This window comes from Ruminococcus turbiniformis (genome assembly GCF_020687545.1).
GTDB classification, from domain to species: Bacteria; Bacillota; Clostridia; order Lachnospirales; family Lachnospiraceae; genus Mediterraneibacter; species Mediterraneibacter turbiniformis.
In genome coordinates this window covers 1-115343 of the sequence record NZ_JAJEQX010000007.1, presented here as the reverse complement: position 1 = coordinate 115343, position 115343 = coordinate 1, and the positions used below count along the sequence as shown (strand labels likewise).

Annotated in this window: 101 protein-coding genes and 1 tRNA gene (1 of these 102 running past the window's edge); 21 read left to right on the top strand and 81 right to left on the bottom strand. The window is 51.7% G+C overall.

What is annotated here, in order from left to right; all coding sequences use genetic code 11:
* Positions 1-1300 carry the beginning of a YhgE/Pip domain-containing protein gene (locus LKD70_RS05825; protein ID WP_227707093.1) on the bottom strand. The gene continues 1847 nt to the left of window position 1, outside the view, so only the first 1300 of its 3147 coding nucleotides appear in the window; the start codon lies at positions 1298-1300; the stop codon falls past the left edge of the window.
* A gap of 198 nt (positions 1301-1498) precedes the next feature.
* Here LKD70_RS05825 and LKD70_RS05820 point away from each other — a divergent pair, with 198 nt between their 5' ends.
* On the top strand, positions 1499-2125 hold the full coding sequence (locus LKD70_RS05820) for a TetR-like C-terminal domain-containing protein (RefSeq protein WP_087156614.1): 627 nt from the start codon (positions 1499-1501) through the stop codon (positions 2123-2125).
* A gap of 131 nt (positions 2126-2256) precedes the next feature.
* Here LKD70_RS05820 and LKD70_RS05815 read toward each other — a convergent pair whose 3' ends face one another.
* From LKD70_RS05815 to LKD70_RS05780, 8 genes are all read right to left on the bottom strand, one after another.
* Positions 2257-2661: a hypothetical protein gene (locus LKD70_RS05815; RefSeq protein WP_227707092.1), complete on the bottom strand. Its 405-nt coding sequence runs from the start codon at positions 2659-2661 to the stop codon at positions 2257-2259.
* Positions 2662-2690: 29 nt separating this feature from the next.
* Positions 2691-2891 (bottom strand): complexin-2, encoded by a 201-nt coding sequence (locus LKD70_RS05810; RefSeq protein ID WP_456115010.1) that lies wholly within the window; start codon positions 2889-2891, stop codon positions 2691-2693.
* Between the two features lie 241 nt (positions 2892-3132).
* Entirely contained in the window at positions 3133-3456 is a 324-nt protein-coding gene (locus tag LKD70_RS05805) for a hypothetical protein (protein WP_004613237.1), read from the bottom strand.
* Between the two features lie 505 nt (positions 3457-3961).
* Positions 3962-4171 carry a DUF6462 family protein gene (locus tag LKD70_RS05800; protein WP_227707091.1) on the bottom strand — a complete coding sequence of 70 codons (210 nt, stop codon included), beginning with the start codon at positions 4169-4171 and terminating at the stop codon, positions 3962-3964.
* Between the two features lie 239 nt (positions 4172-4410).
* Positions 4411-6330 (bottom strand): lysine--tRNA ligase, encoded by a 1920-nt coding sequence (gene lysS, locus LKD70_RS05795; protein WP_227707090.1) that lies wholly within the window; start codon positions 6328-6330, stop codon positions 4411-4413.
* Between the two features lie 98 nt (positions 6331-6428).
* Positions 6429-6914 carry a transcription elongation factor GreA gene (gene greA, locus LKD70_RS05790; protein ID WP_087151205.1) on the bottom strand — a complete coding sequence of 162 codons (486 nt, stop codon included), beginning with the start codon at positions 6912-6914 and terminating at the stop codon, positions 6429-6431.
* A gap of 111 nt (positions 6915-7025) precedes the next feature.
* Positions 7026-7985, bottom strand: coding sequence for a tRNA dihydrouridine synthase DusB (dusB, locus tag LKD70_RS05785; RefSeq protein WP_227707089.1), 960 nt, complete (start codon positions 7983-7985; stop codon positions 7026-7028).
* Between the two features lie 11 nt (positions 7986-7996).
* A complete protein-coding gene (locus tag LKD70_RS05780; protein WP_227707088.1) occupies positions 7997-8770 on the bottom strand; it encodes a type III pantothenate kinase in 774 nt (257 codons plus the stop codon).
* A gap of 525 nt (positions 8771-9295) precedes the next feature.
* Here LKD70_RS05780 and LKD70_RS05775 point away from each other — a divergent pair.
* Positions 9296-10198, top strand: coding sequence for an Rpn family recombination-promoting nuclease/putative transposase (locus LKD70_RS05775; RefSeq protein ID WP_227707087.1), 903 nt, complete (start codon positions 9296-9298; stop codon positions 10196-10198).
* Positions 10199-10564: 366 nt separating this feature from the next.
* On the opposite strand, the gene LKD70_RS05770 is transcribed toward LKD70_RS05775, so the two are convergent.
* From LKD70_RS05770 to LKD70_RS05750, 5 genes are all read right to left on the bottom strand, one after another.
* Complete coding sequence (locus LKD70_RS05770; RefSeq protein ID WP_227707086.1) at positions 10565-12073, bottom strand: AMP-binding protein; 1509 nt, start codon at positions 12071-12073, stop codon at positions 10565-10567.
* Between the two features lie 76 nt (positions 12074-12149).
* The gene (locus tag LKD70_RS05765) at positions 12150-12374 is read right to left on the bottom strand and encodes an acyl carrier protein (RefSeq protein ID WP_227707085.1); all 225 of its coding nucleotides are present in this window, start codon (positions 12372-12374) and stop codon (positions 12150-12152) included.
* Positions 12375-12469: 95 nt separating this feature from the next.
* Positions 12470-13876 carry a condensation domain-containing protein gene (locus tag LKD70_RS05760; RefSeq protein ID WP_407690909.1) on the bottom strand — a complete coding sequence of 469 codons (1407 nt, stop codon included), beginning with the start codon at positions 13874-13876 and terminating at the stop codon, positions 12470-12472.
* The gene (locus tag LKD70_RS05755; RefSeq protein WP_227707084.1) at positions 13873-14817 is read right to left on the bottom strand and encodes an alpha/beta hydrolase; all 945 of its coding nucleotides are present in this window, start codon (positions 14815-14817) and stop codon (positions 13873-13875) included. The genes LKD70_RS05760 and LKD70_RS05755 overlap by 4 nt, the downstream gene beginning before the upstream one ends.
* 16 nt (positions 14818-14833) lie before the next feature.
* Positions 14834-15166: an SCP2 sterol-binding domain-containing protein gene (locus LKD70_RS05750; RefSeq protein WP_227707083.1), complete on the bottom strand. Its 333-nt coding sequence runs from the start codon at positions 15164-15166 to the stop codon at positions 14834-14836.
* A 230-nt stretch (positions 15167-15396) separates the two neighbouring features.
* Between LKD70_RS05750 and LKD70_RS05745 the strand changes: the two genes are divergently transcribed.
* The gene (locus LKD70_RS05745; RefSeq protein WP_227707082.1) at positions 15397-16014 is read left to right on the top strand and encodes a TetR/AcrR family transcriptional regulator; all 618 of its coding nucleotides are present in this window, start codon (positions 15397-15399) and stop codon (positions 16012-16014) included.
* A 159-nt stretch (positions 16015-16173) separates the two neighbouring features.
* Here the strand turns inward: LKD70_RS05745 and LKD70_RS05740 are convergent, their stop codons facing one another.
* From LKD70_RS05740 to cls, 3 genes are all read right to left on the bottom strand, one after another.
* Positions 16174-17043: an aldose 1-epimerase family protein gene (locus tag LKD70_RS05740; protein ID WP_227707081.1), complete on the bottom strand. Its 870-nt coding sequence runs from the start codon at positions 17041-17043 to the stop codon at positions 16174-16176.
* 104 nt (positions 17044-17147) lie between these two features.
* Entirely contained in the window at positions 17148-18224 is a 1077-nt protein-coding gene (tig, locus tag LKD70_RS05735) for a trigger factor (protein ID WP_227707080.1), read from the bottom strand.
* 43 nt (positions 18225-18267) lie between these two features.
* Positions 18268-19743 (bottom strand): cardiolipin synthase, encoded by a 1476-nt coding sequence (cls, locus tag LKD70_RS05730; protein WP_227707079.1) that lies wholly within the window; start codon positions 19741-19743, stop codon positions 18268-18270.
* A gap of 149 nt (positions 19744-19892) precedes the next feature.
* On the opposite strand from cls, the gene LKD70_RS05725 reads away from it, so the two are divergent.
* Positions 19893-20342 carry a hypothetical protein gene (locus LKD70_RS05725; protein WP_227707078.1) on the top strand — a complete coding sequence of 150 codons (450 nt, stop codon included), beginning with the start codon at positions 19893-19895 and terminating at the stop codon, positions 20340-20342.
* Between the two features lie 154 nt (positions 20343-20496).
* Here the strand turns inward: LKD70_RS05725 and LKD70_RS05720 are convergent, their stop codons facing one another.
* The 20 genes from LKD70_RS05720 to LKD70_RS05625 form a co-directional block, all read right to left on the bottom strand.
* Positions 20497-20973, bottom strand: coding sequence for a DUF1934 domain-containing protein (locus LKD70_RS05720; RefSeq protein WP_227707077.1), 477 nt, complete (start codon positions 20971-20973; stop codon positions 20497-20499).
* Between the two features lie 15 nt (positions 20974-20988).
* Positions 20989-21810, bottom strand: a complete 822-nt coding sequence (murI, locus tag LKD70_RS05715; protein ID WP_227707076.1) for a glutamate racemase — start codon at positions 21808-21810, stop codon at positions 20989-20991.
* 78 nt (positions 21811-21888) lie between these two features.
* Positions 21889-22905, bottom strand: coding sequence for a 6-phosphofructokinase (gene pfkA, locus LKD70_RS05710; protein WP_227707075.1), 1017 nt, complete (start codon positions 22903-22905; stop codon positions 21889-21891).
* 87 nt (positions 22906-22992) lie between these two features.
* Positions 22993-26466, bottom strand: coding sequence for a DNA polymerase III subunit alpha (locus tag LKD70_RS05705; protein ID WP_227707074.1), 3474 nt, complete (start codon positions 26464-26466; stop codon positions 22993-22995).
* 168 nt (positions 26467-26634) lie between these two features.
* Positions 26635-26874 (bottom strand): polya polymerase, encoded by a 240-nt coding sequence (locus tag LKD70_RS05700; RefSeq protein WP_227707073.1) that lies wholly within the window; start codon positions 26872-26874, stop codon positions 26635-26637.
* Between the two features lie 351 nt (positions 26875-27225).
* The gene (locus tag LKD70_RS05695; protein ID WP_227707072.1) at positions 27226-28062 is read right to left on the bottom strand and encodes a CvfB family protein; all 837 of its coding nucleotides are present in this window, start codon (positions 28060-28062) and stop codon (positions 27226-27228) included.
* A gap of 33 nt (positions 28063-28095) precedes the next feature.
* Positions 28096-31446 carry a UvrD-helicase domain-containing protein gene (locus LKD70_RS05690; RefSeq protein ID WP_227707071.1) on the bottom strand — a complete coding sequence of 1117 codons (3351 nt, stop codon included), beginning with the start codon at positions 31444-31446 and terminating at the stop codon, positions 28096-28098.
* 83 nt (positions 31447-31529) lie between these two features.
* Positions 31530-33854, bottom strand: a complete 2325-nt coding sequence (locus LKD70_RS05685; RefSeq protein ID WP_227707070.1) for a transglutaminase-like domain-containing protein — start codon at positions 33852-33854, stop codon at positions 31530-31532.
* Between the two features lie 28 nt (positions 33855-33882).
* The gene (locus tag LKD70_RS05680; RefSeq protein WP_227707069.1) at positions 33883-35082 is read right to left on the bottom strand and encodes a DUF58 domain-containing protein; all 1200 of its coding nucleotides are present in this window, start codon (positions 35080-35082) and stop codon (positions 33883-33885) included.
* Complete coding sequence (locus LKD70_RS05675) at positions 35079-36032, bottom strand: AAA family ATPase (protein ID WP_320442585.1); 954 nt, start codon at positions 36030-36032, stop codon at positions 35079-35081. Before LKD70_RS05675 ends, LKD70_RS05680 begins: the two co-directional genes overlap by 4 nt.
* A 16-nt stretch (positions 36033-36048) precedes the next feature.
* Positions 36049-36819, bottom strand: coding sequence for a peroxide stress protein YaaA (gene yaaA / locus LKD70_RS05670; protein WP_227707068.1), 771 nt, complete (start codon positions 36817-36819; stop codon positions 36049-36051).
* A gap of 57 nt (positions 36820-36876) precedes the next feature.
* On the bottom strand, positions 36877-37704 hold the full coding sequence (locus tag LKD70_RS05665) for a Cof-type HAD-IIB family hydrolase (protein ID WP_227707067.1): 828 nt from the start codon (positions 37702-37704) through the stop codon (positions 36877-36879).
* A 6-nt stretch (positions 37705-37710) separates the two neighbouring features.
* Positions 37711-38082: an MGMT family protein gene (locus LKD70_RS05660; RefSeq protein WP_227707066.1), complete on the bottom strand. Its 372-nt coding sequence runs from the start codon at positions 38080-38082 to the stop codon at positions 37711-37713.
* The gene (locus LKD70_RS05655) at positions 38072-38251 is read right to left on the bottom strand and encodes a hypothetical protein (RefSeq protein ID WP_227707065.1); all 180 of its coding nucleotides are present in this window, start codon (positions 38249-38251) and stop codon (positions 38072-38074) included. Before LKD70_RS05655 ends, LKD70_RS05660 begins: the two co-directional genes overlap by 11 nt.
* 10 nt (positions 38252-38261) lie before the next feature.
* Complete coding sequence (locus LKD70_RS05650; protein ID WP_227707064.1) at positions 38262-38726, bottom strand: 4Fe-4S dicluster domain-containing protein; 465 nt, start codon at positions 38724-38726, stop codon at positions 38262-38264.
* Positions 38727-38798: 72 nt separating this feature from the next.
* On the bottom strand, positions 38799-39878 hold the full coding sequence (locus tag LKD70_RS05645) for a hydrogenase large subunit (RefSeq protein WP_227707063.1): 1080 nt from the start codon (positions 39876-39878) through the stop codon (positions 38799-38801).
* 5 nt (positions 39879-39883) lie between these two features.
* Positions 39884-40231, bottom strand: a complete 348-nt coding sequence (locus tag LKD70_RS05640) for an NADH-quinone oxidoreductase subunit C (protein ID WP_227707062.1) — start codon at positions 40229-40231, stop codon at positions 39884-39886.
* Complete coding sequence (locus LKD70_RS05635) at positions 40215-40673, bottom strand: NADH-quinone oxidoreductase subunit B family protein (protein WP_227707061.1); 459 nt, start codon at positions 40671-40673, stop codon at positions 40215-40217. Before LKD70_RS05635 ends, LKD70_RS05640 begins: the two co-directional genes overlap by 17 nt.
* 16 nt (positions 40674-40689) lie before the next feature.
* Positions 40690-41550: a respiratory chain complex I subunit 1 family protein gene (locus LKD70_RS05630; RefSeq protein ID WP_227707060.1), complete on the bottom strand. Its 861-nt coding sequence runs from the start codon at positions 41548-41550 to the stop codon at positions 40690-40692.
* Positions 41550-43442: an NADH-quinone oxidoreductase subunit 5 family protein gene (locus LKD70_RS05625; RefSeq protein ID WP_227707059.1), complete on the bottom strand. Its 1893-nt coding sequence runs from the start codon at positions 43440-43442 to the stop codon at positions 41550-41552. The genes LKD70_RS05630 and LKD70_RS05625 overlap by 1 nt, the downstream gene beginning before the upstream one ends.
* Positions 43443-43562: 120 nt before the next feature.
* Here LKD70_RS05625 and hypA point away from each other — a divergent pair, with 120 nt between their 5' ends.
* From hypA to LKD70_RS05590, 7 genes are all read left to right on the top strand, one after another.
* A complete protein-coding gene (gene hypA, locus LKD70_RS05620) occupies positions 43563-44060 on the top strand; it encodes a hydrogenase maturation nickel metallochaperone HypA (protein ID WP_227707058.1) in 498 nt (165 codons plus the stop codon).
* Positions 44020-44673: a hydrogenase nickel incorporation protein HypB gene (hypB, locus tag LKD70_RS05615; RefSeq protein ID WP_227707057.1), complete on the top strand. Its 654-nt coding sequence runs from the start codon at positions 44020-44022 to the stop codon at positions 44671-44673. Before hypA ends, hypB begins: the two co-directional genes overlap by 41 nt.
* Positions 44670-47237 carry a carbamoyltransferase HypF gene (gene hypF / locus LKD70_RS05610; RefSeq protein ID WP_227707056.1) on the top strand — a complete coding sequence of 856 codons (2568 nt, stop codon included), beginning with the start codon at positions 44670-44672 and terminating at the stop codon, positions 47235-47237. Before hypB ends, hypF begins: the two co-directional genes overlap by 4 nt.
* 6 nt (positions 47238-47243) lie before the next feature.
* Positions 47244-47462 carry a HypC/HybG/HupF family hydrogenase formation chaperone gene (locus tag LKD70_RS05605; protein ID WP_227707055.1) on the top strand — a complete coding sequence of 73 codons (219 nt, stop codon included), beginning with the start codon at positions 47244-47246 and terminating at the stop codon, positions 47460-47462.
* On the top strand, positions 47452-48546 hold the full coding sequence (hypD, locus tag LKD70_RS05600; RefSeq protein WP_227707054.1) for a hydrogenase formation protein HypD: 1095 nt from the start codon (positions 47452-47454) through the stop codon (positions 48544-48546). Before LKD70_RS05605 ends, hypD begins: the two co-directional genes overlap by 11 nt.
* 107 nt (positions 48547-48653) lie before the next feature.
* A complete protein-coding gene (gene hypE, locus LKD70_RS05595) occupies positions 48654-49658 on the top strand; it encodes a hydrogenase expression/formation protein HypE (protein WP_227707053.1) in 1005 nt (334 codons plus the stop codon).
* Positions 49659-50173: 515 nt separating this feature from the next.
* A complete protein-coding gene (locus LKD70_RS05590; protein WP_227707052.1) occupies positions 50174-50620 on the top strand; it encodes a MarR family winged helix-turn-helix transcriptional regulator in 447 nt (148 codons plus the stop codon).
* A gap of 86 nt (positions 50621-50706) precedes the next feature.
* Here the strand turns inward: LKD70_RS05590 and LKD70_RS05585 are convergent, their stop codons facing one another.
* Both LKD70_RS05585 and LKD70_RS05580 read right to left on the bottom strand, forming a co-directional pair.
* Positions 50707-53418: an ATP-dependent Clp protease ATP-binding subunit gene (locus LKD70_RS05585; RefSeq protein WP_227707051.1), complete on the bottom strand. Its 2712-nt coding sequence runs from the start codon at positions 53416-53418 to the stop codon at positions 50707-50709.
* Positions 53408-53776, bottom strand: coding sequence for a UvrB/UvrC motif-containing protein (locus LKD70_RS05580; protein WP_227707050.1), 369 nt, complete (start codon positions 53774-53776; stop codon positions 53408-53410). Before LKD70_RS05580 ends, LKD70_RS05585 begins: the two co-directional genes overlap by 11 nt.
* Positions 53777-54126: 350 nt before the next feature.
* Here LKD70_RS05580 and LKD70_RS05575 point away from each other — a divergent pair, with 350 nt between their 5' ends.
* Entirely contained in the window at positions 54127-54996 is an 870-nt protein-coding gene (locus LKD70_RS05575) for a DegV family protein (protein ID WP_227707049.1), read from the top strand.
* Positions 54997-55030: 34 nt separating this feature from the next.
* Positions 55031-56116 (top strand): pyridoxal phosphate-dependent aminotransferase, encoded by a 1086-nt coding sequence (locus LKD70_RS05570; protein ID WP_227707048.1) that lies wholly within the window; start codon positions 55031-55033, stop codon positions 56114-56116.
* Positions 56117-56210: 94 nt separating this feature from the next.
* Here LKD70_RS05570 and LKD70_RS05565 read toward each other — a convergent pair whose 3' ends face one another.
* Both LKD70_RS05565 and metG read right to left on the bottom strand, forming a co-directional pair.
* On the bottom strand, positions 56211-57056 hold the full coding sequence (locus LKD70_RS05565; RefSeq protein WP_227707047.1) for a MerR family transcriptional regulator: 846 nt from the start codon (positions 57054-57056) through the stop codon (positions 56211-56213).
* 156 nt (positions 57057-57212) lie between these two features.
* Entirely contained in the window at positions 57213-59138 is a 1926-nt protein-coding gene (gene metG, locus LKD70_RS05560; RefSeq protein ID WP_227707046.1) for a methionine--tRNA ligase, read from the bottom strand.
* A 679-nt stretch (positions 59139-59817) separates the two neighbouring features.
* Between metG and LKD70_RS05555 the strand changes: the two genes are divergently transcribed.
* Positions 59818-60465 (top strand): tRNA (mnm(5)s(2)U34)-methyltransferase, encoded by a 648-nt coding sequence (locus LKD70_RS05555; RefSeq protein WP_227707111.1) that lies wholly within the window; start codon positions 59818-59820, stop codon positions 60463-60465.
* A 24-nt stretch (positions 60466-60489) separates the two neighbouring features.
* Here the strand turns inward: LKD70_RS05555 and LKD70_RS05550 are convergent, their stop codons facing one another.
* The 9 genes from LKD70_RS05550 to LKD70_RS05510 form a co-directional block, all read right to left on the bottom strand.
* Positions 60490-61089, bottom strand: coding sequence for a helix-turn-helix domain-containing protein (locus tag LKD70_RS05550; protein WP_227707045.1), 600 nt, complete (start codon positions 61087-61089; stop codon positions 60490-60492).
* 96 nt (positions 61090-61185) lie between these two features.
* Positions 61186-63282, bottom strand: a complete 2097-nt coding sequence (locus LKD70_RS05545) for a penicillin-binding transpeptidase domain-containing protein (RefSeq protein ID WP_227707044.1) — start codon at positions 63280-63282, stop codon at positions 61186-61188.
* Between the two features lie 118 nt (positions 63283-63400).
* A complete protein-coding gene (gene nspC, locus LKD70_RS05540; RefSeq protein WP_227707043.1) occupies positions 63401-64564 on the bottom strand; it encodes a carboxynorspermidine decarboxylase in 1164 nt (387 codons plus the stop codon).
* Positions 64565-64659: 95 nt separating this feature from the next.
* Complete coding sequence (locus LKD70_RS05535) at positions 64660-65862, bottom strand: saccharopine dehydrogenase family protein (protein WP_227707042.1); 1203 nt, start codon at positions 65860-65862, stop codon at positions 64660-64662.
* Between the two features lie 23 nt (positions 65863-65885).
* Positions 65886-66746, bottom strand: coding sequence for an agmatinase (gene speB, locus LKD70_RS05530; protein ID WP_227707041.1), 861 nt, complete (start codon positions 66744-66746; stop codon positions 65886-65888).
* Positions 66747-67613, bottom strand: a complete 867-nt coding sequence (gene speE / locus LKD70_RS05525; protein ID WP_227707040.1) for a polyamine aminopropyltransferase — start codon at positions 67611-67613, stop codon at positions 66747-66749. It lies immediately after the preceding gene.
* A gap of 77 nt (positions 67614-67690) precedes the next feature.
* On the bottom strand, positions 67691-69148 hold the full coding sequence (locus LKD70_RS05520; RefSeq protein ID WP_227707039.1) for an aminotransferase class I/II-fold pyridoxal phosphate-dependent enzyme: 1458 nt from the start codon (positions 69146-69148) through the stop codon (positions 67691-67693).
* A 451-nt stretch (positions 69149-69599) separates the two neighbouring features.
* Positions 69600-72212: a sensor histidine kinase gene (locus LKD70_RS05515; protein ID WP_227707038.1), complete on the bottom strand. Its 2613-nt coding sequence runs from the start codon at positions 72210-72212 to the stop codon at positions 69600-69602.
* Between the two features lie 14 nt (positions 72213-72226).
* A complete protein-coding gene (locus LKD70_RS05510) occupies positions 72227-72922 on the bottom strand; it encodes a response regulator transcription factor (RefSeq protein ID WP_227707110.1) in 696 nt (231 codons plus the stop codon).
* Positions 72923-73173: 251 nt separating this feature from the next.
* Here LKD70_RS05510 and LKD70_RS05505 point away from each other — a divergent pair, with 251 nt between their 5' ends.
* On the top strand, positions 73174-73896 hold the full coding sequence (locus LKD70_RS05505) for an ABC transporter ATP-binding protein (RefSeq protein ID WP_227707037.1): 723 nt from the start codon (positions 73174-73176) through the stop codon (positions 73894-73896).
* Positions 73893-75998 carry an FtsX-like permease family protein gene (locus LKD70_RS05500; protein ID WP_227707036.1) on the top strand — a complete coding sequence of 702 codons (2106 nt, stop codon included), beginning with the start codon at positions 73893-73895 and terminating at the stop codon, positions 75996-75998. The genes LKD70_RS05505 and LKD70_RS05500 overlap by 4 nt, the downstream gene beginning before the upstream one ends.
* On the opposite strand, the gene LKD70_RS05495 is transcribed toward LKD70_RS05500, so the two are convergent.
* The 5 genes from LKD70_RS05495 to LKD70_RS05475 form a co-directional block, all read right to left on the bottom strand.
* On the bottom strand, positions 75979-76413 hold the full coding sequence (locus LKD70_RS05495; RefSeq protein ID WP_227707035.1) for a GNAT family N-acetyltransferase: 435 nt from the start codon (positions 76411-76413) through the stop codon (positions 75979-75981). The genes LKD70_RS05500 and LKD70_RS05495 overlap by 20 nt on opposite strands.
* Positions 76410-76883 (bottom strand): hypothetical protein, encoded by a 474-nt coding sequence (locus tag LKD70_RS05490; RefSeq protein WP_227707034.1) that lies wholly within the window; start codon positions 76881-76883, stop codon positions 76410-76412. The genes LKD70_RS05495 and LKD70_RS05490 overlap by 4 nt, the downstream gene beginning before the upstream one ends.
* A 49-nt stretch (positions 76884-76932) precedes the next feature.
* A complete protein-coding gene (locus LKD70_RS05485) occupies positions 76933-77490 on the bottom strand; it encodes a helix-turn-helix transcriptional regulator (RefSeq protein WP_227707033.1) in 558 nt (185 codons plus the stop codon).
* 224 nt (positions 77491-77714) lie between these two features.
* Positions 77715-78812 (bottom strand): aldo/keto reductase, encoded by a 1098-nt coding sequence (locus LKD70_RS05480; protein WP_227707032.1) that lies wholly within the window; start codon positions 78810-78812, stop codon positions 77715-77717.
* Positions 78813-78991: 179 nt separating this feature from the next.
* Positions 78992-79327, bottom strand: coding sequence for a DUF3784 domain-containing protein (locus LKD70_RS05475; protein ID WP_227707031.1), 336 nt, complete (start codon positions 79325-79327; stop codon positions 78992-78994).
* Between the two features lie 250 nt (positions 79328-79577).
* Between LKD70_RS05475 and LKD70_RS05470 the strand changes: the two genes are divergently transcribed.
* Positions 79578-79829, top strand: coding sequence for a kinase to dihydroxyacetone kinase (locus LKD70_RS05470; protein WP_227707030.1), 252 nt, complete (start codon positions 79578-79580; stop codon positions 79827-79829).
* A gap of 75 nt (positions 79830-79904) precedes the next feature.
* Positions 79905-80528 (top strand): V-type ATP synthase subunit D, encoded by a 624-nt coding sequence (locus LKD70_RS05465; RefSeq protein WP_227707029.1) that lies wholly within the window; start codon positions 79905-79907, stop codon positions 80526-80528.
* A 65-nt stretch (positions 80529-80593) separates the two neighbouring features.
* Here the strand turns inward: LKD70_RS05465 and LKD70_RS05460 are convergent, their stop codons facing one another.
* From LKD70_RS05460 to LKD70_RS05430, 7 genes are all read right to left on the bottom strand, one after another.
* Complete coding sequence (locus LKD70_RS05460; protein ID WP_227707028.1) at positions 80594-81466, bottom strand: C39 family peptidase; 873 nt, start codon at positions 81464-81466, stop codon at positions 80594-80596.
* A gap of 193 nt (positions 81467-81659) precedes the next feature.
* Positions 81660-82382: an ATP-binding cassette domain-containing protein gene (locus LKD70_RS05455; RefSeq protein WP_227707027.1), complete on the bottom strand. Its 723-nt coding sequence runs from the start codon at positions 82380-82382 to the stop codon at positions 81660-81662.
* A gap of 29 nt (positions 82383-82411) precedes the next feature.
* Complete coding sequence (locus LKD70_RS05450) at positions 82412-83368, bottom strand: glycine betaine ABC transporter substrate-binding protein (protein WP_227707026.1); 957 nt, start codon at positions 83366-83368, stop codon at positions 82412-82414.
* A gap of 127 nt (positions 83369-83495) precedes the next feature.
* Positions 83496-84143, bottom strand: a complete 648-nt coding sequence (locus tag LKD70_RS05445; RefSeq protein WP_227707025.1) for an ABC transporter permease — start codon at positions 84141-84143, stop codon at positions 83496-83498.
* A gap of 34 nt (positions 84144-84177) precedes the next feature.
* Complete coding sequence (locus LKD70_RS05440) at positions 84178-84513, bottom strand: DUF6145 family protein (RefSeq protein ID WP_227707024.1); 336 nt, start codon at positions 84511-84513, stop codon at positions 84178-84180.
* Positions 84514-84575: 62 nt separating this feature from the next.
* Positions 84576-85556 carry a biotin--[acetyl-CoA-carboxylase] ligase gene (locus LKD70_RS05435; protein WP_227707023.1) on the bottom strand — a complete coding sequence of 327 codons (981 nt, stop codon included), beginning with the start codon at positions 85554-85556 and terminating at the stop codon, positions 84576-84578.
* Between the two features lie 55 nt (positions 85557-85611).
* Complete coding sequence (locus tag LKD70_RS05430; RefSeq protein WP_227707022.1) at positions 85612-87303, bottom strand: AAA family ATPase; 1692 nt, start codon at positions 87301-87303, stop codon at positions 85612-85614.
* A gap of 181 nt (positions 87304-87484) precedes the next feature.
* On the opposite strand from LKD70_RS05430, the gene LKD70_RS05425 reads away from it, so the two are divergent.
* On the top strand, positions 87485-88354 hold the full coding sequence (locus tag LKD70_RS05425) for a LysR family transcriptional regulator (RefSeq protein ID WP_227707021.1): 870 nt from the start codon (positions 87485-87487) through the stop codon (positions 88352-88354).
* Between the two features lie 40 nt (positions 88355-88394).
* On the opposite strand, the gene LKD70_RS05420 is transcribed toward LKD70_RS05425, so the two are convergent.
* Genes LKD70_RS05420 through LKD70_RS05410 form a run of 3 tightly spaced genes read right to left on the bottom strand, consistent with a single transcriptional unit; the run spans position 88395 to position 92140 of the window.
* Positions 88395-89765, bottom strand: a complete 1371-nt coding sequence (locus tag LKD70_RS05420) for a radical SAM protein (RefSeq protein WP_227707020.1) — start codon at positions 89763-89765, stop codon at positions 88395-88397.
* 41 nt (positions 89766-89806) lie between these two features.
* Positions 89807-91636, bottom strand: coding sequence for an ATP-dependent zinc metalloprotease FtsH (ftsH, locus tag LKD70_RS05415; RefSeq protein ID WP_227707019.1), 1830 nt, complete (start codon positions 91634-91636; stop codon positions 89807-89809).
* A gap of 42 nt (positions 91637-91678) precedes the next feature.
* Positions 91679-92140 (bottom strand): hypothetical protein, encoded by a 462-nt coding sequence (locus tag LKD70_RS05410; protein WP_227707018.1) that lies wholly within the window; start codon positions 92138-92140, stop codon positions 91679-91681.
* 237 nt (positions 92141-92377) lie between these two features.
* On the opposite strand from LKD70_RS05410, the gene LKD70_RS05405 reads away from it, so the two are divergent.
* On the top strand, positions 92378-92968 hold the full coding sequence (locus LKD70_RS05405) for a glycosyltransferase family 8 protein (RefSeq protein WP_227707017.1): 591 nt from the start codon (positions 92378-92380) through the stop codon (positions 92966-92968).
* Positions 92969-93066: 98 nt separating this feature from the next.
* Here LKD70_RS05405 and LKD70_RS05400 read toward each other — a convergent pair whose 3' ends face one another.
* The 16 genes from LKD70_RS05400 to LKD70_RS05325 all read right to left on the bottom strand — a co-directional run bounded on the left by LKD70_RS05400 (position 93067) and on the right by LKD70_RS05325 (position 113660).
* The gene (locus LKD70_RS05400) at positions 93067-93606 is read right to left on the bottom strand and encodes a TetR/AcrR family transcriptional regulator C-terminal domain-containing protein (RefSeq protein ID WP_227707016.1); all 540 of its coding nucleotides are present in this window, start codon (positions 93604-93606) and stop codon (positions 93067-93069) included.
* A gap of 121 nt (positions 93607-93727) precedes the next feature.
* Positions 93728-94729: an ornithine carbamoyltransferase gene (gene argF, locus LKD70_RS05395; RefSeq protein WP_265104759.1), complete on the bottom strand. Its 1002-nt coding sequence runs from the start codon at positions 94727-94729 to the stop codon at positions 93728-93730.
* 236 nt (positions 94730-94965) lie between these two features.
* The gene (locus LKD70_RS05390; protein ID WP_227707015.1) at positions 94966-95793 is read right to left on the bottom strand and encodes a TrmH family RNA methyltransferase; all 828 of its coding nucleotides are present in this window, start codon (positions 95791-95793) and stop codon (positions 94966-94968) included.
* Between the two features lie 36 nt (positions 95794-95829).
* The gene (locus LKD70_RS05385) at positions 95830-98019 is read right to left on the bottom strand and encodes an ATP-dependent helicase (protein WP_227707014.1); all 2190 of its coding nucleotides are present in this window, start codon (positions 98017-98019) and stop codon (positions 95830-95832) included.
* Positions 98000-100729 carry a DEAD/DEAH box helicase gene (locus LKD70_RS05380; RefSeq protein ID WP_227707013.1) on the bottom strand — a complete coding sequence of 910 codons (2730 nt, stop codon included), beginning with the start codon at positions 100727-100729 and terminating at the stop codon, positions 98000-98002. The genes LKD70_RS05385 and LKD70_RS05380 overlap by 20 nt, the downstream gene beginning before the upstream one ends.
* A 39-nt stretch (positions 100730-100768) precedes the next feature.
* Entirely contained in the window at positions 100769-101023 is a 255-nt protein-coding gene (locus tag LKD70_RS05375; protein ID WP_227707012.1) for an aspartate dehydrogenase, read from the bottom strand.
* An 88-nt stretch (positions 101024-101111) separates the two neighbouring features.
* A complete protein-coding gene (locus tag LKD70_RS05370) occupies positions 101112-103994 on the bottom strand; it encodes a CAP domain-containing protein (protein WP_227707011.1) in 2883 nt (960 codons plus the stop codon).
* A gap of 78 nt (positions 103995-104072) precedes the next feature.
* Positions 104073-104570, bottom strand: coding sequence for a GNAT family N-acetyltransferase (locus LKD70_RS05365; RefSeq protein ID WP_227707010.1), 498 nt, complete (start codon positions 104568-104570; stop codon positions 104073-104075).
* Positions 104560-105273: an HAD family hydrolase gene (locus tag LKD70_RS05360; protein ID WP_227707009.1), complete on the bottom strand. Its 714-nt coding sequence runs from the start codon at positions 105271-105273 to the stop codon at positions 104560-104562. Before LKD70_RS05360 ends, LKD70_RS05365 begins: the two co-directional genes overlap by 11 nt.
* Positions 105274-105306: 33 nt before the next feature.
* The gene (locus tag LKD70_RS05355) at positions 105307-105495 is read right to left on the bottom strand and encodes a DUF6472 family protein (RefSeq protein WP_227707008.1); all 189 of its coding nucleotides are present in this window, start codon (positions 105493-105495) and stop codon (positions 105307-105309) included.
* A gap of 90 nt (positions 105496-105585) precedes the next feature.
* The gene (locus LKD70_RS05350; RefSeq protein ID WP_227707007.1) at positions 105586-106134 is read right to left on the bottom strand and encodes a PepSY domain-containing protein; all 549 of its coding nucleotides are present in this window, start codon (positions 106132-106134) and stop codon (positions 105586-105588) included.
* Between the two features lie 287 nt (positions 106135-106421).
* Positions 106422-106493: transfer RNA gene (locus tag LKD70_RS05345), tRNA-Cys, on the bottom strand.
* Between the two features lie 121 nt (positions 106494-106614).
* Positions 106615-107226, bottom strand: coding sequence for a PepSY domain-containing protein (locus LKD70_RS05340; protein ID WP_227707006.1), 612 nt, complete (start codon positions 107224-107226; stop codon positions 106615-106617).
* Between the two features lie 86 nt (positions 107227-107312).
* Positions 107313-108830, bottom strand: a complete 1518-nt coding sequence (locus LKD70_RS05335; RefSeq protein ID WP_227707005.1) for a sensor histidine kinase — start codon at positions 108828-108830, stop codon at positions 107313-107315.
* Entirely contained in the window at positions 108827-109501 is a 675-nt protein-coding gene (locus LKD70_RS05330; protein WP_227707004.1) for a response regulator transcription factor, read from the bottom strand. The genes LKD70_RS05335 and LKD70_RS05330 overlap by 4 nt, the downstream gene beginning before the upstream one ends.
* Before the next feature lie 100 nt (positions 109502-109601).
* A complete protein-coding gene (locus LKD70_RS05325; RefSeq protein WP_227707003.1) occupies positions 109602-113660 on the bottom strand; it encodes an NACHT and WD40 repeat domain-containing protein in 4059 nt (1352 codons plus the stop codon).
* A gap of 168 nt (positions 113661-113828) precedes the next feature.
* On the opposite strand from LKD70_RS05325, the gene LKD70_RS05320 reads away from it, so the two are divergent.
* Positions 113829-115103: a M18 family aminopeptidase gene (locus LKD70_RS05320; protein ID WP_227707002.1), complete on the top strand. Its 1275-nt coding sequence runs from the start codon at positions 113829-113831 to the stop codon at positions 115101-115103.
* Positions 115104-115343 lie beyond the last annotated feature (240 nt).

Below are 115343 nucleotides of genomic sequence, written 5' to 3'. Positions count from 1 at the left end.
TTTCCTGGGACATGCTCTCCGTTCCCTGAATCCCCGCAAGGAGCTGATCGGCACTGGACTTTAACTGGTCCGCGTCCTCTTTCACAGAGTCAAAAACCTGTTTTCCTCCATCCTGCAGCTGTCCGTTTACCTGATCAATACTGGCAGAAATGCCGGGGACTGCCTGTTCTTCCAGAAGCTTCATTCCCTGGGAAAGCTGAGCTGCCCCTTCATAAACCTCATTTGTACCTTCCTGAAGTTTCTGTGTCTGCCCGGGAAGCTGGGATGCTGCACTGTTCAGCTGATCCAGTCCTTCCTGTAAAGATGCAAGACCCCTGTCTGTCTGTTCAGCTCCTGCCTTCAGACTTTTGCTTCCCTCTCCCGCTGTTTTGACACCTGCGGCAAGCTGGGAAGACCCCTGGGATAATGCCCGGACTCCCTGAGAAAGTCCCGGGATCTTTCCTTCTAACTGTCCCATGCCCTCTTCCAGGGACTGGGCTCCTGCATCCAGGCTTTCACTTCCGCCGGCAAGATCTTTTGCCCCGCTGTCCAGGGTTTTCGTCCCCTTGTTCAGTTCACTGGCCCCATCCTGAAGTTCACGTGCTCCCTTGTCTGCGGCTGTTACTCCATCTGTATAAGTCTTTAGTCCCTCTTCCAGGGTCTGACTGCCATCTCTGAATACCAGAGTACTATCTGCCAGAACCTGTAAATTCTCTTCGATCTGTTCATTTCCTGAGGCAAGTTCCCGGGTTCCCTCCTGGAGCTTCCCGGAACCATCTGCCGCTTCCTCCATTCCGTCCCCGGCCTTACCGATCTGTTCAAAAACCGCTTCTGCATAAGTGCGGGTAACTTCTTCCCGGACAGAACTCTGGATTTTCTCCATAGCTGTCTCGCTCATCTTAGAAGCAATGTAATTGGTACCCGGGTTTGTTTCATAAGAAAGTTCCATTTTTTCAGGTTTTTCCCGGGTAAGGGTGGCTGCATTGGCTGAAAAATCCTCCGGTATGGTAATGACCATATAATAACTTCCGTCTTTCAGCCCCTGCCGGGCCCTTTCCTTATCTGTAAAAGAAAAATTCAGAGAACTGTCCTCTTTCAGATTCTCCACCATTTCTTTTCCTATGTTTAATGTTTCTCCCTCATATTCTACCGGTTTATCCTCATTCACCACAGCCACGGGCAATTTGTCCATATTGCCATAAGGGTCCCACATGGATCCCAGAAAAAGGGTGGTATAAATGGTAGGAATTGCAATAATCGCAACAATAACTACCAACATGAGTTTATTACTCAGTAGCTTTTTCCACTCTAGTTTCAGCATTCTCCTGTCTCCTTTCTGTCTGCGCAACTAGTTATAGTTTAATAGATACTATGTTGATTATTTACACATACTGCATTATACTAGGGTTATAAATACCTTACAACCGACAACAATCCTTCGTTGCGTCTATTAATAGACAAAATGTCTATTTAGTGTCTATGGTTTATAATTTTTTTATATTTTCGAAAGGAGAAATCTATGAAAGAAAAAACTGACCGGAGAATCCGCAAAACAAAAGCCCAGCTTCGAGCCGGGCTTGCAAAACTTATGCAGGAAAAAAGTATTAAAGAAATTACTGTAAAAGAACTGGTAGAGGAAGTGGATATCAACCGTTCTACTTTCTATCTCCATTATACGGATATTTTCAATATGCTTTCCACCATTGAAGAAGAACTGCTGGAAGAGATCCGCCAGACCATTCAGAATCATCCGGTCAGTCCCTTTAACGAATCCAGCTTTCCTTTTATTGAGGATATTTTTCATATCCTGGCAGAAAACAAAGATATCTGCAACGCCTTGCTGGGGCCAAACGGGGATATCGCGTTTATCCATCGCATTGAAAATCTGATTTCCACCCACAGTCTTAACGTACTGCGCCGGACTTTTCCGGACACTATTGAAGACCTGAAATATTCCTATTCTTTCTGTCTTTCCGGCTGCATCGGTCTGGTGAAAACCTGGCTAACATCCGATACCGATGAAACGCCTCAATATATGGCCCAGCTCACCTTCCGGCTGATCATGAACGCCCTCCGTCATATGTATCCTGATAACACGCCCTCACAGACACCTCTGTCAGGTTCCAAAAGCCCTCTGCCGGAATAGATCCGGCAGACACTTCTTCAGGATCTGTGTCTGACCGGGATTTTTATTGCTTTTCCAGAGCTTTCTGATACTCTTCCTTCAGTTCTTTGATTTTTTCCTCCTTTTCCCTGTCATAAAGCTGATTGTCCTCTTCAATAACTCTCCTTTCTCCCTTGTCGGGTAGTAATCAGCGCCGGATACGGCGCATAAGCTTTGTTACTTTCGTCGAAAGTAACGCAAAAGCACTTTTGACAGCCGTTCCGTCCATCAAAAGCTGCCTTTGCACCCTGCCGGGGGTGCAAGACGTCCGGTGGACGTCTGCTCTGCACCGACCGAAGCGGAGCGTAGACCTTTCCCGCCCTACGGACGGGGCTGCAGTTCCCGCCGCTTGCATCCGAGGTCATCGTCTTTCGGATCGCAGAGACTACATTCGCCACAGTATTTTCCGCCCGTTTTACAAGCCAGATTAGCGTCTGCATTTCTGCCTCGCTCAACTCCACATTCCCGAAAACCTCATTGAGCATGGCTCTTGTCTGTAATAGACAGGCGCGTGCCATGCTCCTGTCTTATATCATCAAAAGAATCTCTACCAACGGAAACTGTCGGGTATTCCCCGCCTTTCCAGATATTCCTGCCGGGCTTTCTCCCGCTCGTCAGCTGTTGGCGCAGTCTTAGACTTCCCATATAATTCATGCAACACCATTGCATCTAATTTCTTCTCCAATCCTACCTTTATCTCATCTACATGGCTGTCGTCCTCCATCAGATGATAGTGGATCAGTTGCACAAACAATTCCTGCGCTGAACAATCGTGATTTCGTTGTGTGGACAGGGCATTTCGTGTCCCTCCTTTCGCTAATTGGTGGATGGGGTGGCGTTTTACCACCTCATTTTGGGCAGAAAAAAAGCAGGATACCTTTTTCAGATTTCCTGCTCGGTGTGCCGCTGTGTGAGCGGCGGGTATTTAGTTGTAAAAGTTCGGGACAAGTTGACCCGATGTAAAGCTAACAAACTGAAATTTGACTTGCCTATTTTCTTAAAATCTCATGTGGAGCTTCTATTTCATTTGCCAAGGTATGCTCTGTTAATTCTGACATCAATTTCAATTTTTTATTAATCAATGGTCGCATACAATTAGGAACATGTTCCTGATGCGCTCTGTGGATTGCTACACATTCCTTACAGTTTCCGTGATAACGACAGGCTTTCAGGCAAGGACAGTGATCTTTGTCTTTATACTCCTTACGAAATTCCGCTGCAAATTCTTCTTGCAGTCTCAGCCCCTCGACACGGTTTCCCTTATGAAATTCTACCATTGCATCCAGTTCTTTCTGGTTCCCTTCAATCTTCATGTTATTATAGCGCCTCCATTTCAACTATTCCTCATTTTCTGATAAATTACGATTTATTGCTGACTTTATTATACTTTATTGCCTATCGAAAAGATAGCATATTTTATGAAACTTGTCGGCTGGGAACAGCTTGCAACGCAAGGTGTCCCCAGATGGCAAGTCCACAAAAGGGTAGCTGGCGGCAGCCAGCGCAGGGGAAGCGTAGCGTCCCCTGTATGATTTGGAGTAGACCATGACTGCGAAAAATCACAGCCCTCCGGCAAGGAGCCTTCGGAGAACGCAATGCACTAACCTTTGGGTGGTGTATAATTGCGCCCTATCCGAGTTCTGGGATAGGGCGCATTATCCGAGATATTCAACTATCCGAGGAAATTTTCAAATAGTGGCTATATATAAGGATTTCAAAGAAATTTCCTCGGATAATCTTTCTCTACATGATACAGTTAAAGTCACCAAAGAAAACAGGAGGCTTTAACCATGAGACAAAAAAACAAATGAAAACAAATCAACATCTTGTGTGTATCAGGAACTGAATCCAGAGATCCAGCCTGTAGATTGCTTCTGCATCACCTGCCAATTCCATCAGTTTTTTATGAGACAGGCTGTACACAATCTCTGCCTGCTGATATCTAAGATATTTTCTTCTTAGCCTACGTGCTGTCTCCATTACTTCGCTGCGTTTCTGATCATTATAGTATCTGTCTTCAGTTTTCATTGCTTTGATCCTCCATTCTTGATTCTGACCACCACTGATGTTTTCTGACAGCATCAAAAAAGGGCACTTTTTGAAAGTTCATCTTTCAAAAAGTGCCCTAAGCAATCTGTTTTGCCTGAAATGGACGAGCGACAACTTCTTACAATACGTCATAATAATTCGTATTCGCTTTGGCTTTTGTTGTCAAATTGTTGTCAAAATGAATTTTTGCTGTCAAACCTGAAGGTCATTTCTTATCCTTAGTACAGCTTCGCACCCGCCGGGATACTGTCATCCAGCATCAGCAGATTCAGTCCTTCGTGTCCGTCGTACTCATACACCGCACTGATCAGCATACCCTCAGAGTCGATGCCCATCATCTTCCTCGGCGGCAGATTTGTAATCGCCACACAGGTCTTTCCGACCAGCTCTTCCGGCTCGTAATACTCGTGAATCCCGCTTAAAATCGTGCGTTTCCGGTCTGTTCCGTCGTTCAGTGTGAACTTCAGAAGCTTCTTACTCTTCGGAACTGCCTCGCATGCTTCCACCTTTACAACCCGGAAATCGGACTTGCTGAAGGTGTCAAAATCAATGGCATCCTCGAACAGCGGCTCGACTTTCACCTTGGAAAGATCGATCTTCACAGCCGGCTCGGACTCTTCTTTCTTGTCCGTCTTTTTACCTTCGGCTCCGCCGATGCTCTTCATTGTCGGGAACAGGAGCACATCTCTTATAGCCGCGCTGTCTGTGAGCAGCATACACATTCTGTCGATGCCGAATCCGATTCCTCCTGTAGGCGGCATACCGATCTCCAGCGCATTTAAGAAGTCCTCATCCGTTGTGTTTGCCTCCTCATCGCCCTGCGCGAGCTGCTCTTCCTGCGCCTTAAATCTCTCTCTCTGGTCAATCGGGTCGTTGAGCTCAGAGTACGCGTTCGCCATCTCCCATCCGTTCATGAAGAACTCAAAACGCTCCACATAATCCGGATTCTCCGGTTTCTTCTTCGTAAGCGGTGAGATCTCAATCGGGTGATCCGTCACAAATGTCGGCTGAATCAGATGCTCCTCCGCGAACTCCTCGAAAAACAGGGAAAGGATATCTCCCTTCTTATGACGCTCCTCGAACTCCACGTGATGCTCCTTCGCAAGTTCACGGGCCTGCTCCAGAGTCTCCACTTCATTCCAGTCAACACCGGCATATTTCTTTACCGCGTCAACCATTGTAATACGCTCAAACGGCTTGCCGAGATCCATCTCGACTCCGTTATATACAATCTTCGTTGTACCGAGAACTTCCAGCGCCACATGGCGGTACAGGTTCTCTGTCAGATCCATCATTCCGTTGTAATCCGTATATGCCTGATAGAGCTCCATCAGAGTGAACTCCGGATTGTGTCTTGTATCAAGTCCCTCGTTTCTGAACACGCGGCCGATCTCGTATACTTTTTCAAGGCCGCCGACAATCAGTCTCTTCAGATAAAGTTCAAGTGAAATACGCAGCTTGAAATCCTCGTCAAGCGCATTAAAATGCGTCTCAAACGGTCTCGCCGCAGCACCGCCCGCATTGCTCACAAGCATCGGCGTCTCCACTTCCATAAATCCCTGTCCGTCAAGGTATCTGCGGATCGCGCTCAGGATCTTTGAACGCTTGATAAATGTATCCTTAACTTCAGGATTCATTATCAGATCCACATATCTCTGACGATAGCGCATATCCGTATTCGTCAGGCCGTGGAACTTCTCCGGAAGAATCTGAAGGCTCTTTGAGAGAAGGGTCACACGGGATGCATGAACAGAAATCTCGCCTGTCTTTGTGCGGAAAACTTCACCTTCGATTCCGATCACATCGCCCACGTCAAGTTTTTTAAATTCTTTATAATTCTCCTCGCCCACGCTGTCTCTTGCCACATAGGACTGAATATTGCCTTTGAGATCCTGTACATTGCAGAAAGATGCCTTTCCCATTACACGTTTCGACATCATGCGCCCTGCAATCGATACTTTTGCTCCTTCCAGATCGTCATAGTTGTCCTTGATCTCCTGGCTGTGGTGCGACTGCTCGTATTTCGTGATGACAAACGGGTCTTTCCCGTTCTGCTGAAGCTCCGCCAGTTTCTCGCGGCGTACTTTTCTGAGCTGATTCAGATCCTGCTCCTGTCCGTTCTTCTGCTCCTGTGCCAATGCTTTTTCTCCTTCCTCATTCCCTGTACAGGCGAATTCAGACCTCTTTTTCCAAGAGGTCTGCATGCTTTCACAATGTAACTCGACTTACCTTCTGTCTATTTTGAGCGGCTGATCTCAAGCACTTTGTACTGGATATCTCCCGCCTGTGTCTCCACATTCACAGTCTCTCCGACTTTCTTTCCCATCAAAGCCTGACCTACCGGAGATTCATTGGAGATCTTTCCCTCAAGGCTGTTTGCCTCGGTTGATCCTACGATCTTAAATTCCATCTCCTCGTCATATGTGATGTCAAACACCTTAACTGTACATCCGACATTAATCTTGTCAAAATCGACTTCATCTTCCACGACAACTTCTGCGTTCTTCAGAATCCCTTCCAGCTCCTCGATCCGTGCCTCAATGTCTCTCTGCTCGTCCTTCGCCGCATCATATTCTGCATTCTCGGACAGGTCTCCCTGCTCTCTCGCTTCTTTGATCTTTGCCGCTACTTCTTTCCTTTTGACTACTTTGAGATCTTCAAGTTCATCCTCAAGTGCCTTCAATCCGGCATAAGTAAGTAATCTTTTCTTTGCCTCTGCCATGGTTACGCTCCCTTTCTGTTTCTTACGTTTTTCTATTTTTTCAGAGCCTTTTTCCGGCCCTCTATGCTGTCAATAAAGTCTATTTCGCAATTTCAATATTATAACCAAACTCTACAATGATGTCAAGAGATTTTCCAGCTCCTGAACAGACTCTACACTGTTAATCTGATCCCTCAGACGGGACGCTCCCGGGATTCCTTTCGTGTACCACGCCACGTGCTTCCGCATCTCGCGGATACCGGAATATTCCCCCTTATATTCCAGCTGCAGGCGGGCGTGCCTGAGCATCATTTCCCGCAGTGTCTCCCTGTCCGGCCTGGGCGGAATCTCCCCTGTCTCTTCATATGAAATCATCTCGGAAAAGATCCACGGATTTCCCTGGGCGCCCCTTGCGATCATGACGCCGTCACAGCCAGTCATCCGCACCAGTTCTTCCGCTTTCTTCGGGGACGTCACATCTCCGTTTCCAATCACCGGGATAGACACTGCCTCCTTTACCTGACGGATGATATCCCAGTCGGCTTTCCCGCTGTAGTACTGTTCTCTTGTCCGGCCATGCACCGCCACTGCCGCCGCGCCGGCCTCCTCAATAATCCGGGCGATCTCAACCGCATTCACATGGTCATCGTCAAACCCTTTCCTTATCTTCACTGTAACAGGCTTTTCAATCGCCTTCACAATCGCGCTCACGATCTCATACACCAGCTTCGGCTCCTTCATAAGCGCAGAACCCTCGCCGTTTCTGACCACTTTCGGCACCGGACACCCCATGTTAATATCAAGAATTGCAAAGGGCCGCTCTTCAATTCTTTTTGCCATCTCGCTCATGATCTTCGGATCCGATCCGAAAAGCTGAAGTGAGACCGGCTGCTCGTCCGGATGAATCTCAAGAAGCTGCTCTGTGTTTCGGTTATTGTAGTAAATCGCCTTTGCGCTCACCATCTCCATGCACAGGAGTCCCGCTCCCTGTTCGCGGCACAGCAGACGAAATGGCAGGTCTGTAACGCCTGCCATGGGTCCGAGTATATATCTGTTTTCAAGTTCAACGTTTCCTATTTTCAAGTGCTTCATATTTTATTCCGTCATTTCTCCTTCATCCTGTCGTAGATCAGCCGCAGGCCGTTCAGTGTAAGCTGCGGATCATACAGATTGATGCAGTCTGTCTCCTGCGCGATGATCTTTCCCAGCCCTCCGGTTGCGATTACATAGGCATCGCTGTATCCGGACTCTTCTTTCATCCGCCGGACAATGTACTCCGTCTGGCCGATCGCCCCGAACACAAGACCTCCCTGCATTCCCGATACCGTCTCTCTGGCAAGGATGGAATCCGGCTTTTCGATCTGAATCGCGGGCAGCATGGCCGCTCCGCCCCAGAGCGAGCGTCCCGCAGTTTCGATTCCCGGCGCGATAATGCACGCCTCCAGCGTGCGATCCGGCCCTACAAGGTCGTACGTCGTCGCTGTACCGAAATCAATGACAATCGCTGCTCCCTTTGCAATATCATATCCTGCCACTGCATTTACAATCCGGTCCGGCCCTGTTCTGGACGGATTTTCCGTGACCACACGGATACCCGTGTCTGTCTGCGCCGATACGATGAGCGGAGTTACGTCCAGATATTTGATAATTCCGCTTGTCAGGGAATGCATAATATCCGGCACCACCGACGCGATAATCACCGCTTCAATCTCCTGCGGGTCAATGGACCTGTGTTCCAGTATGCCGCAGATCGTAAATCCGTATTCATCGGATGTACGCGGTTTGTTCGTCGTCATACGGAACATTCCCTTTAAGACTTCCCGGTCAAACACGCCCAGCGTAATATTCGTATTTCCCACATCTATTGTCAGCAGCATTGTGATCCCCCCGTTTAAATGCCCCGGGCATTTTATTTTCTTCAGATAAGCATCTTTATAATAAGTATTTTCATCGTTTAAATTCCTTTTAATAATATCAGGGAGAATGAAGTGCCGTCAACTGCTGATTTTCAGGTGGGATACCATACTGATTTTTCAGGTAGAATACCGGCTCTTGTATAAGACAGATTTATATGCTATTCTGTTCTCACGGGAAAGTATATTTTTATTCACACAATGTATCATTAACTGCCATCAAAGCATATACGGCAGTTCCTGTTTCTCATGCCTGAATTCCAGGCAGTATTCGCAGAGGAAAAACAGACAGAATATCAACCAGTAAAACGCAGCAGTCCAGATCTGCAGCATTCGCAGAACTCTGTCGCTGCAAAAGAAAGCAGGAATTCGCGGAATACCTTGGACAGTCAGCGCAGATGTGCTAAGATAAAAAGAGACAGCTGTCCGCTGCAATATCGGTGTTTCCCCTTTCCTGCCGGAAAGCCAGTTCAGGAAAGGAGAAAAATTATGGCGAAAACAAAAGATAACTTTATTATGCTTCCCACTGTCGATGTATGCTTCAAAGCACTGATGAGCAACCCGAAGGTGAGAAAAGGATTTATTGCAGCGCTCCTGAAAAAAGACCCGAAGACGATAAAAAAGACACACCTTATGCCGACAGTCCTTCACCGCAATTATCCGGATGATAAACTGGGAATCCTGGATGTCCGCGTAATGATGGAAGACGGAACACAGCTTGATATGGAAATGCAGGTGGCATATTTTGAATACTGGGACGCACGAGTTCTGTTCTATCTGAGCAAAATATTTTCTGACCAGCTCAGAGAAGGCGAACCTTACGAGAAATTGAAGAAGTGTATCCATGTAAGCATTCTTGACTTCATTCATTTTGAAGATGAACAAGAGTGCTATCACACGATCAGTCTCTGTAATGAACAGACAGGGAAAAAGTATACCGATCTGATAGAAATTCAGATACTGGAGCTGAAAAAAATTCCGGATCAGAAATTTCAGACAGAAGACGAGATTATCAGCTGGATGCGCTTCCTCAGAGGGAAAACCCGAAAGGAGTTTGAGGATATGGCAAAAACTGACGAATATATTGAAGAGGCCTATGAAGAATTAAAAAAACTGAGCGCAGATGAACGCGTAAAACTGGAATACGATGCCCGGGAACGCGCCATACGGGATTATAATTCTCAGATGGGAAGCGCGCTGAAGCGCGGAATGGAAAGAGGGATCCGGAAAGGTCTGGAACAAGGCCTGGAGCAGGGACTTGCACAGGGACTGGAGCAGGGCCAGAAAATCACAGCACTTAACCTCAAAAAAATGGGAATGTCTGAGGAACAGATCGCACAGGCTGTTGGCAGAAATGTGGAAGAAGTAACACAGTGGATTCAAGGGATGTAACCTGTAATTTACCCGGAGGGAACATCGCCAAATAAATCCGCACGGAAGTGGGGAACATCCCTCGGGGACACGCTCTCGCTCGGGACGAACGCAGCGGTATCTAAGCGCGCAAAACACGCGCGCAAGTACCGGCGTTCTTTACGGTCCCCTGCGGAATTCCCCACTTCCGCGCTGGGCTGCTTCCATTCGGTTGTTCTCCCCGGAAAATTATTAAAGCCCCTCTTCTAAACCATGCAATTTGGGCAGCACGTGGATACAGTCCAGCCGCGAGGAGGGTGTTGGTTTCACCCCGTAAAGCAGCGCCGGCACCTGGTGCGCGTTCTTTGCGCACCTATGTACCGCTGTGCTGCGTCCCGAACGAAAGTATCAGAACCTCTTAATCTTCCTCGTCGTCGTTTTCTCGAACTCTTCCTCCCGCACAATCAGGCTGTAGATCTTTTTCTGCGGCGCTGCCGTGCGGTTGTACTCATCAATTACGTTCTGAAGCTCGCTCTTCACGTCTTTGATTCGTTTCTTCTTCACATAGTCCTGATCCGGATAGATCTCTGCCTCGATCACACCGCCTTTCTCACGGACGAGTACTTCTCCCACAAGCCGGTTCGAGCTGAGCGCGTTTTCGAGTTCTTCCGGAGAGACATTCTCTCCGTTTTTTGTGATAATGAGATTTTTCTTTCTTCCGGTCAGATAGACGAATCCTTCCTCGTCTACATAGCCCAGATCCCCGGTCTTAAGCCAGCCGTCCTCCAGCGTCTCGGCCGTTTCCTCCGGCATCTTGTAATATCCCTGCATGACGCTGCTGCCCTTTACCCACAACTCTCCGTCCACGGTCTTTGCCTCACAGTTGGGCACAAGCTGGCCGACAGAATCGCTGCGGATATTCCAGCTCTGGGAAATGCTGATTACCGGCGAGCACTCTGTCATGCCGTATCCCTGCTGGATTGTGATGTCATATTTTTTAAACATCTCAATGTATTTCGGATCCAGATACGCTCCGCCGCTGCAGATCGTATGGAACTGTTTGCCAAACACCTGGTTTTTCACAATTTTGGCCGGGAGAAGCGACGCCTCTTCCAGTTTTTTCGCAAGTGTCTCGATCATGAGCGGAACCATCAGAATCATTTCCGGCTTAAAGAGCTTGATATTCTTTGCCACGCGGATGAGAGAATCATTGATGCAGATCACTGCTCCCAGCGATACCCCCTTTAAGATATCCATACTCAGGCAGTACGCGTGGTGGATCGGGAGAACCGTCATGATCACGATCCGCTCCGGGATCTTCATATCAAGGCACGTTGCGTTCTCTGCGACATTTCTCTGCGTCAGCATTACACCTTTGCTCTTTCCTGTTGTGCCGGATGTAAACATAATCGTGCAGAGCTGATCCGGCTGCGGCATATATTCAAAGCCGCCTCTGTTTTCTTCCAGAAGCTTCCGGAACGAGCGGACGTCGCTGCTGTCTTCCGCCTGCTGCATGGAGATCACTGTCTTAAGCTTTGGACAGCGCTCTTTTGCAATAGCCGCCACATCTTTTCTCACTTCGTCATACACAAGAACCGTCGAATCAGAACGGTCGATCAGATCACACACATCCTCTGCCGGGAGATTGACGTCAAGCGGCACAATGACGCTGCCGCTGTTTACCGTACCGAAGTAAGCGACCAGCCATGCATAGGATGTCGCGCCGATTACCGCGATATGGCTTCCCTGCTCTCCCAGAGCCTTCAGTACATTGGAAAAGCTCTCGCTGTCTTCTTTTAACTGCGTATATGTTTTTGATTCAATTTCATTTTTACCAATCTTATAGCGGATCGCGTCCTCCGGCCCGTACTTCTTTTCCGTGTTGACCAGAATCTCGCGGACAGTGCTGCAAAGCATATTTTTCCCAATCCTTTCTCTCCGTCAGTTTTATGCCGGACTTTTACATTATCTCTTTTTCTTTTACCCGGAACTGTTACATCAGCTTCTCAAGATAGTCGACAGCCTCCTGAACCGTGCGGATATTTGCCGCCTCTGTCTGCTCGACTTCCACGTCAAACTCATCCTCGATCTCCCCGAGCATACTCATAAAGTCAAAGGATGTGAATCCCAGATCCTCCATAAAACGGGACTCCGGATGGATGTTCTCCGGTTCCACTTCCACATAGTTGCAGATAATATTTACCAATTTTTCAAACATAACTGTTCTCCTTCTTTCCTGAATTCTGTCTGCGCCTGCGGTTTCACCGTACCTTTTTACCCGTACCTTTTCCCCAGGCAAAGTCCGTATCGCTGTTACACAAGCTTTATAATCTCGCCGATAGTCAGATCCGGATTCTCCGCGCCTTTGAACATGATCTTGCAGAGGTAATAATACAGATACTCAAGTTCTTCCCTTGAAACCGCCTTGATCTGATGCTCGAAGTTAAAGTCCAGTCCGTTGTCCTCCGGGCGGTGCATAACGGTCAGATACATTCCCTGGGGACAGATGCCGTTTGGATACCATTTTGTCTTGTAGCGGATGTCTCCCAGTTTGTCCAGACCTTTCTCTTTAAGCGTCATCGGCTGATATGTAAGAGAGATCGGCTCATATCCGAGACCTGCCTGGGGCTGCGGATATGTTTTCGCGCGATACGCAAAATACGCGGTCGGATCATAATTTGCATGGCGGAAATACTCGTTCTGCTTGTCGCGGATCGCATAGACCGCGTCGATAAACTTCATATCCTCTGAAAAGATTGTGCGGAACGGGAAGGAATGGATTCTCGTACCGCCGGACTTCTTCTCCTTAAGAGTCGCGCGCCTTGCGATTGTGGTAGTCACAGACACATCCTCAAAGCCGTTCATTTTCTGGTAATATGTACGCAGTCCCATGAGCAGGAGACATGCAAGGGAGACATGATATTTCTCGCAGAAATCCATCAGTCTCTTCGTCGGCTCCTCCTCCAGATGGAAGATATCAAGCGCGGACTTTGTATCATCTGTCACACAGAACGCTGATCTGAGCTCCGGGTTTTTGAACATCTCGCGCATGGACTCAAGTTTTCCTGTCCCGTGGAGATCATTGTAAATCGGTTCGCCCTTCTCAATCTCCTTCTGGAAATACTCTGCGTCTCTTTTCTGCGCCTTGCTTCCCGCCTCATACGCAAAATCACGTTCAAGCTGTTCGATATATGACTCCATGTTCTTCGGATAGGGCACACCCTCGTACTTCTCACTGCAGTAGAGCTCAATGATATCTTTCAGGAAACAGATCAGTGACTGTGCATCCACGATCATATGGTTTCCGAGGAAATAAACGCCGTTGAAACCATCCGGCATTTTGATCATGACAACGCGGGTCAGTTCGGAGTCTGTCATCTTAAACGGAACAGCCGTCCATTTCTGCATCACAGCTTCCGCCTCTTCCATTGTGCCGTTTGAAAAATCCGCGAACTCGATATCCTTATCCTCCGGATCTGTCACGTACTGATACCATGTGCCTTCCCTGTCCTTCGCAAAACGGACACGCATTGCTTCATTTCTCTCGTACGCCTTGTTGATGGATTTCTTTAACAGATCCCAGTCAAGCTCCACCTCGATTGTCAGGCTTGTGCCGATGTTGAGGACTGCCATGTTCGGGCAGTGCGGCGCATAGTAGAGATGGAATTTCTGTGCGACAGTCAGCGGATACACTTTGTGTCCTTTTCTTGTTTTCATCATTTCATTATTCCTCCGATAAATGAATCCAGGGCCTTCTCATATCCTTCCGTATCCTTGTAATAGCTCTCTCCGTGGCCCGCATCTTTTACGATCAGCTTCGTCTTGGATGAAGCGCAGTTTTCATAAATTTCATCACACATCCGGCACGGCACGAATACATCCTTTTCCCCGTGGATGAACAGGAACGGCACTTCCGCCTTTCTCACTTCTCTTGCTGCATTGCACTCATCCAGCCCGTATCCCGCGTTTCTTTTATTCAGCTTATCTGCAATCTGAATCATCGGAAATGCAGGAAGATGATACATGGAGTGAAGGACGTGGGTAAACACATCCTTTGCGGATGTGAACGCGCAGTCAGATACAATGCCCTTCACCTGGGGCGGAAGTTTAAGGCCGCTCATCATACAAACGGTAGCTCCTCCCATGGAGTTGCCGTGAAGAAGAATCTGTACATCCTCCCCGGCCTTTTCGGTCATCCACCTGATCCACTCCATCCCGTCGAGCCGGTCCATCGTGCCAAAACCAATATAGGTTCCCTCGCTCTGGCCGTGTGCCCTCTCATCGATGAGAAGCATCCGGAATCCGTGTCTTAAGTAATAGTAAGCGAGACTGCCGTAGTCATTGAGTCCCTGGCTTGTGTAACCGTGGAAACAGATAACCGCTTTATCTCCGCCGTCTCCCTCGAAATATGTACCGTGAAGTTTCAGCCCGTCATGCGAAGTAATCCACACGTCCTCGTGAGGCTCATTCATCATCCAGTCGCGGCGTTCATGCATCAGCGGAAAATATTTTTCCCAGTCAACGCCGGACATCTTTATCGTTCTCTCTGTCTTCGCATTATAGCGTTTCATCGTCCTTCTGTAGAAATACGCCGTGCCGCCGGCCTCAGCCGCTGCCGCGATTCCGAGAAGCGCCGCCGCGCCCTTCAGTAATTTGCTCATCTTTATTCACCCGCTTTTATTTTCTCTTGCTGTTGATCAGGTCTTTGAGTTTCAGCGCCTTGTCAATATTCCCTTCCACTTTCAGTTTTCCAAGCGTAACCGCAAGAATCGGATCTGTCTTCCCGTCTGCGATCTTGAACAGCGTCTCCGCCGTACACGTAAACATCACGTCACGGTCAAAATACTCATAAGGCTCAACATGCAGCTCTCCGTCTTTTACCTCAGCGTAGAAAATTCCTTCCGCCTCACCGGTAATATTGAACTGGTATGCCAGATGCTCATGAATGTCGCTCACATCCGCGCCCATCAGCATTCCCTTTACTTTTGAAAACATCTCTGCGTAGGTCATAATATCCTCCTTTTCGACTGCCTTTGTCGTTTTTCGACCGGCAGTCATATCTAATACTCTGTAAGCGTAACACTATTTCGACCGACGGTCAATCGTCTTTCCTGTCAAATTACGGTTAAGTTTATTCTGTTTTTTTGTGAAGTTTTTCTGTTGGTTCTCCAAGAGCAGATATGCTATACTGTGAAATGACTCTTACTAATTTTTGACTCACTACAGAAGGACGATGCACCATGACAAATCAGACAAAGCAGCCGAAATATGACCGGATTCTGAACGCACTCCAGGAGCTGCTCGAAAGCAAGAAGATCCAGACAATCTCTGTCAGTGAAATCGCGCAGACAGCCGGTATCGGGAAAGGAAGCATTTACTACTATTTTCCGTCCAAAGACGCCATTCTGGACGCGCTGGTTGAGCGCAGCTACGAAAAGCCCATTCAGACGGCCAAGTCACTCGCCGGACAGACTGAAATCTCCCCGTTTACACGGATGGCGATGATCTTCCAGGCATGCAGGAATTCGTCCACCGAGTTCGTCAGATCCCAGGACAGTTCCGAATCCGGAGCACAGGAAAAGGCTTTTCTTCATCAGAAATATATCAATCATATTATTACAGAGCTTAAACCTGCTCTCGCGGAGATCATCCGGCAGGGAATCGAAGCGGGTGAAATCAGCTTTGACGACCCGGAGTCCCTCGCAGAGATTGTCCTGATTGTACTCACTGTCAAGATGGGAAACATGCTTGCCCCATCGTCAAAGGAGGAGATCGACAGGACAATCAGCGCACTCATTTCCCTTCTGGAGAAAGGGACGGACAATCCGCCGGGATCACTGAACTTTCTGATCTCGTAAATCACCGGAAGTGCCAAAAGGCACATTCCGGGATTGTAAGCGGTCGCCAAGGCCTCGGGCAAGCCCGGGCTTATGAGCGTCGCCTGTACAAAAAAGCGCATCCCAGGTTTCCCTGGAAATGCGCTTTTTTCCGTCCCCGATATGTATTTTCCTTTAATCTCAGCCTGCGATCACCGTGTATCCTTTCCGGAACACCTCGCCCGGCGCTGTTCTGACAACATTCGGCTTCTCAGACAGTTCCCTGTCAAATCCCACGTCATCACATCTTCCCATCCATGGTTCCAGACAGACAAACGGAGCGTCCTTCACCGACCAGATTCCGAAATTCGGGAATCCGGGACACCTCATCCCCACATACGGTGTGCCGTCCTTTCTGCAGATCCAGACTTCCTCAATCTGGCCTCCGTCAAAAATCAGAGCATCTTTCTCAAACATTTCCTCCGTGAGCGGGCATGTCCCGTTATCCAGTGCAAGTGTATATGTTCTGGATGTGTCTGCTGCGCCCTCCGCCGGGTTAAGCAGAATATATTCCAGAGATTCTTTTCCCGGGAACTTCAGCATATAATCGCTTTTTTTCTCCTCCTGCTCCGCAAATCGGAACGCCGGGTGTCCGCCGATTGTAAAATACATATCGCTGCTGCCGGTATTATGGACTTCCCACTCTACATTCAGGCACGCTTCTTCCAGAGTATATGTCACAACAAGCTCGAAAGAATACGGATAAACTTCTCTTGTCTCCTCACTCGACGAAAGGAGGAACGACACTTTTTTCTCTGTCTCACAGACACATGTGAATCTGCTGTCCCGCGCAAATCCATGCTGGGATGTGGGATACTGGGTTCCATCGATCAGCACGGTATTCCGGTACGTCTTTCCCACATTTGGGAAGAGAACCGGCGAATGGCGCTTCCAGTATTTCGGATCCGCCTCCCAGAGAAGATCCGCTCCCCTGTTCCGGTCATAGATGCGCGTCACCTCAGCTCCTGCTTCCGCAATCTCTACAAAAAGCCTGTCGTTTTCCAGCTTCATAATCGTTCCTCCCTTTCTGTACTTTCGTACTTTCTCCGTTGTCCGGCATCTTCTGTGCCGCCTTTACCTTTCAGATGTCTCCTGCCGTACATCCAAGAGTCTTGTTACTCCTGCTCTACCTGAACACATTCATCAATCAGATAATCGGTCACAATATCTCTGAGAATCGTAGCTCTCACTGCGGATTCTCCCACGCTTTCCAGATACTGATCCACATCCTCCGCGCCATTCTCTTCCGCATACTCTTCGATTTTCTCCTGGTACTCTTCCTCTGTGAGGTCCAGCCCCTCCTTCTCGGCGATCAGCTTCACTGCCTCGTCGAAAATTGCCGTTCTCTGCGCGATCTCCTCGATCCGGGCATTAAAATCTTCCTCTGTCGTCTGGAGATACGTTGTCAGCAGTCCTTCCATGTCTGTGCCGTACATCTCTGCCAGCTGTTCGTAGGAATCCGTAAGGCTTGCCGCATACTCATCCACCACGTCTTCGGGGTAGGACTTGATCTCCAGGCTGTCAAGAAGCGTTGTCTGGACAGAGCTCGCCAGCTCGGAATGTGCGCTCTCCTCTGACTGAGACTCCAGCAGATCTCTCATCTCCTGCCTGAACTCATCCACGTTCTCGGACTCAGTGCTGTTCGACTGTACCCACTCGTCCGTCAGCTCAGGAACTGTCTCTGTATAGATGCCGTTGAGCACGATATGAAAATCAGCAACCTTTCCGGCCATCTCTTCTGCGTAGGTGTCCGGAAACTGCACTGTAATGTCAAATTCCTCCCCGGTCTGGTGTCCGACTATCTGATCCTCAAATCCCTGATAATCTCCGTTTGCTCCGATAAAACTGCCGCTTCCAAGCTCCAGATCCGCTCCTGTGGCAGAACCGCCGTCAAACGCTGTCCCGTCCACATACCCTGTATAGTCAATATTGACAATATCGCCGGACTGAGCCGCCCTGTCCGTGATCTCGGAACGCTCCGCGGTCGCCGCCACACGGCTCTCCACAAGCTGCTCTACCTGATCGTCAGTGATCTCCACTGTCGCCGCTGCCGGCTGGGGAACTTCCAGCCCTTTGTACTGCGGTACTGTCACATACTCGTTGGACAGCTCACTGCTGCATCCCATCAGGTTTCCTGCTGCAAGCACGGCAGCCGCAGCCGCCGTAATAAGTTTCATTTTCTTTGTGTTCATGTTGTTTCCTCTTCTCCTCTTTATTTTTCTTTTCTTCCGTCCTTTACAGAAGCGGCGACAAAAGTCTTGAAAACTGTTCTTTTCCTTTAATCACGAGACTTCTCTCGTCGTAAACCTTTCTTGTCACGTGAGTACACTGCGTCATATCATTCTCGAATGCCCTCTCCAGGCGCTGCACTGTACGCTCGCTGTAGATCACAGCATTCACCTCGAAATTCAGGCCAAAACTCCGGATGTCCATATTCGCCGTGCCGACACAGGCCACCATTCCGTCCACGCAGAGCGTCTTCGCGTGAAGAAATCCGTTGTTATATACATAACATTTCGCTCCTGCGGCCACCATATCCCCGATGTAGGAATACGTCGCCCAGTAGACAAACGGATGATCCGGCTTGCACGGCACCATAATGCGTACGTCGATACCTGAACGGCAGGCAATCTTCAGCGCGTCCAGAATCGATTCGTCCGGTATAAAATACGGCGTCTGGATATAGACATGATCCTTTGCTCTGTGGATCAGCCTGAGATAGTTGTCATGAATCGTTTTCGTCTGAGAGTCCGGTCCGCTGGAAATGATCTGCACCGGGTCTCTCCCGTTTCTCGTATACTGCGGGATCTCAAAAAGTCTGTCGTAAAGGAACAGATTTTCCTTTGCCGCATAATTCCAGTCCAGCACGAAACGGACAGCCAGCGAAGTCACAGCCGCCCCCTCTATACAGAGATGCGTGTCTCTCCAGTATCCGAACTTCTTGTCTCTTCCCAGATATTCGCGCCCCACATTGAATCCGCCGACAAAGCCGATCCTTCCGTCAATCACTACGATCTTCCTGTGATTCCGGTAGTTGACGCGAAGCTGAAGCTGTCCCAGGAGCGCAGGGAAAAATTCCGCCACCTGAATGCCTTCTCTCTCCAGCCGCTCCCAGTCTCTGTTTTTCATTGTGCGGCATCCCATGCTGTCAAAGAGCACGCGTACCTCTACGCCCTCTCTTACTTTTTCAATCAGGACTTTCTCAATCTCCTGCCACAGCTCATCGTTGCGGATAATATAATACTGCAGATGGATGTACCGCTTTGCCTGTCTCATCTCCTCAATCAGGGCCCGAAATTTTGCCTTGCCGTCTGTATAAATTCGGATATCATTGTTATCTGTCAGAACCGCTTCCCCCGCTTCCAGATTATACAGGATCAAGTCCTGGAATCTGGCCATCTCCGGATTGGCAAGGCGAAGCCGCTTGTGATAGATCGTCTCCTCCTGCCTGCGCACGGCATACTTCAGTTCTCCTTCGATCTCCTTTGCCTTAAACATCCGGCTCTTGTGGAAATCCTGGCCGATGATCAGGTAAAGTATAAATCCGAGTATCGGTATGAAATAAAGCAGAAGCAGCCATGTCCACACAGTCTGGGGTGATCTTCTCTGAAAGAATACAATGATCAGCGCGAAGATAATATTGATGATCGTGATATTGTCCATGATGAAATCATAGACTATCACCACTCCGTTCCAAATTGTCTCTGCCATAAAATAGTAACTCCTTAGTCCAATCGGGCAAAAAACGCCACTATGCACAGTATAACTGTTTTTTCTGTGAAAAGCAAACCCTCTTGCACTTGACTTCAAACAATGTTACAATACTACATGCAAATCAGAGGATTTAGGAGGTTGTTAGGGTGAATACAGTTACAATCGTTTTGCTCGTCATCCTGGTGGTACTGATCGGAGTATGCATCGGATTATATATCTTCGGGAGAAGAGCCGAGAAGAAACAGGCTGAACAGCAGGAACAGATGGAAGCAGCCGCACAGACAATGAGCATGCTCGTCATCGACAAAAAGCGGATGCGTCTGAAAGAAGCCGGACTTCCGCCCGTTGTACTCGAAAGCACACCGAAGTACTTAAGACGCACGAAAGTTCCGATTGTCAAAGCCAAAGTCGGTCCCAGAATCATGACACTGATGTGTGACGCAAAAGTGTTTGAGGTTCTCCCTGTCAAAAAGGAAGTAAAAGTTGTAGTGAGCGGCATTTACATAACAGGGCTCAAGAGCGTGCGCGGCGGATCGATCGAACAGCCGCAGAAAAAGAAAGGATTTTTTGCGCGTCTCAGAGACAGGAATTCGTAGGAAATCCAGACAAAACCCGATCCAAAAGAGGGAGCTTTACCGGTTTTCGATAAAGCTCCCTCTTTATTTATTCATTTTCATTTCTGTTTTCCGCCTGACTGAGGCTTACCCTCCACGGACGGGGGCGCCTTTTATAAGTCCTCCCGTTGGAAACTTACGCCCCCGGCGAGAGCCTCGCCTCGCTCTTGGGGACTATATTCATTCTGATCTCGCAGTCCGCCATGGGCTCATGGTTGACATCCAGCTCGTAGTCCACCTGAACTCCGATATTATCGTCCTCAACATTTATTTCCATATTTTTCGTGTTGACTCCGATCAGCATCTGCCCGTACGGAGTCCGGTAATAGGTGAGATTCTTCTTATTCTTCTCAAAAATCATATGGGAATTCAGGACACCGCTCTTCATGATCTCAACGCTGTCCAAACCGCTGATCTTAATCTTGTTTTTAATGGTGCCGCCCCTGCCCTCAAGCACCTCATCGTACAGAATATAGTGCTTTCCGTTGCGGCAGTAATAACTTGCCGGAGTGACGACTTCGATCACGTCATCTCCGGACTCATACTGACCCGCAGGCTCTTCGAGTATCCCGATATGTTTTCCGGAGATACTGACCAGTACATCTTTCGTCATTTTCTCACTCCGCTGCTAAAACTCTTCAATATTTACCACATTGGTGGTCGGCACGTCAAACGGCATTACCGTGTTCGCAAACTTCCGGAACTTCTCCGCAGCATCGCTCACATAGAAGGAATATCTGCTGTGCTGCACTGTCTCACCGTCATTTTCCATATCCATCTCACGGAGAAGTTTTTTCAGATCCATCGCTGTCTCGTAAGCCGGGTTGACGATCTGAATCCGATCCCCCATGTACTCCCGGATCTTAGACCGCAGAAGCGGATAGTGCGTACATCCGAGTATCATGGCGTCGATATCCGTATTCCGCATGGATTCCAGATAATACTCGATCACTTCCCGGGTCACGACGTGCTCCTTGAATCCCTCCTCGACAAGAGGGACAAACAGAGGACAGGCCTTCTCAATCACTTCGACATCCGGAGCCATCCCGTGGATAATCTTTGTGTACATCCCGCTCTGAACCGTGGCGTCTGTCCCGACAACTCCGACCTTGCGGTTTTTCGTCGCCTCGACGGCAGCCCGTGCTCCGGGGATTACCACTCCCATAACGGGAATGTCAAACTCATCCCGCACCGCATCAAGCGCCAGGGCGCTGGCAGTGTTGCACGCGATAACGATTGCCTTCACATCTTTTGTTTTTAAAAAACGAATAATCTGCTCCGAAAACCGGATAATCGTGTTCTGAGATTTGCTTCCGTAAGGGACACGGGCCGTGTCCCCGAAATATACTATATTTTCGTTCGGGAGCTGACGGGAAATCTCTCTCGCCACCGTCAGCCCGCCGACTCCGGAATCAAACACGCCGACCGGCGCTGTCTTCCTGTTCTCCATATCCACGTCTGCTCCCCAATATTCCTTGCTCCGTTCTCCCCCGCGCCGGCATCTTTCCCGGCGGCTCTCTGTCTTTGATCAGAGAGCCAGTGTTTTTGCTACATTGTACTGATACTGGGAGATCGTCTTCTTCATGCTGAGAGCTTCGTCGATGTCGAAGTCCACGTATTTTCCGTCTTTGTATCCGACTACGCGGTTTGTCTTACCCTGGCAGAGAAGATCCACAGCCATCGCTCCCATGATGGATGCGTAAACTCTGTCCTTACATGTGGGGCTTCCGCCGCGCTGCATGTGTCCGAGGATTGTCGCTCTCGTCTCGATTCCGGTTGCTTCCTCGATTCTCTTTGCCATATTGATGGAATCTCCGATTCCCTCTGCATTGATGATGATATAGTTTTTCTTGCCGCGCTTTTTGTTTGCCATGATATCATCGATAATTTCCTGCTCGTTGAAATCATGTTCCTCAGGCATGAGGATATGCTCTGCACCGTTTGCGATACCGCACCAGAGAGCAAGATAACCCGCGTCACGTCCCATAACCTCGATGATACTGCATCTCTCGTGAGATGTGGATGTATCGCGGACTTTATCGATCGCTTCCATCGCCGTATTTACCGCTGTATCAAAACCGATTGTGTAGTCTGTACATCCGATATCCAGGTCGATGGTTCCCGGAATACCGATTGTGTTTACTCCCAGGTTCGCCAGCTTCTGCGCTCCCGCAAAGGAACCGTCTCCGCCGATGACCACAAGGCCGTCGATGCCGTATTTCTTGCAGATTGCAGCCGCTTTCTGCTGTCCTTCCTCTGTTCTCATCGCCTGGCAGCGCGCTGTCTGAAGGAATGTGCCGCCGCGCTGAATTGTATCTGAAACATCACGGGCGGAAAGATCAATAATCTCCTCTCTCAGAAGTCCGTGATAACCTCTGCGGATTCCGCGGACTTTAAGCCCTTTTGACAGAGCCGTACGCACGACCGCACGGATCGCTGCATTCATTCCCGGCGCGTCGCCCCCGCTTGTGAGAACGCCGACTGTACGGATTCTGTCTTCAATCTCATCCAGGTATTTTTCCTTATCCATCATATTCTCTGCCATATTTTCTCCACCTTTCTCCAACTCCGATAACTGTCAGGTCTGTAATAAACCATAGAAACTAACAATTCCGACAATATTTTATCGTATTTAGAAATGGTTTTCAATAGCTTTTTCCACCACTTTTACCCGGCTCTCCCCGAAATGATTCATCAGTCTGCCCAATATCTGCGGGCTCACTGAAATGTTTCTGTTCCGCGGCAGACGCTTGATTGCGCGCTCCTTCGCACAGTAAATCACAACCTCGTCCTCGCCCTCGGAATCAGCCAGATAGCCGTATACGATCTGCTCCTCGTCGAGGAAGGACGCCTTGTCCGGGAACTGGATCCACAGCTCCCTCTTCGTCTTCTCGAACGGAATCACCTTCTCGCAGATCAGCTTGCTCGCTTTCTCTTCCTCCTCGGAGACACGTCCGCGGATAAACACCTTGCTGTCCTGTTCAAGATACTCCCTGTTTTTCTCGTAGTCTCTCGGGAACACGACAACTTCCACCGTACCCGCCAGATCCTCCAGCGTGACGAAGGCCATCATCTGGTTCGTCTTTGTGTGCTTGACCGTCTTATCCGTAATCATCCCGCCGACGATCTCCTTTGCCCCGTCATGCACTTTCGTCCGTCCGCTCTCTTCGTCAGGCTGGAAGTCCAGTGTCGTGGCAGTAATGACTTTCTTCCATTTCTCCTCATACTCATCCAGCGGGTGTCCGCTGATATAGATACCGAGCACCTCTTTTTCAAACGCAAGGAGATTCTCCTTCGCATATTCGCCCACATCGGGCAGTTTGATCTGGAACTCGCTTTTCTGCTCCTCACCTACGAGGTCAAAGAGGCTCATCTGGCCTGTCATGGAATACTTCTTCTCCTGATTCACATGCTCCACGATCTGGATATAAATGCTCATGAACTGTTTTCTCGTTCCGCCCAGCGTATCCAGCGCCCCCGCCTTGATCAGGTTCTCGATGATCCTCTTATTCAGAATTTCCTTTGCGGACAGGCGGGTGATGAAGTCTTCCAGGTTTTTAAACGGGCCGTACTCATCCCGGTCTTCGATGATCGCCTGCACGACGGGCCGGCCGATGCTCTTGATCGCGGCCAGTCCGTACCGGATATTCCTCCCGTCTACCGAGAAGTCCGCCTCTCCCCTGTTGATATCCGGGGGCAGAATCTGAATGTCCATCTGCCGGCACGCATAAATATACTCCGAGACTTTGGACGGGTTGTCAATGACAGACGTCATCAGCGCCGCCATAAATTCCACCGGATAGTAATATTTCAGCCACGCAGTCTGGTAGGATACAACCGCATACGCAGCCGCATGGGACTTGTTGAACGCATATTTTGCGAAGTCGATCATCTCATCATAGATCTTGTTCGCCGTCTTCTCGTCGATTCCGTTTTTGATACACCCCGGCACGTTTGTCTTCTCGTCACCGTAGACAAAGATCTGCCGCTCTTTCTGCATCACGTCCCCCTTTTTCTTGGACATGGCTCTCCGCAGAAGATCGCTTCTTCCCAGCGTGTATCCTGCCAGATCCCGGACGATCTGCATAACCTGCTCCTGGTACACGATACACCCGTAAGTCGGCGCCAGGATGGGCTCAAGCTGGGGGCAGTCGTAGGTGATCGATGCCGCGTCGTTCTTTCCCCTGATATACTGGGGAATGAAGTCCATCGGGCCCGGACGGTACAGGGCGATGCCGGCGATGATGTCCTCCAGACTGTGGGGCTTTAACTCCTTCATGAAGCTTTTCATTCCGCTGCTCTCGATCTGGAAGATACCGTCCGTCTTTCCGGTTCCGATATAGTCCATGACCGCCTGATCATTATAGTCGATCTTTTCCATGTCAATATCCGGGTCTTTCTTCCGGGCCATCTCCACTGCGTTCTGAATCACGGTCAGCGTCCGAAGCCCCAGGAAGTCCATCTTGAGGAGTCCCAGCTCCTCAAGTGTCGTCATGGTAAACTGCGTCGTGATCGTTCCGTCCGCCGCCCTTGAAAGCGGCACATACTCGTCCACAGATTTCTGGCTGATAACTACGCCCGCCGCATGCATGGAACTGTGTCTCGGAAGCCCTTCCAGACGCTTCGCCATGTCGATGAGCTGTTTTACCTGCTCGTCCGTCTCGTACGTTTTTCTCAGCTCCGGATTCTCCACAAGCGCTTTGTCAATCGTTATATTCAGCTCCTGGGGAATCATCTTCGCGATGGAATCCACAAACGCGTAGGGCAGATCCATCACGCGGCCCACGTCACGTATCACTCCGCGGGCTGCCAGCGTACCGAACGTCACGATCTGCACAACCCGGTCTTTTCCGTACTTTCTCACCACATAGTCGATCACTTCCTGCCTCCGCTCAAAGCAGAAGTCCACGTCGATATCAGGCATGGTCACACGCTCCGGGTTCAGGAAACGCTCAAAGAGAAGCTGATACTGGATCGGATCAATAGTCGTGATCCCGAGACAGTAGGAGACGATGCTCCCGGCCGCCGATCCTCTTCCCGGCCCCACGGCGATTCCGTGATCCTTCGCGTATTTGATAAAGTCCCAGACAATCAGGAAGTAATCCACATATCCCATATTGCGGATCGTGTTCAGCTCGTACTCGAGCCGGTCTTTGAGCTCCTGCGGGGGATTTTCATACCGCTTCGCAAACCCGTCCCAGCAGAGCCGGTTCAGATATTCCCAGGAAGTCAGCCCGTCCGGGACATCATATTTCGGCAGCTTCGTCACTCCGAACTCGATCTCCACGGAACACCGGTCGGCAATCTTCTGCGTGTTGTCCAGCGCCTGCAGCGCGAAAGGAAAAAGCTTCTCCATCTCCTCCGGCGACTTCACATAGTACTGTCCGCCCTCATAGCGCATCCGGTTCTCGTCTGCGAGCTTCTTTCCCGTCTGTATGCACAGAAGGATATCATGAGCCCGGGCGTCCTCTGCATAAGTGTAGTGAACGTCATTGGTCGCCACCAGCTCGATGCCGGTCTCCTGTGACATCTTCATAAGCTGCTGGTTCACAAGCGTCTGATCCGGCAGCCCGTGGTCCTGAAGTTCCAGGAAATAATTGTTCTCCCCGAAGATATCTCTGTACTCAAGAGCTGTCTTCTTCGCCTCGTCATAGAGTCCCTTCACAAGATATCTCTGCACCTCTCCGGCAAGGCAGGCGCTTAAGGCAATGATTCCACTGTGGTACTCCCTCAGAATCTCCTTGTCCACACGGGGCCGGTAATAGTATCCCTCCACAAATCCTTTTGATACAATCTTCATCAGATTGGCATAGCCCTCGTTGTTCTCCGCCAGAAGCACGAGATGGTAGTAGCGGTCCTCCCCGCCTGTCACTTCCCGGTCAAACCTGGAATTCGGCGCGACATACACCTCGCAGCCGAGAATCGGTTTGATCCCCTGCCTGCGCGCCTCTCTGTAAAAATCGATCACGCCGTACATGACGCCGTGATCCGTAATCGCCGCACTGTTCATCCCCAGCTCTTTTACCCTGGAGACGTACTCTTTTATTTTATTCGATCCATCCAGAAGACTGTATTCCGTATGGACGTGCAAATGTACAAAACTCATTCTTCACCTCTGTCTGAATCACGGAAGTACCCAAGGGCACATTCCGGGATTGTAAGCGGTCGCCAAGGTCCCGGGCAAGCCCGACTTTGGCTCGTCGCCTGAACAAAAAGGGCTGCTCCCTTCGGAACCGCCCCACAAGTTTCCTCCGTTCTCTTCTGCAGGAAAATGCTACTCTTTCCTTCCGAGCATAAACCGGATCAGCTTATCCGTATCCTCTTTCTCATACGTGACGATTTCCAGCTCCGGAATCTCGCCGTTTGAAAAGACACTCGCCATAGAGACATACTGAGACAGTTTTGACTTCAGATTCAGCCTGTCTCCCTCTCCTGTCACAAGCTCTACCTTGCCCCTGCATGTGTCGATCACTCTGAAAAGGCCCTCTACATCTGTGATATTCTGAACTTTCATAAGATATTCCTCCTGACTGCCCATGAAACGAATGTGTTCTCGTAGCTTAGCGTCAGTGTACAAGAGGCAACACGCTCCAAACCGCGTAATTTCGGCGATTTTCTGTGTTATCCTCAATCGGCGTACGTCCAGTACGCCTCTATCGTCTGCCTTGAAAATCACCGAAATTGCTGCGGTTGGAGTCTTCGAGTCGTGAAGGTACTGATTTGGGGGCCTTCAAGGCACTTGATCGACGCGTACAGAGACGTACGCGGAGGGAAAGTAACGCAGAAGGAGCCCAAATCAGCCCTTCAGCGACCGTATTGTCCCTTGTACACTGACGCTATGCTGCCCGCATAACACAATTATAGCCTATTTGATCCGGATTGCAAGTATCTGTTCCCGCTCGTGATCGATCCTGATTTTCTTCTCTTTGAGGAGTCTGCCGACAGCGCGCTTGAATGCCGCTTTGCTCATGCCGAACTCCGTGCTGATGCGCTCCGGGTCCGCCTTGTCCGTAAACGGAAGTATCCCGCCGTTCTTTTCAATTTTATTCATGATCTTCTCTGCGTCTGCGTCCATCTGCTCCGGGATCTTTCCCCTGACGCTCAGATCCAGCTTGCCGTCTTCCTTTACCGCCGTCACTCTTGCCTCGATCTCCTGTCCCGGGGTAATCCTGCCATAGATTTCCCTTCGCGGGATCAGTGCGGAATAGCAGTTGTCCACGGCTACAAACGCGCCGAAATTCTGGCTCACTTCATAAACCGTTCCCTTTACCGTATCGTCTTTTCTGTAAGGCGAGTCTGTCCGCAGAAGCGGATAAATCTTCATCGTCGCGCACAGCCTGCCGCTCTTGTCGATATAGAGGCTTACAAGACACCGGTCGCCCTTCTGCACTTTCCACGTCTGCTCTTTGAAGGGAAGCAGAAGATCTTTCTCCAGTCCCCAGTCAAGAAACGCTCCCACACGTCCCACGTCCGCCACGTCAAGCACAGCGAGTTTCCCGAGCGTCAGCTTCGGCTCGTTTGTCGTGGCAATGAGACGGTCGGAAGAATCTTTGTACAGAAAGACCTCCACCGGATCTCCCGGCTCAAGCCCCTCCGGAACCTGCTTTTTCGGAAGGAGCACTCTCTCCTCCTCACTGCCCAGATACATGCCGAAATCCACCTTTTTCACTGCGGTCAGCACCTGTTTTTCTCCCAGTTTCATATGAATTTATATCTCCTTTCAGGCTCAGACCCGTCACATGTCAAAAAGGTTCATCTGATGCCAGTTTTCTTCTCTTTTCTTTCTCGCCGCGTTCTCAGAGGCGGCCAGTCCTTCCGGAAGCTCTTCCAGAAACTCCGACGGTTCTTTCGCTGCGGTCAGGATCAGCTCTTCTTTCGCCCGTGTCATTCCCACGTAGAACAGCCGCCGCTCCTCCTCTGTGTCCGCCGGATGGCTCTCGCTCTCCAGAGGGATCGATCCCTGATCCGCTCCGTAGATAAACACCGCAGGGAACTCCAGCCCCTTGGAACCGTGAAGCGTCATGACCGTGACAGCCCCGGACACATATTTCTTGTCCTGACAGCGCTTCAGGTCACTCTCCACGCCCAGTCCGACCGTCTGAAGGAACTCCGGCATACTCCGGTAAAACACCGTCATCTGCAGAAGCTTTTTCACGTCGGGATCGTCTGTAAATCCCATATCTTCCGCCCACTGTTTTATAAACCGCTCCGGCTTCTGTTTTCTGTAAAGCGGCAGGTATTTTTCCGCGGCGTTTCTCACCGCTTCCGCCGCCATCGGGCTCCACTCAAGCTCCCAGAGGCCGGAAGCGCACTCGCGGGCCAGTTCTTCCCATATATTTCCCTCCCGTATCGAAGTGCTGATTTCCAGCAGACGGAAAAATCTCAGACTGTTCTGCACACGTTCCGCATTCAGGAAGTCTTCCCTTCCCGCCATAATATACGGGATGCTTTCCTTTTTCAGGCACCGCTCCACAATCTCCGCCTGATGATGGGTCCGGCAGAGTACGGCAATCTCGTCGAAAGACCTGATCTTCCTCTCTCCCGACTCCCATGCCGCTTCCTGAGCTTCCAGCATGCCGATTCCTCCGGTCATGCGCCCGATCTCTTTGGCGATAAAGACCGCCTCGCCGCCGGAGCTCTCCGAACGCACGATCCGCACCGGCACATTGTCCGGACAGTTCGGATGAAGTCTGCTCTCTGCTCCGCCGGAAATCACAGCCTCTGCAGCGCGCAGAATCTGGGGCGATGACCGGTAGTTTTCCTTCAGCGTGATCAGTTCCAGATCATCATACTCCATTTTCAGCCGGTCAAAGCACGCAGCGTCTGCCCCGCGGAATCCGTAGATCGACTGATCCGGATCTCCGATCACGAACAGCTCTCTTCCCGCGCCGCTCCACAGCCGGATCAGTTCCAGCTGAACCGGATTGATATCCTGAAACTCATCTGTCAGAAGATAGCGGAAGCGTTTCTCCCATCCGTCCGGCACCTGCCCGATCCGGATGCGTTCCGCTGTTCTCAGAAGAAGATCATCAAAGTCCAGAAGCCCTGCCTTCCGCTTTCTCTCCTCGTACCGGTCCACAGTCTGCTGCCAGAGTATATCATCCCCGCCGCCCGGTTCTGTCATTCCCGATTTCATGCCCGTTTTTGTCATCCCTGATTTTCTGCGGGATACAGATTCCAGAAATTCTCCGGTCTTCATGGAAAGCCTCGTCTCCTCCAGAGCCTCCTCTGCAAAGGCTTTCTGCTCTCCGCTGTCAATCAATGAGAACTCTTCCCCGAGTTCTTTGAGGAAATTCATGCAGACAGCGTGGAATGTCCCGATCTGGAGCGATCTTCCGATCGTCTTTTTCCCGGTTTCTCGGATAAGGCGTTCGCGCATCTCGGCCGCCGCCTGATTCGTAAAAGTCACTGCCGTGATCTCTCCCGGACGGACCTTCCGGTATTCCAGAAGATATCGCAGCCTGGATATGAGCGTCTTCGTCTTTCCCGTGCCCGGCCCTGCCTTGACGGCAATGTGGGGAGACGTACACCGGACGGCATATTCCTGCTCCGGATTCAGCCCTGAGAACATTCCGGCATCTCTTTCCGTATCCGCTCCGTCACCCCTTCCATGTTCTGCTTCGACATTCCTTCCATGTTCCGCCTCAGCGTTCCTTTCAGACTTTGCTTCGGAATTTCCTTCCTGTTCCGCCTCAGCGATCCTTTCAAATTTTGCCTCAGCGGTCCTTTCAGATTTCACCCCGGCACCTTCTCCGGGATCCGTTTCTTCTCGTGCCGCCTTCTTTCCGACGGATACTTTCGTTTCCGGAACGCCGATCATGTCAAAGAAGCTCATCTGCCCCTCGGTATTGTGGAGTTCTTCCGCGCTGAACAGACGGATCACACCGTACTCTCCGTCAAATCCCGGAATCCGCTCGACCTTTCCTTCCCGCAGCCGCTCAATCCCCTCGGCAATGCGCTCTGACGCGGCTTTTCGTATCTCGTCCGCCGGAATTGTCCTTAAAATCTCGAACTCCGGCCCCAGTTCCTGTACCATCCGCTCGTATTCCCGCTGCACTTTCACACTCGCGGCAGAATGCCCGACACAGGCTCCGATCACCTCCGGGAGAGGCACAAGGCTCTCAAAGGGCTTGGCATTTTCCCTTACATACCCTTCCGCACGGTCTGAGAGTTCCTCAACCCGGTGGGAAACTCCCACCGTGATTTTCCGTCCGCACACCGGGCATTTTCCGCCGTATTTCATCGTCTCCGCCGGAGTCAGACAGAGGTTGCATTTCCGGTGTCCGTCCATATGATATTTTCCCTCTTCCGGGAAAAACTCGATCGTTCCGTACAGTCCTTTTCCGGTCTGAATCGCGTCCGAAAGTCCCTGATACGACATGGGAATATCGAGCAGATTCGCCTCCCGGCCGAGTTTTGCCGGCGAATGGGCGTCCGAGTTGGAGATCAGCTGATACCGGTCAAGCGCTGACACTCTCCAGTTCATTGGCGGATCAGAGGACAGCCCGGTCTCCATCGCATGGATATGCGGCGTCAGATCCTCAAAGCACTCTTCCACTGTGTCAAACCCTGAGAATGCGCCGAACAGGGAAAAATGAGGCGTCCAGATGTGAGCGGGCACATACACCGACCCGGGCGATATCTCAAGGGTAATCTCCAGCAGATCGCGGCAGTCGAGTCCGAGAATCGGGCGTCCGTCCGAGTGGATATTTCCGATCTGTTCCAGCCGGGCTGAAATTTTCTGCGCATCTTCCAGTCCCGGAAGAAGAATCAGGCTGTGAACCTTGCGCACTCTGCCGTTTTTCTTGTATATGGAACTGATCTCTCCAGAGACAACGAATCTCGGGCGGATCTCCCCGGGTATGGCTCCGCCGATCCGGTACTCGTCTTTCAGAACATAGAGCCCGTCCTCCGCCGGCGTAAGCTTTTCGGAGAGTTCCTCCCTCCATGCGGGATGGGTAAAATCCCCTGTCCCGACGATATGAATCCCTTTCTTTCTCGCCCACAGATCCAGATGCTCCGGCGTACAGTCTTTGCTCGTGGCTCTTGAGTATCTGGAGTGGATATGCAAATCTGCTATGTACATATAAAATCACCTGTCCTCCGCGTTCCCTCTATGATACCACAAACAGGGGGCGGCAGACAATATCACAGTTCATTCACGCGGATTTACACAGATATTTCCGGCCATCTGACCCGTGCCGCAATCTTTCTGTGCCGCGGGAGGGAGGCGATCACTTCCTTTCCCGCGCTCAGGTAAATGCGGTACACATCCTCTGCAGCCCGGGCATCCTCACCGGAGTTTTCTCCCCCGTTTCTCGCGAACGCGGCTTCTGTCACAAGACGCACAAGGCGCTCTGCCTCCTCCCCGGAAATGCATGCGATCTCTTCGGAGAGCCTCTGCGGGAACGCCTCTTCCTGTCCGTCAAAATCCGTCAGAATCCCCGCATAGTGGATGAGCTCCATCATCCTTCCGAACACCGGTCTTACTCCGCCGTTTTTAAGAAGGCGCTCCCATCTTTTTGCCCTGCGGATATGCAGAACATACAGAACAGCTCCAAGCGCTGCCAAAGCCGCAGCTGCCAGCAGAACTTTCCCCCATACCGTATCGGGAATCAGTTTTCCGACTGCGTTTCCAATCCTCTCTCCGGCTGATGTGAGTATCCGCTCCGCCGGGTCTGTGCCGCTTCCGCTCTGCTCCCCGCCGGCCTGCTCTTCCTGCTCATCCGCCTGCGCATCTTCTGCCTGTGTCCCGTCCGAATCACTCCAGCCGCTCTCCGAACGTATCGTGTCGTACACAGAGCTGTCAAATCCCGGATAGTGCGCGGCCTCCCCGGCAGCGGACGGAGTGACCTCCACCGGAGTCCATCCGTAGTTCTCAAGGAAAATCTCCGGCCATGCGTGTGCCGCCTCGTCTGTCACCACCGCACGGTACAGTCCGTTTTCCTGCTGCTCAAAATCCGACGGGGAAAGGACGTACCCCGCCGCGTATCTGGCAGGGACTCCATACATCCGGTACATCAGCGCCGCCGCCGAGGCAAAATGCTGACAGTATCCCTGTCCGCTCTCAAAAAGAAAATATTCCACCGGGTCCTGGTTGAACCGGAACATCCCCGGCGTCATCGTATATTCCGCCCTGCTGTTCAGCGTATGCAGGATAAATGACGTGACATGGCTTAAGTCCTCCTGTGGATTCTCCCTGCACAGCTCTGCAAGCCGCGGAGTCTCTCCGGCATCAAATTCTGTATATGCCTCCTGTGCCACAGCCATGTAGGCGTCCTTAAGCTCACGGTATGAATTTCCGGTGGATTCATATTCGGCCGAAAGCTGATCCCAGTCCGGTTTCATATCCGCCTGCTCATAATACCGGAACTCATACCCGACCGCTCCCAGTGAAAGTTGTCCGGAATTCGTCCATATCCCGTAATACGGCTGATACCACTGTGTCTCCGACCGGTCCAGCTCCACCACTGTCATCTGCCGGATCTCATCCTCTGTATTCTGCATCCAGTTCATGGAAAAATAGAGGGAGCTGTACATTCCCGGAATCCAGTCGCTCCAGCTTCCCCAGTGCAGATACTGTTCCTCCATGCGGTCAAAGAGTTCTTCATCTGTATTCGGAAGCCACTCTCCGTCCGTGTAACTGCCTCCGCTGAAGCCCTTCAGGTACAGCGTCTCCGAAGGTTCTTCCGTAACCCACACTTCCAGCTTCTCCTCGCCCGCCGGGTACCGGTTGCCTCTGCTGATTGTTCCGCTGGCCGGGCTGTCGGCATTCCCGTCGAACCGCCGCACAGTTCTCTGCAGCATTCCCTCTGCGTCATATACTCTGTCGTAAAACCAGTCGGCATTGGCACTCACAGCCACAAGCGCTGCGGCAAAAAGCGCCGCAGTAAGCGCCAGTGCCCCCGCGTTTCTTCTGCCTCCTGCCGCCTGCGTCTGCCGGATCCAGAACACTGTCTGAAACACGCACATAGCGAAGACGGACGGTGTCATTATCTCCGCCCCAAGCAGCGGTCCGGAGAGAAACAAAACAGTAACCGCTGCATATACCGGCCAGAACAGATGCAGTCCGTACAGAAGAACAGATAAAAGCACGGTCAGGGCAGGCAGAATCAGAAGAAACGCCGTTTCTGTCCCTGCCGCACTCCCCGCTGCAGTTCCGGCCGCCGCTTCTGTATCCCCGGCAGTTCCCGCAATGCTTCCGGCAATATACTCCAGCCCCTGAACAGCCGGTTCCCTCAAAAAGAAAAACAGCGCCGCCGTTCCCCCGAAGAGAAGAAGCAGCGCCGGCGCCATCCATTTTTTCCGTCTCAGCGAGATCTGCCACAGAAGAAGAGACAGCACGGCCGCAGCCGCAAAAAGATACCACGCGCCTGTTCCGCTTCCGCTGACAGACATGAGAAAAATAAGGACGCAGGCAGTTCCTGTCATCTGGAACACCGGCGCCATCCACTGCTCCGTTTTTCTTTTTCTTCTTTCCGCTGTCTTTTTCATCGCTTACCACCTGATAACCTGCTGTTATCTACAGATAAAGTGTAACCCGCTCCAGTTCCTCCTCATAAAGATCCGGCGAGAAACAAAACACCGTTTCGTTTCCCCGCATCAGCCTCAGACTCCCGTCCAGAATATACCCCGGCTCCGCCCCGGCGCTGTTTCCTGTATGCGCCCGGCTCCCGCTGTATACCTGACTCTTTTCTTTCTTCGCGCGGCTTCTGCTGTATGCCCGGCTCTTTTCTTTCTTCGCCCGGTTTGCTTCTGACACCGTATTTTCTGCTTCCTCTCCGTCCCGGTTTTCCCTCCAGGCGGCGGCGTCGTCCGCAAACAGTTCGCAGAGCATCCGTTTGGCACTGTCATCATCCGAAATCCAATAGGACGACGGTTTCCCTGCCGGAGTTGTCCATCTTACAGTCACACTGCTTCCGTTTTCCGCCAGACCGCATAAAAGTGCGTACAGAATCTCGTAGAACGCGTCCGGAATCATCTCTCCGGAATCCTTTTTCCCCCACGGATCAAGCCTGAGCTCTGTGTGCCGTTCCGGTTCCGGCTCATACTCTCTGACCCAGAGCGTATCTGTCCGGGCGCTCTGTTTCCAGTGTATGGCTCTGCTGGAGTCTCCCTCTCTGTATTCTCTGAGAAACTTCACGTCTCCGTACTCTGCCGCCTTTCCGTCTCTTCCCGTATTCTCTCCGCCCCGGCTCAGCCCCGGATACGGCTCCTCAAAGACAATATTCGCCCTTCTCTTTACCGGAAAGACAACCACATCCACCGCGCCGTCAAACGATCCTTTTGCACCGAAGAGGGACAACGGGTCGTACACTTTCATTTCCTCCGGCTCCGCCTTCAGGACACCGCAGTGAGGCGTGTGTACAGGGACAAGGATCCGGATGCGGCTCTCTGCGCTGATATTCCCGGTAAATCTTTCGGTTTTTCCCCTCTTCTCTCCTCTGTATCTCACCTTCATGCGGATGGTGAACCTGGCAGCGGATATCTTCCTTCTGTTCTCAACATCAACCGGAATTCCGCATCCGGCTCCTCTCTCAGCCTCCACAACCGTGCCCGCGGGCGCAGCAAAGACTCCGCCCCTCAGATACCGCGACACAATCAGCATCACAAAGAACGCCATAACCTGCGCCACAGCCAGTACCATGAACGGAAACAGCCTGTACATCCCCGCGATATACCACGCTGCTGCCATGACAATGATATATACCGCTTTCTTCATCGCATCTTTTCTCCCAGAGGCGGCCTCTCCACTGACTCTGTAATATCCTGTATAATGTCCTCTTTCGTCACATTTTCCATCTCTGCACCGCCGTTCAGGGAAATGCGGTGTCTTATAATATAGGGGAACTGTTCCGCCACATCCCCGGGCGTGACATAATCCCGCCCGTTAAGCCACGCCGCCGCCCGGGAAAGTCTCACAAGGGCGATCGTTGCCCTGGGGCTGCCGCCGCGAAGCAGACGGCTGTGCTCTCTTGTCGCTCTGACAAGGCTGACAATATACCGGTACACGGAGTCTTTGATATACACTTCGCATATTTCTCTCTGGATATCAAGAAGCTCCTTCCTTTCCAGCACCGGTCTGACACTGTGAAGTCTGTCCTCATATCCGATCCCCTTTGCCAGGTTCAGCTCACTTTCACGATCCGGATATCCGATCGACAGGGACATCATGAACCGGTCCACCTGAGCTTCCGGAAGCCGCTGCGTGCCGGCTGCTCCGGACGGATTCTGCGTTGCTATAACAAAGAAGGGAACCGGCACTTCCCGGGTCACGCCCTCCACCGTCACTTTTCTCTCCTCCATTACCTCCAGAAGAGCAGACTGTGTCTTCGGCGAAGTACGGTTCAGCTCGTCCGCCAGAAGCAGGTTGCAGAAGACATTTCCCTCCTGATATACGAATTTCTCTTCTTCCCTCCGGTAAACAGAGAATCCCGTCAGATCCGACGGGAGCACATCCGGAGTAAACTGGATTCTCCGGAAATCCAGGCTCATCGACCGGGAAAAGGCGAGCGCAAGCGTCGTCTTCCCCACGCCCGGGATATCCTCCAGAAGGACGTGTCCGTTGGCGAGAATCGCCAGCATAATCTCCCGGATCTCGCGGCTTTTGCCGAAGATCACCCCGCCGACCTGTTCCATTGCGTTTAATATTTTATCTCTCTCTGCGTCCAAAATCCGTCCCTCCGAATTACTGAAGACTATTCCTGTTTTCCGTTTCTGATGCGTTCCTGATGAACACATACTCTTTCTCCGTCGACAGGCGTTCCTCGAACCGGTATCCGAGACGGTCAAAACCCCGGATTTCCTCCGGCTCCTCCACCTGATTCTCCGCCAGGAACCGCACCATCTCTCCTCTCGCCATCTTGGCGAAGGTACCTTTCTGTTTCACTTTCCCGTCCACCAGATCGGCGAATACGCATGTCAGATATGTATCCTCCGGCTGCAGATATTTCTCCACGCAGCGTGAGTACTCTTTTGACGCCAGATTCAGAATCAGATGATCTCCGTCCGTGACTTCCCGGTAAATGAGATCGCCCCAGAACCGGTACAGATCCCCCTCATCCGACGCCTTCGCCTGCATCTCCAGCCGGTACGGAGCCACCCCGTCAAAAGGTTTCAGCACACCGTAAAATCCCGACAGGATCCGAAGATGCCCCCGTATATAGTCCGTCTCCGCGCCTCCGAACACAGCGGGCGCCATATACTGGTACTGAATCCCCTCGTAAGAGATCACCGCCGGGGTCAGCCCCCGCGTAAGATTCATCTCCTGAAATCTCCGGTAATTCTGCTCCGCAATCCTGTCATTGCATTTCCATAAACTCTGTGCCTCTCCCGGCGTAAGGCGGCGCATCCATTCAAGGAGCTCCTTCGTTTTATCCAGAAATACCGGCAATCCCTCCGGCGCAAGTGTGTCTGTATCCGTATTCATTTTCTTTGCAGGTGATATGATAATTCGCATCCTGTACTCTCCATTTTCCGCATCAGCTTTCTCCGCAGACCTGCCGCTGTTTTCCGATTATTCCAGAATCCGGAAGATTCCTTCTGCCACTCCGTCCTCCTCATTGGACGAAACGATCCGGTCAGCCGCGGCACGACAGTCCGGCGACGCATTTGCCACCGCAAACCCGATCCCCGCAAGTTTTAAAAGACCGATATCGTTGTGGGCGTCCCCAAACGCCGCCAGCTCTTCCCGCTTCAGTCCCAGATGCTCCAGAAGAAACAGCGCCGCATTTTCCTTCCCCGCGTCTTTGTGGGCGATCTCGAGAAGCTGGGGAACGGACGATGTGAGATACACATCGCTCACATTTTCCGCGATCTTTATCCACAGTTCCTTTTTAAGCGGTTCGCTCTTCGCAACAACGTCAATGCTGTCCAGTTCATTCTTATGCTGCCTGATAAACTCTCTCATATCTTCCACGGGTTCCCTCGTCCCCTGTATGTAGCCAATGGCCCGGGGCGAAGCTCCAAAGCGGACCGGATCTTCCACATACTCCCTCTGGGCGTAGGGCTTTCCGTCTACAAACGCCTCAAACGGCACATCGTACTCTGCCGTCTGCGCGAGGATCTCTTCCGCCGACTTTTGCGTCATCCTGCGCCGCATCAGACGCGCGCCTGTCTTAAGATCACAGACCGCCGCACCGTTCGACGTAATGGCATAGCGCACCCCCGGCACAGAAAGGACTTCTGCCGGAAGCGAATCATAAGACCGTCCGCTGGCAACCGCGATGCAGATTCCTTCGGCCGCGGCCTGCTCCAGCGCTTCTCTGTTTCTCTTACTTAACTTTCCCTGTCTGTTCAGCGTCGTGCCGTCCAGATCGAGGGCAATGCATCTGATCTTCATCATCTGTCCTCATATTCCGAGACGCTCGAACATCTCCCGGAATTCTATCGCCTCTTCCATCGTATTATGCCATCCGAACCGCTTTAAGTCCACACGGCATCCGTCATTCGTCCGCTCCACTTCCACGCCCTCCGACTCCAGAAGCCGTCTCTGCATGTCGTCTGTCTCAAAGGACGCCGCACCGCTTAAAAATCCCCTTCCGTTTACCACCCTGTGGGCGGGAATCCCGTCGCCCAAACGCCCACGGTTCAGCGCATACCCCACCTGACGGGCATTTTTCGGCTTTCCGCAGAGAAGGGCGATCTGTCCGTAGGAGGCCGCCTTTCCGCAGGGGATCGCCCGGCAGACAATGGCCGCCCTTTTATAAAAATCAAAGCTCATTTCTGATATATTCCTCTGTCGTCCGCATAATCTTCCGCAGATTTTCAAGGTCTTTCATCACGTCTCCCGTCTCCAGAATCTCCTCCGCCTGGGAAACGGCGCTGTAAAACACCTGCTCCATCTTCTCCTGAGACCCTTTCACGCCCTTCGGAAATCCTCCGTATGCCACGGGGACAACCTCATATCCGTTCCGGGATGCAATCCTTCTGCTTTTCCTGCTGCTTTTGTTCAGCTTCCTCTGCTTTCACAGATGCTGCCTCTGCCCGGGCCTCCTCTGGCTGAGCCGGCTTTATAAATGTCTCATCCGTCTTTCTCGTATCCGGCCGGGTATATCCGGCCTCCATCGTCAGACATTTCTTCGGACACACGTTCACGCAGCTTGAGCACTGTACGCAGTCAAACCGCCGGATCGTCCATGTTCCCGCCCTGCGGTCCACCCGGATTGCCTGTGACGGGCAGGAGCGCATGCACAGCCCGCAGCAGATACAGTCTTCCATATGAATCTCCACATGTCCCCTCATCCGCTCCGGATATACGGCGGGCTCGAAAGGATACGACGTGGTCGCCGGCTTCTGAAACAGATTCTTAAGCGCTCTTCCGGCAAATGTCAGAACTTTCCTCTTGCTCATATGCTCTATCTCCATTCCGCCGCCCTCTTTCAGACGGCACTGTCTTGTCGCACACTGTCAGCCTGTGCCTTCTTCCTGTGTTCCTCTCTACCGCTCCGTGCAGCTCACACACGGATCGATTGTCAGAATCAGAAGCGGTACATCCGCAAGCTGGCAGCCTTTTAATGTCTCCACCATGGGCGGGATATTGCTCGTTGTGGGGGTGCGCAGCCGGAACCGTTCAAGGAATTTCTTCCCGCTTCCCTTCACATAGTAAACCGCCTCGCCCCTGGGCTGCTCGATCCGCATGAAAAACTCTCCCGACGGATTGCCCTTGACCGGGACACTGATGTCCCCTTCCGGGATCTTTCCGATGGCTTCCCGGATCAGATCAAAGGACTGGAAGAGCTCTTTTATCCGGACCTCGCATCTCGCGTAGGAATCGCCGTCTTTTGATGTAACCGGCTCCACCGTCAGGTTCGGATAGGCCGCGTAGCCAAGCAGACGCGCGTCATACTCCTCGCCGCTTGCCCTCAGCATGGGCCCCACCGCGCCGAGCTCAATCGCTCTCTCCCGGCTTAATACACCGACTCCCTTCAGACGGCTCTGTACCGTATAGTCTTCAAGGAAGGTATCCGCAACCGGCCTCATCTCCTTCTCAAGATCTTTCACTGCCTCAAGAATACCGTTTAACATGGTGCTGTCCATATCTTTCTGGACTCCGCCTACGCAGTTGACAGAATGGATGATCCTTCCGCCGGTCGTCTCGTCGAACATATCAAGGATCTTCTCCCTGAGTCTCCAGCTCTCCATGAAAAGGCTTTCAAATCCCATAGCGTCTGCCAGAAGCCCGAGCCAGAGAAGATGGCTGTGTACACGGCTCATCTCCATCCAGATGACTCTTAAGAACTTGGCCCGGTCCGGCACCTCGATTCCCATAACCTGCTCCACGGACTCACAGTAACCCAGGCCGTGGCCACAGCTGCAGATGCCGCACACACGCTCCGCGATATATACATACTGTTTAAAATCTCTTTTTTCCACAAGTTTTTCAAGCCCTCTGTGGATGTAGCCGATGCTTGGCACCGCGCCCACCACCGTCTCATCCTCCAGCACAAGATCCAGATGAACCGGCTCCGGCAGGACAGGATGCTGCGGGCCGAAAGGTACAATACTTCTCTTTGCCATAATCCCTACTCCTTTGTCTTAAACGGCGCCGTCTCGTCGATCCGGTACAGCCGGTCGCGGTAATCCGGGCGTATGTTCACAATCTTCACGCCGAAAAGCTGAGCCGCCTCGTTCTCCTGCAGGAACGCGCACGGATAAATCTGCGTGATGCTCGCAATCTCTTCCTCTTCAGCCACATTCAGCCGGAGGGTCACCATCTCATAGTCCTTACAGAAGGAATAGCTCATCTCATATCCTCCCTCCACCGAGACCGCGCAGATCTGCACGAGCCGCCACTGATCTGTCTTCATCTTCACGACCGCCGGGAAAAAATCCGCCATCGCGGTCTCTTTTATCTCACTTTGATATGCCATGTGCGCCGCCTCCGTTCTTTTTATGTTCGGCCTGTTTCTCATCCAGAATCTCAAGCGCCTTTACCACGCCGTCGATGATAGACTCCGGCCGGGCCGCGCATCCGGGCACATACACATCGACCGGGATCACGGTGTCGATCCCGCCCCTGATATTGTAGCACTCTTTGAAAACGCCGCCTGTGCAGGCACATATACCCACCGCGACGACAACTTTCGGCTCCGGCATCTGGCTGTATATCTGTTTTACCACACTTTCCGTCTGACTGTTCACTCCTCCGGTGATCAGCAGAATATCCGCCTGAAACGGATCGCCCGTATTGATAATCCCGAAACGCTCAATATCGTATTTCGGAGTCAGGCAGTCAAGCACTTCTATGTCGCATCCGTTACAGCTGCTCGCGTCGTAGTGGAGCAGCCACGGTGATTTTGATACTTTGTTCATCTTTATCTGCCTCCAGTCATTTGATCAGCATCAGGATCAGAATATTTATCCCGCCCGCCACTAAAGTTACAATCCAGCAGCTGTAGAGCAGTGTCTTCCACTTTACTCTCGCACACGCATTGTCCCAGAGGATCTCCAGGAAATAAATCACCGCACAGGCAAGAATGGCTGCAATCCAGCTCCACCACGTACTGTTGACAATAAACAGGCAGAAAATTCCAAGCAGGAGCACAGTCTCATAATATTCCGCAATCGTCATCACCGCAAGGGTCGTTCCCGACATCTCTGTCGTAAGCCCTTTTACCATCTCCTGATGGGCATGATGGCTTGTTGACAGATCAAACGGCGATTTTCTGAACTTGATCGCCGATGTAAACATAAATCCAACCAGAAGTCCGGGCATCCAGAGCACCGCGCTTGTATCCGCCTGAATAATGTCTGCTACCTGGAACGATCCCGTCGTCAGATAAAATCCCACTGCTACAAGAAGGGTCAGCGGCTCGTAGGCCATCATCTGAAGCATCTCCCGGCTTGCCCCCATATTCGCATAGGGCGAGGAATCGCTGGACGCCGCCATAATAAGAAACATATCCGCGGTGCTTAAAATGAAAAGCACCATCAGAAGATCCGCTCCCGCAAAAAGCATTGCCCCGGCAATCACAAGAATCACAAGATAGCTCATATTCAGAAGAAGCTGCACATTATTGACAGCAATCATTTCCTTGGAAAACAGCTTTCCCAGGTCATAGAACGGCTGGAGCAGCCCCGGCCCTTTTCTTCTCTGCATTCTGGCGCTGATGATCCTGTCAATGCCGTCCAGCAGCGCTCCGAGGAAGGGAGCAAGCACAATGTACGCAATCACAAATCCCACATTCATCACAGCGCACCTCCTATCACAAGACAGAACCCGAGCACAAGCACCGCGGCAGCCGCGATGATCGATGGAATCCTTAAGTGCCGTCTGCCGAACTCAAACCGGAGATACCAGTTGCTCAAATACAGGTGCTCTTTCTCCCCGTAGCTGTTCGTAAAGTAACGGTTGTCTCCCTCGTTGATTCCGTTCATATAGATCGGCACAAGCTCTCTGTGTGATCTCCGGCTGATAAAGAACATAACCACCGGAACAATAAAGATCGAAACAAGCATGATCGCCATTGTCTCAAGCACGCTCATGGCGAGCACATCCGTGGAATTTCCGAACAGTTCCCGCACAATCGGATTGACGATCCACATCGCCACAAAGGGCAGAAGCAGGCACAGAAGCAGCATGACCGCCGCGTGGAAAAACATGGACACATACTCGTCTTTTCGCGTCACATCCTTCACCGTCTCCCGGGGGATGTGGAAGCAGAGAAGCTTAGCCAGCCATTTCGTCCAGTAAAACATCGTCGTAGCACTTCCATATGCAATAAAGAGCACGAGAATGAAGTTTCCCGAATCCACAAAGGCTTTCAGAGCGACCCACTTGGAGATGAGCATTCCAAAAGGCGCCAGATACATTCCCGCGATTCCGATTCCCATAATATAAGCAAGCTTCGGCACCCGGATAATCAGCCCGTGCATGTCCTCAATATCTCTTGAACCAAGCGTATTCTCTGTCGCGCCTACTGACTGGAAAAGCATGGACTTGCTCACTGAATGGAAAATCATAAGGAAGATGGCCGCCCAGACCGTCTCCTCCACGCCGATGCCTGCGCATCCTACGATCAGCCCCAGATTTGAGACTGTGGAGAAGGCCAGCACTTTCTTTCCGTCGTTCTGCGCAATCGCCATCATACTCGCCATAATAAAGGTCAGTCCGCCGATGCTGGACACGATAATCCCCGTCAGATTGCCCTCAAATGCCGGTGAAAGACGGATCAGCAGGTAAACGCCCGCTTTCACCATGGTCGCGCTGTGAAGCAGCGCGCTGGACGGAGTCGGAGCCACCATCGCCCCGAGAAGCCACGTGGAAAACGGAAGCTGCGCCGATTTGGTAAGCCCGGCAAGCGCCAGGCACAGAAGGGGCACTTCTCCGCCCACACTCAGTACATCAAGCAGCTGAACCGTACCGTTCATGTATGCCATCCAGGCGATACCCGCCGCGAATCCAAGTCCGCCCAGAAGGTTCATCCACAGGGCGCAGAAGCTGTTGTTCACCGCCTCCTCTGTCTTCGTATATCCGATCATAAGGAACGAAATCACACTCGTAATCTCCCAGAAGAAATACATCCAGATCAGGCTCTGCGAGAACACAAGCCCGAACATTGCTCCCAGGAACAGAAACAGCATGGAGAAAAAGAAGGGCTGCCGGTCCTTCACATCTTTGTGGTGCTCATGATATCCCTTCATATATCCCACTGTGTAAATACAGATAAAACCGCCGATAAACGCGATGATGATGCACATCAGAATCGTCATCCAGTCCACCGTCATGTGCGGCCCCTCCGGCAGTTCCACTGTAAACTCTGTGTACAGAAGAAGCGCTGTCTGTCCCACAGAGAGAAGAACAGGCAGTACCCGTTTGTATTTTACGCTCATGTACACGATCAGGCACATGAGAAAAATGTCCCCGGCTGTCATCAGATGATCTACTGTCTCTGTAGATTGATAGAGCATCCATGTCTGCGCCCCTCCGCTGATCCACGAAACGATAAATACCACCGTGGCGGTCATCACAATGCCGGCCCCCGCGTACACGAGATACCCTCTTGTCTTTGAATCACGGACAAAGGGAAACAGCACCGCCAAAACAACCGGAATTCCTATCAGAAACGGTATCATTGTCATAGTATTTCGTCCCTTTCCTCTAAATTTTTGAAATTTTAACCCCATTATCTGTTATAATCCTGATTTTCTTTTTTTACAATACTTAAAATTTGAATTTTAACAGTTTTAAAGCGGAAAATTGTGGTAGAATGTACTCTGTATATCAGACAGCGCCAGGGTACAGACGGCAATCCGGCCAATGAAGAGCCGGTTTTGAGTTTCCTGTACGCCGGCGCCGGAGCAGGAGGACAGACAATGCATGAACTTTCCGTCACAGAACACCTTCTCGACTACTGCCTGAAAACCGCCGAAAAGCAGCACGCGGCGCGGATCCGTGTTATCCGCCTGTGCGTCGGCCGCCTGGGCGGCATCGTCCCCGAGTGCATCCAGGTCTACCTGGACATGCTCGCGGAGGGAACGATCGCGGAAGGCGCGCGGATTGAAGCCGAATTTCTTCCCGTGAAAGTCCGCTGCCGGGACTGCGGCCGCGAGGGAGAGATCACACCGCACCGGCTTGCATGCCCGCACTGCGGCAGTCTGCGCCTTCAGATCCTCTCGGGAAAAGAATTTTACATAAAAAGCATGGAGGTAGATATCGATGGAGATCAAAGTACTGCATCAGCTGATGGACTGGAATGAAGATGTAAGCCAGGAGGTGAAGGATACGCTGGCCGCTCACCGCATCTGCATGGTCAATGTGATGGGAAGCCCGGGCGCGGGAAAGACAAGTCTGATCACTGCCCTCATCGAAGCGCTGAAACCAAACTTCCGGATCGGCGTCATCGAAGGAGATATCGCCGGGCAGGTGGACGCTGAAAGAATCGCAAAGCTCGGGATTCCGGCAGTGCAGCTTAACACGGACGGCGCCTGCCATATCGAGGCCATGAGCATCCGGGCGATCCTGCCGGAGCTTCCCCTGGACGACCTGGACGTCATATTTGTGGAAAATATCGGGAACCTCGTCTGCCCCGCCGAATTCCGGATCGGAGAGTCCTTAAGGCTTACCATCCTGAGCATTCCGGAGGGGGATGACAAGGTGGAAAAATATCCGCTCATGTTCACGGACACAGACTGCCTTGTGCTGAACAAGTATGACATGCTCGCGTACTTTGACTTTGACGAACAGAGAGTCCGCGCCAACTATGAGGCCGTCAACCCGGAGGCTCCGCTTTTCTGCTTAAGCAGCCGGGACGGACAGGGGGTTGACGCGCTCGCCGCTTTCATTGAGGAGAAAATCAGGAGCTGCGTATGAATTTGAGTTCTGACAAAAAGAACACTAAACAGGAAGAACGTAAAAACGAAACATACGTCCGCTTCCGCGCGGAGGGGATCGTACAGGGCGTAGGCTTCCGCCCCTTTCTCCACCGTCTTGCCGGGGAGCTTAACATCCGCGGATGGGTCCGCAACACATCCTCCGGCCTGGACGGAGAACTTGCCGGAACCGGACAGGCGCTGGATGCCTTTGTGCGCCGGATCCGCCTGTCGCCTCCTCCCGCCGCTGTGGTGGAAAACGTGGAACTCTCCCCCTGTCCGCCTCCGGAAGACCGGGAAAAAGCACGGCAGTTTGAGACTTTCACAATCCGCGAAAGCCGCATCAGCGACGGCTTCACGCTCATCTCCCCGGACATCGGTATCTGCCCGGAATGCGAGGCAGAGCTTAAGGATAAGTCCGACCGGAGGTACCGCTATCCTTTTATCAACTGTACGAACTGCGGGCCCAGATACACGATTATTGAGTCCCTTCCCTACGACAGAAAGAATACTGTCATGAAAGGATTCGCCATGTGTAAAAAGTGCAGCGCCGAGTACAGTGATATCCGCGACCGGAGGTACCACGCCCAGCCCGACTGCTGCCCGAAATGCGGGCCGCAGGTATTCTATGTGGATGCAGGAACCGCGGAAGCCTGTATGCTTGCAGGGGCTCAGGGATTCTGTACAGGCGCCGGAAGGAAAGCGTTCTCAGCGGCGGTCAGAGAGCAGAATGTTTTTGCGCGGGCGCAGGGTGTATTAAAAAAAGGCGGCATCCTTGCCGTAAAGGGAATCGGCGGCATCCATCTGGCCTGCGACGCCATGAATCCGGAGGCGGTAAAACGGCTGCGCGCCGGAAAGCACCGCCCCGAAAAGCCTCTCGCCGTCATGTGCGGCACCCTCGAAGCGGCGCGGAGAATGTGCCGCATTTCCGAAGAAGAGGAGCGGCTCCTGCAAAGCCCCGCACGCCCCATTGTCCTTCTGGCCAAAAAGGACAAAAACGCATATCCGGAGTTAAGTTTCAGTCCCCGGCTCGGCGTCATGCTCCCCTACACACCGCTTCACCTCCTTCTGACTGATCAGACATTCGGCGGCCCCGATATCCTTGTCATGACAAGCGGCAATCTTCCGGGCTGCCCGGTTCTGACCGGCAATCAGGCGGCGGTGCAGGCGCTCTCCCGGACAGCCGACGGCTTCCTTTTTCACAACCGGAAGATTCAAAACCGGTGCGATGACTCGCTTGTCTCTGTGTTGGGAGCGCGGACTTATTTTCTGCGGAAAAGCCGCGGGTATACTCCGAGTCCCATCCGGCTTCCCTTTGACGCAGACGGGATCTTCGCCATGGGAGCAGAACAAAAAGCGTCCTTCGCGCTCGGCCGGGGCAGGCTCGCTTTCATAAGCCCGTATATCGGCGATTTGAAAAACGCCGAGACGCTGGCCCACTACAGCGAGGCGCTGGACACATACCGACGGCTGTTCCGCATCAGGCCTTCCATGTACGTGTGCGATCTCCACCCCGACTACCTTTCCACCCGGGAGGCAGAGCACGCTGCGAAAGAAAGCGCGTTTCCGATCCTGCACGTTCAGCACCACTGGGCGCATATGGCCTCCTGCATGACCGACAACGGCGTGGATACCGCCTGTTTCGGAATCATCTGGGACGGAACAGGCCTCGGAACCGACGGCACGGTCTGGGGAGGGGAATTTTTAACAGGAGATCTTCAGCGCTTTTCCCGGGACGGCTCCATACGCCCCATCTGTCTGGCGGGCGGAGACCAGGCCGCCAAAGAGATCGGACGCATTGCGCTGGCGCTTGTCCGGGATGCGGCAGGACTGACCGGTTTCTCTGCCGGTTCTCCAGACGCTGTACGGGCAGAGGTTCTAACGGAGAAGATTTCAACAAAGGAGACTGCACCGTGCGAAGCTGCGCCGTGCGAAAATCTGCTGCAGAAAATTCCGCTTCCAGAGAGCGAGTGTCTCCTGCTCAGCCGTCTGCTCGACTCCGGAACATGTCCACGCGCCTCCAGTATCGGGCGGCTCTTCGACGGCATCTGCGCACTGATACTGAACCGGAGAGAGGTGACTTACGAAGGGGAAGGCGCCGCGCTTGTCGAAGCTTTATCCCCTGCTGAGACAGCCGACGAACTCCCGGGCGGCGCAGACTCGCTTAAAGAGTTGTCCTATCCGGTGACATTTTATACGGAGAACGGCGTAAGATACTTCGACACCCGCCCCCTCATCACGGAAATATTACGTGACATGGACCGGCAGCAGAATTCCGGAGAAACTGCGCTTCGCTTTATGGCGACGCTGTGCTGTATGGCGCTTGAGCAATGTATAACCCTAAACCCTAAGCGACTGCCCGTCGTTCTCTCGGGCGGCGTATTTCAGAACCGTTTTCTCCTGTCGGGAATCACGGCTCTGCTTGAAAAGAACGGCTTTTCCGTATACACGCACCGGCAGGTATCCCCAAACGACGAAGGCATCAGCCTCGGCCAGCTCGGGATTGCACAGAAAATCAGATTGCAGGAAATCAGAATGCAGGAAATCAGAACAAGGAAGGAGTGACCAGTCATGTGTCTGGCAATGCCAATGAAAATCAACAGAATCGAAGGAACCTCGGCAGAGTGTGAAGCGGGCGGTCTTACCCAGAACGTCCGCATCGACTTCATTCCTGATGCCTTCCCCGGCGATTACGTGATGGTTCACGCCGGCTTCGCCATCCAGAAAATGTCAGAAAAAGAAGCCCTGGAAAACATCGCGCTTCTGGAGGAATTAAAAGATGCTCTCTGAAGAATATTTCAAAAACCCGCAGGACGTCCCCGAAATCTTAAGAAAGATTGAGCACTGTGCAGATCAGACAGGGCCGATCCGCCTGATGGAAGTATGCGGCACCCACACAATGGCCATCGCCAGAAGCGGCATCAAAAGCCTGCTGCCCCCATCCGTGGAGCTGCTCTCCGGCCCCGGCTGTCCTGTATGCGTCACCCCGGCCAATGTTATCGATATGATTCTTGAACTGTCCCGCGATCCCCGGATTCTCATCGCATGTTACGGCGATCTGCTCCGCGTCCCCGGCTCATCAGCGCCACGCAGCCTGATAACCGAGAAAGCATCCGGCGCAAATGTCGCCGCCGTCTACTCTCCGGTGGACGCCATCCGCCTGGCGGAAGCGCACCCGGAACTGGAAGTTGTCTTCCTCGGCGTGGGATTCGAGACTACCGCACCGGGCACCGCGGCCTGCATCCTGGAAGCCGCCGCCCTTGACCTTAAGAACTTCTCCGTCCTGTGCCTTTTAAAACAGACAGAGCCCGCTCTCCGCGCGCTCATTGAGGCGCCCGACTTTCTTGTAAACGGTTTTCTCTGTCCCGGACATGTGGCCGCCATCACAGGGTCTGACCGTTTCTCATTTCTCCCGGAAGACTACGAGCTGCCGGGCGTGGTGAGCGGTTTTGAGCCGGCGGATCTGCTCGTCGCCATCCTTAAGCTTGCCTCCATGATCGCGGAAAAACGTCCCTCACTGGTCAACGAATATACAAGGCTTGTCCGCCCGGAGGGAAATCCGGCCGCGCTCGCTCTCATGGACAGAGTATTCTGTCCCGCGGACTGTGAATGGAGAGGACTTGGCCGCATCAACGGAAGCGGCTATGAAATCCGCCCGGAATATGCCCCGTGGGATGCTGTCCCGAAGTTCGGTCTGCATGTTCCAACGCCCCGCGAGATCCCGGGATGCCGCTGTGCCCAGGTGATACGCGGTGTCCTCTCACCCGAGCAGTGCCCTCTCTTTGGCACCGTATGTACTCCCGGAAGTCCGACCGGACCCTGTATGGTGTCCGGCGAAGGCGCATGCGCCGCTGCGTTTGCCTACGGTTCGTGACATCGGTTCAGGTTCTGCCGCGTCATCCGCCTGCCGCGTTATTTGCTCTGCCGCGTCATTGACTTTGCCGGCATTTGATATCTGCGAAAAAGAAAGAAGGAAACACTATGACAAATGACAGAATTACACTCGACTACGGAAGCGGAGGCCAGAAAACCGCAGAGCTGATCGACTCTCTTCTGCTGCCCGCCTTTGACAATCCCGCCCTGTCCCCGCTCGGCGACGGAGCGGTTGTGGAAGGTCAGCCAAAACTGGTTTTCTCCACTGACAGTTTCGTAGTATCCCCATGGAAATTCCCGGGAGGGGATATCGGAAAGCTCTCCGTCTGCGGCACGGTAAATGATCTGTGTATGGCGGGCGGAGTTCCGAAATACTTAAGCCTTTCCTTCATAATAGAAGAAGGGTTTCTCTTCTCTGATCTTCGCCGGATCATCTCCTCCATCGCGGAGGAGGCAGAAACAGCCGGCATCACTGTCGTCACCGGAGATACAAAAGTGGTGGAAGCAGGGCACGGCGACGGGATCTACATCAATACCTCCGGCATCGGATTTCATATGACAGATCTTCCCGGGAGAACAGCGATCCGGCCCGGAGATCACATTCTGCTAAGCGGAAGCGCAGGCTGCCACGGTGCCGCTGTCATGGCCGCCAGAACTGGGATGCTGAACGAAAACAGTCCGCTCATCTCAGACTGTATGCCGCTTCACAGACTTTCCGCTGCCTCTCTCGGTATCGGAGGAATCCGCATCATGAGAGATCCGACGCGCGGCGGCGTTGCAACCACTCTCTGTGAATTTGCAGACGGCATGCCGTTTTCCATCGAACTGAACAGCTCCGACATCCCCATCGATCCCCCCGTTGAGACTGTGTGCGGACTGCTTGGGCTCGACCCGCTCTACTGCGCGTGCGAAGGACGGATGCTCATCGTCTGCGCCCCGGAAAAAAGTGAGCCGATCCTGGACGCACTGCACAAAATCCCCGGAGGAGAAAACGCATCCCGCATCGGCACTGTCACAGATGAGATGCCCGGCAAAGTCCTCCTGCGCACCTCCATCGGAGGCCGCCGAATCCTGTCCCGCTTAAGCGGCATCCAGCTGCCGAGGATATGTTAACACCAGTTCACTTGTCTGTGCAGAGGCGGACTGATTTATGCTTGCATAAGAATCAGGCAGCCTCTGTGCAGGCAAAGGGAGCGCCTTCTCATGAACAAAGTAGCGGCGCAGCCGCGATCAGCACGTCAGTGCGGCTTTGTGAATGGCGCGGGTGAACGGGTGGTGATTTGTTACAGTTCGCACTCCGTATATGCAGCAGACCTGGCATCGTCATGCTTGCATGTAAGATCGCCAGGGCGGCTGCATATACGAGAGACAACTCGTACCCGGCGCACTCATAAGCAGTCCCGTCATACAGTCCAATCACCGAAAGTGCAAAAGGGACTGCGCATGTGGGCGCTGGGGAGGAGTGCGAACAGCCTTCCCTCACTTGTCTGTGCAGAGGCAGACTGATTTATGCTTGCATAAGAATCAGGCAGCCTCTGTACAGCTTCCACATCCTGACTTCTTTTCCTTGAAATGCCACTTTCACTGATGTATAATTGATTAAAGATTTATTAATTAAGGAGTTAATCATGAACAGTGAGCTGAAAGAACAGTTTTTTACATCAATCGTACATTTCCGGAAACTGGAATCCGCCCTGTCGTCCGAATGTGAGATGCAGATGAACGAGATGGTCATCTTAAACAGCATCGCCGGCACGTGCTGCCGGGAATGTCCATGCATGAATCTGGACGTCCCCATGATGCAGAAGAAGCTGAACATCTCCAAGCCCGCCATTTCCTACATACTGAACACACTGGAAAAGAAGAAATACATTGTCCGGGAAATTGACCCGAAAGACCGTCGCAAAGTCTCCATCAGCGCGACGCCCGAGGGAAAAGCCGCGGCCAAACACTCGATGCAGAAATACGACGAACTGCTCACTGCTCTTCTGACAAGTTTCGGAGAGGACAATATGCGTCAGCTCATACAGCTCATCGACGTTCTGGATGACCTGTACGAGTCACGGAATAAATAGTCAAAAATCCGCCCAGGCTGTGAACCGATTATTCTAAATCATATCACAGTCCGGACGGTTTTTCTGTTTTGAAATTACTCTTATCTTCAGACGGCATACTCGCCGTGTTTTCTTCTCTCTACCGACACACGGATTTCCCCGCCGTCCGCGGTCACGACAAGTTCGTCTTCCGGCAACGGCTTCTCATCAAGAATACAGTCTGCCACCGCATTCTGGAGCATGGACTGAACGGCCCGCTTAAGCGGCCTTGCGCCGTATGCGGGATCGAAGCCTTTCTCCGCAAGAAGCTCGGACGCACTCTTGTCTACGTGGATATAAACTCCCTGTTTTTCCATTCTCTCTGTCAGCCTGTTTACCTGAATATCCGCGATTCTGCGCACGTCTTCCTTTCCAAGCGGATGGAATACGATCACCTCATCCAGACGGTTGATAAACTCCGGGCGGAACGTCATTTTCACCGCTTCCATAACGCGCGCGCGGATGTTGTCTTCCCGGCGCTCTTCCTCGCTCCTGTCACTGACGGCAAATCCAAGAGAACTCTTTCCGGTAATCTCACGCGCCCCGATGTTGGACGTCATAACGATAATCGTATTTTTGAAGCTCACGGTGCGCCCCTGAGAATCCGTAAGCCGCCCGTCGTCGAGGATCTGAAGCAGGGCGTTCCACACATCCGGATGGGCCTTCTCGATCTCGTCAAAAAGGATGATGCTGTAAGGCTTTTTCCGGACAAGCTCTGTCAGCTGTCCTCCCTCTTCATAGCCCACGTATCCCGGCGGTGAACCGACCAGTTTCGACACGGTATACTGCTCCATATATTCCGACATGTCGAGGCGGATCATGGCATTCTCATCGTGGAACATTGCCTCAGCCATAGCGCGGCACAGCTCTGTTTTTCCGACTCCGGTGGGGCCCAGAAACAGGAAAGATCCCGTTGGTCTCTCCGGGTCCGCCACTCCGGTGCGCCCTCTTCGTATGGCGCGCGCCACCGCCGCCACCGCATCGCCCTGCCCGATGACACGGGAATGCAGTGTGTCTTCCAGAGAGCGCAGTTTTCTTGCCTCATCCTCTGTGAGCATGGTAACCGGAATCCCGGTCCAGGAAGACACTACTTCCGCAATATCCTCCGCCTCCACACGGCTGCACTGTTCTTTCTGCCAGCGCGCCTGTTTGTCCGCCAGCTCTCTTACAAGCTCATTCTGTCTGTCACGAAGGACGGCTGCCCGCTCATATTCCTGGATTTCCGCGGCATGTTTCTTCTCTTTTCTTACCCTTCTTATCTCCTCCTCAAGTGCCGTAAGATACGGAGGAGTCGTCAGACCTCTCGTCTTGATTCTCGACGCGGCTTCATCCATCAGGTCAACCGCCTTGTCCGGCAGGAACCGGTCCTGTATGTACCGTACCGAAAGTTCCACCGCCGCTCGCACTGCTTCGTCCGAAATGGAAAGTCCGTGAAATGCTTCGTATTTTCCTTTCAGCCCCATCAGAATCCGCACCGCGTCTTCCTGATCCGGCTCTTCCACGTCCACCGGCTGGAAACGGCGTTCAAAGGCAGCGTCTTTCTCAATATGCCTGCGGTACTCTTTCAGCGTGGTCGCGCCGATCACCTGAAGGCCGCCCCGGGCAAGCACGGGCTTCAAGATATTGGCGGCGTCCATCGTCTCGCTGGCTCCCGCTCCCGCGCCCATAATCATATGAAGCTCGTCGATAAAAAGAATCACATCTCCGTCTGCTTCGGCTTCCTCGAGGAAATTTTTCATTCTCTCTTCAAAATCCCCTCGGAATCTTGCCCCGGAGAGCATTCCGACAAGATCCAGTGATACAATCCGCTTTGTCCTTAAATTGGCGGGGATTCTTCCGTCCGCAATCCGCTGCGCGAGCCCTTCCACAACAGCGGTCTTTCCTACGCCCGGCTCCCCGGTCAGAACCGGATTATTCTTCGTCCGGCGGGAGAGAATCTGAACGATCCGCTCTATCACATTCTCCCTGCCGATCACCGGGTCAAAGGCTCCCTCGCGGGCCTTTTCCGTGATATCTGTCCCGTACTTTTCCATGACAGATATTTCCTGTTCCTCATCATCCGAAACGTCCGGGCTGTCTTCATTTCTGCCCTGAACGTTTCTCCGGGACATGTTCTCCGCTCTGCTCTGAGCATTTCTCCGGGACGTGTTTCCGTTTCCGCTCCGGGGGCTTCTGTGTACAGTTTTCTCCTCTCTGCTCTGCGGATCACCGTACACATTTCCGAAAGGAATCCCCTCTGCCCCCGGCAGGGCCTCCCCGTCTTCCGTTGCGCTGTCTTCCGGCGCGCCGTATTCGCTCACTCCGGGGACTTTATCATGCTCTTCTGTCACTTCGGGAAGGGCCGAACTGTTTCCGCCCAGGTAGCGGCGTATCTCCTCCGGATCCGCTTCAAGCGAAATCATAAGCTGAGAGGCCGCACACTCCCCCGCATCCAGAATCCCCGTAAGCAGGTCTTCCGGTTCAACATGATTATGCCCGCGGGCTTTCGCTCTCCGCTCCGCAATGTGGAGCACCTGCTCCGCCTCTTCTGATATCTGGACGGCATGGAAGTTTCCGTCGGCTTTCGCATCCATATCATACTGATGCAGGTATTCTTCGATGATCTCTTTGTCCAGTCCGTTTCTCCTGAGCGCCGCGCCCGCTTCTCCCCGTTCCCGGGACAGCGCCCAGAGAAGGTGCTCACTTCCGATAAACCCGTGCTTCATACGGGTCACAAAACGCAGCGCGGACTGAAACAGTTTCATCGATCTCTGACTGAACAGATTCAGATTAATTTCCATGTGCGCACACCTCCCTTTCTATCACCGCAATATCATCCCTGAGTCTGGCTGCTTCCTCATAATCCTCCTGCTCGGCCGCCTCGGTCAGGCGCGCTTTCAGCGCCTTAAGCTTTCTCCGGTTAATAAGTCCCGGCACTGCAAGCTCCGGAAATGCACGGTCGCCAAGCCTTCTCGGCTCCTGCTTTCCCGGCCACCAGCCTGTATAACTTTTAAACTCCTCCGTCTTTCCCGCCGCTGACGCCTGCTGCCACATTTTATCAAGACAGCCCGCGCAGACAGGCACCTGATAGACGGTTCCCATCCAGTTTATGTAAAACACCCGATCCACATGATCTCTGCCGCAGAATTGACATTTCATATTGATTCACCTCTTTATACTCCAATATCGCCGGCAGATACTCCGGCGTATTTCAAAACTTAATAGTTAAGTTTTTAATAATATAGTATAAAATTTTTAAAATGTCAATAGTCTGCGCAGTTCAGATTTGTCCGGCATCAGTATATTCCGACAGTCGCCGCAGGGCTGAACTGTTACGATAGTGTCTGAAATTTTCACGTAAACTTGCCATTTCCATACATTTGCTCTAAACTATTTTATGTGTTTGTTTTCAAAATCAGCGGCACAGGATAAATTTTCAGCTTTTAAGGCACCGTAATATCAGTCCGTGCGGAAATACTATAAGAAACCAGTGAAAGGAGAAAGAAAAAATGTCAGACAAGTCACCGGAACAGAAAATCATTTTAAGCGCCGACAGCACATGCGATCTGGACGCTGAGCTGAAAGAGCGCTATCACGTACATTATTTTCCGCTCCACATTATTCTGAACGAGAAAGACTATATGGACAATGTAGATATCACCCCGGAGGAAGTCTATCAGGAATATTACGACCACAAAGTCCTGCCGAAGACATCCGCCGTAAATGTTGAAGAATACATCGAGCATTTCCGCCCCTGGGTGGAGGCCGGCTGTGAAGTCATCCACATCAACCTGGGACACGCTCTTTCCAGTTCCTACCAGAACTGCTGTATCGCCGCGTCCGAACTCGGGCACGTTCATGTGGTGGACAGCTGCAGCCTCTCCACAGGCACCGGACTTCTCGTCGTTGCGGCGGGAAAAATGATCGCGGAAGGACTTGATGCGGAGACGATCGCGGAAAAGCTTCGCAAACGCGCTTCCAACATCCACGCAAGCTTCGTCCTCGACACCCTCACCTTCCTCCACGCAGGCGGACGCTGCTCTTCCCTTGCGGCGCTGGGCGCAAACATGCTGAAGCTCAAGCCATGCATCGAGGTAAATAACCATGACGGAAGCATGGGCGTTGGGAAGAAATACCGGGGTTCCCTGGACAAAGTGCTCGTAAAATATGTAAAAGACCAGCTTTCCAAATATGCGGACATTGATACGGATCTTCTCTTTATCACTCACTCCGGGATTTCTCAGGAGTACATCGACGCAGTGAAAAAGACAGTCGACGAGACAATGAAGTTCAAAGAGATTCACATCACAAAGGCAAGCTGTACCATTTCCTGCCACTGCGGGCCGAATACACTGGGAATTCTTTTTGAGACAAAATGAGAATGCTGTGCGAACATAAAGGAGAAACCGAAAGATGAATGCGAAACCGGTATTTCACGGAAGTGATATCGAAAAAATCTGCGAATACTACCATTTAAAAAAGGAAGAGATCGTAAACTTTGCCGCCAACGTCAATCCGCTGGGGCTCTCGGAAGAGGTGAAGTCCGGGATCGCGGCGCGCCTCGACCTGCTCTCGTCCTACCCGGACCGGGAATACACATCCCTCCGGGAAACGATTTCTAAATACTGCGGCATCCCGGCCGAGTTTATCCTGCCGGGAAACGGCTCCAGCGAACTGATCTCACTGCTGATCGAGACCCGGAACCCAAAGCGGACGCTTATCCTCGGCCCCACATACTCCGAGTATTCCAGAGAGCTCTCCTTCTCCGGGAGCACACAGGAATACTATCACCTTAAGGAAACGGAGAATTTCGAACCGGATGTGGACGATCTGTGCCGCACGCTTGACCGCGGATACGATTTCCTCATCATGTGCAATCCGAACAATCCGACCTCGTCGGCCGTCAAACAGTCCGATCTCCTCCTCATCCTCGATCATTGCGCAAAGCGCGGCATCTTTGTCATGATCGACGAAACGTATGTGGAGTTCGCTCCGGATATCAGTGAGATAACCGCTGTTCCCCTTACCCGGAAGTATGAGAATCTTATGGTCCTGCGCGGGGTATCCAAGTTTTTTGCGGCGCCGGGACTTCGCCTCGGCTACGGAATCACCGGAAATCACAGGTTCTTAAAAGAGATGCGTGAAAAACAGGTCCCCTGGTCGTTAAACAGTATCGGCGCATACGCGGGGGAGCTGATGCTCAAAGACAGCAGCTACATCCGCCGCACCCGGGATCTCATTCTCCCGGAGCGCGAACGCATGTATCAGACCGTGCTGCAGACGCCGGATTACAAGACCTACCGCCCGTACGCCAACTTTCTGCTGGTGCGCATTATGCGGAAGGGGATGACGTCGGCGGATCTGTTTGAGAAATGCATCCGGAGGGGGCTGATGATCCGGGACTGCTCGTCGTTTCAGTGTCTTGACGGAGAGTACGTCAGATTCTGCGTGATGCGGCCGGAGGATAACAGCCGCCTGTTAACTGTATTGGGGACGTAGTGAAATTTAATTCTGCTACGTCCCCAATTGAAGTTCAGTGTGTCCCAAACTGGAATTCACCCTGTCCCTTTTTTACTCTCTTTTTCTTCTTAAATCAGCAGTTTTCCCCGTAAAACCGCCGGATCGCCTCCGCAATAAATGCCGAAATCCCCGCTCCGTACTGACGGTCTGTCTCTTCTGAAAGTTTTTCCCCTTTCAGATACTCATTCGCCATGTCAAGGAGGAGCGCCCGGGCATTTTCAAGATGAAAAAGTTTCTTATAGTTTACTGCCAGTTTTTCCACTGCCGCTTCTGCTTCATCCATATCTTCTGACCGCATTGCATCGGCAAACTGACGGTAAATCCTCTCATTTTCCTCCTGCTGCGGCATGAAGTCTTCTGTATTTCCGGACGCTTCAAGGCTGGCCTTCAATGCACGATCCTTCCCGCTGTACCATCGATTCAGCTGTATCTGCACTTTCTCATCCTTCAGGTTTTCATCTACTGTTTCACGAAATGCTTCCATACTGCCATACTGTTCTGCAAAAGATTCTTTCTGCTCTTTTGACGCTGCCGCTATCATATGGCTGATCACATCTGCCCTGTCTTTTTCGCTGAATGCCTCAAAATTCAGCACGTGTTCTCCCTGTATCACATCTGTAATAAGAGAAATGAGCCCGTTCAGACGGTTCCTTTTTCTGATCAGGCACTCTTTCTGTTCGGCGAGAAGCTTTTTCCTGTCATAGCCGGGTGCTTCCAGCATCTTTTTTATATCCCCGAGAGGGAGATCCAGTTCCCTGCAGAACATGATCTCCTGCAGTTTTTCAAGAGACCTTCTGTCATAAAGACGATATCCGGCCTCTGTGACCTTGGCGGGACGCAGCAGACCGATTTCATCATAATAACGAAGCGTCCGGATACTGATCCCCGTGAGATCTGATACTTCTTTCACTGTTTTCATATCTTTACAGCCTCCTTTCGCTTCTTATCCTAAAGCATTACGCCGCGTGAGAGTCAACAGAGAAAAAAGAGGAAAGCAAACTGCCTTCCTCTCCTGTAATTCTCTGTCACTTTCTGCCGCTTTTTCCAATTGATGCCCGAAAACCCGAATACCTTATCAGCAGATCTCTGCGCCTGACGGCATCTCCTTCTCCGGCACCACAAGCGCCAGATTTCCATCCGCATCCTCTGCGCAGAGCAGCATTCCCTCAGACACAACGCCTGCAAGCTTCGCCGGCTTTAAGTTTACAAGAACCATCACCTTCTTGCCGACCATTTCCTCCGGCTTATAGTGTGCCTTGATGCCGGATACAATCTGTTTAACCTGGCTTCCGATCTTCACCTGGGAACAGAGAAGCTTTTTCGACTTCTTCACTTCCTCGCAGGCAATGATCTCGCCTACCTGGAACTGCATTGCAGAAAACTGGTCATACGTGATCTCCGGCTTTGCCTCAATATCGATCACATCCGCCTCTTCTGCCGCGTCATCTCCGCTCTCTTCTTTGTGCGGGTGCAGCTCCTCTACCTTTTTCATCACTTCCTCGATATCGAGACGCTGGAAAAGAATCTCCGGTTTCTCTGTCACATGTCCGTCGCCAAGCTGCTCGAGGATCTTTCTGCTCGTAGACGGCATGAAGGATTCCAGAAGCCGCGCGCCCACGGAAATGCCCTGGATCAGATTCCAGAGAACGGTCTCAAGGCGGTCTTTCTTCGCCTCTTCCTTTGCCAGAATCCACGGTGTTGTCTCATCAATATATTTGTTGCAGCGCTTAAACAGGTTGAAAATCTCCGTGATCGCATCCGCAACTCTCAACTCATTCATCTTCACATCCACAGCCTTCGGCGTATTTTCCATAACCGCCTTCAGATCTGCGTCAACCTCTTCCGCAGCTCCTTTGTCAGATACCGTGCCGCCGAAATATTTGTTCGTCATGGATACAGTACGGTTTACAAGGTTTCCGAGCGTATTCGCCAGGTCGGAATTCAGGCGCTCTACCATCAGTTCCCATGTGATAACTCCGTCATTTTCAAAAGGCATCTCGTGAAGAACGAAATAGCGCACCGCGTCCACACCGAAGAAATCGACAAGCTCATCCGCATAAAGCACATTTCCCTTGGATTTGCTCATCTTGCCGTCCCCCTGTAAAAGCCACGGATGGCCAAACACCTGCTTCGGCAGCGGAAGGCCCAGCGCCATAAGGAAAATCGGCCAGTAAATCGTATGGAAACGGATAATATCCTTACCGATCAGGTGAAGGTCTGCCGGCCACAGCTTCCCAAACTGTTCTGTGCTGTTTCCGTCTGCGTCATATCCGATTCCGGTAATGTAGTTGGTCAGGGCATCCAGCCACACATAGACCACGTGTTTGTCGTCAAAATCAACCGGAATTCCCCATTTGAAAGATGTCCTCGACACACACAGATCCTGAAGTCCGGGCAGGAGGAAGTTGTTCATCATCTCATTTTTTCTCGATACCGGCTGGATAAACTCCGGATGGCTGTTAATGTGCTCGATCAGGCGGTCCGCATATTTGCTCATCTTGAAGAAATATGCCTCCTCCTTCGCCGGCTGCACCTCACGCCCGCAGTCCGGACATTTGCCGTCCACAAGCTGAGACTCTGTGAAGAACGACTCGCACGGCGTGCAGTACATTCCCTCATAATATCCTTTGTAAATATCTCCCTGATCGTAGAGTTTCTTGAAGATCTTCTGAACCTGTTTCTCGTGATCTGCGTCCGTCGTGCGGATAAACTTGTCGTAAGACGTATCCATCAGATCCCAGATCCGTTTGATCTCTGTTGAAACGTTGTCCACAAACTCCTTCGGCGTGATTCCCGCCTCGTCCGCCTTCAGCTCGATCTTCTGTCCGTGCTCATCCGTACCTGTCTGGAAGAACACATCGTAGCCCTGGCTTCTCTTGTAGCGGGCAATCGCATCTGCCAGCACGATCTCGTAAGTGTTGCCGATATGCGGCTTTCCGGATGTGTACGCGATCGCGGTTGTAATGTAATACTTTGGTTTCTGATTCTGATTTTCTGACATAACTACCTCCTTCGGGGACGTACTCATTTTCAATTCTGCTACGTCCCCAATTGAATTTCAGTGTGTCCCAAATCGGGATTCACCCTGTCCCTTTTTGCGCTTTGCTCTGTCCCGAAACAAATCACCGGAAGTGCCTGGCGGCACATTCCGGGATTGTAAGCGGTCGCCAAGTCCTCGGGCAAGCCCGGGCTTTGGCTCGTCGCCCGTACAAAAAAACCGTCTCCTTAATGCATAACGCAAATTAAGAAGACGGTTCTGTACCGTGTTACCACTTCTCTTCATCTTATCCTCGCGGAAAAAGACCTCAGCAGGTGCCTGTCAGCACCTCTCCGCTGTAACGGGCGGACCCATCGCAGCCTTACTGCCGCCGCAGTTCGGTGCGCTGCTCGGAAGCCATGTTCATCTGCTGTCCATTCATCCCTCTCAGCCTGGAGCCTCTTAAGACAGAAAACGGGAATCCCGTCCTGTATCCGTCTCAGACTGTTGAAACACTCCGTGGGAATTCTCTGTAAAACTTCCGGCAGACTACTCTCTTCGTCATTGCTTTTTTCTTTATCTTTAAAAAGGTTAGCACACCGCCGGAGGAATGTCAAGGAGGTTCCTCTTTTCAACCCGCTCCAATCCTGCTATGATATTTTGAGAAAACAGTTCACCCGAAACCGGAGGATTAAGATTGAACATGAAACAGTCACAGATCACTTACTGGTGCCACTCCATCATCCGCTCCCAGGTAAAGGAAGGCGGATTCTACATCGACGCCACAATGGGGAAAGGCAATGACACGCTGTTTCTCTGCCAGCTGGCCGGAGAACACGGAAGTGTGTATGCCTTTGACATTCAGGAGGCTGCATTTGCAGCAGCTGAAAAACTTCTCGAAAGTCACGGATACGGATACATCCGCCATACCGCCCCTGTATGCCCGGAATTTTCAGATTCCAGTGTTCCTCTGAATTCAGAAAACAGCAGCTTGGCTCAGGGAAACATTTATCTGATAAAGGACGGCCACGAAAATATGGACCGCTATTTCACCCCTGAAACCGCCGATCTCGTCTGCTTTAACTTCGGCTATCTCCCCGGCGGGGACCACCGGATCGCCACAAAACCCCAGACAAGCATAACCGCAATTGCAAAGGGACTGAAGATCCTCAAAAGCGGCGGCATGATGAGCCTGTGCATCTACAGCGGCGGCGATACGGGATTTGCGGAAAAGGACGCGGTCCTTCAATATTTAAAAATGCTTCCCGCAAGAGAATACACCGTCATAGTGAATGAATATTACAACCGGGAAAACCGCCCGCCGCTTCCGGTATTCATATTTAAACGATAGCAGCAAATTCCGTATGCAGGGAAGTCACTGCCCACGCTTTATAACAATATCTTCCATAAATTCCGGAAGGTACTCCCGGCAGATATCTTCCCGCACGATTGCGTCGCCGCCGTAGAGCATATACACCTTTGCATCTGTTTCACTGTTAAGCACCATCGGCTTTCCATTGACCTTTGCGCACAGGTCGATCGCTTTCTGCGGGATAACCGGCCTGAGCCGCCGAATCTCATAACGGCGCTCTTCGTCCGCCCAGCCCGCCCATTCTGTCTGCCCGCCGAACTGGTTTCCATCCATCTGGATCCAGTAGTACACTGCGTTTTCCGTAATGGTATAATCGTTCAGGCATTTCAGGTAATGGCTGTAAAACCAGCTGTATTCTGTTCCCGCAATCCGCTTGTCCTTTCGCTCTTCCAGAATCTCTCTGTAGCTTTTCAGTCCAAGCAGATAATCCGTCGACACATTGAAATATGTAGCAAGCAGGATCAGCACCTGCGTATCCGGCCGGCGCTCTTTCTCGTATCTCTGAACGGATTTTACGGAAATATTCAGCCGCTCGGCAAGCTTCTCCTGGCTTAATCCCGCCGCAGTTCTCAGTTCTCTCACCCTGGAACCAAATGTCTCCATAAACGCATCTCTCCTTTTCTCTGTTCTGCGCCCATTATAGCGCAGCAGGTGAGGAAATCATAGAGACAGTTGTGTCGGGTGGTTTGTATTTTCAGTTCAGATTCCTGCATACCCCTCCACGATTTCTCTTACCTTCCCCGTCACATAACTGCTGCCGCCCAGCTGCTTTACATCCTCCACCATCCCGACGACCGCGATCGGCTTTTCTGCTGCATCGATCGTCTCACAGATAAACCATCCCCTCTCGATCCCTTCGGTGTCATCCTGACTTTCCTTGATCTCCGCAGTCCCGGTCTTTCCAAGCATGGTGACTCCGTCGATCTTCGCGCTCGCCCCGGTTCCGGTCGGGTCTTCCACGACCTGGATCAGATCATTCTTCACGGTCTCGGCTGTGGCGGCACTGACCACCTGCTCTTTCCAGATCTGAGGCGTATATCCTTCCTCGAGCTCAAGCACCGGCAGAATCATATTTCCGCCGTTGACAAACATAGAGTACATGGACAGCAGATGAACCGGATTGACAAGGAGCCGGCCCTGTCCGTAGCCTGTATCTGCCAGCTGGATGTCGGAATCAATATTCCCGTCGTCGTCATAAGTGGACTGCTGAAGACTCAGCGCAAACGGAAGTTCTTCGCCGAAGCCCATTTTCCCGAAATAGTCTTTCATCACATCCCCGCCGATATTGAGCGCCGCCCGGGCAAAATAAATATTGTCAGAGTAAACGAGTGCGTTTCTCAGATTTACTTCAGTGCCGTAATCTGTCAGCGTAGTTACATAGTAGTCTCCCCAGCCCGCGTCAGCCTGCCAGCTCAGCCCTACATATCCCAGGTTCTCATCCGGGATAATCCGTCCGCTCTCTACTCCCACTGCCGCCGTGATTCCTTTAAATGTGGACCCCGGAACCCAGGTGCTCTGGAAGCGGCTGTTGAGCGGCATGTCTTCCGAGCTGTTCAGTTCATTCCACCGCGTATCCGAAAGCCCCATGACAAACTCGTTCGGATCGTATCCGGGCGCGCTCACAAGCGCAAGCACCTCGCCAGTCAGCGGATTCATGGCTGCGGCAGTTCCTCTGTCTGATGCGAACTGTTCATACGCAGTCTGCTGAACGGAGGAATCGATCGTCACATAGATGTCCTCGCCGTCATGCGCCTCCTGCGAGACAAGTGTTTCGATCACTTTTCCCGCGCTGTTTACCACATTGACAGCAATCCCGTCCACCGCCCGCAGTCTGTCTTCAAAAGCTGCCTCCAGTCCGGACTTCCCGATCACGCTGGTTGAAGTATATCCTTCTGTCTGCTTTTCCTCCAGTTCTTCGGCAGTGATGGACTGAACATATCCGGTCAGATGGCCGGCCGCCTCACCGAGAGGATAGACTCTGGCCTCCGCATCGCTGATCAGCACTCCGGCTATCTGAAGAAGCTGCTCCTCCTTCTCTGTGTCATCCTTTGGGATCTGCTTCAACGGCACGAAAGTATCGTCCTGCACATAGGATGCATTCAGGGCGGCACTGATGGATTCTGCGCTGATCTCGAGAATTTCCGCAATCTTCTGAATATCCGCCTCCCGGTTCTCGCTCATCTTCCCCGGCACAAGGCCAACCTGCGAGACAGTTCCCTGAGATGCAAGGATGTTTCCGTTTCTGTCATAGATCGTCCCGCGTTTCGCGCTGACTGTGTCCAGAGAAACCCGGTAATCCGTCAGAAGCGACGGGAAGATCAGCGTAGAGTCCCAGTCAATGCGGTAATCGCTGTCCCCGTTTTTCACAAGTGTCATCTGGTTCTTAAACTCCAGCGCTCCGGCCGCTGTATTCATCGACGTAGTGTATGTGACAGTCTCCGTGTCTTCCCGGGACGGATTCTCCTCCTCCGGAATGTCAACCTTAATGTCGGATGCGCCGATTCCTTCGTAAATATTCTGGTTTCTGCTGACAAAGTCCTCCTCGCTGATCTCATTTTGCGAGTCGCTGCTCAGGAAACCGTACATCTGACCATACTCTCCGGCGTTCAGCAGTTCAAAATATTCCCGGACCGTATCTTCCGCCGCAGGGCGATTCAGAAAAATATTCCACACAAGAATTCCGGCCGCCGCGCATAAGAAAACCACGCCGGCGGATACACCGATAATCAGTGCGACTCTGTGGTTTCCTCTCCGGCGTCCTTTTCTTTTTCTCAAATGCTCTTTTCGCGTAGTCATGAAAACCTCCTTACAAATCCCCAGTAAACTTTCACAGAGCTATCAGGTTTCTTTTATTTGATATTACATTTGTAGGATTAATTTGTCAACTACTTTTCCTGTACAAAAAAGCCGAGGCCTACAGCCTCGACTTAAAATCTTCATATCCGAAAGTTCTCACCATCTCACACGTCCCGTCCTCTTTCTCCAGCACAATATCCGGAAGTTTCATGCCGTTGAACGTGTTTGTTTTGACCATCGTGTAGATCGCCATGTCCTGAAATTCCAGCCGGTCCCCGATCTGAATCGGCTTTTCAAACGAATAGTCTCCGATCACATCCCCCGCCAGACAGGTCGGGCCCGCAAGCCGGTAAATATACGGGCGGATGTATCCTTCGCCGTTCTGTGCATCCGTTTCCGGATTCCCCGCGTCTCTGAGCGGCGGCCGGTAAGGCATCTCCAGCACATCCGGCATATGGCACGCCGCCGATGTATCAAGGATCGCGATTTTCATGCCGTTGTCCACAATCTCCAGAACTTCCGTGAGAAGGACGCCCGCATTTAAGGCGATCGCCTCCCCCGGTTCCAGATAGATCTCCAGATCATAGGTCTCTTTCATGTGACGGATACATTTTTTCAAAAGTTCCCTGTCATAATCCGCCCGGGTAATGTGGTGTCCGCCGCCGAAATTCAGCCATTTCATCCGCTTTAAATACGGCCCGAACTTCTCCTCCACCTCATCCAGCGTCACCGCCAGATCATCGGCGTTCTGTTCGCAGAGCGTGTGAAAATGCAGCCCGTCCAGACCGGAGATGTCCTCCTCCGACATCTCTTCGCAGAACCGTTTAAGCGTTGTACCGAGTCTGGAATAAGGCGCGCACGGATCATAGATCGCATGGCCTTCCTGCGTGGAACACTCCGGGTTGATGCGAAGCCCCGCACTTCTCCCTGCTTTTCTGACCTGATCTCTGTATTTCTTAAACTGTGCCGGGGAGTTGAACACGATATGACCGCACATGCGCAGAATCTCCGGCATCTCTTCCTCCCGGTAGGCGGGCGAGAAGATATGGTTTTCTTTTCCCATCTCCTCGTACCCGAGCCTTGCTTCATACAGTCCGCTGGCCGTCGCTCCGTCCAGATATTCCCCGATCATCGGATAGACACGGTACATGGAGAAGGCTTTCTGCGCCAGCAGGATACGGCATCCTGTCTCTTCACGTATTTCCCGGAGTATCTCAAGATTTTCCCTTAACTTCTGCTCCTGCACTACATAGCACGGAGTTCTCAGCTTCTCTCTGTTCACGCTCTGTCCCTTTCTTTTCTAGATCTATACTACACTTTTCTTTCTTGCGCTTTCCCTTTTCGCGATCTTGTTCTTTCTGCAGCTTTTGCCTTTCCCTACTCTACCAGCTCCGGATCTTCGCTGATCTTCCACGGAAGCCCCCACTTGTTGAGCGCATCCATGAACGGATCCGGATCGAATTCTTCCATATTATATACGCCCGGTTTCTTCCATGTTCCGGTCATCACCATCATGGCGCCGATCATGGCCGGAACGCCCGTCGTGTATGCGACTGCCTGGGAGCCCACCTCTTTATAGCACTCCTGATGATCGCATGTATTATATATGTAGAGTTTCTTCTCCTGCCCATCCTTCTTTCCGATAAAAATACATCCGATATTCGTCTTTCCCTTTGTTCTCGGGCCAAGCGAGGACGGATCCGGAAGGACTGCTTTTAAGAACTGCAGCGGCACGATCTCGCGTCCCTCATACATGATCGGTTCGATGGACGTCATTCCCACGTCTTCGAGGCAGCGCAGATGTGTCAGATAGCTCTCCCCGAATGTCATAAAGAAACGGATTCGTTTGATTCCCGGAATATTGAGAGCCAGCGATTCGATCTCCTCATGGTGAAGCAGATACATGTCCTTCTCCCCGATCTCCGGGAAATTGTATACTCTTTTGATCTCCATCGGCTCTGTCTCTACCCAGCGGCCGTCTTCCCAGTAGGATCCCTTCGCGGAAACTTCGCGGATATTGATCTCCGGATTGAAATTCGTCGCAAACGGATACCCGTGATCGCCTGCATTGCAGTCCAGTATATCAATATAGTTGATTTCGTCAAAATAATGTTTCAGCGCATATGCAGAAAATACACTTGTCACGCCCGGGTCGAATCCGCTTCCGAGAAGAGCGGTAAGCCCCGCCTTTTCAAATCGCTCCCGATACGCCCACTGCCATTTGTACTCGAATTTCGCCGTATCCTCCGGCTCATAGTTGGCGGTATCAATGTAGTGCACTCCCGCTGCCAGACATGCGTCCATGATCGTCAGATCCTGATACGGCAGCGCCAGATTAAGCACAACTTCCGGCTGCTCCTTTTTAATCAGCGCAGTCAGCTCCTCCACATTATCCGCGTCCACCTGCGCGGTTGTGATTTTTGTCGCTGTTGTCCCCTGAAGTTTCTCTTTGAGCGCATCACACTTTGACACTGTTCTGCTGGCGATACACAGCTCAGAAAACACCTCGCTGTTCTGACAGATCTTGTGAATTGCCACGCTGGCCACACCTCCGCAGCCGATTACCATTACTTTTCCCATCTTACTTGCTCCTTTCTTTTATCTCAATTTCGGTTTACAATCGCGATCAGCATCTCCCGGATAATCTTGCACGCCACGGCCGTGGACGCCCCGGTCGGATCGCAGGGCGGGCACAGTTCATTGACGTCGCACCCGATCAGGTTTGCTCTCCCGCACACTTTTGTCACTGCATCCATCACAGACAGAAAGTCTGCTCCGCCCGGCTCCGGAGTACCCGTCCCCGGAAATACCGACGGGTCCATCACATCCAGGTCCACGGAGAAATACACCGGCGCACTGCCGATCTTTTCCAGTGTCTCCTCGAGTCCGTCAAGCCGGAACGGGTGAAAATCCGTGTGGCCGCTCTTCGCCCACTCGAACTCTTCGCGCTCCCCCGAGCGGATGCCGAACTGGTGGATCTTTCCGTCCCCAAGTATTTCCCAGCATCTTCTCATAACGCAGGCGTGGGAGAGTTCGACCCCCAGATAGTCCTGCCGAAGATCCGTGTGCGCATCAAAATGTATGATGTGCATATCCGGATATTTCTCTGCGGCGGCGCGTACGCTTCCGAGCGTCACCAGGTGCTCCCCGCCGATCATAAACGGCAGCTTCCCGTCTTTTAAAATCTCCTCCGCGCACTCGCGGATCTGTTCCAGTACCCGCTCGGAGCTTCCGATAGCCAGCTCCAGATCTCCGCAGTCATACACTGTATCTTCTGTCAATTCTTTGTCCTGATACGGGCTGTATATCTCGAGCCCGTATGAGTCGTTCCGGATGGCCTGTCCCGCGAACCGGGTTCCCGGCCGGAACGACGTCGTCGAATCATAGGGCGCTCCGAAGAGAACGACCGACGCATCTTGATACTCTGCGTCGCACCCGATATAATTTACTGTATTTTTCTGCATTTACGGCCTCCCCTTATTTTCCACGTCTTCCAGAAGCTCCTCCACATACGCCGGGAGCGCAAACACGCCCGCGTGAAGCCTCGGCTCGTAATATTTGGTATGGATTCCTTTCAGTTTCCAGCCCACCTTGTCCAGATCATCCAGCGGGTGGTATTTCTTCGAGGCGAAGCCGAAGAGCCAGTGGCCCGACGGATAGGACGGAATATGTGCCTGGTACACGCGGCAGATCGGAAATGTCTCCAGTATTCTCCGGTGCATCCGCTGGCACTGAAAAGCTTCTTCCGTATAGAACGGGCTTTCATTCTGATTGATCATGATGCCGTCCTCATGGAGCGCATTAAAGCAGTTTCCGTAAAATTCCTTTGTGAACAGCCCCTCTCCTGCGCCGAACGGGTTCGGGGAGTCGATGATAATCAGATCATACGCATCTCCCTTGGAACGGATAAACCGCAGTCCGTCTTCGTGAAAGATATGGACTCTCTCGTCAGTCAAACTGTTGGCGATCTCCGGGATATATTTCCGGCACACTTCCACAAGAAGCGGATCCGGCTCCACGACGTCAATCTTCTCAATTGTATCATACTTGATCAGCTCCCGCACAACGCCGCCGTCTCCGCCTCCCACAACGAGCACTTCCCGCACATCCGGGTGCACCGCCATGGGGACGTGGGTGATCATCTCATGATAGATAAATTCATCCCGCTCTGTGAGCATCAGATCCCCGTCCACCACAAGGATCTTCCCGAAATCTTTCGATTCCAGCACATCGATCCGCTGCACCTCACTCTGGGCGCTGAACAGCTGTTCTTCGATGCGGATGGACAGCTTCACGCCGTCCGTATGTATATCTGAAAACCACATTTCCATCGGATGCTCTCTCCTTTCTTTTATATCCTGTTCTCTATATCTTATTCTCTATATCCTGTTCTCTATATCCGCTTCTCTTACGGCCTCTCCGTCAGCACGTTGAGCCGCTCGATCTTTTCATCTTCCGGCCCGGTCATGGAACAGCCTTTCTCCTTCGCATAATCGATATAGTCTATGATCTCGTCCGTGATCTCCTCCCCCGGCGCCAGCACCGGAATCCCCGGCGGATAGCACATGACGAACTCGGAACAGATCCGGCCTTTCGTCTCGTGAAGGGGCAGAGACTCCTTTTCCGCATAGAAGGAATCCTGGGGCGTCATGACAACCTTCGGCGCAATGTACTCCTGCGTAAGCATTCCGGTTTTGTCCTTTTTATATCTTCTCTTCAGATCCGCCAGCGCGGTCACAAGGCGCTCCACCTCCCGCTTCCGGTCGCCGATAGACAGATAGGCAAGGATATTTCCCAGATCCCCGAACTCGATCTGAATATCGTACTCGTCGCGGAGGATGTCATACACCTCGATTCCCGCAAGCCCGATATCCAGCGTGTGAATGGACAGTTTCGTCGGGTCGAAGTCATAGATACTGTCTCCGTTGATCATCTCTCTGCCGAACGCATAGTAATCTCCGATCTGGTTGATCTCCATTCTGGCATACTCTGCCAGCTCTGTTACCATTTTAAACGACTCCTCTCCGCGAAGAGCCAGGTTCCGGCGGGAAATATCCAGGCTGGAGAGAAGCAGATAGGATCCGCTTGTCGTCTGGGTCAGATTGATAATCTGGCGGATGTAGCCCGGCTGCATCCCTTTTCCGATCAGCAGAAAGGAACTCTGTGTCAGGCTTCCGCCTGATTTGTGCATACTCACAGACGCGATATCCGCCCCGGCTTCCATAGCCGACACGGGCAGATCTTTTCCAAAATAAAAATGTGTGCCGTGGGCTTCGTCCGCGAGAACTTTCATTCCGTGTTCGTGGGCGAGCTTTACGATCGCCTTAAGATCGGAACAGACTCCGTAATACGTCGGATTATTGACAAACACCGCCACCGCGTCCGGATTCTCCCGGATGGCACGCTCCACATCCTCCCTCTTCATTCCGAGAGAGATGCCGAGTCCCTGATCCACATCCGGATTCACATAGATCGGCTTCGCTCCGCAGAGCACCATGGCGTTGATTGCGCTCCGGTGCACGTTTCTCGGAAGGATGATCTTATCCCCTTTCTTGCAGCACGCCAGAACCATCGTCTGCACCGCCGAAGTGGTGCCGCCCACCATGAGAAACGCGTGGCTTGCGCCGAATGCGTCCGCCGCCAGTTCTTCCGCTTCCTTTATGACAGATACCGGATGGCAGAGATTGTCGAGCGGTTTCATAGAGTTTACATCGATGCTGACGCACCGCTCTCCGAGAAGTTCCGCCAGCTCCGGATTTCCTCTTCCGTGTTTATGTCCCGGCACGTCGAAGGGGACGACCCGGTTTCTCCTGAATTTCTCAAGCGCTTCGTAGATCGGCGCTCTCTTCTGTGATAATTTATCCATCTCAAACGACCTCCACTACAAAAAACAGGCTGAATGCACCGCATTCAGCCTGTGAGAAATATCGCGTTATGTTCTCGTTTTTCCGTAAGATCATAAGCCCGCACAGAGGCTTCTTTCTTACTTTCCGATATAATATAACAGATACTGGACGTAGAGTCTATATAGCAAATATTTTTACTTTTACTACTCTTATTGACCGTTTCACAAGTTGCGTATGCGTATGCACACCAGGGTTATAAAGTAACCAACTTATAAAATTTGAGCTTCTAACTCAATCAATAATGCAGCTTGACGCCGCGTAAAATATTTGCATGGAGAACGTTCCAAATACCTGCTTTCCATACACGGCTATGTTAACACATACAACCGCAGAATTCAAGTAATTTTTCACCGGATTCATACCCGAAGTCACGTCCGGGGCCCCCCTGCTGCCGGATGGCGCATCCGGTTTTCATCGAGCCCCCGCGCGCGGGAACCGGATATTCACCCGGAAGAGGTCTCCGTCCAGATACAGCTCAAACTCGCCGCCCTGCATTGTCGTCAGGCTTTTTGCGATGGAAAGGCCAAGCCCGCTTCCCTCTGTGCTTCTCGAAATATCGCCGCGTATGAATCTCTCGGTCAGCTCATCCGCAGAGATGTTGAGCTGCTGCTCTGATACATTTTTCAGTGAAAACTCCACATTTTTTTCATTCATCGTAAGATCCGCGTACACTCTGGTCCCCGGCATGGCGTATTTCGCCGCGTTTCCGAATATATTTTCAAGCACGCGCCACATACGTCTTCCGTCCACATGGATAACCGCCGGTTCCTCCGGGAGGCTTAAGACGACCTTCAGATTGCGGGCTGTAAACTTCTCCTCCAGTTCCCCGGACGACTGCTGCACCAGTTCCCGCAGATCCATATCCATATATTCGAGGGTAATGTTTCCGCTGCTCACTTTCGACGCTTCCACCACGTCCTCGGTCAGCGTCTTTAACCGCTGCGCCTTCGCCTCCAGGATGTCGAGATACCCCTGAATTTTCTCATCCGCTATGTCGGACCGCTTCAGGATATCCACATAATTTATAATAGAAGTCAGAGGCGTCTTAATATCATGAGAGACGTTCGTGATCAGATCCGTCTTCAGCCGCTCGCCTTTCATCGCCTCAGCCATCGCCTTGTTCAGGCCGCTTCCGATATCATTCACCCGCTCCGCCATCTCAAGGTCCGTGCCGCGAAGCTTCTCAAGGTCAATGCGGTATTCCAGATTTCCCGAGGCGATCTCCACAATCCCTTTTCTGATCCGCTCCTTTGCCATCGCACTGCTTAGGACATACCAGAATACCACCGCATCCGACGCAAGCGCGAGGACGAGCATCGGGACATTCCTTACAAGGATGGCAACGAACTGAAATGCCAGAAAACCGGCTGTAATCACCCCAGTTCTCACGGTTACGCTCCGGGCGCGCAGCACGTCTTTTGCGAACACGATCACCGCGCGGGTCAGACTCCCCTTCCAGACGGTCTTCGCGCGGATCCTCCGCACAAGGCTTAAATATCCCCAGAAAAAGCAGAGGAACGTAAACAGTCCGTAACCGAAGACAAATACAGTATCTGACACACTCAGCGAATTTGCAACTGCCGCATTATATACGGTATTCGTCCCGCTCATGTACTGGTCCGCATAGTAACTTGACGTCGTGGACAATGAGTCCGCAGAAACGATCCCCATTCCCCATAAAAGCCATGTCCCGGCTATCCAGACCGCGATCACGCATATGGCCGCAGGCTCGGTTTTCCACCGGTCAAATGCCGTCAGGTGAATCTCCCGGCTCTCCCCGTCCTCAGGCTGTCTGCCCGCTGTCACGGTAAGCCAGACAAGCGCGATCAGGAAAAGAAGCGCCCCCGCCGCCGTCAGTATAACCGCGGCTCTTAAAATCGGCACGTTCTCCTCATACCGCTCATTTCCTTCATAAAACAGATCCTGCACCGGATAGGATGTATCCACGGACACCGCCAGTATGCCGTTAAACTGTGAGCCGCCCATCTGGCTTCTTACCATCTCCCACTCGGTTGAGGCAGTAAGCGACATATTTGACTCATAGTCTTCCAGCTGAGGATAGATAACCAGATAGCGCACCGAATCACCGGATTTCATTTTCTCGATGTTCTCTTCCGCCCTGCTGTAGTCCGCGTATTCACTTCTGTTTGTAAACACCTGCCCCGTATTTTCGTCAACGAAGAGATAGGTCAGGTTCGTGTTTCCCTCTTTCAGATACTCCCAGCCGCTCTCATAGCTTAAGTAGTCCGAATAAATGTTGCTTAAGACGTAGCTGAGATCACTGTAAATATTCGAGAGCTGCCCGTTCAGCTTCTCCGAGGCATTGACCGCCTGAAGCAGGTTTTCGGCCCCGACGGGCGTCCCCTGTTCCTTCAGCGATTCCCCGTAGCTCCAGCAGTCTGTATAAAGCACATTTCCGTCCCGGTCAGAGATCGTCAGCCCGTATCCTCCCGAGGACGTGAGCCTGCCGCCTGCCAGTTCCTGCAGAAAACCGGCCTGGTTCTGATACTCTGTTTCAAACGAAGCGGTGAGCTCCCCGCTCTCAAAAAGATTTAAAAATTCTTCCAGATAATAATAGTAATAACTCCCGTCCGCACGCTGGCAGACAACGACATTGTTCTCATCATAGGACGAGCTGTTTCCGGTCATATATTCCCGGCTCCAGTCGACCAGCTCACCGACGGTATACTCAATTCCGGAGCGGTTGTCATCCACTGCCTCCGCACCTTCCGTATACTGGCCGTACTCTCTGATATCAATGACTTTATCCGGATTGTATGCTCCGTCTGTCTCAAAAAAGGCGGACAGCCTGAACTTCCGCAGCACTTCATATACGGAACCGTCCACTGCATTTTCAAAATCATCCGACTCCTCATAAGTCCCCTGTGAGAACATATCCGACGGATGGATCGATCCCGCCAGCGTAGCGGCCGAGACAAGCGCCGCCGCAAACACCGCTCCGCCAAGAACTCCGGCAATGAGCACCGCGGCTTTGGCCGAAGCCTTTCTGTACCAGTATGTCATATATTCTCCCCCTTTCACGATTTTTCAATCTTGTAGCCGACTCCCCATACAACCTTTAAGTATCTCGGATCTTTCGGATTGATCTCGATCTTTTCGCGGATATGCCGGATATGAACCGCCACAGTGTTGTCCGCGCCGATGGCCTCCTCGTTCCAGATCGATTCGTAAATCTGGCTGATGGAAAAGACCCGGCCCTGATTTTTCATGAGAAGCAGAAGAATATTGTATTCAATCGGCGTCAGCTTCACCGGTTCTCCGTCCACAGTGACTTCCTTTAAGTCGTCATTGATCTGGAGGCCGCCGACCTGATAGACCTTTTCCTGTTCGGTCTGCGCCGAACCGCCGAGCTGATTGTATCTTCGCAGCTGGGACTTCACACGGGCGATCAGCTCCAGCGGGCTGAACGGTTTCGTCACATAGTCGTCCGCGCCTACGTTGAGCCCGAGGATCTTATCCGCATCCTCTGACTTCGCTGACAGGATAATAATCGGTATGCTGTTTTTCTCCCGGATCTTAAGCGTCGCCCGGATTCCGTCAAGCTTCGGCATCATCACATCAAGAATCAGAAGATCGATCTTCTCTTTCTCAAGGACGCTCAGCGCCTCGATGCCGTCGTACGCCTTTAAAATATGGTATCCCTCCTGGGACAGATATATCTCAATCGCCTCCACGATCTCTTTGTCGTCGTCACATACAAGTATGTTATACACTTCAATCACCCCTTCAATTCTCTTTTGCCTCTCTATAGTATACATGATAAGGGGAAATTTTTAAGCGTGATTGGGGAAAATCTTATGATTTTATTAAGGTTGGGGCAGCGTGTTTAAAATTCAGTCTATCTTAAGATTTTCTCCTGTGTATATAAAAAATTGTCTGCTACTCTGACTTCTGAACAGGACAGGACGCTCAGGCATCACCTGTTAAAGCGTCATTTATTTTCTGTAAAAGGAGGGGCGGTACAATGAATATAATCACTGCATCTGATCTGAAAAAAGTATACCGGACAGGAGCGCTTGAGACCTGCGCACTGCGCGGAGTCAGTTTTACTGTCGAAGAGGGAACGTTTACTGCTGTTGTCGGATCGTCCGGCAGCGGGAAATCCACGCTTCTGAACATACTCGGCGCGCTGGATTCCCCCACAGAAGGCGATGTTATAATACGGGGAACCCGTCTTTCTGACATGTCCCGTGACGAGAAGGCCGTTTTCCGCCGGCGCAGCATTGGGTTTATCTTTCAGAATTTCAATCTCATTCCCGTGCTGAATGTGTACGACAACATCGTCCTTCCGCTGAAGCTGGACGGACAGGAGATCGACCGCGGCTTTATCCGGACGCTGCTTAAATCACTCGGACTGGCCGATAAAATACACCGGACTCCCGGCGCGCTCTCCGGAGGAGAACAGCAGCGTACAGCCATAGCAAGAGCGCTCGCATCCCGTCCCGCTGTCGTGCTCGCGGACGAACCCACAGGAAATCTTGACTCCCGGACTGGCGCGGAAGTGATGACGCTGATGCAGTCGCTTTCCCGAAAATTTCGCCAGACGCTTATCGTCGTCACGCACAGTGCGGATGTGGCGAGCATGGCGGACCGGATTATCCGAATCGAGGACGGACTGATTGTCCCCGGCAATGAACGTTTTCCTTCCGCTGACGTACTCTTCCGGAAAGGAGGCGAATCATTATGAAAATCCGCAGGAAAATCCCTCATACATCCGCAGTGCGTGAGCTCTCGGACACATATTACAGAGAGAACCGCCGTCAGAATCACGTCTTTATCGCTGCGGCCGCCATGTCCGTGTTTCTTCTCTACACAGCCTTCTCACTGGCATATGGGAAAATCCACTCTGACTGCCTGATTGACCTTCGCGGAATGGGAACCGCAGGCACAGCCGCTTTCGGCGATATATGGACAGGAGACCTTATATGGGTGGATCCGGTAGCCTACGAGAAAATGCTGAAACCGGCGTACACGGATATCGTCGGAAATTATCCGGAAAAGGAGGAGGAAATCATGCTGTCCGCAGACAGTCTTTCTCTCATGGGAATTGAAAATCCCTCCCCGGGTATGACCCTTGAAATGGATGTTCTCCCATCCGGGCGGGAAGACGGGGAACCGGTTTCCGTTTCTTTCATCTTAAGCGGGTATTATACCGACTACGCCGATGACTCCGTCAGGGAAGAAGAAGGATATGTTTCCCGCGCGTTTCTTGACCGTCTGGATATTCCGGTCTTTCCGGCGGATAAGGTGATGGCGGTAAGCGATCCCTCCCGGGAGCGGACAGATATTGAGACTATGCTGTATTCGGACCTTACGATGGAATATGAAGCCCAGCAGGTATTTGCGGAAAATCCGATGATTACCCAGAGTATTGAGGGAGTTTTCGGCAGTGTGCCGATTGCGGCAGGCTGCGGTATTCTCGTCATCCTGTGCGCTTTTCTGCTGATCTTCAACGTTGTCTCCATCACAATGGCAAGAAGCGTACAGCAGTACGGACTGCTTACGATACTCGGAGCCTCCGGACGACAGCTCTGTACCATCGCTTTCCGTCAGAATCTCCGTAATATCATAATCGGAATCTTTACCGGAAGCGCATGCGGACTCCTTTTTGTAAAACTGTTTCTCCCGTTCATACTTCAGAGACTTTTCATGAAAGGGCTCGGCAGAAGTGACGTATCCGCCTTTTATCCTCTCCTGCTGTGCGGGGCCGCAATACTTACCTTTGCAGTTGCGTTCACCGCTTCCGCTGCTGCCGTGAGGCGCGCAGTTAAAATGAACCCTGTCGAATCGGTCCGTTATACCGGTGTTTCCGCAGAATACACGTCTGCCATCAAAAAACAGTCCCGAACCGTCGGCCGTTTTCTCCTGCCCTCCCTTGCATGGCGGAATCTTTCCAGATCCCGGCGCAGGCTTTTTATCAGCCTTTTCTCGCTGCTGACCGGATGCGTCACTGCACTGTGCGCAGCCGTGATCATGACGGGAACGGATCTTACCAACAAGATCAAAGAGAATCCGGATTTTCAGTTCGGCATTCTCTCGGGAATCACCCGGTTTCCGGAGGATGTTCCGGTGAAAATCAACGACAGCACCCCGGTTCTCTCTCAGACACTTCTGGATTCGGTATTTGAGACAGACGGGATCGACCGGGACACATTTTCCATTGCGTCCGGCAGCTATGCGGTAATTGATTTTCAGACGGACGCCTCTCTGCTGCCCCGAAGAAAATCTCTGGACGCCCCGGAGACAGGCATCGCATTCGCGACGCTTCAGATCGTAAGTGATTCGTTTGTAAAAGAGCTGGAAAAATATGTGGATTCCTTCGGACTTTCCGTTGATATGGAAACTTTCCGGCAGGGAAACGGGTGCATCCTTCTGCACTACAACGAACTGTCGGAAGAGCTCATGCGCCAGGCCGGGGATGTGACGGGAATGCCTGTTCATTTCTATTATACCAACACTCTTTTCGCCATGTCCTCTGTCCGCAAAAGAGAACTGGCCATCATGCAGGGCCTCGGCCTGACTTCCGTTCAGCTTAAAAAAATGCTGTTTCTCGAGGGCATGGAATACTGGTTCATCCTCATGGCATCTGTGTCGGCCGTGGGAAGTGCAGTCATATGGGGGCTTGCAAAAGCGATACGGACCAAACTTTTTTATTTCCGTTTCTCTTACCCCTGGGAAACGCTGTGTATTCTTGCACTGACACTCGCCTCGGTCTGCGTGCTCTCTGCATGGATCATATACCGGCAGAACCGGGAGTTTGAGGGCGAACTTAAGAAAGGCGTCGGCTGACCATGAAGAAGTCCTTCTCCCCTGTCTCCCCGTCAATGCCTTCCCGCTCAACAGCAAAGCCTTCCCGTTCATAAAACTTTACGGCCCTTGCGTTCTTCTGATACACATTCAGCGTAAGATACTCTTTCTTCTCTTTGGCAAAATCAAGCAGCGCCTTCCCGATTCCTGCGGAGCGGGCGCTGCTTTTTACAAAGATTCCTTCTATATGATTTTCATTCAGACCGATGAATCCCGATACTTCGTTTTTCACCTCGTCAATATACACATACACTTCCGCCTCAAGGAGCAGCTCCTTTACCATAGGGAAATTGTTTTTCCAGTATTCCGCCGGAATAAAACCGTGCGCCTCCACGTTTGCATCCAGCCAGATCCGGGCGGTTTCGTCCAGATCCGCGCTGTTCATTTCTCTGATCATCGATGACTCTCCTCTCCTGTTTTTACATCCCGGCCGTTGTATCTCCTGTCTCTGTAAAAGGCAATCATTATAAACATAAGATACAGGACAATAATGGCGATTGCTCCCACAGCGGGAATCCTCTCGTCGGGCCGGAAATAATAGAGAACAACAATCACGTTGACTCCCGCACAACAGCCTGTCAGGCCTGTTGAAAGAGCATACCCCATCTCAGGCCCCACCGGGATATGCCATCCCGGGCGCTCTTTTCGGAAACTTTCGCCGGAAAACATGGACAGCACCCCCATCAGCGCTATAAGTACAAGTACTATTTTTCCTGCAAATCCGTTCGGTGTACCGTCACTCCCCCAGTGAACTGCAAGGGCTCCTTCTGTGCAGAAAATACCGATCAGGGTAAAGAGCACCCCGGTCAGCGCCAGTATAATCGAAATAATTTTCCAGAATCGCACCTGTGGCAGATAGTGTTTCATTTTTGAACCTCCTTCATTGCCGCCAGTTCCTTTGGGTTATTCTCGATTTTCATAATGCTTCTTTCCTCTCGTCTACAATCTTCATCCGGAGTCCCCGCCGTTCTGCCCTGACACTGTATTTCAGCTCATACTGCGCGTCTCCCCGTGCGAGTGCGTCTCTGATTTCCGCGATTTCTCTGCCGGCCTGTTCCTCATCAGCATACCATCCGAGAAATGTTTTCGGCTGTCCCCAGAAAGGATGAGCCTCCATACCGACTGCGGACAACGCGAAATGAGGAGAATCCTCCTTTTTCATGTACCGTGTCCCCAGGGGCACAGGCTCGACCTTATAGCAGGTGACAATCACATTTTCATGCGGGGAAATGATCGTTATTCTCCCATCCTGTCTGCTCCGTCCCGTGCTCTTTCCGGTCCCCATCAGATCGTCCAGAGAAACATCGAGCTTTCCGGAGATCTCCAGAAGCTTCTCCACTTCCGGATATCCCTTTCCCGCTTCCCATTTGGAAACGGCCTGGCGGCTCACCTCCAGCATCTCTGCCAGTTCCTCCTGCGATAAGTTTCTTTCTTTTCTGATCTTTTTCAAATTTTCTGAAAAACCCGCGCCCATCCGTCATACCTCCTGTCCTGTTCCGCTCTCTTCTGTATGTATGTTGCAGAAAGTCTGATCTTCCATGCTCCCTGCGCTCATATGGTAACAGGGACGGCGCTTTCTTTCTACCAACGGGTGGTTGCAGTCCTGCAACCTGAAGTGGCACATGCAGTTTTCTTCTCTCAATATACCCGATTTGTTTCCAGACTTCAAGAAAACTGTTCGCACTAAGAAAACTGATCTCACTCTCCGAAATATGTACGGATCGTCTGCATCCGTTCCACCTGTCCGACATGGAATGGGCATCTCGAGTCACAGTGTCCGCATCCGATGCAGTCCCCGGCTTTCTTTTCCAGATTTGCATAGTGGCTCTTCGCCAGCGCATCTCCGGCCAGCGCCAGATCGTAATATTTATTGATCAGCCCCACGTCAAGTCCTGCCGGGCACGGCTGACAGTGGTTGCAGTAGACGCAGACTCCCTCGGTTTCCTGCGGGGCGAACGTGCCGAGCACCGAGTAGTCTCTCTCTTCCGGCGCAGCATTTACAAATCCGAGGATCCTTCTTAAATCTTCCCGGTTCCGCACGCCGGGAACCACTGTTAAAACTCCCGGTTTGTCCAGCGCGTACTGGATACACTGATACTCTGTCAGCGCTCTGCCGAAGGGCGATGTCTTCGCGTTCAGAAGCTGGCCTCCGGAGAATGCTTTCATAACACAGATTCCCACGCCTTCCGCCTCGCAGCGCCGATAGAGACTCTGCCGCTCCGCCGCGCTCCCGACCGCATATTCGCTCTCATCCCGGTAGTCATAAGCCGGGTTAATGCTGAACATGAGCATATCGAGGATTCCCGCATCCATTGCCATATGCGCGATCTCCGGGGTGTGCGATGAGAGTCCCACATGCCGCACCACGCCCTGCTGTTTCAGTTCAAGAATATAGTCAAGAATTCCCCTGTCAAACACATGGCGCAGATCCGCCTCTTCATCGATGCAGTGGAGAAAACCGAAATCAATATAATCTGTTTTCAGCGCGCTCAACTGCCAGTCAACGGAACGCTTAATCTTATCCAGATTCGTCGTCCACCCGTATTTTCCGCCCTGATAGCTGGCGCCGAAATGAATCTGGAAAAAGACGTCCTTCCGGCGTCCTGCAAGCGCTCTTCCGAAAGCCGGGAAAGGCGCCGCATCCGCGGATGCCATGTCAAAATAGTTGACGCCGTTTTCAAGCGCCAGATTCATTGTCTCTTCAATCTCCTTCTCCCCGGCCATGCCGATCGAGCTGGTCCCGACTCCGATTACGCTGATCTGTTCGTCCCCGTGGGGAAGTTTTCGATATTCCATGTATAATCCCTCCTGCTGTTTTTCCAAATTCTTCCATTCCTGCATTTTTTCATGCCGTGTCTCTGCGTTTCTGATTCCTCTGCACAGCACTTTTCACAGTACCTTTATTATAGTTACAGCAGTATTACATGTCTAATACCCGTTTCTCATGACGGGAAATGCTTTCAGAGCATAAGTTTTTACTTTCTCCTGCAAATAAATTCACTGGCCAGCCAGATACCAATCACATCTATTATAATAATCGCAGCCGCAGCACCTGCGAACCAGGCCGGGAGGATTGCTTCTCCGAGCGCCATGACAAGGATAAGGAGATCCACCACAACAAATCCACACCCAAATGTACGGCACAGTTTTTTTCTGTCGTACTTCTCCTGTTCCTCCTTCGTTGCCACGTTATACCCGGCAATCAGGCTGCCGCCGTTTCCCGTCAGAAATACAATTGTCATAACCAGTAAAATAACGAAGATCACCCAAACCACCCAGTCCGGGCCGTGAGATATATCACTCAGCGTCATACAAACTCCTCCTTTTGCCCGTTTCACACGCAGCGCTCCCTGCTCCGCAGTTTTCTTTTTCTGATTATAGCACATCGAAGATGCGAAAAGAATGTTTTGCGGCCGCTCGGATTCTAAAATATCTGTAAATCCCCTGTGCCTGAAAGAAAATATTTGTTATAATGTCTTTATGATGCGGCGGGAACAATTACTGCAGAGCGCAGCGGCCGGGAAAGGCGGCGCAAAGATCAATTGGGAGGTTTATGCTGATATGCTGGAATACCGTTATGATACACAACTGCTGATCGAAGGAGAAGATCTGGACGAAGACAAGATCAGCAGCTACTTTAATGAACATTTTAAAGGGGACTGCCTGCTGGCTGTCGGCGACGAAGAGCTGATCAAGATTCATTACCACACGAACGAACCGTGGAAGGTGCTCGAATACTGTGCGTCCCTGGGAGAGATCTACGATATCGTTGTGGAAGATATGGACAGACAGTCCCGAGGCCTGAAAGGCTAACCGCTCAGAAGACGAATGCCATTCAAAAAACTGACAACCGAAAACTGACGACCGAATGGATAAAGGAGGGATTTCATGGATCCACGTACATTTCCGACAAAGGGCAATCTGATGCTGGCCAAGAACTCTCTGGCACTGGCCCGGCAGGGCTATGACCTGATGGATAAGAAACGCAATATTCTCATCCGGGAACTGATGGAACTGATCGACGAGGCCCGGAGCATACAGGAAGAGATCGACACGACGTTTACCTATGCCTACCAGTGTCTCCAGCGCGCGAATATTGAAAACGGCATCAGCAACGTAGAACTTCTGGCGTACACTGTGCCGATTGAAAACTCAATCACGATCCAGACGCGGAGCATCATGGGGACAGAGATCCCCCATGTAAAATATGTTCCGGATGCAGGGAAGCCGACGTACTCGTTCAGCACGACTCACGAATCCATCGACAAGGCACGGGAGGCGTTCCGGAAAGTAAAGGACCTGACCGTCAAGCTCTCCATGGTTGAGAATGCGGCATACCGCCTGGCTGCAAATATCAAGAAGACGCAGAAGCGCGCCAATGCGCTTCAGAACATCACGATTCCGATGTACTCCTCCCTTGTGTACACGATCACAAATGCTCTGGAGGAGAAGGAGCGCGAGGAATTTACCCGGCTCAAAGTCATCAAACGTATGAAAATGAACAAAGCATAGCTTAACGCAGACGGGGCGGCCAGACATGCCGCCCCGTTTCAGATATATTCCTTATATTCCGCCGTTTATACGAGGATCACGCTCTTCTCTCCCCGCTGTTCATATACGCTTTCAAACTGTTCTCTGTCATATCCCACAATTCCTGCAATCGGGTCCGCAATTACCACGAAATCTTCATCGTACCCGATCAGAACTGCTCCATGATCGTTGTTGCTCCACTCCACATATTCTCCGTCCGATGTATACCAGCCCTCCGTCTCATAGCGGTCTTCCATATTGATCGTCACCCACACGACGACCGGGATATCCATGCTCACCAGACTGTACAGCGTCTCCGGATCCTCTCCGGTCAGATCTACTGCTGTCAGGCTGCTGCCCGCATCGGCCAGATACGCGTCTGCGGCCGTTATAATCGCTTCTGTCCCGCACACATACCCTTCTTCCGTAAAAGGATCTCCCAGAAAATACTCGTTTAAGTCATTTCCGTATTTCACTCCGCTGACACTTTCATACACCTCATAGTCTTCCGTTGGAAGGTATACCGCCGCCATCGTAGTCTTATCCACATCATACCCGTAGTAGTTCAGCGCCATCGTAAGCGCTGTGATCTCACATCCGGTGGGAAGTTCCGGATTCTGAAAAATCTCCGGAAAGTCTTCAATGACATAGGAAGACGGAATCGCCTCCGAAGAACTGTCATCCAGATACAGTTCCAGGATTTCCGGGCTGTCTGTTTCGCCGTAGCTGCAGTCCGCCGTTCCTTCTGACATTTCTTCCGCTGTCCATTCCAGATTCTCCTCCGACGTTTCTTCTGTTTCTGTGCCGATTATACTTTCTGCCAGACCGACTGCACTGTTCACTGCGGCGCACCCGGTCACACTGGACGCGGCAAGCATTCCGGCAAGCACCCCTCCTCCTGCTCTGAGGATTATTTTCATTCTTGTTCATTCACTCCCTTTTATGCGCTCAATGCCGGCACATAAAGGTAAGAGGATCGAGGATAAAATATTTGAAAACTCAAACTTTCGCCTGTAAAATATTTCGCCCCTTATGTACCGACACTGCTATTTTAACAGCAAAGTATGCATATAATTTGACGAACGAATGAAAAGGCTGTGATAATTTTGTGAATCAGAACGCTGTCAGTTCTTCCACAAACCTGTCCGCCGGATGCTTGCGGATCTGTTCCGGTGTATCCAGCTGTATGATTTTTCCCTCTTCCATCACGAGGACGCGGTCTCCCAGCTTCATCGCCTCGCGGATATCATGCGTGATAAACACGACTGTCATGCGGAGGCGGTTCTGAAGCCTGAGCAGTTCCTCCTGCATGGATCGTTTTGTAATCTCATCCAGCGCCCCGAAGGGTTCGTCCATGAGAAGGATTCCTGCTTTCGCTGCCAGCGCTCTTGCAATTCCCACTCTCTGCTGCTGTCCTCCGGAAAGTTCATCCGGATACCGGTCCGCCACGGAAGCGTCCAGTCCGACCAGCTTAAGCAGCTTAAGCGCCTGCTCCCGGTTTTCCTCCCGGTTCTTCCTTCCGCTGATTACCGGGACGTAGGTAATATTTTTCTCTACAGTCATATGCGGGAACAGTCCCTTATTCTGGATAACGTAGCCGATTCTGCGGCGCAGCGCGATCAGATCCGCGGTTCCCACATCCTGCCCTTCCACATACACATGTCCGCTGTCCGGCGTCTGAAGCCCGTTGATCATGCGCAGCATCGTCGTCTTTCCGCATCCGGACCTTCCGATCACTGTAAGGAACTCGCCCTCCCCGACAGAAAAACTTACATCGTCCAGCACTTTCTGCTCTCCGAAACTCTTTGTCACATGTTCCAGTCGTATCATTTCCATTGTTTTGCTCTGCTTTCTCTGCTGATTATCTATCCTTCAATGAGCCCTGCCGAGATCAGAAATTCCTCCGCTACTTCGGCCTCACCCCTGCCTTCTTCCTCTACCTGATAGTTCAGTTCCGCCATCGCCTCGTCGGTCAGAATGCCGTTCATGAGTTCCAGCGTTTCCTGAAGCTTCGGATATTTTTCCAGGGCGTCCTGCCGCACTACGGTAGAGCAGTAGTAATCCACCTGATAATTTTTATCATCTTCCAGTACTTTTACATCATCCCGGCTGATCTGCGCGTCTGTCGTGTAACCGTTCGTCACATCGATATCCCCGTTTCGGAGCGCTTCATACTTCAGCCCGATATCAATATCCCTGATATCCTTAAATTCAAAACCGTACGCTTCCGACAGGCCGGGCAGGCCGTCCGCCCTCTCAATGTAGTCCGGGTTTCCGCCGAATGTCAGTTCACCTGACACTTCCGCCAGGTCAGAACACGTCTCAAGGCCGTACTCCTCCGCCGTATCTTCGCGAACAACGACAGCATATGTGTTATTCTGCCCGTACAGGCCGATCCATGTCATACCGTAGTTCTCTTCGTATTCTTTCTGAAGCTGCGTGAGCATTTCCTCTGCGCTCATGTCCCCTGTCTCGTGGCCGAGAACAAGAATCCATCCGCTCGACGTATACTCCGGATACAGATCGAACTCGCCCTGCTCCATCGCCGGCTGGATGTTGCTTGTACCCCCGCCGATTCCTTTTGTCAGCTCCACTTCATATCCCGCATTTTCCTCGATCAGCTTTTTCAGCATCTCGCCGAGGATAAACTGCTCCGTCATCGGTTTTGTGGCGATCTTCACCGGTTCATCCGCTGCCCCGTCTTCTCCGCTCTGTGCGCTGTCCTCTCCGGTTCCTGTGTTTTCTCCGCTCCCCGCGCAGCCTGCCATTCCAAGTACAAGCGCAAAGGTCAGCAGAAGTGCCGTAATCTGTCTTCTTTTCATCTTTTGTCTGTTCCTTTCCCCATTTTCATTCCTGATTTATTCCTGTCCGGTTTATCTTTTCCTGAGTTATTCCTGTCCGGTTCATCTTTTCCGGATTTGTCCCTGTTCCGGTTCATCTTTTCCGGATTTATCCCAGATGCAGTCTTTTCTTTATCCGTCTCTCCACGATTCCCAGAAGGAAGTCGCTGAGTATGGCGATCACTGCAATCAGGAGACTGCCGCTGAAAGTCATTGCCGTATCATAGATCGTAATCCCCCTGTAGATCGCCACTCCCAGGCCGCCCGCGCCGATAAACGACGCGATCGCTGCTGTCGAGATCGTCATGACGACCATGTTTCTGATGCCCGCCGTGATCACGCCCATGGCAAGCGGGAGACGTATTTTCAGCATGATCTGTGCCTGCGTGCTTCCCATTCCTTCCGCCGCGGAGATCACCTCCGGGCTCACTCCCGTAATCCCCGCATATGTGTTGCGCACCATCGGCATGATGCCGTACAGCGTAAGCGCCACAACTGCCGTCGGATTGCCGATTCCCAGAAACGGAATCAGCATGCCGAGCAGCGAGATCGAAGGGATCGTGTAAAGGATGTTGGCAGCCGTCAGCACCGACCCCGCCGCTTTTCTGTGTATTGATATCCATATGCCGAGCAGAAGTCCGATCACTCCGGCGCACACGATCGCCGTCAGCGACAGCGCGATATGAGCTCCGATCAGCTCAAGGAACCAGCTTCCTCTCTCCGCATAAAGACTTGTCACTTCCTGTATAAATTCCATCTTCTGTCCCTGTCCTGTCTGTTTCCCTCTCTGTTTACTCTTCCTCCATGGCCTCGCCGAGATAGAACACGCGGAAAAACATTTCCAATGATTCGAAAAGTTCTCTCTTTGTATTCTGAAGCTCCTTGATTTTCAGCACGCTCCCGATCTCATCGAAGAAAAAGTCTCCCTCTTCGTGGTCTACTTTGAGCTCAAGGTTTCCTTCCTCATCAAAGACGAGCATCAGGATGCCTCCCACGTCTTCCGTATAGAGCACGCACATGATCTTCAGCTCTTCTTTTATGCTTTCCGGCAGTGTATCAAACTCCGGATTCAGGTAAAATTTCTGTTCGTACGCATTGGCCGCGCAAAGTACAATCTCTTCATCCATAACTGTAAACTCCTCTTTTTCTCAATATGCTCCGCGTAATCCGCGCTTTCTGCGCCCGCTGCCTATACATAGCCGTACACGCCGCGCACGGACACCTCCCCCGCGCAGATCCTTTCCTCGGTTCCATCCTGGCGGCGCACGATCAGCTCGCCCTCCGGACTGATGCCAAGAGCATGGGCCTGATACTGCTCTTTTGTTCCCAGTATAAGCACGTCTCTGCCCCGGTTGACAAGCATGGAGCTGTATATCTCCATCAGCCCGGACAGATCCTCTGTCTCAAGAAATGTCTCATAGTTTTCTTCCAGCCGTCTCATCACCGCTGCAATCAAAGGCGCCCTCTTCACCGGGTGACCGCATTCCAGCCGCAGAGACGTGGCAGTCTCAGCGATTTCCTCCGGGAACTCTGTCATATTTACATTGATTCCCACTCCCACGGTCACGTGATTGATGTAATCGATCTGGCTGCTCATCTCCGTCAGGATACCGACCAGTTTTTTCCCATTAATAATAATGTCATTCGGCCACTTGATCTGCACGTCAACCGCTTCGCAGTCCATGATGCCCTGAGCCACGCTGCACGCCATCACAAGGGTAAGCATGGATGCCCGGTCGGGCTTAAACTCCGGGCGGAGCAGAACAGACATGTAGATGCTGCTGCCCGCGGGCGACTCCCACGTCCGGCCTCTGCGCCCCCGCCCCGCTGTCTGCCGGTCGGCCACGGCGAGAGTTCCGTGAGGTGCACCTGCGTCTCCCGCTTCCCTGATTCTCAGATTCGTCGAATCTGTCGAGTCATAATAGAAGACGTTCTTTCCCGCCCAGCGGGTCTTAATCAGACTCTGGAGTTCTTCCTTTGTCATCACATCCGGGCTGTCCAAGATGTGATATCCCTTGTTTCTCACCGCTTCCACCTGATATCCTTCTTCCTGAAGCTGGCGTATCACTTTCCAGACCGCGGTTCTCGAAACTCCGAATCTTTCACTTAACTGCTGCCCGGATACATAGTCATCCGACTCCCGGAGCATTTTCAAAATTTCTGATTTCATTATCGCCCTCTCCTCGCAGATCAGTTCTCATAAAATTCTTCTTTGCTGCAAAAGGTTATATCTGCTTTTCCGCCGCCATAACTTTGCATCGTTTTTTATAGCACGCAATTCCATATTTCAAAATATTTTGTACACCATCGTCCAGCAGCGCTTCTTCGTATTCTGCATCTTCTGCCTGTTCCAGAGCCGCATGACAGGCAGCTTCCAGGTCGCCGTCGTGAGCATATTTTACTTCAATAACAATTCCTGTATCACCTGTATCCGGCTCCACAAGAATATCTGCATATCCGCTCCCCGTTTCCCGGTTAGATGTAATCCCCCACCGTTCCTTAACTCCCAGAATACCAAGAAGTATTCCATGGTAAAAGTTTTCCTTCATTTCTTTTCTCACAAAAGTATCTCTGATGCTTATTGTTTTCCGCAAATACTCTGTGAAGATATTTTCAACACTTTCTGCTTCCCCGTTTTTCAGTGCTTCGCAGAAACGGTTCAGAGTTTCACCGTCTCCCATGACGTTCTCTTTGAAGAGTTCCATGATCTGCGTCACGAAAATATCCCTTATTTCCAGATTGGGGATGGCAAGGCTCATCTTCCTCCCCTCTGCTTTCCCACGCTGCGTCAGATACCCTGTCATATAAAGCAGGCTCCAGATATTTTCCGTCGTTTTGTACATCTCCGGATAAGTAAGCTCCTGATGAATTTCTTTTATAATTACCCCGCCGGCTACCAGTTCCTCTATTTCTCTTTTTGTCACAGCATTCTCTGATTTCCTTAAAAACTGTTTCACCGCATGGTTGTCACTTGTATTTATCCAGTAATTCTCCGGCTGTGCAGACAGATCCATTCTGATTCTGTCACAGTAATTCAGCACATCCCACGGGCAGAAAACATTCTCATTTCCAAACTGATAACCATCATACCACTTCTTTATCGTATCATAACACTCTGCCGCGCCGTAATATTCAAGAAGTTCTCTCACGTCATTTTCCGTAAAACCGAAATACTCATCGAAACGTTCGTCCGCAATTGTCATCACTTTTAAATTATTTAAACCGGTAAATATACTCTCCTTTGAAATCCGAAGACATCCTGTCAGGACCGCGAATTTCAGACTGCTGTTTGTCTTGAGAGCCTGTCCCAGCAAACTTCGGATAAGGGAAAGCATCTGTTCATAATACCCGTTTTCAAATGCTCTCGCCAGAGGCACATCATATTCATCAATCAGAAGAACAACTTTTTCCCCGAAATGTTTCTCAAGTAATTCTGACAGCATTCTCAGACTGTCACAAAATACCGCTTCATCCATATTATTGTCAAGCAGACTTAAGTATTCTGATTTATCATTTTTACTTAAGGCATCGCTTTCTGTAAGATACTGCACTTTTGAAGCAGCTCTTATTACAATCCGGACTGCCATGCGGAATGCCTTCTCGTAGGACAGTGCATCGATGCCTTTCAGAGATATGGAAATAACCGGATACTTTCCCATATACTCTTCACAGAGCGATTTTTCCTTTGAAATTTCCAGTCCGTCAAAAATACGTTTATTACTTTCCGGTGAGAAAAAATTCTCCAGCATCGTTATATTCAGCGATTTTCCAAACCTTCTGGGGCGTGTAAGAAGATTCACCTCTCCCCAGTTCTGAAGAAGCTCTCTTATAAGACCTGTTTTATCCACATAATAGAAATCATCGGTACGGAGTTTTTCAAAATCATCAATTCCAATGGGAAGCTTCTTTTTCTGCATCTCTTTTTCACTCCTCCTGGTTTCAATTCTGGTCTTTCTTCGGGTCACAGGTCTATTATACATCAAAATCGCAAATTCTCAACTGATGAATTTCTTGTGTGTCCGGCAGAAAGATGTTATAATCTATAATCAACTTTTATCGATATTAATCTTGTTTTTTAATTGTAAAGGGGGAGTCCATATGAATACGATCCAATTGGAATGCTTCGTCGCGGTGGCGGAACACTTGAATTTCTCCCGCGCGTCAGAAGAACTTAAGATCACCCAGCCGGCAGTCAGTCACCAGATTCAGTCTCTGGAAGAGGAGCTTGGCGTAAAGCTGTTCGTCCGCACGAGCAAGAGCGTAACCCTGACTCAGGAGGGATTTCTGTTTCTCCCTGACGCACAGCTCATATTGAAGACCGCCCTTTCCGCCAGAGAACGGCTGGGGACCCATGAGCATTTCGTCTCCTTCGACGTGGGCTGCCACAACCAGCTGGAATTAAGCCTCCTTCCCCCCGCGCTCAAGGCAATGTCAGAGGACTTTCCGCTGCTTCGCCCCTCCGTCCACCTCGTCCCCTTTCCTTCCATCATGGGGATGATCGAAAACCGGCAGATCCAGGCCGCGTTCGGCATAAAGGGCGTAAAAAAAAGAGGGCGCAGAAAAAGCTCCTCTCTTGCGTTTAAGGAGCTCTGTCCCGCTCCCATTGCCTGTGTCTGTTCTCCTGAGCATCCGCTGGCAAAGTATGAATCGCTCACGAAAAGCGACCTGACCGGGAGCATCATTGTCTGCTCGCCCCGCCAGATCGCTGACGAGATTTTCGCTCTTCAGAACGAGATCCTTGTCCGTCTCCTGCCGGCAGAGCGCTATTTTACCGAAAATATAGAAACGGCTCTGACCCTTGTCCGGGCTCAGATGGGGTACACTTTGTACCCCGACGTCATCCCGGCCAGACAGCCGGATCTCCGCTATATCCCGATTACGGACATTCCGCCGCTGTCTTTCGGGATCTGGTACCGGCCCGACAATGACAGTCCGGTGCTGAAAAAATTTCTGGGGGCTTTCCGGTGAGTCCAAAACCCGTTCCGGTTTGCCCCGCCCTCTTCTTATTCTATGTGGTATGCTTTTCTCTGCTTCCGGCTTTGCCGTGAGACTTCTCCCACAGCTTGTCCGCCGTCGGCTTCCACGCCTCGGCGTAAGGCTCGCACCGGTCACACAGGTCATCCGCGCTCTCCGGATCCTGGTAATCCGTATTCACTGCTCCGGTCTCTTTGACAAGCGCCCTTAATCTCTCCGGGTTCTCCAGCATCGGACATGGACGGAGGTGGTTGTCGTTGAACGGCTGATTGTCATGGTACGCCTGGAAGATCGGGCTTCTCAGAGCGTCAAGCAGCGAGCAGTCGTGGATGTTCACGTTAGAATAATGGATAAACACACACGGCTCCACATCGCCTTTCGCGTTAATGTGCAGATACCGTCTTCCTCCGGCGATACATCCGCCCACATATTCTCCGTCGTTCTGGAAGTCCATTCCGAAGATCGGCTTTGTCTGACGGAAACCGCGGATTCTGTGGTACATCGCTTCCCTCTGCGCCGGAGTCGGAAGCAGCTCTGCAACCGCGCCCTGTCCTACCGGCATATAGTGGAAATACCATACGAAGAGTGCTCCGCTCTCTATCATCATATCGTAAAATTCTTCACTGCTGACGTCCTCAAAGTTTTGGCTTGTATAGCAGACCGAGATTCCGAACGGAAGCTTATGCGCTTTCATCAGCTGCATTGCATGACGCACTTTCAGATACACGCCGTCGCCTCTGCGCCCGTCGTTCGCCTTTTCAAATCCTTCCAGACTTATAGCCGGAACGAAATTCCTGACCCGAAGCATCTCCTGACAGAACTCCTCATCGATCATGGTTCCGTTTGTAAACGCGAGGAACTCGCAGTCCGGATGCATCTCGCAGATTTTAAAGATATCTTTTCTGCGTACCGTCGGCTCACCGCCCGTATAGATGTACATGTATGTCCCCAGTTCTTTTCCCTGTCTGACGATCGAGTCGATGTCTTCCAGCGACAGGTTGAACTGATGGCCGTACTCTGCCGCCCAGCAGCCGGTGCAGTTTAAGTTGCACGCTGTCGTGGGATCAAGTAGAATCGCCCACGGGATATTGCAGTTGTATTTCTCCGCCATCTCATTCTGCGTCGCACTGCCCTTTAAGCTGGCATTGGTAATGAAATTCTGAAAGAAGGTTCTGCGCACACCCGGATCCAGCTCATAGAGCCGCAGGATCAGCTGATACCAGTTATTTTTTTCTTCGATGGATTTCCGGATCGCATTTCTCTGGCTTGAATACCAGTCCTTCGGCATCATCCGGTCCACGAACGCCATCAGCTTCGGTATATTTTCCTCCGGATTTCCCTCCAGATATTTCAACGCCTGAGTCACTGTAAATTCCCGCATTGTCTCTCTGATTGTTTTTCCCATTTGTATCTTCCGCCTTTCTCTTCTGCTTTTTATACGCGCATTTATGCCGCGCTTCTGTTCAGAATCTGCATAAATTCTTCCCCTGTGATTGTCTCTCTCTCGTACAGATAGCCGGCCAGTTCATCCAGCTTGTTTTTGTTATCCCTCAGAATTGTCATCGCTTTTTCATGCTGTCCTTTTACAAGTGCTACTACCTGTCTGTCAATCTCTGCCTGTGTCTCGGCAGAACAGCAAAGTGATGTGTCTCCGCCAAGATACTGGTTGTTCACTGTCTCCATGGCAACCATGTCAAAATCTTCGCTCATACCGTATCTTGTGATCATCGCTCTGGCAAGCTTTGTCGCCTGCTCGATGTCATTGGAAGCTCCCGTCGAAGCCGAGTGGAAGATCAGTTCTTCCGCAGCCCTTCCGCCGGTCAATGTGGCAATCTTGTTCTCCAGCTCTTCCTGGCTCATCAGATAGTGGTTGCCTTCCTCCACCTGCATTGTGTAGCCAAGCGCTCCCGATGTACGGGGAACGATCGTAATCTTCTGCACCGGTGCGGAGTTCGTCTGTTTTGCCGCCACGAGCGCATGGCCTATCTCATGGTATGCAACGACCTTCTTCTCCTGATCGGTAAGGATCGCGTTCTTTTTCTGATATCCCGCGATGACAACCTCAATGCTCTCCTCGAGATCTGCCTGCGTCACGTACCTGCGGTTCTCTCTTACCGCTTTCAGCGCCGCTTCATTTACGATATTCGCAAGCTCTGCTCCGGATGCTCCGGACGCCATTCTTGCAATGCTGCTGAAGTCTACGCTTTCGTCTGTCTTTACTTTCCTTGCGTGAACTTTCAGGATCTCCTCACGGCCTTTCAGATCCGGAAGTTCTACCGGCACTCTCCGGTCAAAACGTCCCGGACGGGTCAGTGCCGGATCCAGCGATTCGGGCCGGTTCGTCGCAGCCAGAATAATGACGCCGTTGTTGGACTCAAATCCGTCCATCTCGGTAAGCAGCTGGTTCAGCGTCTGCTCCCGCTCGTCGTTTCCGCCTACGCGGCCGTCACGTTTCTGTCCGATGGCATCGATCTCGTCGATAAATACGATACACGGCGCTTTTTCATTCGCCTGTTTGAACAGGTCACGGACTTTGGATGCACCCATTCCGACAAACATCTCCACGAACTCCGAACCTGACATCGAGAAAAACGGTACGTTCGCCTCGCCGGCAACTGCCTTGGCGAGCATCGTTTTTCCGGTTCCGGGAGGTCCCACAAGAAGGATACCTTTCGGCATGGATGCGCCGATTTCTTTATACTTTGAAGGATTGTGCAGATAATCCACAATCTCTGCGAGATTTTCCTTGGCCTCATCTTCCCCCGCCACATCAGAAAAGCGGATTCCTTCTGATGATTTCACATAAACCTTCGCGCTGCTCTTTCCGGTGCCGAATATCATTGAATTCGGTCCTCCGCTTGCCCTGCTCATGAGCTTTCTCGACATATACTGCCCGATTCCGACAAAAATCAAAATCGGAAGAATCCAATACAGAAGGAATGTAAGAAGCGGTGACGTCTGCTCTGTAATCTGCCCTGAAAATTTCGCGCCGCAATCATACAGCCGCTCTGTAAGCTGCGGGTCTTCCACCATCCCTGTCTTGTAAATCTCGTCTCCGTCTTTGTTTGTAAACAGTATCTCATTCTCCTGCCGGTCAATCTCTACCTGACCGATATCCTTCTGTTCTGTCATTTCCATAAAGGTTTCGTATCCGACCTGCTTTACCTGGCGTTCCGCCATCCACGGCATAAGCAGGAAGTTGAACAGAAGCAGCACAATCATTACAATTACATAATAATAAATCAGTGGTTTTCGTGGTTTTTTAACTTCTTGCATACTCGGTTCTCCATCCTTTTTTCGTCTTTCCTGTTATCTTTTCTATATCTGTACAGATGCCGCGTTCTCTTCGCTCCCGCCTTTTTTCTGTTCGGCAAGAGCCGTCATTGCAGAGATAACCGCCTGCTGTACAGACAGTGTCGCAAAGTCCATGGCAAACTCTGCATAGAGCATGTCGGCCTCCGCCTCATCCTCTTCCCTGCTGCAGTTCTCAGAATGGATGTCCTCGGCGATCTGCTGTTTCATCAGTTCCCCGATCTTCTCCCTGTAATCAAGCTGGGCGCGGCTTAATTTCTCCACAGCTTTTGAGCGGCAGGCTTTTGCCTTTTCTTCCAGAAGCAGCGTGCTTTCCGCATATTCTTCTTTTGCTTTCTTAAGTTCCGCACAGATTCTGTCTCTGTTCTCCTGTTCCAGAATGCGTATTCTGCCCTGAAGCTTTCCGTACTGTTCTTCCATTTCACACAGCTTTACGGCAAATACGCTTTCTCCGATACCCATACTCATGAATGAATAGCCTCCTTTCCGTGCCCTTGTTACCTCCTGTTTATTTATATAGCAGATGAATTTTTAAATTGCGACTCTCAAAATCGGAGATTTGTATTGACAAAATATAAATTATGTAAAAAATCCTGACAATTTCAGAATTTTGTAAAGACATACAGCCAAAAATATAAGTAGCAGATTTTTGTTTCTCCGGCTATATTGTAATTGCACGAGAAATTAACGAGGAGGATTTAATGAATGGACCGCATACAGATACTGGCAACATTAAACGAGTCATACCTTCCCCGGCTGGAGGTGCTTCTCACATCGATTTTCATAAACCAGCCGGACGATCCCGCAGACATCTGGCTGATGCACAGCGGAATCCCGGATGAGAAGTTTCAGCCCGCAGAAGCGCTCTGCCGAATGTACGGGTTCGGATTTTATCCGGTTGCCATCGGCACATCCGCCTTCAAAGGCGCTCCGATCAGCCGTCAGTATCCGCGCGAAATGTACTACCGTCTGCTTGCATCCCATCTGCTGCCGGACAGGGTTCACCGTATTATTTATCTGGATCCCGATATCCTCGTAATCAATTCTCTGAGGATGCTCTGGGAAACGGATATGAAAGGATGCCTTTTTGCCGCGGCCGCCCACACCGGAACGACAGAGCTTGCAAACAGCATCAACCAGCTCCGCCTCGGCACGGATCACAACTATTACAATTCCGGGGTTCTGCTCATGGATCTTGACAGAGGAAGAGAAGAGATCATTGCGGAAGATCCAAGCCGTGGCAGACCGGGTATATTCACAGATTCGGAATTCTGTACAAACATTACATGGCACTGACGGAGAAAATGAAAAAGCGGGCTTTGTCACAGGGGTAATCCTGTGGCAAAACCCGTTTCCTTTCACTGGTACTTTGATATTCACTGATACTTTGTCATTTACTGATACTGCGAGAGGGACAGTTTCCCGGTAATAATACGCTCCAACTGATACGCGAGCTTTTTCTCATCGATCTTCCGTCCGGCATACTGCAGCAGGACTCCGGTCATGCCGTATGCATAAAAGCACAGCAGCATTTCCGCATCGTCAACGCTGATCTCAAACCCCGGCGCCTTGTTCCGGGCCATCTGCCTGAGATATTTCATCACCGACTCAATCAGGATTCTCTCGATCTGAACCCACCGCTTTGAATCGCGCAGTTTTTCCAGTTTTATTTTATTATCACGCACAAAATTAAGATAAATCTGAACCGCATCCACTTCGTTTTCTGCCTCCATGCTCTGTTTCGCAAGGTTCTGGGCTGCCTGCCCGAACGCCCACTCAAGCACGTCCAGAATATCCCGGTAGTGATAGTAGAAAGTCTGTCTGGATATCTGACACTCTTCGATAAGTTTTGTAACTGTGATTTTATCCAGATCTTCTTTCTCCAGCATTTCGGTAAAGGTATCGGCAATCAGCGCTTTCATTTCTTCCCGCATTCTAAACACCTCATTCTGCATACATTGAAAGCATATTACACAAATATATTGCTATTTTAGTCCGCCTTTTCCGAAGTTGCAAGCAAAATTTTTTACACTTTCCCGCATACCGCAAAAGGAATTATTCGATTCCAAGCGTTGCCATCATAACAGCCTTAATCGTGTGCATCCGGTTTTCCGCCTCATCGAACACTTTTGACTGCACGGATTCAAACACTTCATCCGTAACTTCCATATCCTCAATGCCGAACCGTTCTCCCATCTCTTTCCCGATCGTTGTCTTCAGATCGTGGAATGCCGGCAGGCAGTGGAGGAAGATTGCCCCCTCTTTCGCGTTTGCCATCACTTCTTTCGTCACTTTATACGGAGAAAGTTCTTTAATCCTCTTCTCCCACACTTCATCTGGCTCGCCCATGGATACCCAGACGTCTGTGTAGATTACATCTGCATCCTTTGTTCCTTCCTTCACATCGGAAGTCAGTGTGATCGTCGCTCCGGACTCCTTCGCGTACTCCTGACACTGAGCCACAAGCTCCGCATTCGGGAAATACTCCTCTGTCGTACACGCGACAAAATCAAGGCCGAGCTTGGAGCACGCAACCATAAGAGAGTTTCCCATATTGAAGCGGGCGTCGCCCATGTAGACAAGCTTCAGGCCTTTCAGAGTGCCGAAATTCTCACGGATCGTCAGCATATCCGCAAGCATCTGAGTCGGATGATACTCGTTCGTCAGGCCGTTCCACACCGGAACTCCCGCGTATTTTGCCAGTTCCTCCACGATCTCCTGACCAAAGCCGCGGTACTCGATTCCGTTATACATTCTTCCGAGCACACGGGCTGTATCTTCGATGCTCTCCTTCTTCCCCATCTGGGAACCTGTCGGTCCGAGATAGGTCGATCCCATTCCCATATCGTGAGCAGCCACCTCAAACGCGCAGCGTGTCCTCGTGCTGTCTTTCTCAAAGATGAGCGCCACATTTTTTCCGCGGTAGTTGTCCACAGGCACCCCGTTTTTCTTCTTTTCCTTCACATCTGCGGCAAGATCAAGCAGATATGTAATCTCCTCCGGTGTAAAATCTTTCAGTGTAAGAAAATTCCTTCCTTTTAAGTTGATTGTATTCATTGTCATCCTTCCTTTCTGCTGCCGCCCGGCGGCTTCTCTTTTCAGCACTCACCCTGCCGTACCGGACGCAGGATAATTAACTGGATTTTTAAATCAGCGCATAAACTTTCACGAAACATGCTTATTATACAACACTTTTGCATAAAAATGCAATAGTTGTGCATAAATTTACATTTAGGTAAGTACAGCTTTGCGAATGGCGCGGACTGAACTGCTGCCTGTATTTTCCCCTCGCATCACAGACGTCTCTGACGGCTCACCTCGAACATAAGCACAGCCGCGGCAACTGCGGCGTTTAAAGACTCCGCCTTTCCGTACATGGGGATCCGGATCCGGCAGTCCGCGCACGCCGCGACTTCGTCCCTGAGTCCGTTCCCCTCGTTTCCTATAAGAAAGGCACAGGCACTTTTATAATCCTCTCTGTCGTACGCGTTCTTTCCCTCCAGGTGCGCCGCATACACTCTGAGCCCGCTCTGCTTCAGCTCTCCGATCGTTCCCACAAGATCGTCCACATACAGAAACGGTACACGGAACACCGCCCCCATAGTGGAGCGCGTCACTTTCGGATTGTAAACGTCCACGCAGTCGCGGCTGAGCACGATTCCCGTGGCTCCGGCTGCCTCGGCAGTCCGGAAAACCGTCCCCAGGTTTCCCGGATCCTGAAGATTATCCAGCACGAGTACATGTGCATGTTCCGGCTGTTCCCCCACCTGTTTCCCCGGCTTTTTCCCCAGGATGTCATCCATTCCGTATTCAAGCCGTTTCACAACGGCCAGAATCCCCTGGGGCGTCTTCGTGTCCGATATGTGCGCGAATACATTGTCGGCAAAAACCTCTGTGCGGCAGATTCCGCCCAGACTGTCCGCCTCCTCCCTGTGCTTCTGTACATAGCTCTCAGACAGGCAGATCCTTTCGACCCGTCCCTTCATTCTCCCGTCAGAAACCAGCTCTCCGACCATACGCGGCCCTTCTGCCACGAAAACGCCTGCCTCCTCCCGCGCACGGTTCTTTTTCATCAGCCTGACAAGTTCTTTCACCTGAGCGTTGGCTGTGCTTGTAATCATGATCTATTTCCTCCCGTTTTCCCATTTTTCCAGTTCTCATTTTATCTCCACTTCCCCGAATGCTTTCAGGAACTGTTTCTTTCCATATCCCGGAAATTCTGCCTCCACGGTTGTCCCGTCATCGGATACGAGCACGCCTTCCCCGTATTTCCGGTGTCGTACACGCACCTTTTTCTCTTCCGGCTGCTCCTTTTTCTTCCGGTTTTCCTGAATCTGACGCCTCATCTGCTGAAGGCCGTATCCTTTCTCCGAACTGCCTCCTGTCCCGGTCTCTCCGGAAATCAGATGCTCCGGAATCATTTTCAGATACCGGCTGTACTCTCCGGCCACCCCCGGCTCTCCCGGGTTCGTATACCATGAAAGCTCCAGCTCGTTTTTCGCCCTTGTCATCCCGACGAAAAAGAGCCGACGCTCTTCTTCCTCCTGCTCAAAACCGGTACAGCGGAGCGGAATCAGTCCCGGGTTCACACCGATGATAAACACCGTATCAAATTCCAGACCTTTGGAGGCGTGGAGGGTCATGAGTTTTACCGAGTCCGGCGCCTCGCCTGTTTCCCCGCCATCCACCGCGTTCTTATCCGCCGCGTTCTTTTCTCCCGCGTCGATTTTCATGCCGTAGAGCGCGGAACTGTTGATAAATTCCCGCATGCAGTCCATATATCTTTTTCCCGGCCCTTCCTCTAAGATCTGCCCGCAGTACGCGCAGACTTCTTCCAGAAATGCCAACGCCGTCTGCGCGTCCCGCCTGTACTCTGCGGACGTCGGATGCAGTGCCTCCCTCAGTCCGAACCAGTCAAAGAGCGCCTGTGCAGACGGGAACTCTTCCTCTTTCCCGGAGAACACACCGCAGGGGAACTCCTTCATCCGCCTGTACAGTTCTGACGTCTCCCGCCTGTCTTCCCTGACGATCTGTCCTGCCTTTTTCTTCGTACACTTTTCTCCGTACAAAGGATCAGCCAGCACTGCGATTCCGGTCTGCTCATCCATAGAGTTTACAGAGAAACGCAATACTTTCACCAGCCAGTCAAGAACAGGGATATCTTTCAGTGTTTCCTTCACAGACAGTTCATACGGAATACCGTGCCTCTCAAACACTTTCGCGAGAAGCTCCGACTGTCTCTGAAGCCGGTAAAACACCGCAATGTCGCGGTATGCGGTTCCGCTCTCATGCATCCCGCGTATCCGTTCTGCCAGATATTCCGCCTCCTGAAACGGATCGTAATGATTTTTCACGGTAATTGTCCCGCGGTTTTCCCTGTCCCCCTGTATTCCGGTTCCAAACTGAAGGAAACGGTTTGCCGCCTCCAGAATGGATGCGCCGGAACGGTAATTCACCGGGAGAGTCAGCTCTCTTGCTCCAAACCGGTGTTTCAGAAGAAAAAACATGTTGTCCCCTGTTCCCCTCCAGCTGTAGATCACCTGATTCGGGTCCCCAACTGCGAAAAGCTTCCCTCTGTGTTCCTCGTGTTCCTTATGTTCCTCGCCTTTCCCGGTTTGCCCCAGCAGCGCAGCCAGAAATTCCATCTGAAGCGCATCGCTGTCCTGCACCTCATCTACGATCACCCAGGCCGGACGCCAGACTCCATTTTCCGCTTCTGCATCCGCAGATCCGCCGCCCGGTGAGAGCAGTTCTGTGCTCACCCGAAGCAGATCGGAAAACGCCATCTTATTCTGCCGTTTCTTCTCCTTAAGAAGCAGTGGATACAGCGCGAACAGGTCATCTTTATACCGGCTTTCCGCCTTTCCGCTCTCATAAGCCCCGTATTCCTGTTCCAGCCGTTTTTTCAGCCGGTTTTTATATTTCACTTTCAGACCCCGGGACGTGATCAGTTCCAGTGCAAGATCAGTTTCTTCATCCGGGTCCATCACAGTAAACTCTTTTGTCCAGCCGGCGGTTTCCACAGAAAGTCTGTCTTTGAGCAGGCGCAGTGCCACACTGTGGAAGGTGCCGAACCCGTGTACCTGCTCCGGAGCAATCTCCCCTTCACAGCTCTTTTTCAGCCTGGCGATGATCTCATCCGCCGCCTTGTTCGTAAAAGTCAGCACCGCCATGTCTTCAAAAGGAATCTGCTTTTCCATATGCAGCCAGAGTACTTTGGCGATGAGCACTGTCGTCTTTCCGCTTCCCACATTGGCGTTCACCACACAGGCAGGGTTCTCATCGAGCACAGCCTCCTGCTGATAATGATTCAGTTGTCTCCACATGTCACGAAAGTCTGTCTTCATATCTTCTCCGGAGTTTTCCTCTGATCTTTTCCGCTCTGCCGCGGTCTTCGCTCACTCTCACTTCAATGCGCATATCCGACGGACATACTGCATGGTAACGTATCGTATTTTCCAGTCCGCGCACATTGTCCGGGTCCATAAGCCACTCCTCATAGAACGCGTTTCCCACGGTGAGAATCAGTCTGTGCCCGCTGACATCTGCCGCCTCAACTGTTCTCAGAAATGCGCCGCCGCTCTCCCCGCTTCTGATCACGGAATCGCAGAATTCCGCCCACTCTTCCGGCAGTTTGTAGAAAGAAAATCCTTTCTGAACAAACGGACGTGATTCCTCAATCTGTTTCTGTTCATACTCCGGCGGCTCACTCTCCTCCAGCAGGTTCTTCAGCCCCCAGAGCACCATCTTCTTATCCAGACTGTAATCTCCCACGCAAGCCGGACATCCGCTTTCGCACGGACATCCCTCAACCATACGGACGGCATTTGCAATAATCTGCGGCACAAGCTCGGATATCTTCTCCGAATATCCAAGACCTCCCTCATATTTGTCATAGATGAAGAGGGAGACTATCTGTTCCCTGCGCCCGTCCGGTATCGCGGCGTTGTTGGAGACAACCGCATCGATATCATCCCGGGCCGTCATCGTTGTCATCATGGCAGCATTTTTCAGGGCATAGCAGAGTCCCTCAAAATGGTCGTTCAGAACAAGCTCTCCGAGCCGGTTCGGCATAAGCAGGCTTCTGTATACGTCTGTCACATTTTCCGGAATCTCAATCCACGTACTCTCCGTGTCATAGTCTTTCTGAAGAGGCTGTGTCAGCTCCACGTATCCGAGATTCTGGTGGTTGTGGAACTGCAGCTTCTTAAACATGGAAACAATTTCATTGACATTGACATCTCCAAAGTGTACTGTCGTCCGTCCAACCGTCTCTTCATGGAATGCCTGGAGAATCCGTGTCTCTTCTGTTCCCGCAGGCACAGTATAGTAATTTCCCTCAAACGGCACCGCCTCAGCGGTTCTGCTGACGAGATCCAGTTTCAGCACTTCGTACAGCGTACCTTCATGCATGTAGACCGCGCCCGGATGAAGTTCATGATACGCCTGCGTCTCGTCCATTTCCGTAACTTCACGTCCCGGACCCGCCGCCTGTCTCACCCCGTCCGTAAACTCGACCTGTTCTTTTACGATCAGCTTAAATCTGGTTCTGTCCATATTCCGGAGACTGTAATCTCCCGCCGGAAATGCCGGACCTGACCATGAAAACCGCCCGGACAGGCTCTTTACTTCCTCCGCATTCAGAAGCACTGGAATCACTTCTCCCAGATCCGGAAACAGCGCAATATCATCCAGCGAAAGCGGCATCTCCGCCGCGGCCGCCCGGATATGTGCAAGCTGGATAAGCAGGTTGTCCGGATCTACGATTGCATTCTCGCTCCCCTGTGAGAAGAGCCACTCCGGATCAATGGCAATGTACTGGTCAAAAGGCTGGTTTTCCAGTATGAGATAATTGATACATCTGCCCTGTTCGCCCCTGCTCCGTCCGGCGCGCCCGGTCTGCTGCCAGAAGGAAGCACGCGTGCCGGGATAACCTACGATCACCGTGGAATCCAAATTTCCGATGTCAATTCCCAGTTCGAGCGCATTGGTGGACACCAGACCGGAGAGCTCCCCTTCTGCCATTTTTCTCTCAATCTCCCGCCGCTCTAAAGGAGTGTAGCCGCCCCGGTATCCGGCGATTTTCCCGCCGTCTCCCTTTCCGAGAAAACCTGCCGCATCCAGCCTGTCCCTCGATTCCTTTAAAATAACTTCCACATTTCTCCGGCTCCGCCCGAAAGCGATAAAATGGCGGTCTTCTTCCGTCAGTTCGGGAATCATTTCCGCAGCCACCGAGGACGCGGACCGTCTGCCATAGATTTTATCGTTGCTTCCTTTGATCTCCGGCGGCTGTATAATCCGGTACTCCTTCTCCGGCGCAGGCGAGCCGTCTCTGTCGATCAGCGCAAACTTCTCCCCGCAGATCCGTTCCGCCAGTTCCACCGGGTTCGCAATCGTAGCCGAACTGCACAAAAACTGCGGTTTCGAACGGTAATAACCGCACACCCGCTTCATCCTCCGGAAAATATTTGCCAGATGCGCGCCGAACGCGCCCCTGTAGCTGTGAAGCTCGTCAATCACCACGTACTTCAGATTCGTAAAGATAAAGTCAAACCCGTATTTGCTGTGGTTCGGCAGAAACGCTGCATTTAGCATCTCCGGATTTGTAAGTATGATGTTCGCACTCTTTCTGATCCGGCTGCGCTCTGCCTTCATTGTGTCCCCGTCATAGACGCCTGCGCAGATCTTTCCCTCCCCGAAATATTCAAGAAACGGCTGGAGCGCCCGGTACTGATCGCTCGCAAGTGCCTTTGTCGGATATACAAAAACCGCCCTCGTAAGCGGGTCTTCCAGCACCGCCTGAAGCACCGGGAGAAGGAACCCCAGCGTCTTCCCGCTCGCCGTGGAAGTCGTAATCACCACATTTTCTCCGCTGCGCGCCGCCTCAAACATCTCAGCCTGGTGGGTATAAAGCCGCGGTATGCCGTGTTCTGTCAGATATGTCTTCAGATCAGGGTGAAGCGCCTCCGGAAATTCCGAAAAGGACGCCGGGTGCGCAGGAAGTATTTTCCTGTATATGGTCAGATCACTGATGTCTTTTGATACAGGTTCTTTCATTGAATCATTCTCCGCCTCTCCATAAATCTTTTCAGTCTCTCAATAAATTTTTTCAATCTCGCCTTCAATCCCGTACTGTTCCCGGAAAGCCTGCAGGTCACCGCTGTTTTGAATCAGCATGACCTCCTCGAATCTTCCTGTTGAAATCTCCTTAAACCCGGCCACCTGCTCTCCGGTGCAGATGCTGCTGCGGACAGCCGGGACATGGGTGGAAGGATTGTAGGATTCGATGTGGTACGAATGTGTTTTCTTCTTCCTTCCGAACACAATATCACACACTCCTTTCTTTGTCAAAAACCCCTGCAGACATTGACTCGCAATCTCTGCAGGGGCTAAAACTTTTTTAATATTGCTGCTTGCTGCAACCTTTTAACTTTTCAGTTCAGAAAAGTCTTCTCTTCTTTCCGACAAGAACGGCTCCGATCACAGAAAGACTTGCGATAAGCATAACAGCTGTCGGAAGAATATTTCCTGTATCTCCGGTTTTCACAGCCTTGTTCGCTGTATTTGATGCACTGTTGTCTGTACCTGTCGTGCCTGCTGCTCCTGTTGTATTTCCTGTGTCTTCCGTATTGCCTGTCGTTCCGTTATTCTCATCTCCGCCGGCTGGTTTCTCAAGTTTCGGAACTACCATCTGCTCTTTCAGGATTTCGCCGCATACAGAACAGTGACTTCCTTCTGTCAGGCCCTCCTCCGTATAAGTCGGATCTACAGCCGGATCTATAACTACAGTGTGTCCCGGCGCTTCAATCGTTTCTGTCTTCGTAGTTTCACAGACAGTACATGTATAAAGCATCTGGCCGTCTTTTGTACAGGTCGCTTCTTCCAGAACGGTTCCTTCATCCCATGCATGCTCTGTCAGAACCGGAATCACTTCCTGCTCTTTCAGAATCACACCGCATACAGAACACTTGCTTCCTTCTGTCAGGCCCGTGTCTTTACATGTCGCATCTTTTCCCGGAATCACCTCCGGTGTATGACCTTTCTCATCTACAGCGACGGTCTTCGTCTCTTCACATCTCTTACAGGTATATTTTATCGCTCCTGCTTCTGTACAAGTTGCCTCGGATATAACCTCACCCTCATCCCAGTCATGTCCGAGAGGCTCCACAACATTCTGCTCAACAAGCGTTGTGCCGCATACCGCACATACACTGCCTTCCGTCAGACCGCTCTCTGTACAGGTCGGCTCCACTGCCGGAAGTGTTTTAGCTGTATGTTCCAGCTTATCGACAGCTTCCGTCTTCGTACCTCCGCATACAGAACATGTATATGTCATTTCACCAGTCTCTGTACAGGTCGGCTCTTTCGTAACTACACCTTCACCATAGCTATGATCCTTCATCGGAACCACTTCCTGCTTCACGATCACTTCGCCGCATACGGAACAGTGGCTTCCCTCCGTCAGTCCGGTCTTTGTGCAGGTCGCTTCCACTGCCGGATCTGTCACAACAGTGTGCTCTCCTGTCGCAGGAATTTCTTCGGTCTTTGTAGTCTTACATCTTTCACAGGTATATGTCTTCTCGCCTGCTTTTCCGCACGTCGCCTCTTTTGTCACAGTTCCATTGTCCCACTTATGTCCAAGTGCGGGAACTTCCTGCTGTGCTGTAAGCACTTCATGGCACACGGAGCAGTGGCTTCCCTCTGTCAGGCCCGGGTCCGTGCAGGTCGCTTCCACAGCCGGATCTGTCACAACAGTGTGCTCTCCTGTCGCAGGAATTTCTTCGGTCTTTGTAGTCTTACATCTTTCACAGGTATATGTCTTCTCGCCTGCTTTTCCGCACGTCGCCTCTTTTGTCACAGTTCCATTGTCCCACTTATGTCCAAGTGCGGGAACTTCCTGCTGTGCTGTAAGCACTTCATGGCACACGGAACAGTGGCTTCCCTCTGTCAGGCCCGGGTCCGTGCAGGTCGCTTCCACGGCTGGATCTGTCACAACAGTGTGCTTATGCTCTCCTGTCGGAGGAATCGTCTCTGTCTTTGTAGCCCCGCATCCTGCATATGTACATGTATAAGTCTTTACACCCTCTGTAGTCTCACCGGGTTCCGTTGTGATTTTGCCTTCATCCCATGTATGCTGAGTGACCGTTACTGTCTTCGCCGGAGTGATGCACATTTGTCCGTAAACCTCATAAACAGCAACATACTTTCCGGCATCGTCTGCACTGATATCAGTCTTTTCATATGTTTTTCCTGTGGCGCCTGAAATAGCCGATAATACACCGTTTTCAAGCTTATACCAGGAATAGCCTGTTATACTGTTTTCTATATACACTGGATTCAGGGTGATACTTAAGGCCTGTCCCTCATGCACTGTACGGCTTGTAACCGGGTAATTTTCAGCGTCCCATGGACCCAGGTCTGTACTAATTCTCTGCAGAGCAATCCCCGCTTCCAGTATGCCGTTCGGATCTGAAAGATTCGAGGGAAGCGTATAAGTTCCATCCTTTAATTTGAGTACGTTGGCTGCCTCATCATACTCCCACTGCGCACCAATCGTATATGTTCTTCCACGGTTTGTCTCTATGGTAACAGAGGTAAGCATACCGGCAAATCCCTGAAGAATATCCGGCACATTGTTCAGACTGTAAGTAACTGTCTTTCCGTCAATGGACATAGCTGTTACAGTCTGCTCCGCAGACGGCATTTCAATGGAAACAGTCCTCTGACCGTCTACTGCTTCACCCGGTGTTTTTATAGGATTGGCTGTAAGCCCAAATTCCTGTACCCAGTATTCAACTCCGTTGTAGGTGACATGACCAATGCCGACAGCATTAAAATTCCCCAGCATATTGCGCCGGTGTCCCTGCCCGGCAAAATCTTCATTGTCTTCCCGCCATGCAATGAAAACCGCTTCTGCTGATTCATAGCCATAGGCAATGTTCTCTCCCTTTCCGTTATAACCGGCAGGATATGCAGTAAAGCAGTCGCTTCCGTTCGGTCTTGTATGCGAATAATAGACAGCTATTTCCGCCGCCCTCTGCATAGCGACCTCCTCGAGAACCGGATCATACTGCAATTCAGACAGACCGTCATAGGAAATCTTGTTCTCATTGCTTTCATCCCACGCCCAGGCATCATCACCTGTTCGGAAATCATTGATCATTTCAAACATTGTCCTGGCTTCTGTCTGCCCGTACGTAACTGTTATTTCCTGCGTGTTGCCTTCCGCATCTGCTGCCGAAACGTCCATCGTAATTCCGGAAGTAACTAACAATACTACTGCTGCCGCATATGCAGTCAGCCTTTTAAGCCTCGCCCTCATAACGTCCTCCCAACATAAATTAATTTCTTTAAAAGACAAATACTGCCTTTTCCATTTTATTCCTAATTTTTCTTTATGTCAATTTGTCAGGAGAATAATCACACAATTTTTTTCCATTACTTCATACGCAAGCACGGCGTCTTCCGCCGCCTTTATCCGCTCATGTCTGACAGTACAGTATCCCATCTTCTCATACAGACAGCTTGCAGGCAGCGACGCATCCAGCACCGCACTGCTATATTTCTCACCAATTTCCCGTTCCAGTTCATGCATAATATACGTTCCGCATCCCTGATGCTGATGCTCAGGCATCACAAATACTCTTGTGATATGATGCCCGTTCAGAGTCCCTGTTCCGATAATCTTTCCACATGAACGCAGTACCCGCACATTTCCTTCCTGAATGTCTTTCTCTATCTGATCCCGCCTGTGAAGCAAGCAGAAAAATTCTACTACTCCGGACGGATAATACTGCGGATACACAGTCCGTATTGTTTCTGATACTAATTCTGTAATCTTATCTGTATCGTCTGTCACAGCTCTTTCATATCGCCACAGATATCCTTCACCGGTCACTGTCCAATACCTCCTGCATCACCGCAAAAAGCTCTTCTTCCGATCTCACCTCATACTCCGGCGCAGGTTTTCCATCCGGCCTTAAATTCCCTCTCCGGTTGATCCACACTGTCTTCCACCCGGCATTCATCGCTCCTTCGATATCCAGCTCATACGCATCACCGACAAACCACTTCTGCGCTTCTTCCGCTTTCATCCTGCGCGCCGCCAGATCAAAGATCGCCCGATCCGGCTTCGCCGCCCCGACTTCCGCCGAGATGAATACATTTTCGCGGGGAATCCACTGCTCCGCCTTCAGTCCCTTCACCTTGTCCCACTGATGCCCCGAAGGGCCGTTTGTGATAATCCCAAGCGGTGCCCGCCCGGAACACCACGCAAGAAGTTCTCTCATCAGGGGCGTCATATGGATATTCCTCTGCCGGTTCACATAAGCATACTGGAATCCGAGTGCATCTTCATCACTGATCTTTACACCAAATTCCTCAAACGCTTTCTGCATACGATAAATGTACATCTCTTCCATGGACATTTCCCCTGACATAGCCCTGGCAAACACCTGATTGCTGTATTTTCTCGATACCGGATAAAGTTCATCCGCCGGCACCGCCGCGTCCGGTCCGAAATATTCACTGTATGCCTCCTTAAAAGGCACTGTCTGGTCATACAGCGTATCATCCACGTCAAACAGAACCGCCTTTTTCATCGTCTTCACCTCCAGCCCGCTTCTCTTTTCATCCTACATCTGCTTTCTGACAACAGCATACTCATCGCCGTTTCTGTAATACGGACACTGGTAATACCTGTCCGACATAATACGCACATAGTCGTCTTCATCCATATTCATATCACACATGTATGCCCCGTACTCGTCATCATATATATAGAAGGCACACGTCTCACAGCTTACACGCTCTTTTCGTTTCATTCATGCTCACCTCTCTCGTTTTTACATATTTATAATACAAGAAGGAGCGCCCTCTGTAAACAAAGGCGCCCCTTCTGCAAAATCATTTTCTCACCACTGTTCCTGTTCCCACTTCAGGATCGTTCCCGTATTGGCATCAATCTCAAACTCGTATTCCGTTCTGTTGTAAAGGATATCTCCTTCATATATATACCAGCCGTCATCATATTCCAGCTCAATCGAGATATGCTGGGCCGTGGCTCCCGGCACTCTCTCGAGTGCGATATTCTGTGCTTCCTCCTGCGAGATCTGCACATCTGATCCGCCCATATTTCCCGTGCCGGACTGACTGTCTTCCGCCGTCTGACCGGCTGTTCCCTGATCCCCGGATGATGCCTGCGCACTGTTCTGGTCTGAAGATGAAGCCTGACTGCTGCTCTGGCCGTTTTCTGCTGTGCTCTGCTCCTGCGCATTCTTCAATTCATCAAGTTCCTGACGGAGCGAATCAATCTCAGCCTGCATCTCTTCCTCTGTTCTCCCTGATATATCTGAACCGCTTCCTGTTCCCGACGACTGGCTTCCCCGCGCTGCTCCGCAGCCTGTCATAAGCGCCGCAGCAAGCACCATCCCCGCAAGAGCCGTGAGGTATCTCTTTCTCATTTTTATGCTCCTCCTCTCCTTTATAATGAAGTAAATCAAGATTCTCTCTTTTTATACTGTCAGTATAAAAGCGGAAGATTAAAGGAAGATTAAAAAATGACAACGAATTTGCGGGGTTTGCAAGCTTTTTTGTTAATTGCCAGCAGCTTGCGCACCCGGCCCTTCAAATGATTCTCAATAGCTTGCAAATGTTCTTCCTTACCGGCATACTGCGGATTTGTTTGAAACAGGCTAAAGCCTAATATATACAAAAACCCCTGGAAAACATTCATTTTCCAGGGGTTAAGAGGCGCAGACGAGATTTGAACTCGTGCATCAGGGTGTTGCAGACCCACGCCTTACCACTTGGCTACTGCGCCATCACTTGTATCTTTTGTATTATACCTCAAAAAGTGTTCCGAGTCAAACAGAACTTACTGCTTTTTGACTGCTTTTTGATCATTTTGACCGTGTTCTCCCATCGCTTTTTAAGAGCGGGCTTTATGCCCGCTCTTCGCTCCATTCGACAACCTCGCCTGTATTTGCATCGATCTTAAAGTCATACTCTATCTGGTTATAGATGATATCTCCTTCATACATCATCCTGCCGTCATCCCGGTCAAGCTCGATTCTGATATCACTCTCTGCCGCGCCTTCCACTCTATCAAGGGCAATCCGGGTTGCCTCGTCAATACTCACGGCCGGCTCTGCTGTCTGGGAATTCTGCTGGCTCTGAGAAGTTCCGCTGTCTGCCTGAGAGCTGTCCTGTGCTGTCGTCTGTCCCTGGTCCGCGCTGTTCTGTGTTCCGTTATCAGCCGTTCCGGCATTCTGAATCTGCTCTGTCTCAGCACTTAGGATCGAGCCGTCCGATGCCTGTATTTCGTAGTCATACTCTGTCTGATTCGCGTCGAAACTGATCTCATAAATTTTTCTTCCGTCATCACTGTCCTCGGACACTTTGAGTCTCGATGTATCGGACTCACTTACGCCCGCGTCGTTTAATGCCGCCTCAAGCGCCGCGTCTCTTCCGATATCCGCTCCGCTTCCCGAGCACCCTGTAAATGCTCCAACTGCCATAACCGTAATCACTGCTGCAACTGCTAATTTTTTCATTGTCTTTTCTCCCTTCGTTTTCTGTCATTTATATTATTGTTTTTCTTTCGATGATATGACTATACCCCTGGAAGATTAAAAAAACATTAGAAATTCTCATTTTTTTCATTTTCGCCGGATTCGCCTCCATCCACAGGGAGTCTGAAGACAAACCTGCTGCCCTCACCCTCCCTGCTCTCTGCAGTGACACTTCCTCCGTGCGCTCTCACAATCCATCGTACCATGGAGAGTCCCAGTCCGGAGTGGCCGCTGTCCGTGCGGGATGAATCCGCCCGGTAAAACCGCTCCCATATATGCAGCAGCGTCTCTTCTGACATTCCGGTTCCGTGATCCGTCACGCTTCCGCACACAACATCCGCCTGTTTCACATCGCCGGCCCTCCGGACGTCCCCGCTGCCGTTTCCCGCTCCGTCAGCATCGCCGCTTCTCCGCTCTTCTGCATCGCCGTTCTCCCCGGCAAATGCCGGTTCTGCATACAGTTCCACTTCCACAATACCTCCGTCCCGGCTGTACCGCACTGCATTGGAGAGAAGATTGACAAGCAGGCGTATGTAAAGCGTCTCGTCTACTTTTGCATAAAGCTCCGGGCTGATCTTCGTCTTCACACGGATTCCGCGTCCATCCGCATCTGCAAGAATCTGCTGTTCCTCAGCCGTCATCTCCGTAAGCTCACTTATATTCAGCCATTCCCTGTGGATGGGCTGTCTGCCCTGATCCGCTCTCGACAGGAAGAGAAGCTGGGAAATCATATCCGACATTCCCTTCGCCTTTCTCTCAATCAGGCCGATCTGTTCTCTCTGATCTTTCGTCAGCGTGTCATCGGAAAGCAGCATGCCGCACTGCGCAAGTATGACGCTGACCGGTGTTCTCAGTTCATGGGAAGCATCGGATGTGAACTGCTGCTCTCTGCGGAATACCTCCTCCAGTTCTGAGAGCATATCGTCAAACGTCGCCGCAAGAACATAGATCTCATCCCGCTCTTTTTCATCCCCCTCTGTTATACCGATCCGGCGGGAAAGATCTGCGTCCGCGCGAATTTCCCGTACTGTCCGGGTGATCTTTCTCACCGGAAGCAGCGTTCTCCTCGTAAACCGGTAGCCGATAAATGCGATTGCCAGCACCATTACGGGAAGCAGTATCAGCGCGAAGCGGACCGTCACGGCGAAACTCTCCTCCGCGTCAGTGATGGATGTCACGCCGCGGACATACACTGTCTGTGTATCCGAAACAGCAACGGCCATGTCGTACACATACCACTCTCTATTTCCGTCCCGTATCGTCCTCATCTCACCGTCGGAGAATTCCGGCTGCTGAGAAAACCCGTGAGGCAGCCGCCCGTAGAGGAAATACATGTTGGTGTCGTACAGAGACAGATACACGTCGCCTGCAACCGAGTAGAAATCCGAATCCACTCTCAGCGCTTCGCTCCGGACCGAGATATCTTCCACACTCTCCTGTACACGCCGCTCCAGTTTTGCCTGTGTGGAAGTCAGCACCTCCCTGCTGCTCAGCGAAAACAGAATCGCCAGTGCCGCACATGTCAGAAGCAGCATGAAAAATGTATACATTAAAGTAAGTTTCAGCTTCAGAGAAATCCGTCTCATTTTTCCACCTTCAATACATATCCCGTTCCGCGCACTGTATGAATCAGCTTCGTCTCGTGCCCTTCGTCGATCTTTTTGCGCAGATACCGGATATAGACATCGATCACATTGGAACCGCCTGCATAATCAAAATTCCACAGGTGTTCCTCCAGCCGGTCTCTCGAGAGCACGATTCCCTCGTTCTGAACCATATACCGCAGAAGAGCAAACTCTTTTCCCGAGAGACGGATCTCCTTTCCTCCCCGCACAACCTGATGTGTATCCATATGCACTTCCAGATCCCCTACCCGGTAGCACGTCTTCGGCGTCTCGGCGGGCTTTCGCAGGAGCACCCTGATCCGCGCCAGCAGCTCCTCGAAGGCAAACGGCTTCACAAGATAATCGTTGGCTCCGGCGTCAAGTCCTCTGACCCGGTCCTCCACGCTGTCCTTTGCAGTGAGAAGAATCACCGGTGTCCCGTCGTTTCTGTCACGCATCTTTTTCAGCACAGTCAGGCCGTCCGCGCCCGGCATCATAATATCCAGCACAACAGCGTCATACTCGGCGCTCGCCAGATATTCCAGCGCTTCCTTCCCATTGAAGCAAGCGTCCACGCTGTAGTGTTCCGCCTCCAGTCTGGAGGCGAGAATCCGGTTCAAATCTTTTTCATCCTCCGCAATCAGAATTCTCATTTTCCCATCTCCCGTCTCAAAATTCTCCATGGCGTCAGCATACGGGGGAATACGCTCATTCCCGGTCCGCCGGCGCTAACCGATATATCATGCGCGCGTTTTATACGGAATAGCGCTTCAAAAGCCGGATATCCTTCTCCTCCATGCCGTCTGCAAACACAGTGTTCACCAGTTCGCATCCCTCCAGCCGTTCCTCATATCTCTGATCCGCCAGGATGCTCCAGCGCCCGGTTTTCAGTTCCAGGCCGTACACGATCTGATCCGCGCAGCAAAGAAGGATCTCTCCGTCATCGCTGAATTCAATCCCGGTCACACACCGGTCTCCAATCCGGAGCCTTTTCCGCTCCTTCCCGTTTTCCGGATCAGCCAGAATGATCTCCCCGTCTCCGAGCAGAACCGCTGTCAGCGTATGCCCTCTGTCAGAAGAAACATCTAAGATTATGTCATCCGGATACAGGCGCTTAATGTCTCTGAGATCTCCCGCGTGCCATTCTGCGTCCGTCTGCCATCCCGCACTCTCCGTATCCGAACTGCGCGTAGGGATTATTTCACCGGACATCATATCAACAGACAGTACGTTTCTTTCGTCTGTAAGCGCCGTTACATGCCGCTGTCCCCCATCCCATGTAACACTGCTGATCTCCTCGTCACACGGTTTTGACCAGAGCCGTATATTCTGTATAATATCCCAGAGCTCCAGCCTCTTTTCTTCCGTAAAAATCAGCGCTTTCTTTCCGTCCGGGCTGAACGGATCCTCCCAGATCTCATCCCGTTTCTCCCAGACACATTTCCCCGTCCGCAGATCCCACACCCGATCCGTGTGCTCGGGAGTATCGGCGGTGAGCAGCCGTTGGTCCGCGGTGAGCCGCATCCTGCGCACCTTCCGCCCGCTGCGGTTCAGAGTCTGTATCCTGACTCCGGTATCAGCGTTCCACACCGAGACATCCCCATCCAGAGACGCTGCCATAAGCCGCGTCCCGTCCGGACTGAAACTGATTCCGCCTACAATATCTCCGTGGGCATGTATCATATGAAGATTCTTTCCCGATACAGCGTCCCATATTCCGATTACGCCGCCGCAGTCCGCCGATGCAAGAAGTGTCCCTCCGGGCTGAAACTCCGCCCACTGCACGATCTCTTCATGCCCTCTGAGCACATGGACGCATCTGCCCTCCTTAAGACTCCAGATTCTCACCGTGTGATCCGCCGATGCGCTAGCCGCCAGCGACCCGTCTTCGTTCAGACTGATTCTGTGAATCCACTTTCTGTGTCCCTCGAAACGCTTCAGAAGATCCCCGCTCCCTGTATCCTCCCCGCTCCCGGCATCCCACAGGGCAAGGGTTCCATCCTCTCCCGCAGAGAGCAGCTTATGATCCGGTGTAAAACGCAGGTCCCTCACCGTCATTCCCGCGTATTTTTCCGGAACATCATGGGCGGGAAACGAACGCAGCAGTCTTCCTGTCCCGCTGTCCCATATCCTCACATATCCGTCGCTGCCTCCCGCAGCGATCCGGCTTCCATCCGTTGAGTATACACATACATCCATTCTTCCGCCGCGCCTTCGATCCCACACCTCTTCTTCCTGTTCAAGACTCAGCAGAAGCGTACCATTTCTTACATCGACCACATTTACCTTCCCGCTGTGTCTTCCGTATATCATCTGTCTTCGGTACGGATGCCAGCAGATATTCGATATCGTATCGTCAAAGGAAATCAGCCGTTCTGCCGGGTCAGCCGTACTCAGATCATCGCCCATATTGCAGGGAAAAATGCGGTGTACACTCTCATCTTCCATATCCCATACCTCCACTGTCCGGAAAGACGCAGCGGCCAGGAAGGCCGAATCCGGAGAAAATAAAAGTCCTGTCATAAAATCATCTCTGCTCATCTGAAGTCTTCTCAGCAACTGACACGTTGCCGTCTCCCACACGCAGACGCATCCGTCTTCCGATGCAGTCGCGAAGCACTTCCCGTCGGGAGAATGGCAGACCTTTGACACCCGGCTCTTATGGCCCGCGGGAAGCAGCGTCTCCGGATAGATCACGGCATCTGTAAAATCCGCCCGCTTTCCGCGGCTGTCGATAAAGGGGCCGAGTATCTGCCCTTTCAGATCAAGTCCGCGGAAATTCGTTCCCGCCAGATTCTGATCCCGGTACTTTATTATCTGCAGAACATTGTACAGCGGAATACGCACTTCATCGCCGGGCCGGTACCGGAGCAGATCCAAAACAGCATCCGACATCTCCTCATTCCCTTCCAGAAGCTCCGCTATAAATTGTATCGTTTCTTCCGAAATCACATAATTCAGCACATCCGGGATAACGCCCCGGGAATCGCTGTCCCCATGGCCTGATCCGATATGCCTTCTGAGATATTTGCTGCGGTCACAGGCTGCCGTACACACGCTGACAATATACGAAGCTGCCAGCGTATCTCTGTAATTCTGATGGGCGAACGCCCACTGTCCCCATCCGGAAAATACGTCCGGAAATGAGCGGAGATATTCTGCTGCCTGCGCAAATGTCAGCTCCTCAATGCCGGAAATATCTCCGATTCCCCTTCGAGCAAACCACCGTGCAGCAGCACTGTCCGCCTCCCCTCTCTTCTCTTCCCGAAACCGCTCTTCCCTCTGAAGATCCAGAAAATCTTCCACATACCGGTACATAACGTCCTCGCTCACAGTCAAACAGCGCTCCCTCTCCATTCTGTATGCAATATACGGAAGAAGAAAGTGCCCGGTATAGAGAGCCAGCGCAAGGTCTCTCTGTTCCTCCCCGCCGCCCTGCATGAAATATTTCGCCGCCAGACTTTCCATGTAATCCAGAATCAGATATGCTCTTTTCCCGTTTCTCTCATGGAACCGGAAATACAGGCTGTCTCTGTGCAGCGCCAGTTCTCTGTTCGTGTCTGCATAGACGGTCAGCATCATGGGAACAGACAACAGCTCTCCGAAACTCTCCGGCAGAGCAGAACCGTGGCGGATTAAGTACTGTTCTGTCTGTTCTCTGCTCAGCTTTTGCATTCGCAGAACCGGAATCCCGTAAAGACGGTATGTTCCGGTAATCTTCTGCCGTGACGCAATGACAATCCTGATATTTTCCTGTTCAAGAAGCCGCCCGATCTGCCGGGCCGCAGACATCCTGAAATCACTTCGTATCTCGTTGAAGCCGTCAAGGAGAACCCATCTGACACCAGTCCTAACACCAGTCCCTGAAGGTGCGGCCGCCTGCGCCTGCATCAACTCGTCCAACTGCATCAGCCGGTCCATCGCATTCGTCCGGTTCGTCATTTCCGCCCGGTTCACCGCTTCCGTCTGGCTCGCCGGCTCCGCCCCGTCCGCTCCGCCAAGCGGGATATAACTCACTCTCGCTCCGCTTTTCTCCAGCTCATCCGCGAAGCACCGCAGATAAGACGTCTTTCCCGTACCGCCCTCGCCGAGAATCTGCACTGCCCGTATCCCGGCGCTCGTCATGTACGCTTCCAGTTCCGTATATGTAATCCTTCTGCCTGCTTCATCCGCAGCCGCCGGCACGATTTCCCGATCTATTTCGTTTCCGGCATATCCCGGAACTTCCCGGACTCTCCGGAGCCGTCTGTTCCTTTCTGCCGCGTCTTCTTCTGACACAGTGCCGTCCGGTACCCAAACAGTATTCTTTCCTCTCTCAGACAAAATCTTTTCCAGCGCACGGCAGAATTCTGCTGTGTCGCGCAGAATCTCCTGCTCTGAAAACGCGTACACAACGCTTCTTTTTCCCTCAAAGTCCACGGAGTCCAGAAAAGCTTCCGACAGGTAAACCCAGAATATATTTCCCGTATCAATATCCACTGTAAAATAAACTGCCGGCGCGTCTGTCACCCGGTTTTTGACATAGGAAAGAAAGGCTGTCTCCAGCCTGTATACATATTTTCCCTTGTTTTTTCCTTTTTTCTCCGGCGTCATCCGCCCGGTCTTTTTGATCTGAACGATAAACTGTTTCCGCGGCACTCCATCCTCTGTGACAAGTTCAAAAAATCCGTCGTGATTCGGAGTCCTGTCATTTTCCCGGAAAAACGTCCTGATCCTGCGCCCCTCTTCCAGCTTTTCCGAGAGTATCCGGACCGCCCGGCTCTCGTCAAAAGCGCTCTCTGCGTGGCGGGATATTCCTTTCCTGTCTGTCATCGTATTCCGGTTCCTCTTTTCTGAATCTCCGTTTCATAGTTGTCTTTTCCCCGATCTTCTTACTATTGTAACACAATCGCGTCAGTGTACAAGGGACAAGCTTGACAGAACCTGGCGCTGATTATATGCTGATTATCAGAAATATCAGAAAAGGAGCCTGAAGCAGCTATGAATCATGAAATATCTTCGGAACTGATAAACTTTATCGAAAGCAGTCCGTCGTGCTTTCACGCCATTGACAATATAAAAAAGATCCTTCTTAAAAACGGTTTTACTGAACTCCGGGAAAATGAGAGATGGAGCATCGCCCCCGGAAGCTCCTGCTTTGTGACGAGAAACGCCTCATCCATCATCGCGTTTTCCGTTCCTGAAAAGGAGATGTCCGGCATGCGGATCATCGCCAGCCACAGCGATTCTCCCACCTTCAAAATCAAGGAGAACCCGGAGCTTGAATCCGCCGGGAACTGCATCCGGCTCAACGTGGAGCGCTACGGCGGCATGCTCTGCGCGCCCTGGTTTGACCGGCCGCTCTCTGTCGCCGGCCGCGTAATCACCAAAAATAAAGCAGACGGAACCTTTGACATCCGCCTGGTAAACGTGGACCGTGATCTCGTCCTGATCCCGAACCTTGCCATTCATATGAACCGGGAGGCGAACAACGGCTATAAGTACAACGCCCAGAAAGACCTCCTGCCTCTCTACGGCATGAGCGAATCAAAGGGTACCTTTATGAAAACCATAGCCGAAGCAGCCGGCGTAAAGGAATCGGACGTCCTCGGACACGACCTTTTCCTCTACAACAGGCAGAAAGGGAGCATCTGGGGCGCGTCGGAAGAGTTTATCTCCTGCAGCCGGCTGGACGATCTTCAGTGTGCATTCGCCTCTCTGAAGGGGTTCCTCGCGGGGCAGAAAGAACAGTACATGGGTGTGTATTGTGTCCTTGACAATGAAGAAGTCGGAAGCGGCACAAAGCAGGGCGCCGCTTCCACTTTCCTGTACGACACGCTGACGCGTATCCACGAATGCCTTCACTGCACGCGCGAGGATTACCTGATTCACCTGGCGGACAGTCTGATGATCTCTGCGGACAACGCGCATGCCGTTCACCCGAGCCATGCAGACAAAGCCGATCCTTCCAACCGCCCCTGCCTAAACGGAGGAATTGTGCTCAAGTTCAACGCGAACCAGAAGTACTGCACAGACGGTGTCTCCGCCGCCATGTTCCGGGATATCTGCGCCCGCGCAGGCGTGCCGGTCCAGACCTTTGCCAACCGCTCCGACATGGCCGGCGGCTCCACGCTCGGCAATATCTCGAATACGCAGGTCGCCCTCAACACAGTGGACATCGGTCTGCCCCAGCTCGCTATGCACTCTCCGTATGAGACTGCCGGTGCGGAAGATACCGGGTATCTGATCCGCGCCGCGAAAGAATTTTATTGCTAAAAATATGATTGTTCCGAAGGTTAAATTATTTCCTAAAGGTAAAATCCCCGGCGGAGTGCAACAGTTCCGCCGGGGATTTTGGGAAAGGATATCAATAAATTAGATTACGTCAAATTTTTATAAGTATGTCCGTTTTTCATAACGAAGTACACGTCTTTTAAAACAGACACGTCTTCGAGCGGGTTGCCCTTCACGGCGATGATGTCCGCCTGCCTGCCTGTCTCCAGGCTTCCTTTCGTC

Coding starts and splice junctions, on each gene's coding strand:
- LKD70_RS05820 (WP_087156614.1), top strand. CDS start 1,499: ATGAAAGAAAAAACTGACCGGAGAATCCGCAAAACAAAAGCCCAGCTT.
- LKD70_RS05815 (WP_227707092.1), bottom strand. CDS start 2,661: ATGGCACGCGCCTGTCTATTACAGACAAGAGCCATGCTCAATGAGGTT.
- LKD70_RS05805 (WP_004613237.1), bottom strand. CDS start 3,456: ATGAAGATTGAAGGGAACCAGAAAGAACTGGATGCAATGGTAGAATTT.
- LKD70_RS05800 (WP_227707091.1), bottom strand. CDS start 4,171: ATGAAAACTGAAGACAGATACTATAATGATCAGAAACGCAGCGAAGTA.
- greA (WP_087151205.1), bottom strand. CDS start 6,914: ATGGCAGAGGCAAAGAAAAGATTACTTACTTATGCCGGATTGAAGGCA.
- dusB (WP_227707089.1), bottom strand. CDS start 7,985: ATGAAGCACTTGAAAATAGGAAACGTTGAACTTGAAAACAGATATATA.
- LKD70_RS05780 (WP_227707088.1), bottom strand. CDS start 8,770: ATGCTGCTGACAATAGATGTGGGAAATACGAATATTACGCTGGGCGTG.
- LKD70_RS05775 (WP_227707087.1), top strand. CDS start 9,296: ATGGCGAAAACAAAAGATAACTTTATTATGCTTCCCACTGTCGATGTA.
- LKD70_RS05770 (WP_227707086.1), bottom strand. CDS start 12,073: ATGCTTTGCAGCACTGTCCGCGAGATTCTGGTCAACACGGAAAAGAAG.
- LKD70_RS05765 (WP_227707085.1), bottom strand. CDS start 12,374: ATGTTTGAAAAATTGGTAAATATTATCTGCAACTATGTGGAAGTGGAA.
- LKD70_RS05760 (WP_407690909.1), bottom strand. CDS start 13,876: ATGATGAAAACAAGAAAAGGACACAAAGTGTATCCGCTGACTGTCGCA.
- LKD70_RS05755 (WP_227707084.1), bottom strand. CDS start 14,817: ATGAGCAAATTACTGAAGGGCGCGGCGGCGCTTCTCGGAATCGCGGCA.
- LKD70_RS05750 (WP_227707083.1), bottom strand. CDS start 15,166: ATGACCTACGCAGAGATGTTTTCAAAAGTAAAGGGAATGCTGATGGGC.
- LKD70_RS05745 (WP_227707082.1), top strand. CDS start 15,397: ATGACAAATCAGACAAAGCAGCCGAAATATGACCGGATTCTGAACGCA.
- LKD70_RS05740 (WP_227707081.1), bottom strand. CDS start 17,043: ATGAAGCTGGAAAACGACAGGCTTTTTGTAGAGATTGCGGAAGCAGGA.
- tig (WP_227707080.1), bottom strand. CDS start 18,224: ATGAACACAAAGAAAATGAAACTTATTACGGCGGCTGCGGCTGCCGTG.
- cls (WP_227707079.1), bottom strand. CDS start 19,743: ATGGCAGAGACAATTTGGAACGGAGTGGTGATAGTCTATGATTTCATC.
- LKD70_RS05720 (WP_227707077.1), bottom strand. CDS start 20,973: ATGACGAAAGATGTACTGGTCAGTATCTCCGGAAAACATATCGGGATA.
- murI (WP_227707076.1), bottom strand. CDS start 21,810: ATGGAGAACAGGAAGACAGCGCCGGTCGGCGTGTTTGATTCCGGAGTC.
- pfkA (WP_227707075.1), bottom strand. CDS start 22,905: ATGGCAGAGAATATGATGGATAAGGAAAAATACCTGGATGAGATTGAA.
- LKD70_RS05705 (WP_227707074.1), bottom strand. CDS start 26,466: ATGAGTTTTGTACATTTGCACGTCCATACGGAATACAGTCTTCTGGAT.
- LKD70_RS05700 (WP_227707073.1), bottom strand. CDS start 26,874: ATGAAAGTTCAGAATATCACAGATGTAGAGGGCCTTTTCAGAGTGATC.
- LKD70_RS05695 (WP_227707072.1), bottom strand. CDS start 28,062: ATGAAACTGGGAGAAAAACAGGTGCTGACCGCAGTGAAAAAGGTGGAT.
- LKD70_RS05690 (WP_227707071.1), bottom strand. CDS start 31,446: ATGTACATAGCAGATTTGCATATCCACTCCAGATACTCAAGAGCCACG.
- LKD70_RS05685 (WP_227707070.1), bottom strand. CDS start 33,854: ATGAAAAAGACAGCGGAAAGAAGAAAAAGAAAAACGGAGCAGTGGATG.
- LKD70_RS05680 (WP_227707069.1), bottom strand. CDS start 35,082: ATGAAGAAAGCGGTATATATCATTGTCATGGCAGCAGCGTGGTATATC.
- yaaA (WP_227707068.1), bottom strand. CDS start 36,819: ATGCGAATTATCATATCACCTGCAAAGAAAATGAATACGGATACAGAC.
- LKD70_RS05665 (WP_227707067.1), bottom strand. CDS start 37,704: ATGATGAAGATCAGATGCATTGCCCTCGATCTGGACGGCACGACGCTG.
- LKD70_RS05660 (WP_227707066.1), bottom strand. CDS start 38,082: ATGAGCTTTGATTTTTATAAAAGGGCGGCCATTGTCTGCCGGGCGATC.
- LKD70_RS05650 (WP_227707064.1), bottom strand. CDS start 38,726: ATGGAGATAGAGCATATGAGCAAGAGGAAAGTTCTGACATTTGCCGGA.
- LKD70_RS05645 (WP_227707063.1), bottom strand. CDS start 39,878: ATGGCAAAGAGAAGTATTGTACCTTTCGGCCCGCAGCATCCTGTCCTG.
- LKD70_RS05640 (WP_227707062.1), bottom strand. CDS start 40,231: ATGGCATATCAAAGTGAGATAAAAGAGACCGCGATGGCGGATTTTTTC.
- LKD70_RS05635 (WP_227707061.1), bottom strand. CDS start 40,673: ATGAACAAAGTATCAAAATCACCGTGGCTGCTCCACTACGACGCGAGC.
- LKD70_RS05630 (WP_227707060.1), bottom strand. CDS start 41,550: ATGAATGTGGGATTTGTGATTGCGTACATTGTGCTTGCTCCCTTCCTC.
- LKD70_RS05625 (WP_227707059.1), bottom strand. CDS start 43,442: ATGACAATGATACCGTTTCTGATAGGAATTCCGGTTGTTTTGGCGGTG.
- hypB (WP_227707057.1), top strand. CDS start 44,020: ATGGAGATCAAAGTACTGCATCAGCTGATGGACTGGAATGAAGATGTA.
- hypF (WP_227707056.1), top strand. CDS start 44,670: ATGAATTTGAGTTCTGACAAAAAGAACACTAAACAGGAAGAACGTAAA.
- LKD70_RS05605 (WP_227707055.1), top strand. CDS start 47,244: ATGTGTCTGGCAATGCCAATGAAAATCAACAGAATCGAAGGAACCTCG.
- hypD (WP_227707054.1), top strand. CDS start 47,452: ATGCTCTCTGAAGAATATTTCAAAAACCCGCAGGACGTCCCCGAAATC.
- hypE (WP_227707053.1), top strand. CDS start 48,654: ATGACAAATGACAGAATTACACTCGACTACGGAAGCGGAGGCCAGAAA.
- LKD70_RS05590 (WP_227707052.1), top strand. CDS start 50,174: ATGAACAGTGAGCTGAAAGAACAGTTTTTTACATCAATCGTACATTTC.
- LKD70_RS05585 (WP_227707051.1), bottom strand. CDS start 53,418: ATGGAAATTAATCTGAATCTGTTCAGTCAGAGATCGATGAAACTGTTT.
- LKD70_RS05580 (WP_227707050.1), bottom strand. CDS start 53,776: ATGAAATGTCAATTCTGCGGCAGAGATCATGTGGATCGGGTGTTTTAC.
- LKD70_RS05575 (WP_227707049.1), top strand. CDS start 54,127: ATGTCAGACAAGTCACCGGAACAGAAAATCATTTTAAGCGCCGACAGC.
- LKD70_RS05570 (WP_227707048.1), top strand. CDS start 55,031: ATGAATGCGAAACCGGTATTTCACGGAAGTGATATCGAAAAAATCTGC.
- LKD70_RS05565 (WP_227707047.1), bottom strand. CDS start 57,056: ATGAAAACAGTGAAAGAAGTATCAGATCTCACGGGGATCAGTATCCGG.
- metG (WP_227707046.1), bottom strand. CDS start 59,138: ATGTCAGAAAATCAGAATCAGAAACCAAAGTATTACATTACAACCGCG.
- LKD70_RS05555 (WP_227707111.1), top strand. CDS start 59,818: ATGAAACAGTCACAGATCACTTACTGGTGCCACTCCATCATCCGCTCC.
- LKD70_RS05550 (WP_227707045.1), bottom strand. CDS start 61,089: ATGGAGACATTTGGTTCCAGGGTGAGAGAACTGAGAACTGCGGCGGGA.
- LKD70_RS05545 (WP_227707044.1), bottom strand. CDS start 63,282: ATGACTACGCGAAAAGAGCATTTGAGAAAAAGAAAAGGACGCCGGAGA.
- LKD70_RS05535 (WP_227707042.1), bottom strand. CDS start 65,862: ATGGGAAAAGTAATGGTAATCGGCTGCGGAGGTGTGGCCAGCGTGGCA.
- speB (WP_227707041.1), bottom strand. CDS start 66,746: ATGCAGAAAAATACAGTAAATTATATCGGGTGCGACGCAGAGTATCAA.
- speE (WP_227707040.1), bottom strand. CDS start 67,613: ATGGAAATGTGGTTTTCAGATATACATACGGACGGCGTGAAGCTGTCC.
- LKD70_RS05520 (WP_227707039.1), bottom strand. CDS start 69,148: ATGGATAAATTATCACAGAAGAGAGCGCCGATCTACGAAGCGCTTGAG.
- LKD70_RS05515 (WP_227707038.1), bottom strand. CDS start 72,212: ATGACATACTGGTACAGAAAGGCTTCGGCCAAAGCCGCGGTGCTCATT.
- LKD70_RS05505 (WP_227707037.1), top strand. CDS start 73,174: ATGAATATAATCACTGCATCTGATCTGAAAAAAGTATACCGGACAGGA.
- LKD70_RS05500 (WP_227707036.1), top strand. CDS start 73,893: ATGAAAATCCGCAGGAAAATCCCTCATACATCCGCAGTGCGTGAGCTC.
- LKD70_RS05495 (WP_227707035.1), bottom strand. CDS start 76,413: ATGATCAGAGAAATGAACAGCGCGGATCTGGACGAAACCGCCCGGATC.
- LKD70_RS05490 (WP_227707034.1), bottom strand. CDS start 76,883: ATGAAACACTATCTGCCACAGGTGCGATTCTGGAAAATTATTTCGATT.
- LKD70_RS05485 (WP_227707033.1), bottom strand. CDS start 77,490: ATGGGCGCGGGTTTTTCAGAAAATTTGAAAAAGATCAGAAAAGAAAGA.
- LKD70_RS05480 (WP_227707032.1), bottom strand. CDS start 78,812: ATGGAATATCGAAAACTTCCCCACGGGGACGAACAGATCAGCGTAATC.
- LKD70_RS05475 (WP_227707031.1), bottom strand. CDS start 79,327: ATGACGCTGAGTGATATATCTCACGGCCCGGACTGGGTGGTTTGGGTG.
- LKD70_RS05470 (WP_227707030.1), top strand. CDS start 79,578: ATGCTGGAATACCGTTATGATACACAACTGCTGATCGAAGGAGAAGAT.
- LKD70_RS05465 (WP_227707029.1), top strand. CDS start 79,905: ATGGATCCACGTACATTTCCGACAAAGGGCAATCTGATGCTGGCCAAG.
- LKD70_RS05460 (WP_227707028.1), bottom strand. CDS start 81,466: ATGAAAATAATCCTCAGAGCAGGAGGAGGGGTGCTTGCCGGAATGCTT.
- LKD70_RS05455 (WP_227707027.1), bottom strand. CDS start 82,382: ATGGAAATGATACGACTGGAACATGTGACAAAGAGTTTCGGAGAGCAG.
- LKD70_RS05450 (WP_227707026.1), bottom strand. CDS start 83,368: ATGAAAAGAAGACAGATTACGGCACTTCTGCTGACCTTTGCGCTTGTA.
- LKD70_RS05445 (WP_227707025.1), bottom strand. CDS start 84,143: ATGGAATTTATACAGGAAGTGACAAGTCTTTATGCGGAGAGAGGAAGC.
- LKD70_RS05440 (WP_227707024.1), bottom strand. CDS start 84,513: ATGGATGAAGAGATTGTACTTTGCGCGGCCAATGCGTACGAACAGAAA.
- LKD70_RS05435 (WP_227707023.1), bottom strand. CDS start 85,556: ATGAAATCAGAAATTTTGAAAATGCTCCGGGAGTCGGATGACTATGTA.
- LKD70_RS05430 (WP_227707022.1), bottom strand. CDS start 87,303: ATGCAGAAAAAGAAGCTTCCCATTGGAATTGATGATTTTGAAAAACTC.
- LKD70_RS05425 (WP_227707021.1), top strand. CDS start 87,485: ATGAATACGATCCAATTGGAATGCTTCGTCGCGGTGGCGGAACACTTG.
- LKD70_RS05420 (WP_227707020.1), bottom strand. CDS start 89,765: ATGGGAAAAACAATCAGAGAGACAATGCGGGAATTTACAGTGACTCAG.
- ftsH (WP_227707019.1), bottom strand. CDS start 91,636: ATGCAAGAAGTTAAAAAACCACGAAAACCACTGATTTATTATTATGTA.
- LKD70_RS05410 (WP_227707018.1), bottom strand. CDS start 92,140: ATGAGTATGGGTATCGGAGAAAGCGTATTTGCCGTAAAGCTGTGTGAA.
- LKD70_RS05405 (WP_227707017.1), top strand. CDS start 92,378: ATGGACCGCATACAGATACTGGCAACATTAAACGAGTCATACCTTCCC.
- LKD70_RS05400 (WP_227707016.1), bottom strand. CDS start 93,606: ATGCGGGAAGAAATGAAAGCGCTGATTGCCGATACCTTTACCGAAATG.
- argF (WP_265104759.1), bottom strand. CDS start 94,729: ATGAATACAATCAACTTAAAAGGAAGGAATTTTCTTACACTGAAAGAT.
- LKD70_RS05390 (WP_227707015.1), bottom strand. CDS start 95,793: ATGATTACAAGCACAGCCAACGCTCAGGTGAAAGAACTTGTCAGGCTG.
- LKD70_RS05385 (WP_227707014.1), bottom strand. CDS start 98,019: ATGAAGACAGACTTTCGTGACATGTGGAGACAACTGAATCATTATCAG.
- LKD70_RS05380 (WP_227707013.1), bottom strand. CDS start 100,729: ATGAAAGAACCTGTATCAAAAGACATCAGTGATCTGACCATATACAGG.
- LKD70_RS05370 (WP_227707011.1), bottom strand. CDS start 103,994: ATGAGGGCGAGGCTTAAAAGGCTGACTGCATATGCGGCAGCAGTAGTA.
- LKD70_RS05360 (WP_227707009.1), bottom strand. CDS start 105,273: ATGAAAAAGGCGGTTCTGTTTGACGTGGATGATACGCTGTATGACCAG.
- LKD70_RS05355 (WP_227707008.1), bottom strand. CDS start 105,495: ATGAAACGAAAAGAGCGTGTAAGCTGTGAGACGTGTGCCTTCTATATA.
- LKD70_RS05350 (WP_227707007.1), bottom strand. CDS start 106,134: ATGAGAAAGAGATACCTCACGGCTCTTGCGGGGATGGTGCTTGCTGCG.
- LKD70_RS05340 (WP_227707006.1), bottom strand. CDS start 107,226: ATGAAAAAATTAGCAGTTGCAGCAGTGATTACGGTTATGGCAGTTGGA.
- LKD70_RS05335 (WP_227707005.1), bottom strand. CDS start 108,830: ATGAGACGGATTTCTCTGAAGCTGAAACTTACTTTAATGTATACATTT.
- LKD70_RS05330 (WP_227707004.1), bottom strand. CDS start 109,501: ATGAGAATTCTGATTGCGGAGGATGAAAAAGATTTGAACCGGATTCTC.
- LKD70_RS05325 (WP_227707003.1), bottom strand. CDS start 113,660: ATGACAGACAGGAAAGGAATATCCCGCCACGCAGAGAGCGCTTTTGAC.
- LKD70_RS05320 (WP_227707002.1), top strand. CDS start 113,829: ATGAATCATGAAATATCTTCGGAACTGATAAACTTTATCGAAAGCAGT.